The 115,343-nt window shown below is 37.6% G+C and carries 107 protein-coding genes, 1 other RNA gene, 1 pseudogene and 3 CRISPR repeat arrays (1 of these 112 running past the window's edge); of the genes and pseudogenes, 84 read left to right on the top strand and 25 right to left on the bottom strand.

The genetic code is table 11. The features are described from left to right. On the top strand, positions 1–393 hold a 393-nt coding region (locus J7Q84_RS04985), incomplete at its 5' end, for a hypothetical protein (RefSeq protein ID WP_209093346.1). A gap of 56 nt (positions 394–449) precedes the next feature. Then, on the top strand, positions 450–677 hold the full coding sequence (tlp, locus tag J7Q84_RS04990) for a small acid-soluble spore protein Tlp (RefSeq protein ID WP_209093347.1): 228 nt from the start codon (positions 450–452) through the stop codon (positions 675–677). A gap of 34 nt (positions 678–711) precedes the next feature. Here tlp and J7Q84_RS04995 read toward each other — a convergent pair whose 3' ends face one another. Continuing rightward, complete coding sequence (locus J7Q84_RS04995) at positions 712–2,055, bottom strand: glycoside hydrolase family 18 protein (RefSeq protein WP_209093348.1); 1,344 nt, start codon at positions 2,053–2,055, stop codon at positions 712–714. 106 nt (positions 2,056–2,161) lie between these two features. On the opposite strand from J7Q84_RS04995, the gene J7Q84_RS05000 reads away from it, so the two are divergent. Further along, the gene (locus J7Q84_RS05000) at positions 2,162–2,584 is read left to right on the top strand and encodes an acyl-CoA thioesterase (RefSeq protein WP_209093349.1); all 423 of its coding nucleotides are present in this window, start codon (positions 2,162–2,164) and stop codon (positions 2,582–2,584) included. Positions 2,585–2,620: 36 nt separating this feature from the next. Here the strand turns inward: J7Q84_RS05000 and J7Q84_RS05005 are convergent, their stop codons facing one another. Continuing rightward, complete coding sequence (locus J7Q84_RS05005) at positions 2,621–2,911, bottom strand: HesB/YadR/YfhF family protein (protein WP_209093350.1); 291 nt, start codon at positions 2,909–2,911, stop codon at positions 2,621–2,623. 101 nt (positions 2,912–3,012) lie between these two features. Beyond that, positions 3,013–3,591 (bottom strand): glycerol-3-phosphate 1-O-acyltransferase PlsY, encoded by a 579-nt coding sequence (gene plsY / locus J7Q84_RS05010; protein ID WP_209093351.1) that lies wholly within the window; start codon positions 3,589–3,591, stop codon positions 3,013–3,015. 439 nt (positions 3,592–4,030) lie between these two features. Here plsY and J7Q84_RS05015 point away from each other — a divergent pair, with 439 nt between their 5' ends. From J7Q84_RS05015 to J7Q84_RS05065, 11 genes are all read left to right on the top strand, one after another. Then, complete coding sequence (locus J7Q84_RS05015; RefSeq protein WP_481747534.1) at positions 4,031–4,705, top strand: response regulator transcription factor; 675 nt, start codon at positions 4,031–4,033, stop codon at positions 4,703–4,705. Positions 4,706–4,888: 183 nt separating this feature from the next. Further along, entirely contained in the window at positions 4,889–6,082 is a 1,194-nt protein-coding gene (locus tag J7Q84_RS05020) for a S1C family serine protease (protein ID WP_209093353.1), read from the top strand. Between the two features lie 99 nt (positions 6,083–6,181). Then, positions 6,182–6,592: a CoA-binding protein gene (locus J7Q84_RS05025; protein ID WP_209093354.1), complete on the top strand. Its 411-nt coding sequence runs from the start codon at positions 6,182–6,184 to the stop codon at positions 6,590–6,592. Positions 6,593–6,779: 187 nt separating this feature from the next. After that, on the top strand, positions 6,780–7,478 hold the full coding sequence (locus J7Q84_RS05030) for an N-acetylmuramoyl-L-alanine amidase (RefSeq protein ID WP_209093355.1): 699 nt from the start codon (positions 6,780–6,782) through the stop codon (positions 7,476–7,478). Between the two features lie 260 nt (positions 7,479–7,738). Further along, the gene (gene parE / locus J7Q84_RS05035; protein WP_209093356.1) at positions 7,739–9,727 is read left to right on the top strand and encodes a DNA topoisomerase IV subunit B; all 1,989 of its coding nucleotides are present in this window, start codon (positions 7,739–7,741) and stop codon (positions 9,725–9,727) included. Further along, the gene (parC, locus tag J7Q84_RS05040; protein WP_209093357.1) at positions 9,705–12,131 is read left to right on the top strand and encodes a DNA topoisomerase IV subunit A; all 2,427 of its coding nucleotides are present in this window, start codon (positions 9,705–9,707) and stop codon (positions 12,129–12,131) included. Before parE ends, parC begins: the two co-directional genes overlap by 23 nt. A 199-nt stretch (positions 12,132–12,330) precedes the next feature. Then, entirely contained in the window at positions 12,331–13,518 is a 1,188-nt protein-coding gene (locus tag J7Q84_RS05045; RefSeq protein ID WP_209093358.1) for a branched-chain amino acid ABC transporter substrate-binding protein, read from the top strand. A 234-nt stretch (positions 13,519–13,752) separates the two neighbouring features. Then, the gene (locus J7Q84_RS05050) at positions 13,753–14,739 is read left to right on the top strand and encodes a branched-chain amino acid ABC transporter permease (protein WP_209093359.1); all 987 of its coding nucleotides are present in this window, start codon (positions 13,753–13,755) and stop codon (positions 14,737–14,739) included. 9 nt (positions 14,740–14,748) lie between these two features. Next, entirely contained in the window at positions 14,749–16,032 is a 1,284-nt protein-coding gene (locus J7Q84_RS05055; RefSeq protein WP_209093360.1) for a branched-chain amino acid ABC transporter permease, read from the top strand. Positions 16,033–16,044: 12 nt separating this feature from the next. Continuing rightward, the gene (locus tag J7Q84_RS05060; RefSeq protein ID WP_209093361.1) at positions 16,045–16,821 is read left to right on the top strand and encodes an ABC transporter ATP-binding protein; all 777 of its coding nucleotides are present in this window, start codon (positions 16,045–16,047) and stop codon (positions 16,819–16,821) included. A gap of 18 nt (positions 16,822–16,839) precedes the next feature. Then, the gene (locus J7Q84_RS05065; protein WP_209093362.1) at positions 16,840–17,541 is read left to right on the top strand and encodes an ABC transporter ATP-binding protein; all 702 of its coding nucleotides are present in this window, start codon (positions 16,840–16,842) and stop codon (positions 17,539–17,541) included. 33 nt (positions 17,542–17,574) lie between these two features. Here the strand turns inward: J7Q84_RS05065 and J7Q84_RS05070 are convergent, their stop codons facing one another. Both J7Q84_RS05070 and J7Q84_RS05075 read right to left on the bottom strand, forming a co-directional pair. Beyond that, positions 17,575–17,778, bottom strand: a complete 204-nt coding sequence (locus J7Q84_RS05070; protein WP_209093363.1) for a hypothetical protein — start codon at positions 17,776–17,778, stop codon at positions 17,575–17,577. A 96-nt stretch (positions 17,779–17,874) separates the two neighbouring features. Further along, positions 17,875–18,150 carry a transporter suffix domain-containing protein gene (locus J7Q84_RS05075; RefSeq protein WP_209093364.1) on the bottom strand — a complete coding sequence of 92 codons (276 nt, stop codon included), beginning with the start codon at positions 18,148–18,150 and terminating at the stop codon, positions 17,875–17,877. Positions 18,151–18,427: 277 nt separating this feature from the next. On the opposite strand from J7Q84_RS05075, the gene J7Q84_RS05080 reads away from it, so the two are divergent. After that, positions 18,428–18,610 (top strand): hypothetical protein, encoded by a 183-nt coding sequence (locus J7Q84_RS05080; RefSeq protein ID WP_209093365.1) that lies wholly within the window; start codon positions 18,428–18,430, stop codon positions 18,608–18,610. A 426-nt stretch (positions 18,611–19,036) separates the two neighbouring features. Here J7Q84_RS05080 and J7Q84_RS05085 read toward each other — a convergent pair whose 3' ends face one another. Next, positions 19,037–19,189 carry a hypothetical protein gene (locus J7Q84_RS05085; RefSeq protein ID WP_209093366.1) on the bottom strand — a complete coding sequence of 51 codons (153 nt, stop codon included), beginning with the start codon at positions 19,187–19,189 and terminating at the stop codon, positions 19,037–19,039. A 166-nt stretch (positions 19,190–19,355) separates the two neighbouring features. Here J7Q84_RS05085 and J7Q84_RS18540 point away from each other — a divergent pair, with 166 nt between their 5' ends. From J7Q84_RS18540 to J7Q84_RS05110, 6 genes are all read left to right on the top strand, one after another. Further along, on the top strand, positions 19,356–19,490 hold the full coding sequence (locus J7Q84_RS18540) for a hypothetical protein (protein ID WP_280635561.1): 135 nt from the start codon (positions 19,356–19,358) through the stop codon (positions 19,488–19,490). A gap of 180 nt (positions 19,491–19,670) precedes the next feature. Next, entirely contained in the window at positions 19,671–21,290 is a 1,620-nt protein-coding gene (locus J7Q84_RS05090; protein WP_209093367.1) for an ABC-F family ATP-binding cassette domain-containing protein, read from the top strand. Positions 21,291–21,475: 185 nt separating this feature from the next. Continuing rightward, on the top strand, positions 21,476–22,666 hold the full coding sequence (locus tag J7Q84_RS05095; protein ID WP_209093368.1) for a branched-chain amino acid ABC transporter substrate-binding protein: 1,191 nt from the start codon (positions 21,476–21,478) through the stop codon (positions 22,664–22,666). Positions 22,667–22,790: 124 nt separating this feature from the next. Then, positions 22,791–22,940: a hypothetical protein gene (locus J7Q84_RS05100; RefSeq protein ID WP_209093369.1), complete on the top strand. Its 150-nt coding sequence runs from the start codon at positions 22,791–22,793 to the stop codon at positions 22,938–22,940. A 265-nt stretch (positions 22,941–23,205) separates the two neighbouring features. Continuing rightward, on the top strand, positions 23,206–24,885 hold the full coding sequence (locus tag J7Q84_RS05105; protein ID WP_247739100.1) for a peptide ABC transporter substrate-binding protein: 1,680 nt from the start codon (positions 23,206–23,208) through the stop codon (positions 24,883–24,885). Positions 24,886–24,992: 107 nt separating this feature from the next. Next, positions 24,993–25,718 (top strand): class I SAM-dependent methyltransferase, encoded by a 726-nt coding sequence (locus J7Q84_RS05110; RefSeq protein WP_209093370.1) that lies wholly within the window; start codon positions 24,993–24,995, stop codon positions 25,716–25,718. A 180-nt stretch (positions 25,719–25,898) separates the two neighbouring features. Here the strand turns inward: J7Q84_RS05110 and J7Q84_RS05115 are convergent, their stop codons facing one another. Next, a complete protein-coding gene (locus J7Q84_RS05115) occupies positions 25,899–26,207 on the bottom strand; it encodes a hypothetical protein (RefSeq protein WP_209093371.1) in 309 nt (102 codons plus the stop codon). Between the two features lie 272 nt (positions 26,208–26,479). On the opposite strand from J7Q84_RS05115, the gene J7Q84_RS05120 reads away from it, so the two are divergent. From J7Q84_RS05120 to J7Q84_RS18270, 19 genes and pseudogenes are all read left to right on the top strand, one after another. After that, positions 26,480–27,010 carry a hypothetical protein gene (locus J7Q84_RS05120; RefSeq protein WP_209093372.1) on the top strand — a complete coding sequence of 177 codons (531 nt, stop codon included), beginning with the start codon at positions 26,480–26,482 and terminating at the stop codon, positions 27,008–27,010. Between the two features lie 69 nt (positions 27,011–27,079). Further along, entirely contained in the window at positions 27,080–27,415 is a 336-nt protein-coding gene (locus tag J7Q84_RS05125) for a hypothetical protein (RefSeq protein ID WP_209093898.1), read from the top strand. Positions 27,416–28,252: 837 nt separating this feature from the next. Further along, entirely contained in the window at positions 28,253–29,551 is a 1,299-nt protein-coding gene (locus tag J7Q84_RS05130; protein WP_209093373.1) for a hypothetical protein, read from the top strand. A 13-nt stretch (positions 29,552–29,564) separates the two neighbouring features. Next, positions 29,565–30,884 (top strand): hypothetical protein, encoded by a 1,320-nt coding sequence (locus J7Q84_RS05135; RefSeq protein WP_209093374.1) that lies wholly within the window; start codon positions 29,565–29,567, stop codon positions 30,882–30,884. Then, complete coding sequence (cas6, locus tag J7Q84_RS05140; RefSeq protein ID WP_209093375.1) at positions 30,877–31,803, top strand: CRISPR system precrRNA processing endoribonuclease RAMP protein Cas6; 927 nt, start codon at positions 30,877–30,879, stop codon at positions 31,801–31,803. Before J7Q84_RS05135 ends, cas6 begins: the two co-directional genes overlap by 8 nt. Before the next feature lie 13 nt (positions 31,804–31,816). Then, positions 31,817–33,493 carry a Cas10/Cmr2 second palm domain-containing protein gene (locus J7Q84_RS05145; RefSeq protein WP_209093376.1) on the top strand — a complete coding sequence of 559 codons (1,677 nt, stop codon included), beginning with the start codon at positions 31,817–31,819 and terminating at the stop codon, positions 33,491–33,493. Then, on the top strand, positions 33,490–34,164 hold the full coding sequence (locus J7Q84_RS05150; RefSeq protein WP_209093377.1) for an RAMP superfamily CRISPR-associated protein: 675 nt from the start codon (positions 33,490–33,492) through the stop codon (positions 34,162–34,164). The genes J7Q84_RS05145 and J7Q84_RS05150 overlap by 4 nt, the downstream gene beginning before the upstream one ends. 7 nt (positions 34,165–34,171) lie before the next feature. Next, the gene (locus tag J7Q84_RS05155; RefSeq protein WP_209093378.1) at positions 34,172–35,407 is read left to right on the top strand and encodes an RAMP superfamily CRISPR-associated protein; all 1,236 of its coding nucleotides are present in this window, start codon (positions 34,172–34,174) and stop codon (positions 35,405–35,407) included. Between the two features lie 3 nt (positions 35,408–35,410). Continuing rightward, positions 35,411–35,848 carry a hypothetical protein gene (locus J7Q84_RS05160; RefSeq protein WP_209093379.1) on the top strand — a complete coding sequence of 146 codons (438 nt, stop codon included), beginning with the start codon at positions 35,411–35,413 and terminating at the stop codon, positions 35,846–35,848. Position 35,849: 1 nt separating this feature from the next. Continuing rightward, the gene (csx7, locus tag J7Q84_RS05165; RefSeq protein WP_209093380.1) at positions 35,850–36,725 is read left to right on the top strand and encodes a type III CRISPR-associated RAMP protein Csx7; all 876 of its coding nucleotides are present in this window, start codon (positions 35,850–35,852) and stop codon (positions 36,723–36,725) included. Positions 36,726–36,739: 14 nt separating this feature from the next. Beyond that, positions 36,740–37,564, top strand: a complete 825-nt coding sequence (locus tag J7Q84_RS05170; RefSeq protein ID WP_209093381.1) for an RAMP superfamily CRISPR-associated protein — start codon at positions 36,740–36,742, stop codon at positions 37,562–37,564. An 18-nt stretch (positions 37,565–37,582) separates the two neighbouring features. Further along, the gene (locus J7Q84_RS05175) at positions 37,583–38,065 is read left to right on the top strand and encodes a hypothetical protein (protein ID WP_209093382.1); all 483 of its coding nucleotides are present in this window, start codon (positions 37,583–37,585) and stop codon (positions 38,063–38,065) included. 17 nt (positions 38,066–38,082) lie between these two features. Beyond that, complete coding sequence (locus J7Q84_RS05180; protein WP_209093383.1) at positions 38,083–39,066, top strand: hypothetical protein; 984 nt, start codon at positions 38,083–38,085, stop codon at positions 39,064–39,066. Between the two features lie 6 nt (positions 39,067–39,072). Next, positions 39,073–40,557, top strand: a complete 1,485-nt coding sequence (locus tag J7Q84_RS05185) for a hypothetical protein (RefSeq protein WP_209093384.1) — start codon at positions 39,073–39,075, stop codon at positions 40,555–40,557. Positions 40,558–40,575: 18 nt separating this feature from the next. After that, positions 40,576–42,876 (top strand): TIGR03986 family type III CRISPR-associated RAMP protein, encoded by a 2,301-nt coding sequence (locus J7Q84_RS05190; RefSeq protein WP_209093385.1) that lies wholly within the window; start codon positions 40,576–40,578, stop codon positions 42,874–42,876. 171 nt (positions 42,877–43,047) lie between these two features. Continuing rightward, positions 43,048–45,849, top strand: coding sequence for a CRISPR-associated primase-polymerase type A1 (locus J7Q84_RS05195; RefSeq protein WP_209093386.1), 2,802 nt, complete (start codon positions 43,048–43,050; stop codon positions 45,847–45,849). Next, a complete protein-coding gene (gene cas1, locus J7Q84_RS05200; protein WP_209093387.1) occupies positions 45,846–46,841 on the top strand; it encodes a CRISPR-associated endonuclease Cas1 in 996 nt (331 codons plus the stop codon). Before J7Q84_RS05195 ends, cas1 begins: the two co-directional genes overlap by 4 nt. Further along, positions 46,801–47,091, top strand: coding sequence for a CRISPR-associated endonuclease Cas2 (gene cas2, locus J7Q84_RS05205; protein WP_209093388.1), 291 nt, complete (start codon positions 46,801–46,803; stop codon positions 47,089–47,091). Before cas1 ends, cas2 begins: the two co-directional genes overlap by 41 nt. Before the next feature lie 287 nt (positions 47,092–47,378). Further along, a CRISPR array of direct repeats spans positions 47,379–48,085; the repeat unit is 37 nt; unit sequence ATAGAAATAAAAAAACCTCGTTCAGAGGATTAACACA. Between the two features lie 87 nt (positions 48,086–48,172). Further along, positions 48,173–48,348: pseudogene (locus J7Q84_RS18270) on the top strand (IS3-like element ISBt2 family transposase); the annotation flags it as partial. A gap of 228 nt (positions 48,349–48,576) precedes the next feature. Here J7Q84_RS18270 and J7Q84_RS05210 read toward each other — a convergent pair. Further along, a complete protein-coding gene (locus tag J7Q84_RS05210) occupies positions 48,577–49,911 on the bottom strand; it encodes a hypothetical protein (RefSeq protein WP_209093389.1) in 1,335 nt (444 codons plus the stop codon). Positions 49,912–50,526: 615 nt separating this feature from the next. Next, positions 50,527–50,856: a CRISPR direct-repeat array (repeat unit 37 nt; unit sequence GTATAAATAAAAAAACCTCGTTTAGAGGATTAACACA). 545 nt (positions 50,857–51,401) lie between these two features. Next, positions 51,402–52,142: a hypothetical protein gene (locus tag J7Q84_RS05215; protein ID WP_209093390.1), complete on the bottom strand. Its 741-nt coding sequence runs from the start codon at positions 52,140–52,142 to the stop codon at positions 51,402–51,404. Between the two features lie 691 nt (positions 52,143–52,833). Here J7Q84_RS05215 and J7Q84_RS05220 point away from each other — a divergent pair. From J7Q84_RS05220 to shc, 10 genes are all read left to right on the top strand, one after another. Further along, on the top strand, positions 52,834–55,023 hold the full coding sequence (locus J7Q84_RS05220) for a vWA domain-containing protein (protein ID WP_209093391.1): 2,190 nt from the start codon (positions 52,834–52,836) through the stop codon (positions 55,021–55,023). Positions 55,024–55,055: 32 nt separating this feature from the next. Then, a complete protein-coding gene (locus J7Q84_RS05225; protein WP_209093392.1) occupies positions 55,056–58,424 on the top strand; it encodes a tubulin-like doman-containing protein in 3,369 nt (1,122 codons plus the stop codon). Between the two features lie 107 nt (positions 58,425–58,531). Next, positions 58,532–58,840: a hypothetical protein gene (locus J7Q84_RS05230; RefSeq protein WP_209093393.1), complete on the top strand. Its 309-nt coding sequence runs from the start codon at positions 58,532–58,534 to the stop codon at positions 58,838–58,840. A gap of 365 nt (positions 58,841–59,205) precedes the next feature. Next, entirely contained in the window at positions 59,206–59,709 is a 504-nt protein-coding gene (locus tag J7Q84_RS05235) for a GNAT family N-acetyltransferase (protein WP_209093394.1), read from the top strand. 23 nt (positions 59,710–59,732) lie between these two features. After that, positions 59,733–59,996: a DUF1294 domain-containing protein gene (locus J7Q84_RS05240; protein WP_209093395.1), complete on the top strand. Its 264-nt coding sequence runs from the start codon at positions 59,733–59,735 to the stop codon at positions 59,994–59,996. A gap of 41 nt (positions 59,997–60,037) precedes the next feature. After that, positions 60,038–60,481 (top strand): peptide-methionine (R)-S-oxide reductase MsrB, encoded by a 444-nt coding sequence (gene msrB / locus J7Q84_RS05245; protein ID WP_209093396.1) that lies wholly within the window; start codon positions 60,038–60,040, stop codon positions 60,479–60,481. A gap of 182 nt (positions 60,482–60,663) precedes the next feature. Beyond that, a complete protein-coding gene (locus J7Q84_RS05250) occupies positions 60,664–62,337 on the top strand; it encodes an SH3 domain-containing protein (RefSeq protein WP_209093397.1) in 1,674 nt (557 codons plus the stop codon). A 184-nt stretch (positions 62,338–62,521) separates the two neighbouring features. After that, positions 62,522–63,460, top strand: coding sequence for an EamA family transporter RarD (gene rarD / locus J7Q84_RS05255; RefSeq protein ID WP_209093398.1), 939 nt, complete (start codon positions 62,522–62,524; stop codon positions 63,458–63,460). A 77-nt stretch (positions 63,461–63,537) separates the two neighbouring features. Next, positions 63,538–63,963, top strand: coding sequence for a divergent PAP2 family protein (locus tag J7Q84_RS05260; protein WP_209093399.1), 426 nt, complete (start codon positions 63,538–63,540; stop codon positions 63,961–63,963). Between the two features lie 104 nt (positions 63,964–64,067). Next, the gene (gene shc, locus J7Q84_RS05265) at positions 64,068–65,939 is read left to right on the top strand and encodes a squalene--hopene cyclase (protein ID WP_209093400.1); all 1,872 of its coding nucleotides are present in this window, start codon (positions 64,068–64,070) and stop codon (positions 65,937–65,939) included. Between the two features lie 26 nt (positions 65,940–65,965). Here the strand turns inward: shc and J7Q84_RS05270 are convergent, their stop codons facing one another. After that, the gene (locus tag J7Q84_RS05270) at positions 65,966–66,115 is read right to left on the bottom strand and encodes a YfhD family protein (protein WP_209093401.1); all 150 of its coding nucleotides are present in this window, start codon (positions 66,113–66,115) and stop codon (positions 65,966–65,968) included. Between the two features lie 134 nt (positions 66,116–66,249). Here J7Q84_RS05270 and fabG point away from each other — a divergent pair, with 134 nt between their 5' ends. From fabG to J7Q84_RS18280, 3 genes are all read left to right on the top strand, one after another. Continuing rightward, on the top strand, positions 66,250–66,990 hold the full coding sequence (gene fabG / locus J7Q84_RS05275) for a 3-oxoacyl-ACP reductase FabG (RefSeq protein ID WP_247739101.1): 741 nt from the start codon (positions 66,250–66,252) through the stop codon (positions 66,988–66,990). 317 nt (positions 66,991–67,307) lie between these two features. Then, a CRISPR array of direct repeats spans positions 67,308–68,393; the repeat unit is 37 nt; unit sequence ATAGAAATAAAAAAACCTCGTTTAGAGGATTAACACA. 284 nt (positions 68,394–68,677) lie between these two features. Then, a complete protein-coding gene (locus J7Q84_RS18275; RefSeq protein ID WP_247739102.1) occupies positions 68,678–69,076 on the top strand; it encodes an alpha/beta hydrolase in 399 nt (132 codons plus the stop codon). 48 nt (positions 69,077–69,124) lie between these two features. After that, complete coding sequence (locus J7Q84_RS18280) at positions 69,125–69,334, top strand: hypothetical protein (protein ID WP_247739103.1); 210 nt, start codon at positions 69,125–69,127, stop codon at positions 69,332–69,334. 91 nt (positions 69,335–69,425) lie between these two features. Here the strand turns inward: J7Q84_RS18280 and J7Q84_RS05285 are convergent, their stop codons facing one another. Further along, entirely contained in the window at positions 69,426–70,625 is a 1,200-nt protein-coding gene (locus J7Q84_RS05285) for a cytochrome P450 (protein ID WP_209093403.1), read from the bottom strand. 72 nt (positions 70,626–70,697) lie between these two features. Further along, positions 70,698–72,182 (bottom strand): aldehyde dehydrogenase family protein, encoded by a 1,485-nt coding sequence (locus J7Q84_RS05290; RefSeq protein ID WP_209093404.1) that lies wholly within the window; start codon positions 72,180–72,182, stop codon positions 70,698–70,700. A 165-nt stretch (positions 72,183–72,347) separates the two neighbouring features. Between J7Q84_RS05290 and J7Q84_RS05295 the strand changes: the two genes are divergently transcribed. After that, positions 72,348–72,482, top strand: coding sequence for a YuzL family protein (locus J7Q84_RS05295; protein ID WP_209093405.1), 135 nt, complete (start codon positions 72,348–72,350; stop codon positions 72,480–72,482). A 383-nt stretch (positions 72,483–72,865) separates the two neighbouring features. Here the strand turns inward: J7Q84_RS05295 and J7Q84_RS05300 are convergent, their stop codons facing one another. Beyond that, positions 72,866–73,747: a chemotaxis protein gene (locus J7Q84_RS05300; protein WP_209093406.1), complete on the bottom strand. Its 882-nt coding sequence runs from the start codon at positions 73,745–73,747 to the stop codon at positions 72,866–72,868. 895 nt (positions 73,748–74,642) lie between these two features. Between J7Q84_RS05300 and J7Q84_RS05305 the strand changes: the two genes are divergently transcribed. The 5 genes from J7Q84_RS05305 (at position 74,643) to J7Q84_RS05325 (ending at position 81,251) form a co-directional block, all read left to right on the top strand. Continuing rightward, a complete protein-coding gene (locus tag J7Q84_RS05305) occupies positions 74,643–74,852 on the top strand; it encodes a hypothetical protein (protein ID WP_209093407.1) in 210 nt (69 codons plus the stop codon). Positions 74,853–74,954: 102 nt separating this feature from the next. Next, positions 74,955–76,472 (top strand): argininosuccinate lyase, encoded by a 1,518-nt coding sequence (gene argH, locus J7Q84_RS05310; protein WP_247739104.1) that lies wholly within the window; start codon positions 74,955–74,957, stop codon positions 76,470–76,472. Between the two features lie 169 nt (positions 76,473–76,641). Next, positions 76,642–77,883, top strand: coding sequence for an ROK family transcriptional regulator (locus J7Q84_RS05315; RefSeq protein ID WP_209093409.1), 1,242 nt, complete (start codon positions 76,642–76,644; stop codon positions 77,881–77,883). Beyond that, positions 77,865–79,559: a glycoside hydrolase family 13 protein gene (locus J7Q84_RS05320; protein WP_209093410.1), complete on the top strand. Its 1,695-nt coding sequence runs from the start codon at positions 77,865–77,867 to the stop codon at positions 79,557–79,559. Before J7Q84_RS05315 ends, J7Q84_RS05320 begins: the two co-directional genes overlap by 19 nt. 30 nt (positions 79,560–79,589) lie before the next feature. Then, positions 79,590–81,251: a glycoside hydrolase family 13 protein gene (locus tag J7Q84_RS05325; RefSeq protein ID WP_209093411.1), complete on the top strand. Its 1,662-nt coding sequence runs from the start codon at positions 79,590–79,592 to the stop codon at positions 81,249–81,251. 26 nt (positions 81,252–81,277) lie between these two features. On the opposite strand, the gene J7Q84_RS05330 is transcribed toward J7Q84_RS05325, so the two are convergent. Beyond that, positions 81,278–82,030 (bottom strand): (S)-benzoin forming benzil reductase, encoded by a 753-nt coding sequence (locus tag J7Q84_RS05330; RefSeq protein ID WP_209093412.1) that lies wholly within the window; start codon positions 82,028–82,030, stop codon positions 81,278–81,280. A gap of 148 nt (positions 82,031–82,178) precedes the next feature. On the opposite strand from J7Q84_RS05330, the gene J7Q84_RS05335 reads away from it, so the two are divergent. After that, a complete protein-coding gene (locus J7Q84_RS05335) occupies positions 82,179–83,357 on the top strand; it encodes a MalY/PatB family protein (protein WP_209093413.1) in 1,179 nt (392 codons plus the stop codon). A 128-nt stretch (positions 83,358–83,485) separates the two neighbouring features. Continuing rightward, complete coding sequence (hpt, locus tag J7Q84_RS05340; RefSeq protein WP_209093414.1) at positions 83,486–84,013, top strand: hypoxanthine phosphoribosyltransferase; 528 nt, start codon at positions 83,486–83,488, stop codon at positions 84,011–84,013. Between the two features lie 23 nt (positions 84,014–84,036). Here hpt and J7Q84_RS05345 read toward each other — a convergent pair whose 3' ends face one another. Further along, positions 84,037–84,216 carry an H-type small acid-soluble spore protein gene (locus tag J7Q84_RS05345; RefSeq protein ID WP_209093415.1) on the bottom strand — a complete coding sequence of 60 codons (180 nt, stop codon included), beginning with the start codon at positions 84,214–84,216 and terminating at the stop codon, positions 84,037–84,039. 144 nt (positions 84,217–84,360) lie between these two features. On the opposite strand from J7Q84_RS05345, the gene J7Q84_RS05350 reads away from it, so the two are divergent. The 4 genes from J7Q84_RS05350 to J7Q84_RS05365 all read left to right on the top strand — a co-directional run bounded on the left by J7Q84_RS05350 (position 84,361) and on the right by J7Q84_RS05365 (position 87,832). Further along, positions 84,361–84,978 carry an acetate uptake transporter gene (locus J7Q84_RS05350; protein ID WP_209093416.1) on the top strand — a complete coding sequence of 206 codons (618 nt, stop codon included), beginning with the start codon at positions 84,361–84,363 and terminating at the stop codon, positions 84,976–84,978. A gap of 78 nt (positions 84,979–85,056) precedes the next feature. Further along, a complete protein-coding gene (locus J7Q84_RS05355) occupies positions 85,057–85,551 on the top strand; it encodes a metallophosphoesterase family protein (RefSeq protein ID WP_209093417.1) in 495 nt (164 codons plus the stop codon). Positions 85,552–85,632: 81 nt separating this feature from the next. Further along, positions 85,633–86,553, top strand: a complete 921-nt coding sequence (locus J7Q84_RS05360) for a GNAT family N-acetyltransferase (RefSeq protein ID WP_209093418.1) — start codon at positions 85,633–85,635, stop codon at positions 86,551–86,553. A gap of 598 nt (positions 86,554–87,151) precedes the next feature. After that, complete coding sequence (locus J7Q84_RS05365) at positions 87,152–87,832, top strand: LbetaH domain-containing protein (RefSeq protein ID WP_247739105.1); 681 nt, start codon at positions 87,152–87,154, stop codon at positions 87,830–87,832. A 62-nt stretch (positions 87,833–87,894) separates the two neighbouring features. Here J7Q84_RS05365 and ssrS read toward each other — a convergent pair. Beyond that, positions 87,895–88,073, bottom strand: a non-coding RNA gene (gene ssrS, locus J7Q84_RS05370) — 6S RNA. Positions 88,074–88,275: 202 nt separating this feature from the next. On the opposite strand from ssrS, the gene J7Q84_RS05375 reads away from it, so the two are divergent. Further along, complete coding sequence (locus tag J7Q84_RS05375; RefSeq protein ID WP_209093420.1) at positions 88,276–88,458, top strand: DUF5370 family protein; 183 nt, start codon at positions 88,276–88,278, stop codon at positions 88,456–88,458. Positions 88,459–88,517: 59 nt separating this feature from the next. Here the strand turns inward: J7Q84_RS05375 and J7Q84_RS05380 are convergent, their stop codons facing one another. Further along, positions 88,518–88,958 carry a hypothetical protein gene (locus J7Q84_RS05380; RefSeq protein ID WP_209093421.1) on the bottom strand — a complete coding sequence of 147 codons (441 nt, stop codon included), beginning with the start codon at positions 88,956–88,958 and terminating at the stop codon, positions 88,518–88,520. Positions 88,959–89,180: 222 nt separating this feature from the next. Here J7Q84_RS05380 and J7Q84_RS05385 point away from each other — a divergent pair, with 222 nt between their 5' ends. After that, positions 89,181–90,845 carry an outer membrane protein assembly factor BamB family protein gene (locus J7Q84_RS05385; protein ID WP_209093422.1) on the top strand — a complete coding sequence of 555 codons (1,665 nt, stop codon included), beginning with the start codon at positions 89,181–89,183 and terminating at the stop codon, positions 90,843–90,845. Positions 90,846–91,243: 398 nt separating this feature from the next. Beyond that, positions 91,244–91,330 carry a hypothetical protein gene (locus tag J7Q84_RS18675; RefSeq protein ID WP_348519833.1) on the top strand — a complete coding sequence of 29 codons (87 nt, stop codon included), beginning with the start codon at positions 91,244–91,246 and terminating at the stop codon, positions 91,328–91,330. Positions 91,331–91,510: 180 nt separating this feature from the next. Here J7Q84_RS18675 and J7Q84_RS05395 read toward each other — a convergent pair whose 3' ends face one another. Then, complete coding sequence (locus tag J7Q84_RS05395) at positions 91,511–91,921, bottom strand: hypothetical protein (protein ID WP_209093423.1); 411 nt, start codon at positions 91,919–91,921, stop codon at positions 91,511–91,513. A gap of 925 nt (positions 91,922–92,846) precedes the next feature. On the opposite strand from J7Q84_RS05395, the gene J7Q84_RS05400 reads away from it, so the two are divergent. Both J7Q84_RS05400 and J7Q84_RS05405 read left to right on the top strand, forming a co-directional pair. Continuing rightward, positions 92,847–94,223, top strand: a complete 1,377-nt coding sequence (locus J7Q84_RS05400) for an MATE family efflux transporter (protein WP_209093424.1) — start codon at positions 92,847–92,849, stop codon at positions 94,221–94,223. Positions 94,224–94,686: 463 nt separating this feature from the next. After that, positions 94,687–95,043 (top strand): hypothetical protein, encoded by a 357-nt coding sequence (locus J7Q84_RS05405; RefSeq protein WP_209093425.1) that lies wholly within the window; start codon positions 94,687–94,689, stop codon positions 95,041–95,043. 727 nt (positions 95,044–95,770) lie between these two features. Here the strand turns inward: J7Q84_RS05405 and J7Q84_RS05410 are convergent. From J7Q84_RS05410 to J7Q84_RS05430, 5 genes are all read right to left on the bottom strand, one after another. After that, the gene (locus J7Q84_RS05410) at positions 95,771–96,841 is read right to left on the bottom strand and encodes a DUF3900 domain-containing protein (protein WP_209093426.1); all 1,071 of its coding nucleotides are present in this window, start codon (positions 96,839–96,841) and stop codon (positions 95,771–95,773) included. A 120-nt stretch (positions 96,842–96,961) separates the two neighbouring features. Further along, on the bottom strand, positions 96,962–97,666 hold the full coding sequence (locus tag J7Q84_RS05415) for a hypothetical protein (protein ID WP_209093427.1): 705 nt from the start codon (positions 97,664–97,666) through the stop codon (positions 96,962–96,964). Positions 97,667–97,771: 105 nt separating this feature from the next. Further along, positions 97,772–99,127, bottom strand: a complete 1,356-nt coding sequence (locus tag J7Q84_RS05420) for a S8 family peptidase (RefSeq protein WP_209093428.1) — start codon at positions 99,125–99,127, stop codon at positions 97,772–97,774. A gap of 9 nt (positions 99,128–99,136) precedes the next feature. After that, entirely contained in the window at positions 99,137–99,280 is a 144-nt protein-coding gene (locus J7Q84_RS05425) for a hypothetical protein (RefSeq protein WP_209093429.1), read from the bottom strand. A gap of 138 nt (positions 99,281–99,418) precedes the next feature. Continuing rightward, positions 99,419–100,345: a patatin-like phospholipase family protein gene (locus J7Q84_RS05430; protein ID WP_209093430.1), complete on the bottom strand. Its 927-nt coding sequence runs from the start codon at positions 100,343–100,345 to the stop codon at positions 99,419–99,421. Positions 100,346–101,729: 1,384 nt separating this feature from the next. Between J7Q84_RS05430 and J7Q84_RS05435 the strand changes: the two genes are divergently transcribed. From J7Q84_RS05435 to ilvA, 10 genes are all read left to right on the top strand, one after another. Next, positions 101,730–101,990 carry a metal-sensitive transcriptional regulator gene (locus J7Q84_RS05435; protein ID WP_209093431.1) on the top strand — a complete coding sequence of 87 codons (261 nt, stop codon included), beginning with the start codon at positions 101,730–101,732 and terminating at the stop codon, positions 101,988–101,990. Between the two features lie 78 nt (positions 101,991–102,068). Continuing rightward, positions 102,069–102,296, top strand: coding sequence for a sulfurtransferase TusA family protein (locus J7Q84_RS05440; RefSeq protein WP_209093432.1), 228 nt, complete (start codon positions 102,069–102,071; stop codon positions 102,294–102,296). 64 nt (positions 102,297–102,360) lie between these two features. Next, positions 102,361–102,840: a DsrE/DsrF/DrsH-like family protein gene (locus J7Q84_RS05445; RefSeq protein ID WP_209093433.1), complete on the top strand. Its 480-nt coding sequence runs from the start codon at positions 102,361–102,363 to the stop codon at positions 102,838–102,840. 44 nt (positions 102,841–102,884) lie between these two features. Then, positions 102,885–103,181, top strand: a complete 297-nt coding sequence (locus tag J7Q84_RS05450) for a rhodanese-like domain-containing protein (protein ID WP_209093434.1) — start codon at positions 102,885–102,887, stop codon at positions 103,179–103,181. Positions 103,182–103,235: 54 nt separating this feature from the next. After that, positions 103,236–103,811 carry a sulfurtransferase TusA family protein gene (locus tag J7Q84_RS05455; RefSeq protein ID WP_209093435.1) on the top strand — a complete coding sequence of 192 codons (576 nt, stop codon included), beginning with the start codon at positions 103,236–103,238 and terminating at the stop codon, positions 103,809–103,811. Positions 103,812–103,883: 72 nt separating this feature from the next. Further along, positions 103,884–105,011, top strand: coding sequence for an MBL fold metallo-hydrolase (locus tag J7Q84_RS05460; RefSeq protein WP_209093436.1), 1,128 nt, complete (start codon positions 103,884–103,886; stop codon positions 105,009–105,011). A gap of 118 nt (positions 105,012–105,129) precedes the next feature. Next, complete coding sequence (locus J7Q84_RS05465; protein ID WP_209093437.1) at positions 105,130–105,357, top strand: sulfurtransferase TusA family protein; 228 nt, start codon at positions 105,130–105,132, stop codon at positions 105,355–105,357. A gap of 49 nt (positions 105,358–105,406) precedes the next feature. Next, a complete protein-coding gene (locus J7Q84_RS05470; protein ID WP_209093438.1) occupies positions 105,407–106,183 on the top strand; it encodes a sulfite exporter TauE/SafE family protein in 777 nt (258 codons plus the stop codon). Between the two features lie 424 nt (positions 106,184–106,607). Then, positions 106,608–108,077 carry a protein adenylyltransferase SelO gene (locus tag J7Q84_RS05475; RefSeq protein ID WP_209093439.1) on the top strand — a complete coding sequence of 490 codons (1,470 nt, stop codon included), beginning with the start codon at positions 106,608–106,610 and terminating at the stop codon, positions 108,075–108,077. Positions 108,078–108,372: 295 nt separating this feature from the next. Beyond that, complete coding sequence (ilvA, locus tag J7Q84_RS05480; protein WP_247739107.1) at positions 108,373–109,632, top strand: threonine ammonia-lyase IlvA; 1,260 nt, start codon at positions 108,373–108,375, stop codon at positions 109,630–109,632. A gap of 27 nt (positions 109,633–109,659) precedes the next feature. Here the strand turns inward: ilvA and J7Q84_RS05485 are convergent, their stop codons facing one another. Then, entirely contained in the window at positions 109,660–110,985 is a 1,326-nt protein-coding gene (locus J7Q84_RS05485) for an ArsB/NhaD family transporter (protein WP_209093441.1), read from the bottom strand. A gap of 225 nt (positions 110,986–111,210) precedes the next feature. On the opposite strand from J7Q84_RS05485, the gene J7Q84_RS05490 reads away from it, so the two are divergent. Next, complete coding sequence (locus J7Q84_RS05490; protein WP_209093442.1) at positions 111,211–111,555, top strand: YojF family protein; 345 nt, start codon at positions 111,211–111,213, stop codon at positions 111,553–111,555. 16 nt (positions 111,556–111,571) lie between these two features. Then, complete coding sequence (gene bshB2, locus J7Q84_RS05495) at positions 111,572–112,234, top strand: bacillithiol biosynthesis deacetylase BshB2 (RefSeq protein WP_209093443.1); 663 nt, start codon at positions 111,572–111,574, stop codon at positions 112,232–112,234. A 208-nt stretch (positions 112,235–112,442) separates the two neighbouring features. On the opposite strand, the gene J7Q84_RS05500 is transcribed toward bshB2, so the two are convergent. Next, positions 112,443–113,948, bottom strand: coding sequence for a phytoene desaturase family protein (locus J7Q84_RS05500; protein WP_209093444.1), 1,506 nt, complete (start codon positions 113,946–113,948; stop codon positions 112,443–112,445). Positions 113,949–114,069: 121 nt separating this feature from the next. Between J7Q84_RS05500 and J7Q84_RS05505 the strand changes: the two genes are divergently transcribed. Further along, entirely contained in the window at positions 114,070–115,158 is a 1,089-nt protein-coding gene (locus J7Q84_RS05505) for a glycosyltransferase family 2 protein (protein ID WP_209093445.1), read from the top strand. A gap of 108 nt (positions 115,159–115,266) precedes the next feature. Continuing rightward, positions 115,267–115,343 carry the 5' end (the start) of a glycosyl-4,4'-diaponeurosporenoate acyltransferase CrtO family protein gene (locus J7Q84_RS05510; RefSeq protein ID WP_247739108.1) on the top strand. 331 nt of this gene lie beyond the right edge of the window, so only the first 77 of its 408 coding nucleotides appear in the window; the start codon lies at positions 115,267–115,269; the stop codon falls past the right edge of the window.

Genomic DNA, 115,343 nt, shown 5'->3' on the forward strand with positions numbered 1-115,343 from the left:
GCTACGCCGATATATTGGGGTATTCGCCGAAAAGAGGAGGAGCTACGCCGATATATTGGGGTATTCGCCGAAAAGAGGAGGAGCTACGCCGATATATTGGGGTATTCGCCGAAAAGAGGAGGAGCTACGCCGATATATTGGGGTATTCGCCGAAAAGAGGAGGAGCTATGCCGATATATTAGAGTTTCCGCCGAAAAAAAGGTGAGCTCCGCCAATATAATGGATGAGCGTAGAAAAAGTGATGCATCTCGCCGATATAATGAAATTTTCACCGAAAAAGGTGCCTACCTCGCCGAAATAAATGAATCGCCGCCGAAAACGATCCGCCTCGCCGATACTATAGAAGCATCAGCGTTATGCAAACCATGTATTTCCGTTTTTTGTTTTACATAACCTTTATCAAATAACCTAAACTAACCGTGTACCATTTTTAAGAGGAGGAATGTGCAATGGGAAATTACTTTAAAGCAAATCCGGATGATAGAAGCGATAATGTAGAAAAGCTGCAAGAGATGGTGCAAAATACTATTGGAAATATGCACGATGCAGAGGAAGCCTGTGAATTTGGCAATGAACAAGATAAGGCGAATATTGAGGCTAAGAATCAGCGCCGCTTGAATAGCATAGCCGCAATGCGTAATGAAATTCAAGAGGAAGCGAATTATCAAGGAGAATAATTGTAAAAAAAGAAGGCTGTATGAGCCTTCTTTTTTAAGGAGTATATATATCATCCAGACCGTAGGACGGAGATGATGGACGAGCCTCTCTCTTTTTTGTGATCTGAAAATTATCGTTAAGGAGCACCCAATTTTGTGGAAATGGCAGCCCTAGCTTCCAATAACTAATGCCGCGAATGCCTGTGTCTTTAATCAAGTTGAATTTCGCTTGCACGGAACGAGCATCTTCAAACCATACTTCGTGTTCTTTCCCTTGTTCATCATAATATTTAAACGTTGATGCTTGCGCAATATAATTAAATTGAATGGGTACATTATATTTTCTCGCAAGATTCACCGCTCCAACGGAACTAACTGCTTTTGCAGGGGGATTGCCTTGTTTAAACGGCAAAGTCCAATCAAAGCCGTATAAGTTTTGCCCCATCATAATTTTGCTGGCCGGCATTTCTGTCTTTGCATATTGAATTACCTTTTTAACGGAAGCGATTGGCGAAACAGCCATTGGAGGGCCACCTTGCCATCCCCAGTCGTATGTCATGATAACAACAAAATCCACAATTTGTCCGTGAGCTTTATAATCATGTGCTTCATAAAACCTGCCCTTTTGATCGGCACTTGTTTTCGGTACTAACGTGGTGCTTAATGTATATCCTCTTGGAAGACGGGCTTTCACATTGCGCAAAAATTCATTATAAGCAGTTCTATCCTCAGGTGCCACATCTTCGAAATCAAAATGAACATCTGTCATATTGTATTTTTGAGCCACGGTTAAAATATTGGTAATAAACTTACTTTGTATAGTCGTATCTGTCAGCAGTGGTTTGACCAATCCAGAGTTAAAATTTCCGTTTTCTATATTTGTAATGACTAACATTGGGATGACTCGGTTTTGATTGGCTATTTCTAAAATTGACTGCAGGCCGACCGGTTCTTTCAACGTTCCGTTCCGCCTTGCTTCAAACGCAAACGGAGCGATATAGGTTAAATATTTGCTTTCTTGACGGGCGGATTCCAGCAAGCTTGGTTTAATAGGATTGCTTGTTGGCTGCAGATAACCAATCGATTCCACACTTCGCTTTTTGCCTCGTGGAATGTAGAGACGCTGCCCAATTTGCAGTGTGGATTTTAAAGAAATACCATTTGCTTGCGCGATTGTATCCATCGAAACATTGTAGGTTTTCCCGATCTTGTACAAGCTGTCGCCCGGCTGAACGTAGTAGGTGTTGCCTGTTGTGTTTACAACAAGCGCTTCGCCTATTACTAAAGTATTTTCTGGATTCAATTGATTTAAACTGACAATGGAATCGCTTGTCGTTCCATATTTTTTGGCTAACGAATAGATGCTATCGCCGCTTTGTACGACAATAATTTGCAGCATATCCTCACTCCCTTTGGTGAAAAAGATCAACCATTATTATTTTATTTTCGATGTCTCTGTAATATGATAAAGAGGTAAAACATAAGAGAGATAAGGAGAGTCGCGTATGTTTATATCAGAAAAACAAATAGATGTCCGCTATGCAGAAACAGATCAAATGGGAGTGGTGTATCATGCTAACTACCTCGTTTGGTTGGAGCTTGGACGTACGCAGCTCATTTCGGATTTAGGGTTATCGTACATAAAAATGGAAGAGGATGGTATCGTTTCACCGGTGCTTGATTTACAAATCAGCTATAAAAAAGCACTTCGTTATGGCGACACCGCGATAGTAAAAACATGGATTACAAGCGTAACTCCGCTGCGTGTGATTTACGGATATGAAGTCCTAAATCAACATGGTGAACTATGTGTTACAGCTGAAACAACAAATGTGTGTGTGAAAAAAGAGACATTCCGCCCGGTTTCGTTTAAAAAGCTATATCCAGATTGGTATGAAGTGTATGAGAAAGCAAACCAAGAGGCATAAGGAAGCGGTCAAATAAAAATAGTCCCGAATTCGGGACTATTTTTCATAATGAAACTCAGGAGCTTCGCTGCCTGCCTCGTATGTAACGGAAAAGCCGTGTTTATCAAAATACCACTCGTCTTCTTCTTCAACAAAAAAAAGAATGCCTTCTTCTGTTACCTGACAAGCAGGATTCACAGGAGTATCTTTACGTATCCCAAGAGACAGCCCTTTTTGTACTGTACTGCAGCCACCGTATTGAACATAGAAGCGAAGAGCATCACCTGCTTGTAAGTTCAATTCGCTCTTATACCACTGCACAGCTTCATTTGATAAGGAAAATTTCATTTTGATTCCTCCATATATGTGCCGTATATTTTTAGTATAATGATTTCAGGCAAAATATGCGAACGGTAAGACTCAAAAAAACTGCCTTTTGACAGGCAGTTTTATAGTTTAGCTTTCGGTTCTGTTTTGTTTATTATGCGCGTAATGTTGGCGCGGTGGCGATAAATTACGAATGCAGCCAAAAATGTCATAGCGATGATAAATGGGAGGTCCCTTGTAAATAAAGCAGCGATAAATGCAACGATTGCCGTAATCATAGAGGACAATGATACGTATTTTGTCGTAAACAAAAGAGATAAAAATACAGCAAGCAACAAGAGAAAAATCAATGGTGTATAACCTAATAATACTCCTGCAGACGTTGCAACAGCCTTTCCTCCTTTAAATCCGGCAAAAATAGGGTATACATGTCCAATCACAGCTAGAAGTCCAAACAAGAGCGGATGCTGATCAAGGCCGAATATAAGAGGCAGAAGAGTTGCGAGTGTTCCCTTTAAAATATCGGCGATAGTTACAATAAAGCCGGCTTTTTTGCCAAGAGTACGGAAAGTGTTTGTTCCTCCCAAATTTCCGCTTCCGTGCTTGCGAATATCTATGCCGTATCCAATTTTCCCTACAACGAGAGCAAATGGAATGGAACCGAGCAGGTATGCGACGATCAATAAAATGTATGTAAGCATGAAATTCATTTCCCCTTTATGTATTTGGTGAAAAATAGTATGTTAAGGGTGTACACCTTGTCTATTATATCATAATTTCTCTGTATTTTTAGTGAGGGAATGAGAGAAATCTGAGCAAAAACCTATTCAGTTTATTTTTTGTGTATAGGCTAGTAAATATAACCTCAGTATTCGCAGAGAATGATTTGTATATCTTTATAAATGAAAATATTCGTGAAAAACTAAGCAAATTCCTTCTTGTTCCTTAAGAATGCCTATTGTATTATTCCTTTGAAGTAATGTAGTTTATATAAATACTGTACATATCCCAAAAATTTATGAGGTGTACTAGAGTTGAAATAGTGAATTTTCAAAAACATGATATGATAGAAGTATTATCCAATACGAGTTGTTAAGAAAAAGGAAGAATCTATATGCTCTTGTAAAGAGGTGTGTGTTGATGAAGAAAATATTGATTGTAGAAGATGAGCGGAGATTAAGAGAAATTGTTAAGGATTATTTTACGGCAGAAGGCTTTGAAATAGTAGAAGCAGAAGATGGAAAAGAAGCACTGGAATTATTCGAGGAGCATCCTATCGATTTAATTATTTTGGATATTATGCTGCCAGAAATTGATGGATGGTCTGTTTGCAGAAGAATTCGTAAAGAGTCCGCTGTTCCGATTATTATGCTGACTGCACGTTCTGACGAAGATGATACGCTTCTTGGCTTTGAGCTTGGGGCAGATGAATACGTAACAAAGCCGTTCAGTCCAAAGGTGCTCGTTGCGCGTGCAAAAATGCTGCTGAAGCGGGTGCAAGGTTCTGTAGGACAGCAGGGTGAGCATGTGCTTTCATTAGCAGGGATTGAAGTGAATCGTCTTTCTAGAACTGTAAAGGTAAGTGGAGAAGATATTATATTAACACATAAAGAATTTGAGCTTCTTGTATACTTGATGGAAAACAAAGGAATCGTTCTGTCTAGGCAGCATTTGCTCGATCATTTATGGGGATATGATTATTTCGGCGATGACCGTACAGTGGATACGCATATAAAAAAATTAAGAAGCAAGCTTAAAGATGCAGCTCACCATATAGCAACGGTCATTCGTGTCGGCTACAAATTTGAAGAATAAAGCGCAGCAACTTTACATGTAGCCTTCACTTTTCTTTTTATATAAAAAATAGGAATATTTTTTACGAGAATAGCACATTCAGAACATAAGTTTTTTCATTTTCACTATAAATTCACATGGAGTACACATGCAAGAAGTACACTAAAGCTACTCAATCAATTGTGCTTAGAAAGGAGATCTACAATGGGATACTACGACGAAACTGAAACAAATCAAAGATATAAGGAACCTAAAAAAAGAGGCAAAAAAGGATACTTTTTTACAGGGTTTGTCGGAGCAGTCATCGGAGCGGTAACGGTCACTGCAGCAACTCCATATTTATATAATAATGAAAATGCCCAGGCGCCAATTTCGCAAAATACAAAGGTAGAAGGAACTTCAATGCCGGTTTCTCAAAGTATTAAAGGAACGACAGATTTAGCGGAAATGATTCAAGGAGCAAAAGAAGTGGTAGTGGGTGTTATGAACTATCAAGCTTCAGATCCATTTTCCGCAAATGTACAGGAAGCAGGCTCTGGATCAGGTGTCATTTATAAAAAAGCAGGCAATAAAGCATATATTATTACAAACAACCATGTAGTGCAAGATGCGAAGAAGCTGCAGGTTAAACTAAGCAACGGAACGGTTGTTGAAGCTAATCTAATCGGAACCGATCCATTAATGGATTTAGCAGTTGTTGCAATTGACGGAACAGGGATTAATAAAATAGCTACACTTGGCAATTCAGACAACATGCGTGTGGGTGATCAAGCGATTGCGATTGGAAATCCATTAGGTTTAGAGGGAACAGTAACAGAAGGAATTATAAGCAGCAAAGATCGTGAAATTCCTGTAGATTTGGACCAAAACGGACAACCTGACTGGGAAGCGCAAGTGCTGCAAACAGACGCTTCTATTAATCCAGGGAACAGCGGAGGCGCCCTGCTAAATGCAAATGGAGAAGTAATTGGAATAAACTCTAGTAAAATTGCAGAAGAAACAGTTGAAGGAATTGGATTTGCTATTCCAATAAATGTTGCTAAGCCGATTATTGAATCGATTGAAAAATATGGCGAGGTAAAGCGTCCGTTCGTCGGTGTGGAACTAAAATCGTTAGAAGATGTGCCAAGCTATGCTTTACAGAATACATTAAAGCTACCAAATGATGTGAAAACAGGGGTCGTAATACTTGGAGTTACACCAACGTCTCCTGCAGCAAAGGCAGGGTTACAAGAAATGGATGTTGTGGTGGAGCTTGATGGTCAAAAAATAGAGAACTCCTTGCAATTCCGTAAATATTTATATGAAAAGAAAAAAATTGGCGATGATATCTCAGTAACATATTATCGCTCCGGCAAAAAAATGGAGAAATCGTTGAAGCTCTCCACAGCGAACTAAATAAAACAGCCTCCATGAGTAACATGGAGGCTGTTTTATTTGAAATGACTTTCTATCTATCTTTATAATAAAGAAAAAACAAAATAAGGAGAATATGCCATGATCCAAAATCCAAGCAGAGAAGAAATTGGTGCTATGTTAAAGAAAAGCAAGCGCATTGCCGTTGTTGGCCTGTCAGATAACCCAGATCGCACTTCCTATATGGTCAGTAAAGCTATGCAAGATGCCGGTTATGAAATCATTCCTGTTAATCCAAATGTAGAACATGTATTAGGAATGAAGGCAGTGAAGTCTTTGAAGGAAATTACAGGACATGTAGATATTGTAAATGTATTTCGCCGTTCAGAACACTTGATGGATGTGGCACAGGAGTTTGTTCAAATCGATGCCGATGTATTTTGGGCACAGCTTGGTGTTCAAGATGAAGATACCTATCATTTTTTACAAGAAGCAGGCTACACGGTAATCATGGATCGCTGTATTAAAGTAGAGCATGTGCTCACTCGATAGAGAGAAAAGCATTAAAGTCCATTGAATAGAATAGAGAACTTAAAGGGCATTCCGCTAGTAAAAGGGAATGTCTTTTGCTATTTTTAATTTCATGTACCGTATTAATTATATAAAAATAATAGAAGAAAAGACAAATACACAAGCGTCAGCAAAAATAATTCATATAACAATATAGAGGAGGTGATAGATGTTGAGTGTGAAAGTATGGATTGATGCTGGTCACGGAGGGCAAGACTCTGGAGCAACTGGCAACGGCTTAAAAGAAAAGGATATATTGCTAGCTCTATCAAACCGCATAGTTTCTATCTTAAAAACACGAGGAGTAGGGGTAGAAGTGAATACAACCCGTTCCACTGATGTTTATGTATCATTAGACGAGAGAGCAAACCGTGCCAATGCTTGGGGAGCGGATTTCTTTTTCTCCAATCATATTAATGCCGGAGGAGGTACAGGATTTGAGTCGTATATTTATACAAGTCCTTCTTCTGCTTCTATTAACTATCAGAATATCATTCATGGTGAACTAAAAGCGTTTTACAGTAGATACAACATGAGGGATAGAGGCAAGAAACGTGCTAACTTCGCTGTTTTAAGACAAACAAAGATGCCTGCTATTTTATTTGAGCATTTATTTATAGACACTCCTGCCGATGCAGCACTTTTAGCGAAAGATTCGTTTCTTGATGCATTGGCATTAGCTGTTGCAGAGGCGTTGGCAAAAGCGTTAGGATTTCAAATTAAAGAAGAAATTCCAGTTCCTTCCGAGGAAATCTTTTACCGCGTCATCGTTTCTTCAAATAAAATTAGAGCGAATGCGGAAGCGGATGTGGCAAAGGCAAAGCAATGCGGTTTTCCGGATGCTTTTATTGATATTTACAAAAAGTAGCAAGCGAATACCGCCTGAAAAACGTTTATGAAGCAGTGAAACGGCACATAATGAATAAACCCTACGTTGACAAATGGACGTTTTTTTGAAATAGTAGCGTAGAGGAATCCTTGTTGTAAACAAGGATTTTTCTTTTCCATCTTGTATATTAAATACAAGTAGGATAAAAGAGAGATGGCTTTTTAGCTGATGAATTCTTTATAATATGCTATAATATAAAACATACGTTCTTATTGTTCGAGCGAAAGGAGTAGGAGTGTTTGACACAGCAATCATTTACTTATAATGAAGATGCAATTCAAGTACTAGAAGGGCTGGAAGCTGTACGCAAACGTCCCGGGATGTATATTGGCAGCACGGACAGTCGTGGCTTACATCATTTAGTATATGAAATCGTAGATAATTCCGTTGATGAAGCGTTGGCGGGATTTGGAAATGAAATTAAAGTAACTATACATAAAAACAACAGTATCAGTGTAGAGGATAAAGGACGCGGGATGCCAACCGGCATGCACAAGACTGGAAAACCGACGCCTGAGGTTATTTTCACTGTACTTCATGCCGGGGGGAAATTCGGCCAAGGCGGCTATAAAACGAGCGGAGGGTTGCACGGAGTAGGTGCATCAGTTGTAAATGCACTATCAGAATGGCTTGTAGTAACGATTAAACGAGATGGATTCATATACGAACAGAGGTTTGAACACGGAGGTCACCCAGTTACAACTCTGGAAAAAATCGGGACAACAAAACAAACGGGCACAACCACTCACTTTAAACCTGATCCAATAATTTTCAGTACAACGAATTACAATTACGAAACTCTTTGCGAACGTCTTCGCGAGTCAGCGTTTTTATTAAAGGGAATGAAGATTACCTTAAAGGATGAGCGCAACGATTTAGAGGATATATTTCATTATGAAACAGGAATTGAAGCATTTGTAACTTATTTAAATGAAGAAAAAGATGTTCTTCATCCTGTTGTCTTTTTTGAAGACGAGCAAAACGGGATTGAAGCGGAGCTGGCGTTTCAGTTTAATGATGGATATTCAGAGAATATTTTGTCGTTTGTTAACAATGTACGTACAAAAGACGGCGGAACTCATGAAGCGGGGTTTAAAACAGCAATGACGCGCATCTTTAATGAATATGCGCGGAAAACAGGCTTGTTAAAAGAAAAGGATAAAAATCTAGACGGTTCGGATATACGAGAAGGCTTATCTGCAATTGTGTCAGTTCGTATTCCAGAAGGACTGCTGCAATTTGAAGGGCAGACGAAAGGCAAGCTGGGGACAAGTGAAGCACGTTCTGCGGTTGATGCTGTTGTATCGGAGCATTTATCCTATTTTTTAGAAGAGAATCCTGAAATGGCTACACTTCTTGTTCGAAAAGCTATTAAAGCGTTTCAAGCGCGTGAAGCGGCTCGAAAAGCACGCGAGGAAGCACGAAGCGGGAAAAAGAAAAAACGGTCAGAAGCATCCTTGAGTGGGAAACTGACACCTGCACAATCCCGCAATCCGCAAAAAAACGAATTATACCTTGTGGAAGGGGATTCGGCGGGCGGCTCTGCAAAACAGGGGCGTGATCGGAAGTTTCAAGCAGTTCTGCCTCTGCGCGGTAAGGTTATTAATACAGAAAAGGCAAAATTGGCTGATATTTTTAAGAATGAAGAAATCAATACAATCATTCATGCAATCGGCGGAGGCGTAGGACCTGATTTTGCAGTTGAAGATGTTAACTACGATAAAGTGGTCATTATGACGGATGCAGACACAGACGGAGCGCATATTCAAGTATTGCTATTGACGTTCTTTTATCGATATATGAAGCCTTTAATCGAAGCGGGCAAAGTATTTATCGCATTGCCTCCTTTATATAAAGTAAGCAAAGGAACCGGAAAAAAAGAAATAGCGGAGTATGCGTGGTCCGAAGAAGAATTAGACCATGTTACGAAAAAAATAGGAAGAGGCTATACAATTCAACGATACAAAGGACTTGGCGAAATGAACGCGGATCAGCTGTGGGAAACAACTATGAATCCTGAAACACGAACGTTGATTCGAGTGAAAATTGATGATGCAGCACGAGCAGAACGACGTGTGACGACGCTAATGGGAGATAAGGTAGAACCGCGCCGGAAATGGATCGAACGAAATGTGGCGTTTGGTTTGCAGCAAGATACTAATATTTTAGAAAATGAAATGATTTCGACAGGAGAGGTGGAAAACGATGCAAGCGGAAAAATTTCATGATCTGCCTCTTGAGGATGTAATCGGGGATCGGTTTGGCCGATACAGTAAATATATTATTCAAGACCGAGCATTGCCGGATGCAAGGGATGGCTTAAAGCCCGTGCAGCGGAGAATTTTATATTCAATGTATGTAGAAGGAAATGTGCAGGATAAACCGTTCCGAAAAGCAGCAAAAACTGTAGGGAATGTAATTGGGAATTATCATCCTCACGGTGATTCTTCAGTATATGAAGCGATGGTGCGATTAAGCCAGGAATGGAAGATTCGCAATGTGCTGGTCGAGATGCATGGCAATAACGGCAGCATTGACGGTGATCCGGCTGCAGCGATGCGTTATACAGAAGCACGTATATCAGCAATCGCATCTGAATTACTGCGAGATATTGATAAGGAGACAGTCGAGTTTGTATCGAACTTTGATGATACAAGCGAAGAGCCTGTTGTGCTCCCGGCTATGTTTCCGAATCTTCTAGTGAACGGTTCGACCGGGATTTCAGCTGGATATGCGACAGAAATTCCTCCTCATCATTTAGGGGAAGTCATTGATGGAGTAATTATGCGCATCGATAATCCGGTGTGTACGGTAGATGATCTGTTAACCGTGATGCAGGGGCCTGATTTTCCTACTGGAGGCATCATTCAAGGATTGGATGGCATAAAAAAAGCATATGAAACAGGGAAAGGCAAAATTATTATCCGCAGTAAAACGATGATAGAAGATATCCGAGGCGGAAAGCAGCAAATCGTCATTACAGAGATTCCATACGAAGTCAATAAAGCAAACCTAGTAAAGAAAATGGATGACTTGCGTTTGGATAAAAAGCTCGATGGAATCGCTGAGGTAAGGGATGAGACAGACCGAACTGGGCTGCGCATTGTAGTTGAGCTGAAAAAAGACGCAAATGCAGAAAGTATCTTGAATTATTTATTTAAAAATACAGAACTGCAGGTGCCGTATAATTTTAATATGGTCGCTATTTATAACCGCAGACCTAAATTAATGAATGTACCGGAAATTCTAGATGCGTATATCCAGCATCAAAAGGAAGTTATTACGAACCGCTCTGCTTACGAACTGCGGAAAGCAAACGATCGTAAGCATATTGTTGAAGGTTTAATGAAGGCGCTCTCTATTTTAGATCAGGTGATTGCAACCATTCGTGCTTCGAAAGATAAGCGCGATGCCAAGGATAATTTGAAGGAGCAATTCGTATTCACAGAAGCTCAAGCTGAAGCAATTGTCTCCTTGCAGCTATATCGCTTAACAAATACCGATATTACAGCCTTGCAAATAGAAGAGGAAGAACTAGATAAAAAAATTAATGACCTTACTGCTATTTTAAGCAATGATAAAAAATTGCTTCAAGTGATAAAAACAGACTTGAAGCGGGTCAAGAAAACGTATGCTGATGATAGACGATCTGTTGTCGAGCATGAAATTGAAGAAATAAAAATCAACGTAGAGGATATGATACCGCAAGAAGATGTGATTGTGACTGTGACAAAGGAAGGATACGTTAAGCGTACAAGCTTGCGGTCACGTAATGCCTCAAATGGCAAAGACTTTGGCATGAAAGAAAGCGACCGTTTAATTGGTCAATATCATGTAAATACGACGGACACAATGCTTCTTTTCACGAACAAAGGGAATTATGTGTATTTGCCTGTGTATGAAATGCCTGACATTCGGTGGAAGGATTTAGGGCAGCACGTTGCTAATATTGTGACGCTCAATCGTGACGAAACGATAGTCAAGGCAATTCCTGTACAAGATTTTAATGAAGAAAAGTATGTTTTATTTGTTACAAAAAACGGAATGGTCAAGAAAACGGAATTAAAGCAATATAAGGTGCAGCGATACTCGCGAGCGCTCGTAGCAATGAATGTAAAAGGCGACGATGAAGTGATAGATATCCAGCTTACAAATGGTACACAACATATTTTGTTGGTCACTCGTATTGCGTATGCATTATTATTCAAAGAAGAGGAAGTAAGTCCAATCGGTGTTCGTGCTGCCGGGGTAAAAGGTATTAACTTAAAAGATGAAGATTATATTGTAAAAGCACTTGTGCTCGACAATATCGACTCGAATATTGTCATCGTAACGCAAAGAGGGGCTGTAAAGAAAATGAAACTTTCGGAAATTGAACTTTCCGGTCGTGCAAAACGTGGTACAGTCATCTTTCGAGAGGTAAAAACATACCCGTATCGAATCGTCGGAGTCGAAATCCCGGATGAAAATTATAATATTTTTATTCGTTCAGAAAAGAATATTGTCGAAAGTGTTGAATGTTCGACAATGAAAGAGAAAGATCGATATAGTAATGGGACGCTCATTTTAGATGTTGGCGAAGCTGGAGAAGTAACGGATGTATGGCGAGAACAGCGTGGAATAGAGACGTAAGGAGAAAAACCTGCTGATGGCATATTCAGCAGGTTTTATATTTATATAATGTTAACTATATAAACAAGAACGTTAACTAAGTTAAATTTTCAGAATATTTTGTCTTAATTTGTATGAAAGCTACGGTTGTCCTATATGTCGGTATAAGGTAATATTTAACTAAATATTCTAAAAAATTAAAAAATAGGAGGTTGTTATTTTGATATTGAAAAAAGGTGTTTCTCTAGTATTATCTTCCGCACTCGTTTTCGGTATTTTCGCAGGCTGTTCCAAAAGTTCTGAAACTACATCTGGAACTGGCGGTAAGGTAATTAAAATTGCAACACAATCCCCGCTGTCAGGTGCTTCTGCAACCCAAGGGGATGCTATTAAGCTAGGTGCTCAATTACAAATTGAAGAGCAAAAAGCAGAATTTGAAAAGCTAGGCTTCAAGGTGCAGCTCGTACCGTATGATGACCAAGCCGATCCGAAAAAGGGAGTAGCAAATGCTCAATCTATTGGAGCAGATAAAGCAATCCTTGGCGTAGTTGGTCACTTGAATTCCGGGGTTGCTATTCCATCTTCTGAAGTGTATGAGAAAAACAATGTAGTAATGGTATCGCCAACGAACACAGCAACAGATGTAACAGACAGAAACTTACTGGTTGTAAACCGTATCTGTGCTCGTGATGATTTCCAAGGCCCTGCTGGAGCTGAATTTGCAGTCAAAACATTAAATGCAAAAACTATTTTTGTTATTGATGATAAAACAGCTTACGGTACAGGTCTTGTAAAAGCATTTAAAGAAGCTGCAGAAAAAGAGGGCGCTAAAATATTAGGCTATGAATCTATCACTGTCGGTGAAAAAGATTTTAACGGCGTATTGAATAAAGTAGTAGCAAGCAAACCGGATTTACTTTACTTTGGCGGTTTATACGCGGAAGCTGGGTTGTTAGTGAAGCAAGCACGTGAAAAGGGCTTAAACATTCCGATTATGGGTGGAGATGGTATTGACTCCTCTACGTTAGTAGAAATTGCGGGTGCATCTATTAAGAATACATACTACACTACTATTGCCGCGGATCCAATGAAATCTGAATCAGGTAAAAAGTTTGTTGAAGCATATAAAAAGAAATTCAACAAAGAAGTAGAAGGCTATTCTGCATATGGATATGATGCAGCTGGAGTATTGTTAGAAGGGTTAAAAGAAGCGATTAAAGCAAATGGAAACAAACTTCCTTCCCGGGAGCAAGTGCGTGATGCCGTTCGTAAGGTGAAAGACTACAGCGGTGCTGTTACAAAGGTAAGCTTTGATGGAAAAGGCGACAATGATTATGCGAAGGTATATATCTATAAATTCGACGAGCAAAAATACCCAGGCATTCAGCAAGGGGAAGTAGGGAAATAAGATTCATGTGGCATGGCTCACTTGCCATGCCATTTCTTTTGACTATAACAGGCTGGTTACAGAAAAAATAACAAAATGCGTAAAAAGAATTGTCTAATGCTGTAAAATTGTTTATTATTTTCTTAATAATAAAAATAATCAGAATTTATAGAAAGGGGAGATGTATTCATAATCAAAGCTTTGGAGACACAAACGCTCAAGTTGAAATCAAAATCTAGAAAGTGAGGGGAACTCATGTTAACTGAAATTTTGCATACATTACCGCAAGTATTGATCGATGGTTTAACACTTGGCGCTGTATACGCGATTGTAGCTCTTGGATATACAATGGTATATGGTATTTTAGAACTTATTAACTTTGCTCACGGTGAAATATTTATGACCGGAGCATTTATCGGAACGGCAATATTGCTTATTATGACAGGGTTTGGCTGGCTGGCAGTTATGCCCGCGCTGCTCGCTTTAATTCTAGTACTTGTAGTTACTTCCGTGCTGACTGGATTTGTCGGAATGGGCATTGAGAGAGTGGCGTACCGTCCGCTGCGTTCTGCTCCGAAATTAATTACGCTTATCACAGCAATTGGAGTATCGTTCTTGCTGCAAGATATTGTCCGTTTTATTACAGAGCTGAAAAAAGGCAACTATATCATTACAGGGCCGTCGCTGTTCACAGATCAAACTACAATTAAAGCCTCAGCATTACTATCTGGTTTTAATAATGCGCAAGTGAAGTCATCATCTATTATTCTTATTTTGATCGCTATTATTTTGATGATTGCATTGGACTTTTTTATTAATAAAACAAAATGGGGCATGGCAATGCGGGCAGTTGCGCAAGATCGTGAAACGGCGTCATTGATGTCCATTAATGTTAATAAGGTCATTTCTTTAACATTCTTCATCGGTTCCGCACTTGGCGGAGCAACAGGCGTATTGTTTGCAGTCCAGTATGGAACGATTGATCCTTATATCGGCTTTATTCTAGGCTTAAAAGCATTTACAGCAGCTGTTCTCGGAGGAATTGGAAACATTCGCGGAGCGATGGTAGGTGGAATTTTAATTGGAGTGTTGGAAATGTTTGCTGCAGCCAACCTATCCATTTTAACTTCAGGCACGCTCGGAGCAGAATACAAAGACGTATTTGCATTTGTGATTTTAATTATCGTGTTAATCTTTAAGCCAGAAGGAATTTTTGGTAAAGCAGTTACAGAGAAAGTGTAGGTGAACAAGATGAAAAAACTGATCGCTTATTTAGAAGATAACAAGCTAGCTCAAGGACTATTGATTGTATTATACATCGTCGCCACGTCTCTTAGTTTATACTTGGCACAAAAATCTGTAGTAGCGTTTTTGCTGCTTCTATTTTCTCTATTATTGCTTTATTATACTAGCTTCCCAATACGAGTAAAATGGCTCGTGGGACTGTTTGTTATGTTCGTCGCCCTTCCATTCGGTGCAAGCGGCGGAGCAGCTTACGAATCGTATATGGAAGTTGCTACTTTAGTTGGCATTTATGTTGCGATGGCTCTTGGACTGAACATTGTAGTCGGCTTTGCAGGATTACTAGACTTAGGATTCGTAGCATTCTTTGCAGTAGGAGCTTACACGTACGGTATTTTTGCGACAGGGCAAGCTAATAACTTTATGCCTTTTGGAGAATACCCACTATCAGGCGAAAGCTTTTGGATTTTTCTTCTTATTGGCTTGTTTGTAGCAGCATTATGCGGTGTCCTCCTCGGTATACCGGTACTGCGTGTGAAGGGGGATTACCTCGCAATCGTTACTCTTGGATTCGGAGAAATCATCCGTATCGTTTTCAATAACTTGGACAAACCGCTTAATATTACAAATGGAGCGATGGGTCTTGCATCTATTCAAGCACCAGAAATTTTTGGGTTTAAGCTTATCAACTCCAGTCAAATCTATTTTGTCGTGTTAGTGATTTTGCTGTTTGTTATCTTTGCAGTTAAGAGATTAGAATACTCTAAGATTGGCCGCTCTTGGAAAGCAGTACGTGAAAACGAAATCGCCGCGCAAGCAATGGGAATCCATTTAGTTCGTACTAAGCTGCTGGCATTTGCAGTCGGTGCTTCTTTTTCAGGATTGATGGGCGTAGTGTTTGCGGCAAAGCAAACGTTCGTTGATCCGACAAGCTTTACACTATTAGAATCTATTACAATTCTCGTTATGGTAATTCTTGGGGGGATGGGCAGCGTACCGGGTGTTATTTTAGGAGCAGCTGTTATGACGATTTTAAATTTACAAGTATTGACAGAATTAACAAATTGGTTAAACCAATTAAGCTTGAACGGAGTTATGACTATTCCTAATGCGCTGTCTCCTTCCAAAATGCAGCGGTTTATCTTTGGCGGTGTCTTGATTTTATTTGCACTCTACAGGCCGCAAGGATTAATTCCTGCTAAAAACCCGAAATTTAATGAAGATGAACTAAAGTCTGAGGCAAAAGAAAAAGCACAAACTGCATCTGCAAAAGGAAAAGCATTCGGAGCATAAGGAGGGGACGGAATGGGAGTTTTGAAAGTTACAAACCTAACGAAACGCTTTGGCGGTCTGGTTGCCGTGAAGGGTGTAGATATGACGGTGAAAAAAGGGTCGATTACAGCTGTAATCGGTCCGAACGGAGCCGGAAAAACAACTTTCTTTAATATGATTACGGGTGTATATAAGCCGGATGAAGGTGATATTAACCTGGGAAATGAATCTCTAGTAGGTTACAAGCCGAATAAGATTTCTAAGAAAGGAATTGCACGTACATTCCAAAATATACGATTATTTGGCAATATTACTGTATTAGAAAACGTGATGGTAGGATTGCACAATCATTTAAAAGGAAATTTCATTGGGACGTTATTGAATTTGCCGCAAGTACGAAATGAAGAGAAAGCAGCACAAAAAGAAGCGTATCGCCTGCTCGATTATGTTGGACTGGCGCATTTATTAAATGAAGAAGCACAAAACCTTTCCTATGGTGCACAGCGCCGTTTGGAAATCGCAAGGGCGCTGGCATCAAAACCGAAAATTCTATTACTAGACGAGCCTGCGGCGGGAATGAATCCGAAGGAAACGAAAGAATTAACGGATCTTATTTATCGTATGAGAGAGGAATTGGATTTAACTATTATTTTAATTGAGCATGATATGAAGCTTGTGATGGAAATCTCAGAGCACATTATTGTGCTGGACCACGGTGAAAAAATTGCCGAAGGAAAACCTCTCGAAATTCGCAACAATCCAAAAGTGATCGAAGCATATCTTGGCAAAAGCGCAGTTACTCATGCGTAGGAAAAGGAGGAATGGTCCATGCTTGAGCTGAAAAATGTAAACGCATATTATGGAGGCATCCATGCCTTAAAAGGGATTAATATCGAAGTAAAGCAAGGAGAAATTGTAACGTTGATTGGGAGCAATGGAGCTGGTAAATCCACTACTTTAAAAACAATTAGCGGGCAGGTGGTCCCAAAAACAGGGAGCGTATTGTTTGAAGGGCAGGATATTACAAAGCAGCCTCCTCACATTACTGCTTTATCAGGAATCGCCCATGTCCCGGAAGGAAGACGCATTTTCTCGCGTTTAACAGTTCGTGAAAATTTAGAGATGGGGGCCTTTTCAGTAAAAGATAAGAATGTGATTAAAGAACGTATGGAGCGTGTATTTCACTATTTTCCGCGCGTCAAGGAACGTCTGGATCAAAAGGGCGGAACAATGAGCGGAGGGGAACAGCAAATGCTGGCAATTGGCAGGGCGCTTATGAGCCATCCGCACCTGTTAATGCTTGATGAGCCGTCTATGGGATTAGCTCCAATTGTTGTTGAGCAAATTTTCGATATTATCAAGGAACTGAACAAGGAAGGGATGACGATTTTATTGGTCGAGCAAAATGCGTATCAAGCATTGCAAATTGCTCATCGCGGCTATGTGATACAAACAGGCGAGATTAAAATGGTCGGTGAGGGCCGAGTATTGATGAATAATGAAATCGTAAAAGAAGCCTATTTGGCATAAAGAAAAGAGGGTGCTCTATGTGAGCGCCCTCTTTTACATAAGCATTCCATCATAATCCGTTTCACCGCTGTTTATCATATACATTTGACTTTCTATATATTGTTGTAAATCAGCAGGGAACTTATTGCTTTCTAATGTATCTGGTGTAAAATCGATTGTTTCACCTGTTTCCATGTTCTTCACACGAACCACTCGCTGCGTCCCTATAAATGCAGACGATATAATCTCATATCTCAAGCTGACTCCTCCTTTTTTGTAGTGTGAGTGATAGATGGAGGAATTATGTATACAATGCGTAAGGATGGAGAGAACAAAAAAGGCATGCAATTTTTATCACATGCCTTTTTTTCGCTTTCGAAACATATTGAACTTATTCTTATACTTATTTATAATTTCTTTTCCTAAAATTAAACCGCCGAGCCAAATCGAAATTTCACCTAAAATTACGAGAGAGGCTGATATAGTAACCTTTGTTGCAGTGGAAACGGGTAAAAATGGAACAAGCAGCAAGCCGCCGTAGAAAACAAACGAAAGAATCACAAGAATTCCGCCTGCTTTAAACAAGAACCGCTTGTGTTGCTTTTGCTCCGCTTTTTCATGATTTTCCATTATATCCTCTCCCTATATATGAATCTATAGTATTATAACAGCTTTTACAGCTGGAGAGGAAAGAAAATCAATAGATCTAAGAAAGTATATGAATGACAAGAATGGAATAATAGCAAGATAAATGTATGTTCAGCCTATAAATAGAAATAATTTCATTAAGGAACTGATAAGCTATCTGTGTATTACGTGAAGAAACTATTATTAAATAGAAGAAAATCGGTTCTCGGACAATTGTGGTTTTATGTGAAATGCCAAAATTAACATAGTGGATAGTTTAATGGGTAGCGGTAAAACTAGTTGGGCTATCCAGCACATGGAGGAAGCACTAGCCAGTAAGAAGTTTATTTATATTACTCCATTCAAAAGTGAAGTGGAACGAGTACTTAATGCTTGTGCAAATAGGAGATTCGTACACCCTGAGAATAATAAGGGGATTAACAAGCCAGAGGATATTAAATGATTGATTGTTAAAGGTGGGGATATTACAATATATATTCCGTCAGAAAGAATGAGAGGATTGTTAAAAAGTTATCTTAATAACTAGAATAAACAACTAAAATAAAATTGGTAAAATATTACTAATCAAAAAAGAATATACAAACGCTGAAGCCCTTGATACGACTGGGGTTCTGAAGAGTTTCCTTATAAGAGAAGTTAGAAAAAGAATAAAGGATATGTAGTTAAAGGTTTTAGAGAAGAAATATTTCTGCTTATATTTAGGTAAATGGGAAGAGGTACAAGCGATAGCGTCAGCACCTTGTAGCATTACCTATAACATTAATAGTAACATCTCAAGTGCTTACGCTAACGCTTGCACTTTTGATAGTTACTTAAGTATACTCAGAAATATTTTCTCTATAAAAGATTTAAATCAATAAAACCAATATTATTCCTCTGTCCTTAAACCAACTACACAAGAGATAATTCCTAAAATTAATAAAATACCTGAGAATAATTGGTTTTCTGAAGCAATACCACTTAAAATTACTGCAATCCCCATCAACATTTGCTTAATGCCTTTAATTCCCTTAATCTCCATCAAATCTACACTCCTTTTACTTAAATTATAACTGATGTTAGGTAGCCATGACAGTATTTAATGATAGATAACTGTATAAATGAGTATATACATCCCTTGTACGCCTCCCTTAAAGGCTGGTGGATAATCTTTTTTTACTAAAGAGATACAGAGGATAAATATTTTAATGGTAAGTGCTGGACTAACATTAACACAAGTAACAGTTGATGAAGAAACTGGAATTGTAGTCGCTTTGTCAGAAACACTCAGAGAAATGATAATCGCTTTTTATTGGGAAGTGATACATGACAAAAGAGGATAATACATAGGAGAGGAAAAGAAACTACATATAATAATAGAAGTATTTAATGCGTTTTGTTGTAATAGTTGGATAAATCATGTAAAATAGACATGGTAAAATATCGTGAAATCGTAAACCAGCGGTTTATGATGGGAATGAAGAAGGGGTACTGAAACCCTTGAGAGTTGGAGGAACAAGACATTGATTCAAGTCAGTAATGTAAGTTTGCGTTATGGTGATCGTAAACTGTTTGAAGATGTAAATATTAAATTTACCCCTGGTAATTGCTATGGATTAATTGGGGCAAATGGCGCTGGAAAATCGACGTTTTTAAAAATTTTATCGGGTGAAATTGAAGCGAATACCGGAGATATAATTATTACACCGGGAGAACGCTTGGCGGTATTAAAGCAGGATCACTTTGCATATGAAGAAGTTGAAGTGCTGACTACAGTGATTATGGGACATGCTCGTCTATATGAAGTAATGCAAGAAAAAAATGCGATTTATATGAAAGAAGATTTCAGTGATGAAGACGGCATGCGCGCAGCTGAGCTTGAAGGAGAGTTTGCGGAGATGAACGGCTGGGAAGCAGATTCAGAAGCGGCAATCCTTTTAAAAGGACTTGGCATAGGAGAAGATCTTCATTACAAAAAAATGGCTGAGCTGACAGGCGGAGAAAAGGTAAAGGTTTTGTTAGCACAAGCTCTTTTTGGTAAACCGGATATCTTACTTCTAGACGAGCCGACGAACCATTTGGACATTAAAGCTATTTCTTGGCTGGAAAACTTTTTAATGAACTTTGAAAATACTGTAATCGTAGTATCGCATGACCGTCACTTCTTGAATAAAGTATGTACGCATATGGCTGATTTGGACTTCGGACGCATTCAAATTTATGTAGGTAACTATGATTTCTGGTATGAGTCCAGCCAATTGGCACTTAAGTTGACATCAGATGCTAATAAGAAAAAAGAAGAAAAAATTAAAGAGCTGCAAAACTTTATTGCGCGTTTTAGCTCTAATGCTTCTAAAGCAAAGCAAGCGACTTCCCGTAAAAAGCTGCTCGATAAAATTACGCTTGACGACATCAAACCATCTTCTAGACGCTACCCGTTTGTAGGATTCACACCAAACCGCGAAGTTGGGAATGACCTATTGACTGTGGAAGGCTTAACAAAAACAATTGATGGCGAAAAAGTACTGGATAATGTGAGCTTCACTATTAATAAAGGTGATAAAATTGCCTTTATAGGACGTAATGAAATTGCCCATACTACGTTATTCAAAATTTTAATGGGAGAAATGGAAGCAGACAGCGGTTCATTTAAATGGGGTGTTACTACTTCCCAAGCATATTTCCCAAGAGATAACTCTAAGTACTTTGAAAATAGTGATTTGACACTAGTAGAGTGGCTTCGCCAATTTTCACCTGAGGACGAGTCAGAAAGCTTCCTTCGCGGATTTTTAGGAAGAATGCTGTTCTCTGGAGAAGAAGTGCTTAAAAAGGCAAGTGTTTTATCAGGAGGAGAAAAGGTTCGCTGTATGCTGTCAAAAATGATGCTAAGCGGAGCGAATGTGCTGTTGTTTGATGATCCTACTAACCACTTGGATCTAGAATCCATCACTGCCTTAAACAATGGGGTAATCAGCTTCAAAGGCACGATGTTATTCACGTCTCATGACCACCAGTTCGTGCAAACAATCGCGAATCGAGTAATTGAGATTACGCCAAACGGTGTAGTGGATAAACAAACAACTTATGATGAATATTTAGAAAATGACGAATTACAGAAGCAAGTAGATAAAATGTATATGTAGAAAAGCAGAGAATTCTCTGCTTTTTTCTTGTTTTATCATGAAATTTCGTTTCATCTAACTTATTAGTGTCGAAATATAAGGTATTTACACGAAAAATTACCCCAGTTACCTACTTGTATAATAGTCTAAAATAATTTAATATTTAAAATATTCTAAAAACTATTTTTGTACAAGGGGTGGAAGCAGTGGGGAAAAAGAAAGGATTATCTCTCTTATTAACAGGAGTATTAGCAGCGAGTCTTCTAGGAGGCTGCGGAGCAAAGGAGCAAACGACAGCAACTGAAAGCGGGGGTAAAGTAATTAAGATTGTTTCTCAGTCGCCATTATCCGGAGGATCTGCATCCTTTGGTGAATCTGTAAAACTAGGAACACAATTAGCAGTAGAAAAGCAAAAGGCGGAATTTAAAAAGCTTGGCTTTGATTTGCAGTTTGTTCCATATGATGATCAAGGAGATGCCAAAAAAGGTGTGGCTAATGCGCAAGTAATCGGTGCTGATAAAGCAGTGTTGGGAGTTGTTGGACACTTAATGTCTGGTGTATCTATTGCGGCATCAGAAACGTATGAAAAATACAACTTAATTATGGTGTCTCCATCAAGTACTGCAGTAGATTTAACAGAGCGCGGCTTGAAATCAGTAGCTCGTCTCGTAGCTCGCGATGATTTGCAAGGTCCTTCTGCAGCGAAATATGCAGTCGAAGACTTAAAGGCAAAGAAAATTTTCATTATTCAAGATAAAACAGCATACGGAACAGGACTAGCTGATGCATTCAAAAAAGGTGCAGAAGCTGAAGGTGCTCAAGTGGTTGGATATGAGGGAATCACAGTTGGAGAGAAAGATTTTAACGGTGTATTGAACCAAGTATTATCTAAAAAACCAGATTTAATTTACTTTGGCGGTCTGTATGCAGAAGGCGGTATTCTTGTTAAGCAAGCTCGCGAAAAAGGAATTAAAATTCCAATTATGGGCGGCGACGGCATTGATTCACCGACAATGGCCGATGTTGCAAAAGACAAATTAAAAGATACATATTATACAACTGTTGCAACAGCTCCTTCTTCTACTGAGAATGGAAAGAAATTTGCAGCGGATTACAAGAAGAAGTTTGGAAAAGAAGTGGAAGCATTTTCTGCATACAGCTATGATTCTGCAAATGTAATTTTACAAGGAATCAAAGATGCAATCGAAAAGAACGGCGGTAAATATCCATCTCGTGAACAAGTACAAAGCGCAGTTCGCGGCATTCAGGATTATAACGGTGTCATTACGAAAGTGAGCTTTGATGATAAAGGCGACAACAAATATGCAAAGGTATATATCTACAAGTTTGAAGGTGGAAAATATCCAGGCAGACAAGAAGGAGAAGTAGGCAAATAAAAACACGGCGGATCGTTTACGATCCGCTTCTTTTTTTGGTTTTATTACACATTTTTTATTCATAAATCATCACATACCTGGAAAAAATAACAATGGGTAATCCATGAGAGAGGAGGGAATAAATATGAATAGCGAACAACGCAACTTAATTTTATTTGAATTGGATAAAGCAAGGCGGGACTATGAATATATGCATGATGATACAAGATTTTATGATGGGAAAATAGTAGCACTCGAAGAAGTTTGCCGTATTTTACATATAAAAAATGAATAGTTTTATGAGCGAAGCATACAATTCTATGGGATGAGCTGTATGCTTTTTATTTTGTGAATTATTACAAAAATATTATAAAAATTAAAATTATTAAATATTTTTTTAAAAATATTAAAATTTGATATTTACAAATCTGAATTTTTTAGTAGAATATAAATTAAGTAATAGAAATTTTCTGATAATTCTAGTCAAGATTCAGCATAGAATTACAAGGAAATTTCTATTGCAAAAGGTCAAAGATACATATTTTAAGGAGGCAATTAAGATGAAGAAAAAACTGTCCGCTGTCGTAGCACCAGTCCTAGTAATGAGCTTAGCTTTAACTGCATGCTCCGGCGAAAAAGAAGAAACTACTGCAAAGCCGGAGAAAAAGCAAGAAGGATCTAAATATGCTAGCAAACAAGTATTAAATTTACTTGAGGGCTCTGAAATTCCTTCTATGGATTCTACTCTTGCAACTGATGCTGTTTCTTTCAACGTAATGAACAACGTAATGGAAGGTTTATATCGTCTTGATAAGGATAACAAACCAACTCCTGGTGTTGCTGAGTCTGTTGATGTAAGCGAAGACGGCAAAACGTACACATTCCACTTACGCGATGCAAAGTGGTCTAACGGTGACGCTGTTACTGCAAATGACTTTGTATTTTCTTGGAGACGTGCTGTAGATCCAGCAACTGCTGCTGAGTATGCTTACATCATGTTCGACGTGAAAAACGCACAAAAAATTAATAACAAAGAAGTTCCAGTTGAGCAATTAGGCGTAAAAGCTATTGACGATAAAACATTAGAAGTACAGCTTGAAACTGCTGTTCCATATTTCATGGAGCTAACTTCATTCGCAACTTACTATCCGTTAAACGAGAAGTTCGTGAAAGAGCAAGGCGAAAAGTATGGTCTTGAAGCAAGCACAACTCTTTACAACGGACCGTTCGTATTAAGCGATTGGAAACACGAGCAAAGCTTCCAATTACAGAAAAACGCAAACTACTGGGATAACGGAGTTGTAAAACTTGAAGAAATCAACTTCAATATCGTAAAAGATGTTGCAACAGGCGTTAACCTATATGAAACACAAGAAGTTGACCGCACTGGTTTATCTGCTGAATTCGTAGATAAATATAAATCTGACAGCAACTTCAAAACATCTAAAGACAGCGCTGTTTACTTCTTGCGCTTAAACGAAAAGAAAGGCGGCAAGGACACTCCACTTGCTAACGTAAACCTTCGTAAAGCAGTTAGCATGGCGTTTGATAAAGAGGCGCTAGTAAGCGTAATCTTAAACAACGGCTCTAGTGCTGCAAACTACTTAGTACCAAGAGATTTCGTTAAAGGTCCAGACGGTAAAGACTACCGTGACAGCAACGGCGAAATGAATGCGTACAACGTAGACAAGGCGAAAAAAGCTTGGGAAGATGCTAAGAAAGAGCTTGGCACTGACAAAGTAACTCTTGAACTATTAAACTATGACAGTGAGAGCGCGAAGAAAATCGGTGAGTACTTAAAAGCACAGATCGAAAAGAACCTAGAAGGTGTAACTGTTAACATTAAGCAACAACCATTCGCTCAAAAGCTTGATTTAGAATCTAAAGGCGACTATGACTTCTCCTTCGCTGGATGGGGTCCTGACTATCCAGATCCAATGACATTCATCGATATGTTTGTTACTGGCGGCGCTCATAACCAAATGGGATACTCTAACCCTAAATTTGATGAGCTAGTAGAAAAAGCAAAAGGCGAGTTAACTACAGATAAAGCAGCTCGTTGGAACGCGTTACTACAAGCTGAGAAAATCTTGTTTGACGATGCAGCAATCGCACCTTTATATCAAAAAGGCGGAGCTTACCTAGAGCGTCCTTACGTAAAAGATGTTTTCGATCACCAATTCGGCGGCGACTTCTCTTACAAGTGGGCTTACATCTCTTCAGAGAAAGAATCCAAGTAATAATAAAAGGGACATATACAAATGTATATGTCTCTTTTTTATGTTCACGAACCATTTGCATAGTGAATACTAATGAAGCATACCGATTACGTTTACAGGAGAATAAGATGAAGGCTTACACATATTTGGACTTTATTGCTTTATTAGGAGTAGGAAGTGCTCACCCTGGAGGATTCTCAGTTACTAAAAATATATTACGAAATATTGGCATCTCGAAGAATACAAAAGTACTAGATGCAGGCTGCGGAACAGGAAAAACAGCAGCTTACATTGCACAAACATACGGCTGCTTTGTAACGGCTATCGATAATCATCCTGTTATGCTGGAAAAAGCAAATAAAAGATTTCAACGGTTGAATATTCCAATCAAGCTCATACAGGCAAACATAGAAAAACTTCCTTTTTCACATAACTGCTTTGACTTAATCTTATCGGAATCTGTTACCGCATTCACAAATATACCAAGCACGATACAAGAATATAGCCGCACTTTAAAAGAAAAAGGAATCGTCATCGCAATTGAAATGACAGCAGAACGACCGCTTGCTACAGAAGAAAAAAGCGAAATTCACTCCCTGTACAAAAATACACAATTACTAACAGAACAAGAATGGATCAAGTTGTGGAACGAAAACGGCTTTTCATCAGTCAGAGTGATTGGGGGAGGCACGATTGCCTCGTCCCTGCAGCAGCTTCCTGATGAACCGGAATTTGATATATCCCCTGATTGGAATGACGAGATGTACCAGCTTTGGTCCGAGCATGAATATATTATGCAAAAATATGGCCATGTACTTGGTCATCGCATTTTTCTATGTACAAAAGCCAACTGAACTTCAGTTGGCTTTTGATTGAAAGATAAGAAAGTATAAAGTTTTGGCGGAACCCTTTAGCTCTCGTGGTCTCCTCCTGTCTTCAGAATAACTCTCCCCCGATAAAGGAAACAAGCGCCTTTACCGATGAGGAACATTCTGCCTAGGGAGCAAGACGGACCATGTACGCTTTTCGTTATATTAAAAGAAAAACAATGCAGCTAATGCAATACCGAAAATAAACCCAAAGCCAAATCCAATGGCAGGACCGTAGTAATAGTCGTACGGCCCATACGGACCGTAATCACGTTCATAATCATCATCGTATCTGTATCCGCCGTAGTGAAACCCTCCGCTCATTCGGCTTTTTTTTCGTAACGGACGGAACATTACAGAATCATCTGTGACTCCTACGATTTTTCCAAAGTGTACCTTTCCGGAACGATCCTCAATTCTTACAACACGTCCATGATATCTGCAGCATACATCATACAGTTCATGTCTTGACATCGCTTTCCCTCCCTCCATACAAGCTCTTACTACTATATTCCTCTCGAAAGAATTTGCTTGTGTGCATGTCTCATATATTAATAGAAGGAAACCGATATTTCTTGAGATTTTTCTCATGATTTTATATGAAGTAGAATATGGTAGAGTAAAGAGATTTAGGAGGTGCAGGAGTTGATAGGAGATATTTCAAGCGTGATACACTATCACATTTATTATAAGATTACGGATTATAATGGGGAAAAGGATACGAAAAATAAGAAAGCTAGAGAAGTATGAAAACGTATTGGGGAAAAGAACTGTACCTAGAGCTGTTATCTATTGAACCTTATTTTACTAGAAGGAATTTCTTCTACCTTTTAATAGTTGTTAGCATAACAACCTTGCTCCAAATGGCTAATCTCCCTCTATTAAATCTTCTTGTGACAGCACCTATAACTATATGTATAATCATCCACCCTTTATTGGGGACAGCTGTTTATTTCTTTGTTTCTCTTTTGCTATTTTTCTTGCAGCCGGGTAATCTGCTAGTATTTATGTTTGCGACAGGTCTTGCGGGGCTTTCTGTTGGATGCGGGTATCAGCTTGTTCGAACGAGAATCGTGATCGTCTCAATCGGAGCTTGCGTACTCGCAACTGGCATTGAAATATTATTATTTCGCTTTCACGTTCCTGTATTAGGTTCGCTTTCCTCACAGAAAGATGAAGTGTTTCCTATTCTTGTACTTATTTCTTTTCTATACAGCTGGATATGGACAGAAATCATCCGAGTCATCGTAAAAAACCTCGCAGCTTTTAAAAAGTAAAATACAACGTATATCTTCAGCAATGATGGAAACTCTATGAGGAGTAAAATAAAGAAAAGGATGAGTACATTGAACGGATCAGATCAATTCCAAGTATACGAAGTGCCTTGGCAAGAGCTCACCTCCGCTATTCGCAATGAAATGCAAAAGCAAGTGGGCGCCGACATCATCGACCGCATCGTATGCGACCTAGAAGACGGCTTTGAAATCTACACCTACATTCAAGGTGACTTAGACTACGAATACGTAGAAACGCTTGAAAGGAAATACGGAACCGATGCCAAAATCCCAAATATTTTAACGATTATGCTTCTATCATCCATCTATGGAGTAAGCGAAGGCGACATTCGCCTCCACGCTGACAACAAGGACAACCCAATTGTGGAAGTGTACGTGAAAAGGTAGAACAAGCCGCCAGATGATGGCGGCTTGTTTTGTGCATAATGGAATTATCTGTGTTGATGTGTCGTTTGTAGATAGAGGCAGCACATTCACTCGAAGAAGTAAACACATCAAAGTTGGTAAAGAGGAAAAAAGTTGCATATAGCTAAATAAATGACACGCTACAAAAACCAGGCAAAAACCCTACATAGCGTGTCATTTTTATAATATATTAATACGTGCTATTAAATAGAGATTCCACCTGAAATTATACATATATCGAAATAATGAAATTATTTTCAAATCAGAGTTAGTTTACATAATATCTTTGCCCTGTTTTAAAAATTGTAAGGGCGTGTAATTTAGGTCTTGAAACCCTTGGGAGAGTAAGGTAGAATTTAGGTACAGTAGAAATAAAAAAACCTCGTTTAGAGGATTAACGCATAAGTGTATTCATTGTAATTCCTCCTTTTTAATATGTAGAAATAAAAAAACCTCGTTTAGAGGATTAACGCATTTCTTATTCTTATTTCGTGGTATTCACTTAATAGTGTAGAAATAAAAAAACCTCGTTTAGAGGATTAACGCAGTATTTCCTGATGCTACTAAAAAAGCAAACCACCTGCCTATACAGCAGATGATTTGCTTTTTTTTGTAAATCACATTTTTAAGAGCAGATTTTAACGGTGCTTCATTTTATTCTTAACTTTTTTGAAGGAAACTTATGCTAGAAGAAGAAACATATACTAATAGAGGAATTTATATAAAAAAATGAATAAAAATTCTAAAAAGGGTAGTGAAAATTATTCTGTAAATCTATATAATTAGACGTAAGAATAGAAAGTGGTGAGGGTGAGAACGTTGATTGGCACAATTGAATATATTCCACAATTTTTATTTGATGGTATTATCCGAGAGGTTCATACACTTGAGGGAAAGAGTATTGCTCCATATTGGCAGTATGATACAGAAAGCGTGGATAAGCAGGCTGAAACGTTAAAGAAGATTTTACATGGTTTACCGCAAGAGGAAGGGATTGTTGCAGCGTGGTTTGTTGTGGAGGATACTCTGAAAATGAAACACATGGTCAGCCTTCAGCAGCAGCTTGAAGACAGGATCTCGTCTGTTCTTGGAGATGAATGGGAAGCAGATGTGTTTCTTATCCCTGGAAGTTCATCTAGTACAGTGCAGGATTATATTTTGGATGTAGAAGGATTAGTACATACGTTATCTCTTCGCTATCCATTTGAACATTTTGCGCAAATAGTGGGATTTGGGAACTATGCACCGTTTCAAGCTTTGTTCTTAGAAGGAATGAAGCAATTTGAAAATCGATACACCTCGATATATTGGAATGGTACATCTGCATTTCTTGCTCATACAGAATATGAAACTCCGGCAGACAGCTGGGCAAAGCAATTTCGTGACTTTATTGCTGAGTATGATTATCAAGCGGCGCTTAAACTGCTGGAAGAACGGGATGATACACCTTATGTAATAGGTCTGCGTGCACTATTGCAGAGTATCATAGACCGTTTGAATTTTGCGTTTTCTGAATCTATAGAACATTTGGAAGAAGCATGTACATATTTAAAGAAACATAACATGTTAGACGAAACGATGGAAGCATTACGTCCACTTTTGTCTCATGACAAAAAAGAGAAAGAGCTTGCAAGAATAGCAGAATTGTATCGACAATTGGAAATCTATTTAGAAACAAATGATATGGCAAGCTTTCTTGTCCGTTTCTATCGCGCACGTGAAGCTGTTCTTCTTTATCTTATGCAATATGGGACTAACTTTACCTATAAGCAAAAAAAACAATCGAGCATTTATGGCCTTGTCGATGAACTGGAGCAGATGTACGACGAAGAAAGAATCGAACGGTTTTTTGGAGCGTATTTTTACTTAAGAAGCTCAAATGTAGCAAAAACACTAAATGTTCGAAATAACAGCTTTATTGGCCATGGAAGAGCAGGTGTTACGCAGCGTGATTTGTGGCATAACTACTATGGTACATCAAAGACGACGCTTGAAAAAGCAAAGCGCCGGTTCCTGCTTGATAGTCAAATTCTTTTTAAGGATTTAGGAATAGATATGGAAAATAAGTTTTCTTCCTTAAATCGATACATATTAAAAGTAAGCTCAAAAATTAAATAGAGAGGCGTTTTATATGAAGAAATTGTTTATTCATCAATGGGTCTCATGGGATAGACATAATGAAGCCTATCCATATTTAAAGAGTGCACTAACAACCGTTTCACAAAACGAAACGCATGAGATTTTGATAATGTTGCTAACGAATGAAGAAGTGCCGATGAAGGAGCTGCAAGAATGGCTTAGTATCCAATTTCCTTCCTTAATAATTAAAGTAGAGGAAAGAAGTATACCTGAGAATGCGAGCTTTCTTGAATTAGAGAATTTTATAAATGTACTTTTTAAAGAAGGTACTGATCTATACGAGGAATTATACATACATATTGGACAAGGCAACTCAGTTATACAGCATATGCTCACTCACCAAGCTATGCAGCAATATGCAGATAAGCTGCATTTATTAACTGGAAATGGATTAAAAGAACAACAGCCATTCCATATAACAGAAGCGGATACACATATGTCAAGGCATTCTTTATATCATACAATTCACGACTTAATAACGCATCAAAACTATCGTTCAGCAAAGCGACTTTGGAAGCAAAAGGATGAGCGTGTAGACAAATTATTAGAATTTGCATCTAATCTTACGCAGCTTCGTTTATCACAATATAAAACCGAAGTTGTGCAACCGTTTGATTTATTACATGAAGTGCTGAAGGAATGTGAGAGCGAGCGTGAGGAATTGCAGTTTATTTCTTTTATGAAAGGGCTTACTCTGAAAGACCAAAAAGCGTTCATCATGTTTTTATATGATATGGCTGCATGGCATTATAAAGAGGACCGTCTAGTTGATTTCATTGTGTTGTATTATCGTTTGGCAGAGGAATTATTATTGTACGCAATCGGCTGGAATGTCCCTGATAAGAATAACGATGATAGATTCATAGAGAGAAGACATGCTTCTTATAAGCTTCCTTTTTCCAAAAAACGTGTTACGAAGCATTTTCACAGCTATTTAAAGGAGCTGAAAGCAGAAGTCCGTTCTATTGAAAGTCGATATCGAATCCAAATTCGCCGTGATAATGATGTGACACGGGGCGATTTGAAAGGACGTGATGCATATTTTGTAGAGCTATATTATTTCTTTAACAGCAAAACACTTGAAAAGCTTCTTGATTTCCGACATGAGGGTATAAGCGGCCACGGCTTCGAGGATTTTACAAAGAAAGAGTTTGAAGAGTTATGCGGTGGTAAAACACCTCTTCAATTTATCGATGAAATGATGGAACAGCTGGATATAAAACCGGAGTATTCGTTGTTTGAATTAGTGCATAAGGGGATTTTAAACATTATATCGAGTCATATTATGCAAGGAGCTGCAACAAATGAATGACAACTTTAGACTTCCTTATATTCATTTGACAATTACTTTACAATGTCAAACATCAGGTTCGCTGCCCGTTAATAAAACATCTATGCTTCGGGGAGTTATCGGCACCATTTTTAAAAAGAATGTATGTCATGACTACGAGCTGATGTGTAAAGATTGCAAATACATTAATACGTGTATATATCCAGCTTTATTTGAATCTCCTACTCGATTAGTTCAAGTTTTGCAGCGGGGCGGAACTGTACCGCATCCTTATATCATTCGGTGTCATAACGAGGAAACGAGATTTCAATATAAGGATAACCTCACGTTTGAATTTATTTTAATGGGAAAAGAAGCGGCTTCGTTTGTTACATATTTATACCATGTGTTTGACAAGCTTCAAACGTTAGGAATGGGTAAGGATCGAGTGCGTTTTAAAGTGGTATCTGTAACGCAAAAAGGAGAAAGTGAAGAAGAAATTCTTTTATATAACGAAGATGTTATTTCTGCTCCGTCTCTTGTACACTTTCGTCCAAAAGACAAAGCATTTGAAAAGCTATCCATTCAACTCATCACCCCCCTTCGCATGCTTAGAGAGGGGAAAGTTGTGAGGGAATTAAAGCCTCAAGACTTACTGTGGCAGGTTCAGCACCGATGGAAGCAGCTTAGTGTATTGCATGGAATCAGGGAGGAGACAATGGAACTCCCAGAAATCCCTGCGGATTCTATTTTGTTTTGTCATGGTGAGTGGTCAGAGGTTAGAAGGTTTTCTAACAAGCAGAAAAGAAGCATTGCACTTAATGGTTTAAAAGGGACAATCAGCATTGCGAACACGCCTGAATTACAACAATGGCTTCCCTATCTGCAGTTTGGGGAGTTATTTCATGTTGGAAAAGCAACGACGTTTGGATTAGGACAATATGAGATTTGGTATAAGTAAGGGAGGTTTTGGAGTGGAAGAGAAAAAAGAATTTAAGTATTTATTACTGCTGGATACAGATAAGATTAAAGAGTATGTGTTTGCCTCTTCTAAGTTGAAGGAGATTCGCGGGGCGAGTATGCTTTTAGAGTACTTGAATACCGTTGAGTCAAGAAAAATCATATACAGGCAGTTTAATTTAGAGGATACATATGATAAGGATGAACATGAGCAATTCAGAATTCTTTACCTTGATGGTGGTTCTGGAAAGGTAGAATTCAATAGTGAAATTGATGCGAAAAAATGTGGAAAAAAAATAGAAGAGACGTATAAAAAATGGACTCAATCTGCATCTGTTACGTGGGAGGTTGTGAAAGTTAATAATGATAATTATTATGAAACAGTAGCTAATGGTGAGTTTAGAGTTCGAGTAAAGAAACAAAAAAGTAAATGGGGAAACTCTCAACAAAGAAACCTAGGCATTACTAAACGTTGTTCACATTGTAATAGTGGAGATGCGGAGAATTTAGAGTTTATTTTATCAAATGATTTCCTTCCAGATGAAATAAAGGAGCAATCTTTGAAGACATATAAAAGCTTAAAGAATATTTATGGAGAAGAGTACTTAATTTGTAGGGCATGTTATTTAAAAAATGTCATACTGAAACATAAAACAAATAAGTTATTAACACGTAAAATCGAAAAAATGTACTATCAATCTGGAAAAATCGATTGGCCAAATAAATTGTCTGTTATTGGCGAACATAGTAATGGAGAGATAGGCTTTCTATATTTTGATGGTAATAATATGAATTCTATATTACGAGAACTAAAGCAAGTAAAGGATTTTAAAGAATTTAGTCAAAACTTAAAAAAATCGATAGAGAAGGCACTTTTAGAAACAATTAATGAAGTCTTTCCTTATAAATCTCTTAAATACACTTCTGAATTTCAAGATAATGAGGACGAACAAGAAATTATACAGGGAGAGAAGGAAAAAAGAGTCTTACCTTTTCAAGTTATACTAGCAGCTGGAGATGACTTAATGTTGATTGTTCCATCAATCAATGCAATGGATATTGCTACTATTTTCCAAAGGAAATTTGCAATAGCACATGATGGTAAATTGACTATGTCAGTCGGAGTAGCAATTGCGAAGTCTTCATTTCCAATTAAATATTTAGCTCCATTCAGCGAGCAACTGTTACGTTCAGCAAAGTCAAAAAATTACGAGATTAAGAGAGAAAACAGATTAGCTAGCTGGGAAGAGCTTTCAACAATTGACTTTATGGTGTTGAAGATGAATTCAAATCCTGAGTTAATTTCTATTCGTACCAGTCAACTTACTAAGAAAAATGATGTAAATGAGGAATATTATTTAACGTTACGACCTTATACATATTCTCAATGGAATGCTATAAAAGATATTTTACTAAAGATGAAATACGATAAGGAAGCATTTCCTAAAAGTAAAATGAAGAGTTTTTATGCCCTTCATTTTATGGAGCATTGGGAAGGTAGATATTATTTCGGTAAATATTTTGCAAACCTTCCTGAAAATCAACGTGAAAATTTAAAAGCACTCTATCAATTATTTCCAAAAAACAGTGTGCAGGATTGTCATTGGTTTAAAGATAAAAATAAATATTATAGTCCACTTATCGATGTTTTTGAGATTTTTCCATACATAGAAGGAGGTGTAAAAATATGAGCAACACATTCTTAATTGAATTGAAAATTCGCACATTATCTCCTGTACACATAGGAACAGGAGAAGGATTTGCAGGTATTATAGATCGTCAAGCATTAAGTTATGACGAAGAAGAGTATCGATTCCCAATTATTCTTGGTCATACGGTAAAAGGTATTATAAGAAGTGAGTTTTATAAGCTTGCTTCGCTTTATAAAATAGATCCATCTATTGAAAAAATGGTGTTTGGTGACAAGAACACGCAAGGTTCAGCTTTTTTTTCACCATGGACATTAGACCGTGAATTAAAGAATATTTTGATGAAGTTTGATAAAAATGAATCATTCTTCTTTGATGTAAAGTCAAGTAATCAGATTGATAGATTTAGGAAGGTTGCGAAACACGAACATCTATTTAGTCATGAGGTAGTTAAAGATAATATATTGTGGGAAGGGTGTATCAGAGGAGAAATTGAAAGAGATAGCTCTACCTCGCATAATGAACTTCCAATTCCTTTAATTATGTTATTGTTTTCTATAAAACAGCTAACAAGAATAGGTGGAAGAAAAAGAGCAGGAGCAGGCGAGTGTGAAGTTTATATAAAAAAATTGAAATATAACAAGAAACTTTGGAACGAACAGGAAGTTTTGTTGCTCTTAAAACAGAGTATCTCGAAAGTTTGTGAGGTGTAGTTAAAAAATGAGTAAAATAGCATATCGAATATCTCTAACGACTCTTTCACCTATGTTGTTGAATGATGAACCAATTGAAGGGGTTGTTAATATATATAAATCACTTCCCTATATCACAGGTTCTTCACTAAGAGGAGCATTCATTGAATTATGGAAAGGCAAAGGGCTTCAAGAATCAGAGATGACTGAAGAAATCGTAAGAGTGTTTGGCCCTAATGGAATTCAGTTTGAAAATGCCTATTTAGAAAATAGTTATCCTCTTCCGGTGTCAGCCCAAACTTGTAAATCGTCTCCTGGATTTTTGTATGAGAAAGACGCACATGGAGTTAAAGATACACTACTTAAACAATACATAAACACTTTGAATTTTGAAATAGATAGTTTAACATGTCGACATGATAATTGTAAACAGATGTTAAAACCTTACGAAGGATATGTGTATGAGAGATATGATTCATTTCATGATAAGGAAAGTTATGAGAAGGTTAATCCAAAATATATGAAAACGGGACATATCGGAATTCATCCTATAACGCAAACACACATAGATGGAAGATTGTTTTTTAGTGAGGCAATTAATATAGGTTCAAAGTTCGATACATTAGTTCATATACCAAATAAAGAAATAGAAAAAGAGTTTTTAGAAATAATCCAAGAACAAGATGAGAATCAAATAATTCGAATCGGAAGTAAAAAGACTAGCGGTAATGGACTAGTAGAAATTTCGGATGTTACAGTTTGGAACAAGCTAATTCCAAGCGACTATTATGATGAAATAAACGACAGTTCTATTGAAAAAAGAGTACTGGCTCTTCAAGAAATCATTGGCAAACTTCAGAAACCATTTCAAAAGTCTAAATTAACTGAACGTTTGTATTTTACATTGACTTTTGTCTCAGATGCTATCTTTCTAGATGATTTCTTTTGTTATCAAAATGAGCTTAATCCTATCTTGTTGTCAGAGCAATCTGAAATGGACTTTACTTTTTGTACATTAGATTTCTGTAATGTAAAAATGAAACGTATTTCTGGCTGGAATCAGAAATGGGGGACTGCAACAGAGGAGTGCTTCGCTGTTGAGAAAGGTAGTACTTATCTTTTTTCTAGCCCTCTAAGTTATCAAGATGAAATAATGAAACAGTTAACAAAGTTAGAACAGATTGGTATTGGAGAAAGAAGAAACGAAGGGTTTGGAAAACTAATTGTATGTCATCCATTTCATTTGAAAATTGAGGAGGTATAACAAGTGGATGTACTTCATCACTGGATTATAAAAGTAAGAAAAGACAATTTACGTAAGTTTAGCTACGATCTAGCAGTTGGTATATCTTCCTCTTTCACTCTAGATGAATTAGGATCAGCCGCTTATTTCCAGTCTTTATCAGAACGAATAAGAGCATTAAAGAAAAAAGGGCCACAAACTATTCTTGAATTTATTAAGGATGAAACAAATCGTGAGAAAGTAAAGAATTATTGGAAATGCACTGGAAAGAAATCAAAATCTTTCTATGAAATAATTAATGATATTTTAGAGGACTTGTATAATGATATTGAGATGAACATAAGCGGCACTGCTTCCATTCTACCATATAGAACAGAAGAGGTAATGGAATATTTTGAAGACGTGTTTTGTAATATGTTTCTATTTTTAGCTGATTTCAAATCAAAGAAGGAGGACAAGTGAAGTGACTCTAATCAAAAATAAATATGTCTTTACAGGAGAGATAGTTTTAGAATCAGCTTTACATATTGGATCTGGAAAAGTAACTCATGAAACGGATGCAGCTATTTTAAAAACTGCAAATGATGAACCATATATTCCTGGATCAAGTTTAAAAGGAGTGTTAAGAACTATTTGTGAAAGACTCTATAATGTAGCTTTAAAGAATCCTAGCTTTAAAGATAAAGATATATGCTTCTTAGGAGAAGAGGATTGTAGCAATCCTAGTGAAGAAGCAAAGAAATTGTTTAAAAAATATATGGAAGATAACTCTGTACAAAAGATGGCAGATTGGATTAGTACATATACTTGCCCTGCCTGTCAACTATATGGATCAAGTTTACAGGCTTCAAAAGTAATTGTTCACGATGCTTATTTAACAGACGAGTCTAAAAAAGTTAAGAAAAAAACGATGGTACGGCATAGTGTGGCTATTGATCGTGAGACTGGAACAGCAGAACAAGGAGCAAAGTTTGACTATGAAGTTGCAAATAAAGATCTAGTATTTAATTTTAAAATAACAGCTGAAAATTTAGAAAAGATGGATTTAAAGTTATTACTTCTTGGTCTGAATGAATTTGAAAAAGGAAGAATACAACTAGGAGGAAATATTTCTAAAGGACTAGGACATGTGCAGTTGAAAAATGGAGAAGTTGAGATTTTTGATTTTTCAACGCAGGACAATCAAGCAAAAGAAGCTTATTTACATTTTTTACTAGATGCAGAAAATAATAATTTGGACAATAAAGATAGTAATGAAAATAAAAAAATAGATACAATTAGTAGAGGAACGAATAATAGAATAACGATTAGAACGCTTATAAGTAAAACGTTTAAATAAAAGGAGGTGGATTTATGAAGTTATGGAAGACTCTGGAGACTGAAATAGAATTTCATATTAGTATACAGCCTGTTACACCATTACATATAGGGAATTTCAAAGAAAAAAAGAAAGAGCAACTTTCAGAAGTGTCAACTGAAAAGAATAAAATAGAATTTATGTATTATATAGATTCTGAGAATAATAAAAAATATTTTATCCCTGGTGCGTCACTTAAAGGAGTGTTGCGGACACACACGGAGAAAATCTTTTATACTCTTAATAAAATTCCAAATTTCAGGAAAGCGAAAGAACATTCTCTAAAATTTTCTAATCAAAAAGAGAAGTTCGAATATCTTGAAAAATTAAATATAGTAGAAAAATTGTTTGGTTCTACGGGCTATAGAGGACGTCTAATTATAGAAGATGCTTATTTTGAAGGAGAGATTATTCCAGAAATTCGTCCCAACGTTGCAATTGATCGGTTTAGGGGAGGAGCGAAGGATGGAGCACTATACGAGACTGAATCAATAAAAGAACAAGTGTGTAAGACAACTATTCGTTTAAAAAATGCAGAGCCTTGGGAAGTATTTTGGGTTTGTCTTCTGTTGAGGGATCTAAATCATCATTTTATAACTGTTGGAGCCAAGAGTAGTATAGGCTATGGAAAAGTAAATGTACATTTAGAAGAGTTTTTAATGTTTGTATACTCAGACTCAGTTTTTGAGAATTGGAAAATCAATATGCCAGAATGTAAACTTGTAAATGATATATATAAGGTTTATAGATATACCAGTTTAGAGGAAGTTGCAAAAATATTCGAAGAAAAATGGATGCAATTTTTTCAAAACAACAGATAGGAGAGAGGGGGAATGAATATGGGAGAGAGGGTAATGAGTTTGGCATCCTTTAAAGTAGAGAATGAGGAAACTCTTTCCTCTATTGTTTTAGAGATAGGGAGGAGAGGAAAAGATGCTTATTGGTTGCGTGAACGATATAATGAACGGAAAATTCTTAAGTTTTTTAACGAAGGTACAATAGATGAAAAAGACTTAAGCGGCAGATTGTTTTATAACAATGTTGAATTAAGGTACTTGAGAAGACGAAATTATTTTTTATGTCTCCTTACTTCCGAGAACAGTATAGAGTTTTTACAGTCATTGAATATACCATTTCAAGAAGAATTTGTGGTATTGACAGATGAAAAGTCACTTATTATGACAGGTGTTAGAGTATTATTTTCTGAGGAAACATTTAAAGAATTTCAATCAGATAGAGTAGAGTTGTTAATACAAGAATATCAATTTCAGTCAGAGCAGCGAGATAGTGCAGTTGGATATATGCTAGTAAATGTTCGTTAAGAGAGGTAAGGTTAGAAATGATAACTATAATTTGTACAGTAGGAACATCTGCTTTAGATAAATTAAAGCATCAACATATACCTTGGGAGTATTCAAAAACTCTCAACCCACTATGGTACGCAAAACTTAATGAAGAAAAATTTAAGTTGGATTGTTCTAAATATGCACGCAAAGGCGTTGATGCCTTAGATGAGAAATATTTAGAGAATATTAAAGAGAAATATGCACAGTTACATAATAATGAAGACTATTTAAAATGGGATAAAATAAAGTGGCGATTAATGCCTGCTGAGGTGGGAAGTGTACTTAGGATCATCCAAAACTTTAAAATAGATCCAGTTGAAGCAGAAGTTGTACTTTTACAGTCAGATACAGCTGAAGCATATTTGTCGGCCAAGGCAATTCAATCAATCCTTAGTAATATAGGAGTCAAAATTCCTGACGAAAAGGTTGTTTCTATCGAAGGTTTTCAAATGGAAAATCAGACAAGATTCAAAGAAGAGGGACTATACAATTTTGTAAAAAATGTACAAATCATACTAAATACAAAAAGTGAAAAAAACGAAACCTTACAGTTATTTAACATTACAGGGGGATACAAAAATTTCATCCCACTAGTAACACATATATCTTCTTTTCATAGAAAAGATATGTACTACGTTTTCGAAGAAGCTGTTGGTAGCGGTGTAGATTCATTATTAAGGATTCCTAGAATTCCGACTATGAACCGCATACCATTAACGAGATATCAGAATATTATAGATTTATTAGAAGAGATTAAAAGGGATGAGATACCACCTGAGACAATGTTAGAAGATTTTATTATTCAAAATCTATATAAAATCTTTAAGGAAACTAAAGAGTCAAACGAAACTGTAATTAAGCATTTCAAAGAATTTATTCTTGATTTTGTTGAACTGAAAGACGGTCGACCAATAATAAACATGATTGGTGATTTATATTTATATTTAATGAAAAATAAAATTAAGGGAGTAAGATAGTGAAATATGGAGTGGGTATTTTGGAAAACAAGAGAAAGAGATGACACTCTCAAAGATATATTTAAATATAAGCTAAGTCTATATTTCAAAAAACAAAAGCTCTATACAATAAATCTTGCTGATGAATTTTTATCTATGGAACTAAAAGAAATATTAAACTCTATAGGAGATAATGAGGTTCTGCCTATTTCATCATTACGTGAAGTTAATATGGATGAGGTAATGCCTTATTTTAAGAAGACAATTAATTTAGAAGATAATGAGGAACTTTTTGAACAAGTGTTAAATGAAGTAGAATCGAGTTTTAAAATAAGATATTCTATTCATCTCAAGAACTATTTAGTCACTATAATTCCAGATCAATTGAACAATAAGCAAACTTCGTTATTAGAAGTAATGTGTATTCAGTATTTTTTGAAATTTGCTCATCTATTAGTAAATGAAAAGAGCGATTCTACTAAAGAGCTATTTGATATTCGATTGCGAATTTATACTTATAGATTTGAAACATTTCGTCTTATTTTAAAATCTTCTATAAGTCGAGATTCAACATGGAAAGAAATAATCCAAGCATCTTATGAAAAAGAATTTGAAAAATTTGTGGATTTCATTACCAATTATGATTTTAAACTGTATATGCTTCCACATGATTTGAAAAAATGGTTACATGCCGCTTCATATTCTACTACCGAAGGCGAAGATATAGAAAGTATTCAAATTGATACTTTAGTAGATTACTTAATTGATGATTTTTCTAGCAGAAAAAAAGAAAAAATAATGAAATATAATAATCAATTTATTAAGCTCCAAAATATATTTTATTTACCTAGATTCGATGTTGACAAAAATTTTGAATTTGAACAAAGCAATATTTTTGGAAGGTTATTAGAATGGTTTCTCCCAATAAAAAAAGCACCAAGATTGGTAGCAGCTATTGTTATTGGCCTAATTCCTGTTTTAATGACAGGAGAGTTAAATGAATGGGCATTTAATAAATTGCCGTGGTTAATTGGTAATGAGATAAATTATTTCGGTATATTTTTAACGGTTTTTGTTTTTATAATATCTTGTTGGATATGTAAAAAATATATCGATGTAGAAGTAAAAAACGTCTTAGGTTATACAAATTTTGCTTCAAGACGTAAAAGTAATGTTCTGTTTAGCAAAGGCTTAAGGTGTAGTTTTTCATTAACCTTGATTGGACATTTGTTCTTCACTAGTAAGTTTATGTTGGATTTATTAGATACATTAAAGGAAAAGTGTGATTCAAATCTGCCTAAGATATTTATAAAGGACTCTAATTGGATAGAAATTGCTTTATTTAAGGAAAAGTGCGTTTCTATTCTACCTAAGATATTTATATTTAACTTTAATGGAATAGAAATTACTTTTTTCCCAGAATATTTTGTTATTCAATTTTCTATAGCATTTTTACTAGGCTTAATTATACAAGCTGTATGGGAGGATAAGCCTATCACTCAGCCACTATAGGATTAGGGAGGCATAATCATGTTCGAATATGGTGTTGTAAAAAAATATTTTAGTGATCGTGGCTTTGGTTATATAACTGTTAAGGGACAAAGTGATATATTTTTTCGCATAAACAAAGTTCAAACAAGTACTGGAAATATTACAGAAGGAACTAAGGTTAAAGTTGATACCGAACCAAGTAAAAAAGGGGGATTACAAGCTAAGACAGTTATGATTCTAGATACATTTCACAACCCATATAATTTTGTGAGACCTTTAAATATTCCTGATATCGAAAGTGAAGTAACTAGGAAAGCGGCTCCAAGTCATATAAAGCTATCTGGTCAAAGTGGGGTAATTAAGGCTACTATTTCTACAAAGTCACCGTTTTGTATAATAGGTAAAGAAGTAGACGAGGTATCTTTAGATGATTCAAAAACTCATAAGACTTACGATTTTTATAAAACGGGTAATAAATATATTGTACCAGGTAGTTCTGTTAGAGGGTCCATTCGTTCTATATTTGAAGCAATTACTAACTCTTGTTTTAGTATTCTTAGTGAAAATGATAAAGATGAACATAATCGTCCTTTATTTTATCGTGGAGAGATGGGAGAATCTAATAAGATTATTCCAGCTAAAGTTATATACGATAAGAAAACTAACACATATCAAGCAGAACTATTTACAGGTCATGTAAAAGACCCTGATGTGGAAAAAAATTTACAATATGCTGCATGGGTATTTAAGTATGGAACCGCTGGAAAGAAAAAAGATAATGCTAAGAAAAACATTTCTTATAACGAAGAATATAAAAAACGATTTATTGATAAACCATCAGATCGTATGAAATTATCGCACGGTCAAAAAGTATACGCAAAGCTAGAAGAGATTAAATATAATAAACAGACTCAAAGAAATCCAATTACTTTTACTTTTTATTCAGTAAAAGAATTTAGTACAACTCCCAAAAAAGATTATATCGAAGGGTACTATTTTGAATCTGGTTATGAAGGAGATAGAAACGCTGACAATAAGCATGATGAACGATTTTTTTATCGTATTTCAAATAAGTGCAAAAAAATAAAAGAAAAACTTCCTATTGATGATGTGGTCATACAGAAATATAATGCTTTACTAACGAACTATGTTAAGACAAATTGGGATAAGGAAGAAAAGAACTTGAATCTAAAAGCAGGAAATTCCAAACATAGTCGACATATTCAGCAAAAGGAAAAAGCATTGAATAAAGATAAGCCTAACTTTGTATATGTCAAGGTCTCTAAGGACTATAAGCAGATTGAAGCTATCTATCCAGTTATGATGTCAAGAACTCAATATAAGTATTCGGTCTTAGATTTATTAGATTCTAGTCTTCATCATTGTAAAGAATATGATAAACTTTGTCCTGCTTGTCGTCTTTTTGGTTGGGTTAAATCTGAAAAACTTTATCCTGAAGCTGTTCAAAATAATGAAAATAGTGAACAACTTGAGGATAAACATAAGAAATCAGATTCATATAAGGGTAGAGTACGCTTTAGTGATGCTGAACTAAAAAGTTTCAATTCTTTCCCTAAACGTTACATATTGAAACCTTTAGGTGAGCCATCTCCAACTGCTATTCCTTTATATTTATACGATTCAAACTCAGTAGAGGATTTATCCAATTATATTCACGCGTATAATGAAAAACACCTCACACTCAGAGGAAGAAAAATGTACCTAGACCATGGTAAACAAGGAAAATCTAAACATTATGAGTTACTTGATACAAAAAATAGTATTGAAAAAACGAATTTAAATCGTACTATTACAGCTTTTGATCCAGGGACTGAATTTACTTTTTCTATTGAATTTCAGCAACTCAGGGATATTGAATTAGGTGCGCTTTTATGGGCTTTAGAATTAGAACCTGACATCTATCATCATTTTGGGTATGCTAAACCGTTTGGAATGGGAAAAGTTAAAGTGAATATTGAAAATATATCACTTAATACACCTATAAAAGATAGTTATTTGAAATGGGATAGTCCAGGTTTAAAAATAGTAAACTTGAAAGAAAAGGATTACTATGTTTCTATCTTTAAAAAAGAATTAGAAAAGATTTATGGCAAAGCTTTTGAAGAGTTAGAAAATTACAAGGATTTATCTAGCATCCTGTCTCCGAAAGTAAAAAATGATATCATGTATCCACCTGGACAAGAAGATATTAAAAAGAGTTATCAATGGTTTCAAAAAAATAAAAAATGGAATGGTAAAAAGAAGGCTTCAGAATACAAAAATGTATTACCTTTGGCTTCTAGTATATCTGATGATTCTGGATTTCCTAAAAAATTTTAGAATGTTATCAAGAAGTTACAATCATTGAAAATATAGTTTTTAAATTTATTATAAAAGGGAGAAGCATGCTCTTTTGTTCATTCATTGCTTCTCCTGACTTAATTATGCATGAAAGAAAATTATTATATTATTGGTAAAATGTAAAATAGACGAATCTCTTGAGGTGACGATATGCTTCATACACAATTTTCTATTTTATTCCCCGATCACATCTACCAAGCAGCATGGACCAAATTACAAAAAAACGGCTCAGACGCTGCGGGAGTAGATAGAGTCAAATTATCAGACATCGAGGCGAACCCAGAAGAATTTATAGAAGGTATAAAACGAAAACTCGTTACAGGTCTATATACTCCCTCTGCAATAAAAGAAATTTCTATATCTAAAAATGATGGAAAATTTAGAAAAATAGGTATTTTAACAATTGAAGATCGTTATATTCATATGCTTGTGAAATGTTGGCTTGAGCCATTTTGTCTTCATCGTTTCAATGAAAATAGCTATGCCTATCAACCGGGTAAGTCAGCGTCACAGGCGGTAGGAAAAATAGAGCAATGGATTAAGGATGGGTATGAGTGGATTGGTGAGACGGATATCAGCAGTTTCTTTGATGATATCGACCATGAAATATTGAAACAGCAAATCACTCGCTTTGTGAAGGATCCAGAAAAAATATCCTTTATAGAATATTTATTGAGTATACAGGAGAAGGGTGTTATACAGGGAAGCCCATTGTCTCCTTTATTGGCTAATATTTATTTGCATGAGTTTGATGAGTTTATGTCACGAGAAGGTAGGCCGTATGTAAGGTTTTCAGATGATTTAATAGTCATGGAAAAGTCCAAGGAAGCTATCGAAATGCGCATGCAATTTATGAAACAATCGCTTCATATGTTGAGATTAGATATAAATGATGATAAAACAGGGACCCGAAATATTGGGGAGACATTTGAATTTTTAGGGTATCGTTTCAATAAACAGGGAAAACAGGCAGGAGAAGAAGGAGTTTCCTCCCTTGTGAAACGCCTTGAAGAAATTTATAAAACCGAAAATGAGCAGGAAATTAGAGTTGAAAAGTATAAGCAAGTAGTAAACGGATGGCGGCAGTATTTTCAATCGATTCCATGGAAAGAGCTGCAGCATGCAGAGCAAATGCTGCTTGCATTAGAAATGGAAGAGAATCAAAGTCTTATTCCAGAAATATATGAAGTGATCCGCAGTAAAATAACACGTGAAACGATTGATGAGTGGCAGCTTTCTCAATTGATGCAAATGGCAGTTTTATCGGAGGCTCAAGTGGATGCTCTTTTTTATGCAGCATTACTGTATGAAGACAAAGGAGTACTAGAGTCGAATCAGAAAAAGGTCTTGCAGCACTTTAGAATAAAGGAAGAGCATGCGACGGCCTTATTTCAATATTTAGTACAAGTTCATAGACAGGAAGAAGAAGCACTTACCAATTGTTTAGAGTGGCTTGTAAGCGAGCAGCACTTTGAACTCGCACAGCTTCTCCACGACGCACAATCGCCAATTGCGGCAACGATGACAGAAACACAAACCGAAAGTGTTCAAAAGGACCCAGAAAGTGTATTCTTCCATTTTCAACATTTGTTTTCTGGCTATGAAAATATGTTTCTCATGGAAGAATTGATAGAAGGAAAACGCCGCTTTCAAGAGATTCGTAGGCCATGGCATACAGAAGATATTGAAAGTCACTATAATGGTGAAATTACACTGGCTCAATATATTATTCGCTCAAATAAAACATTAAAGTATGTCATTGTGGATATAGATATCAGTAAAAGAGTGTTACATGAGATTGATGGTGACGAAACAGCTTTTCAGAAAAAGAAAAAAGAGGCATTTGAAGACGCTGTACGCATATATAGCACTTATAAGGAGCTTGGATTTTCTCCTTACCTGGTAGATAGCGGCTTTCGTGGATATCATGTATGGGTATTTTTTGAAGAGCCACTACATATTCAAGAAGCTTACGAATTTGTCCATACTGTAACTGCGAAAGCAGGTACACCTACAGATGGTATCATCTGGGAAGCGTTTCCGAAGCAGCGTAAACTGAGACCAGATCATTTTGGACAAGCAATTAAGCTTCCTTGGGGAAAACATACAAAGACGAAGCAGCAGTCGTGGTTTATTGACGAAACAGGGGAAGTAATCGAAGACCAATTTGCATTACTTTTAAACATTAAGCTTGCAGCTAAAACCCAAGTACATCGAGTAACAAGGCAAGAAAACCTTAATACGAACCGATTGCCGATAGGACAAATAGAACTTCCTCGTTCTGTTCGTACGGTATTATACGGTTGTCCAATTGTAAAACATATCGTAGACAAAGCAGAGCAAACTTCATATTTGAATCATCAAGAACGTTTGCTTTTGTTAAATGTATTTGGTCCAATGGGAAAAGAAGGGCATGATTTTATTCATAAAATCATTTCTTATACGATGAATTATAACCAAAAGACAACGCAAAAATTTATCAATCGAAGCTACAATAAACCGATAAGTTGCGTTAGAATCCGGGAGCATTTTCCGAGTCTTACGTCACAATTGCCATGTAATTGTGTATTTAAAACGAGAAAAGGTCAATATCCGTCACCAGTATTGCATCATGGACCGCTAACACCTCTCGCCGAGGCGAAGAAAGAACCTGTTCCTAAAGCGGAATCCAACACAAAGCCGACCGATTCTAAAAATGTTACAGATGCACCTTCATCAACTGAAACAAGAGAAAATAAAAAGGAAAATTATCAAACAAAAGTGAACGAGCTTGCTACGAAGCTCGTAGAACTGAGGAAGCATCAGCGTGGGCTTCAAAAGAATGTCCGTAAGGTGGAACAAGAGCTGCAAAGTCTTTTTAGTGAGCTGCAAACGGAGCGTATGGAAACACAATATGGATACCTTGTTTGCCGCAAGGAACAAGATACAATACATTGGGTGATTGAGCTTTGAGTAGTTTGTATGTAACTGAACAAGGGGCTATGTTAAGAAAGAGCGGTGAACGTCTGATTGTAAGCGCCAAGGAACAACCATTATTAGAACGGCATTTTCGTGATATTAGGAGAGTATTGATATTTGGGAACATTCAAGTTAGTACTCAAGTTATTACAGAATTTTTAAGACATGGCATAGATGTTAGTTATTTCTCTACTTTTGGCACATTTAGAGGAAAATTAGTGGGGGCGACTTCAAAAAACATATATTCACGATTAGCTCAGATAACTAGATATCAAGATAAGCAGTTTTTGTTATCTTTGGCCAAAACCACCGTTTCTAAAAAATTGGAAGCTCAAATTAAGATATTAAAAAAGAGAAGATTTGGTGTTAAACAAGCAGATCCAGTCTTACAAGAAGCAGTAAAATTAATTTCACAATCTTTGGCTGAAATATCAAATGCACAATCAAATGCTTTGTTAAGGGGATTAGAGGGAAGTGCGGCACGTGCATATTTTTCGAGTTTCGATGTGTTATTGCCATCAGAATTTCCTTTTGAAAAAAGAACCCGTCGTCCCGCATTGAACCCTATGAATAGTGCATTGAACTTTTCATATACTTTATTGCTAAATGAAGTTAATAATGTATTAGAGTCATATGGGTTTGATGTGATGCTTGGTTTTTTCCACAGTGTACGCTATGGCCGTGTAAGCTTAGCTTTAGATGCAATGGAGATATTTAGACCATTATTAGTAGATCAATGGCTTCTTCAAATCATTAGACAGAAAAAAATTCAGTACAAACACTTTTACTTTAACGAGAAAAAAGGGGTGTACTTTACTGATGAAGGTCGCAAAATTTTCCTTCAACTATTCCAGCAATGGCATACTACAATGCACTATCGTGATCTTATTGAAAAGCTCGTTAAAAGTCTAGAAATTGCATATTTAGAAGGAGAAGTTGAGCATTATGCCAATGCAACCGAAGAAATATTACTTGGTTTGTTATGATATAGAGGAAACAAAAAGAAGAAATAAAGTTGCAAAGAAATTAAAGGATTATGGTGTACGAGTTCAAAAAAGTATTTTTGAAGCATATTTAGATAAAGATAGTTTGGATCAAATGGTAGAAGTAATTACTCCGTTTGTTTTGGAGCAAGATTCATTGCGCATATACTCGCTTAATAAATCTGCATTTCAACAAACTTTAGTATACGGGCAATCGTTTTACTATGATCCTGAAGAAGATGTAATTATATAAAAATGGGTAGTAGAATGGGATAAGTAATAAAATAAAACCATTCTACTACTAAATATGTATGCAGTAAAAAATGCTTAAAAACACACAGTAGCATGTAGGTATTTAAAGATAATAAAATAATTGAAAATCAATGGAGATTAAAAGGGACAAGTAGGTTAGATTTATTTATTATAAAAATATCAAAACCATTTAGTTTACATAATATGTTTTGTCCATAGTCAACATTCTCGGCACCATACATTTTAGCTCTTGAAACCTTTGAGAGAGTAGGGTAGAATAAAGGTACTATAGAAATAAAAAAACCTCGTTCAGAGGATTAACACAAAGGTGTTATTATTGTTTTTTTGTTTTTAGTAGGAAGATAGAAATAAAAAAACCTCGTTCAGAGGATTAACACACGTATTCCTTCATGGTGTTAACCCCCTTGTTGTGTGCTATAGAAATAAAAAAACCTCGTTCAGAGGATTAACACATATGACAAAGTTGCTTTGGCATATCCCTTTCTAAATAGAAATAAAAAAACCTCGTTCAGAGGATTAACACATTTTCTAATGTTTTTTTCATTTTTTTTCTCCTCCTTCATATAGAAATAAAAAAACCTCGTTCAGAGGATTAACACATTCTCTTCTTCTCTTATTTCTTGCATTATTGGTTTGATAGAAATAAAAAAACCTCGTTCAGAGGATTAACACAAGCCGTCCGGGAGGCAAGCCCGAACGATGTCCTGTTGCAGATAGAAATAAAAAAACCTCGTTCAGAGGATTAACACAATTAGAATAATCCCTAAAACTAAAGCGAATTTTGAAAATAGAAATAAAAAAACCTCGTTCAGAGGATTAACACTTTCAAACCAGCCACTCCAAGAGTCTTCTATCTCTTATAGAAATAAAAAAACCTCGTTCAGAGGATTAACACATGAATTCTGCATCTCCTACTAAGACTGCGCTAAAGGTTGTTATAGAAATAAAAAAACCTCGTTTAGAGGATTTGAAGAATCCATTATGTATTATGTGGGACATGAAAAAACACCTCCGCTTGATTCGTATACTACAGATACGAATCAAGCGGAGGTGTTTTTCATTTGGGAACAAGAATTCATTGTCCAGAAGAAAAGAAGTGGAAAGTCATTGAAATAAAGGAAGAGGCTATTCCAATCGAACCATTATGGAAACATCGTTGATTAAAAATGTCACCTAAATTAAAACATGGATAAAGTGGCATCGTACGGATCAGATCCATCAATTTCAACAACCAGTATTTATAGAAACTTAGGCTAGAAAAAGAGAAGGGCTCTGAAAATTATACTGTATTTAAGAAAAGTGACGTGATTCTTTCAACTCTTCCTTTTAGAAGTCAACTGAAATACTGGTTTAACTCTAGTTCTATGAGGTGATGTGTTTAAGTCTATGATATGCTTTCTATTATTGAATTTTAACAATACTATTTTAACAATAAAACATGACCGATGTCATGTTTTTATTGTTATTATCCTTCTCTTCTTTTTTTAGTTAGACTGAAAGCAGAGTCATACATCCTGTTTTTTCTATTTTTAGTTTGCTGCTTGAATACACTTTTTTGAATGGAATGAAAGCGCCATTTATAAAAAAATCCGCGTAACTTATCACTTTTTATTAGAAGACCAACTAGTACAGGTAAAGTTATACATGGTATAAGAATTGCATAATGAAGAAAAGTACTTGCATCACGTGGCTGTATATTTGCTGTAAAGACAGGTCCCCAGGAAACCAATGTCAGTAAACCTAAACCTACGGAAAGCCACCAAGACCTATCTTGCTGTATAAATCCTGTAAGCTGTTCTAATTGTGTGGTAATGTCGTTGTATAAATGTTCACTTTGAAATTGAGATTGCCATCGATCCCATAAGAGTTGTGCTTGTGGTCGAAGACTAATATGAGAAAACCAAGCCTTATTAGTAAAATTTAAGAATAGTTTTCTGAAGTATATGATTAGTTTCCGTTTCAAAATAAGGTTTTCAACATCTGATAACTCTAATGAGATTTTATTAAGGAAATCAATTTGATATAACGCCATTAATGTTAAATCTCTATATAAGGAATGGTGATATCGTTTGTAATGATTTTTGTTAAAGGGTTTGGAAGTATCAATAATAGTGATACTTCCGCATAATGAGAAAGTTTGAATACGAGATGCGAATTGCCAAAGCGCATCTTTACATTCTTTTTCTAATAGCCGTTCACCAGCAGCTAGTTGGAAAAAGTTTTTAAATACAGGCAAATAAGGGTTATTATTATTAATAAATGTTTCATCATCTACTTCCAATAAACTGTAGCCAAATACTTTACTGACTGAGGAAGTAACTTCATGATTTATAGGGGCTAATAATTCATTTGCATAGTTCAATATAGTTTGTTTTTTTCCTTCCACTTCAATCTGTATATGTTTTGACCGAGAGTCTAGACTTGTTAACGAGCTATTTATTGCACAAATATCGTCAGGTACTCCAGTTGCATGGATTTTCAGGATTAAATAGGCCTGGGTTGGGAAACAAACGATGTTACCTTCGCTAATGAAAATATTATATTGTTTATTTTCAATCTCGTAATCTATTCCTTGACATGATAAGACAGCCTTTGTTTTTAAGAGCTTATGATACCATTTTGTGTCTTCGTATAAAAAAGAAGAGATGGCCTCAATGAAGTATGTACTATATAAATTATAAAATTCTTTTGTTTTTTCATTCCAGTCAATGAAGAGTTTTTTATTATCTGTCATTGAAGAAATAGGTATAAATAGTTCTGTAGTGACTTCCACCATTTGTGAAATAAAAGGTTTTGACATAACTTCTCTCCTTTTTGTTTTTTCAATCTGTAAACCTATTTAAAAATTCCCGCAAACTAAACCTCGTTTTTGTATACTTATGTCATATATTTGAATGTATGTATGTTAAATATATATTAACTATAGTAACTGAGTTATGTATAAAATAGAGGCAACGTATCAATAGAATTTTCAATGCAGGGTGGGAATATTATACTGAACCAGTAAGAAAAATGATAATCTGTAAGTTATAATACTATATAAGAAAGGAGTTGTCTTTCTTTATGACATGAAGAACTTGGGCGTCAGAAGAAAAAATAAATACTAGATTCTTTAATTAAACTAAGAGATATTCGATCTTTAAAACTTTCTAGTAAGAAAAAAAGTTGATTGCAAGAAACAAAACGACACACCTATAAAATAGGGGGAAAATCATATAAAGCGTGTCATTTGTTTAATATAATAATTTTTGTTTTGAAATAAGAGGAAATTAGATAAAAAACCTCGATTGATATAATGAATTTTTTTGATAACCATAGTTAGTTTACATAATATTTTTGGCCAAATAAAAAAATAAGAAAGGCGTGTAATTTAGCACTTGAAACCCTTGAGAGAGTAAGATAAAATTTAGGTACAGTATAAATAAAAAAACCTCGTTTAGAGGATTAACACAAGAATTGTTCAATTCTCTCTAAATCTTCCTCTGTGTGTATAAATAAAAAAACCTCGTTTAGAGGATTAACACATATTATAATGCCTTGATTTGGCTTAAAAGGTCTTCGTATAAATAAAAAAACCTCGTTTAGAGGATTAACACATGCTTACTCGTTCTCCATAATACTTTATTAATTTTTCGTATAAATAAAAAAACCTCGTTTAGAGGATTAACACAAGAATGGGACCGGTGAAGCGAACACCAAGTCCTCTACGTATAAATAAAAAAACCTCGTTTAGAGAATTACCATTTGAAATTTTGCATTTTAATCTCTATAAACCTATTGGCTTCATGTTGCTAGAATTTATAACGGAACCTTTTGTCGATATACAAAATACAAAGCAAACCACCTAAGTATACAATAGGTGGTTTGTTTCTTTTTGGGCTTTACTAGTTTTTACCTGTTACGGATGTTCTAGCTGCTAAGCATTTTGGTAGGAAGCTTATATTGATCAAGAAGGAACGGGTTCTAACAGAGAAATTTATATAAAATGAAAGAATGTATGAAAGTAATAACACAAATTCTGTAATTGCATATAACTAGAAGGTCTAAGGATAAGATCATTAATTAATACTAAGGAGAAGTGCTCTGTATTGAAAATCGACATTCTATTATTTCTTTAACGGGAAAATCCTGGAAGGTTTGCATGATTATCGGCATGAGGGCATAAGCGGTCATGGATTCGAGGGTTTTATGAAATCAGAGTATTTTTTGTTTAAATTGGTTCATATGGGGATTTTTCACAATTGTTAATAGCAATTTGATGGAGGATCACCCCTCCATCAAAAAAATTGTTTAGTCATGTAAGCTCATGACCTGAAACAGGCTAGGATTCCAGTCGTTTCTCATAGCTTGTTGAGAACGCCACAGGTTTCCTAACAGATTTGGCATCATTTGTTTTGACGGGATGATATCGTGCTTTAAGAAGTATAAGTAATATTGCAGATAGAGTAATCCCACATTTTGCTCAATATGAAGATTGTCAAAGTAGTATTTGTTTTCTGTGACAGTTGCAAATGAATGCGTTTCTACTCCAGTAATAAAACGAGTTTCTAAGTTGTTGAATACATTAGAAAGATAATGAAAAGAATCTATGATTTGCGGGTCATCTTCTCCGTCAATTAAAGCTGCTCGTGCTTGAAATTTGGGAGAGAGCAGACTTAACTCCTCTGTATAAACGGCCAGGTGAGTTATGGCTTTGTCAAAGTTAGTTAGATTGTAACATAAGCCAAGTTGTTTCATTTGTGTAGCCAGCCAAGTTTCTTCCATCTGATTTTTTAAATAATCAGGAATCATTACTTGTCTTTTTAACTTGGCTTCTTGAAGCGAGCTTACAAAAAAGGATGTAAGATAATACCAGTTGTTATGATCATCTTTTGTTAATAGAACGGAGCTTATTTGACTATGTTTATAAGATGTAAAGCGGGCAGTGCAGTCAAAGTTAAAGTCATCATTTGTGTGCAGCAAGTAATCGGAATGTAGTTCTGGCTCTGTGATAGGAACGGCTGTAAAGAGGTGGATTTTCAATCCATTCATATGTTCACTTCCTTAGCTGTTAATTAATAGTATAAATGGATTAATCGTTAAAAGAGATAAGAGAATACAACATCTTTTTAACTTGAATAATGGATATGTTTAATATATTAACGAGAATGGTCTAATACTGGTTTTCTGTTATAAGAGTATAAAGAGTTTTTTATATATGCAGTAGAGTACATTTTTTCGAAACGTATTTTAAAGTCCCCTCGAAGCGATGCTACATTCTAGCTAGTATTCCCCTCATACAAAGAAAATATTGTTTTATTGCAAATGAAAAGTGCTGTTATGTTGGATTGAGAAAGCTGTCGGTGGCGAGATGAAATCGATTTGGTTTGAATGTGATGCCGCAGAAAGCTATAAGTGTCGAGATTGCACATTTCAAATTGCTTCATTATGAGTGAACAACAGTGTTCTATAGAAGACAGGAGTGATACAGGTATATAGGAGTTAATGTAATCTGCTTTGGATGTCCAACAATGGTCCTAAACAGTATCAGTTTTGAAATACCGCTCCGATTATGTCCCCTATGTTACAAATGCACAGTTTCATAGTCATTCGTATGTCCTATTTTTCTATTTGGAATGCCTTACTTCTTGTCATATATCTCGTCTCTGTACATATAAGTTGTAAGGATAACCTTTGTCTGTGGTTATCCAAATTTACGCAGGGGAAAAAGGTGGCGAGAAACATGAAGCAATTCCTTCTTATTGCCACGAGCTTCATTGTTGTATTGGGCTTGTTTGCAGTACCGGTTCAGGCGCAGGAAACAGGAACGAAAGCAAAGGAAGTGGCGCTGGTATATGATGATTCGGGAAGCATGAGGGTGAATGAAAATGCGAACGGGACGAAGACGCCGATTCATCGCTGGCAGTATGCAAATTATGCCCTGCAGAGCTTTATTAGCTTATTAGATGAAAAAGACTCGTTTTTTTACGTTCCGATGAGCAAGCCGAGCCAATTTATACCGGTCCAGCTAGCGTCGAAAGAACGTCAGGTGGAGATCAACAATATCCGAAGTTGGAAGGAAGCGAAAAATACTCCATTTGATGCTGTTGTGACCGCCATCAATGAATTAAAAGCAAGGGCTGAGAAGGAACAGAAGAAAGAGTATTGGCTGATTGTTTTGACGGACGGCGCCTTTAATAAGCTTGAAGAGCAGCAAGAGGCTATCTCAAATACGCTAAAGAGTTTCATGACAGGAATGCAGAAAAAAGGGATTACCACTCATGCGGTGTTAATTACCGTCGAGTCGAGTCTGCAGCCAAGTGAGCAGCAGCAAATGGAGCTGTTTAAGTCGATTTGGAAGGAAACGACGGACGGCACCATCATTCCGAGCGAAGATGATCAAGGGATTATCGATAGCATTAATACAGTGGCCGCGATGATGACCAATCGCGACAGCACCTCATCTATAAATGACGGGCTCCAAGTCAAGCTCTCAAACAACGAAGCAATTGTCACCTCTATTTTTCCGCTCACTCGTCTTACCATCGTTCAACAAATAAATAATATGCAGTCTGTTCCTTTGCTTCAAAAGGTTGAGTTTGCAAATAAGTCTTCTTCTCTCAATATGGCAGGACCGTTTGAAATTATAACACCTGTTAGTACGGCAGGAGACAGTCCGCTTATTCAAGGCTATATTGCTCACCTGGAAGGAAAAAACGGGGTGCTTTCTCCAGGCGTGTACAATCTTCATTTTAATACAAAGGCTATTCACTTAGATAAAATGAAGGTTTTAGGGGAGCCGGCACTTGATTATGCCATTTCACTGTACCGTAAGGATGAAAATGGAACGTTATCAAAGGATACGAAAACCTTTTTTGAAAGCAGTCCAATGGTGATGGAGGTTTCCCTGCTGGAAAAAGGGACTAATAAGAAGCTGCAGCTAACAGGGTTGGATGTAGAATCGCTATTTACGGCAACGTACTCAATCGAAGGGAAAGAAGAAAAGCTGACGTGGAATAAAGAGCGAAACGCATTTCAATATGAGTTTACCATGCCGAGTCAAGCAGTAACAGGAGAAGTGGATGTTCGTGTAAAAGGGCTGTATAAGCAAACGAAGGAAATCAAGCTGCAGCCGATGTCGAAGCGCCAGCTCGATTTGCAGCTGGTTACAGGTAATTGGCTTGAAAAGGTGACCGAGTTAGCTTCATCAGAGCCTATCGTGCTGCAGCCAACCGTTAACGGACAGCCGATGACGGAGACAGAATTGAAAAAGGTGATGCACAATGTAAAACTTACACTTTCGAAACAGGTTCCATATACCATTTCGCAGCATAACAATCAAATCTTCATTACGATTCGTCCTGATATAAAAGGGATGCTGAATATAACGAAAACGGGAGATATTGAAGCGACAGCAGAATTAACAGGCTTGTATCCGGGAGAGCATGCAAACGTAGTGTTTCCGTTGACGATTCAGGATGTGTCGTTTATCGAACGAAACAAAGACTTTTTGGAATGGGTGATCCCGACAGCTGTACTGGTGATCATTGCTGGAGCGCTTTTAATCGGATGGCTTGTGCGGCCTCGTTTTAATCGAAAGGGTTTATTGTATGTGGAGATGAGGCAGATGCTGAAGTCTGATTTAGATGATCCTCCAGAGCCCGAGCTTTTAGTTACAGGCTGGTTGTCTCATTTTATCGGTGTGCCGTACCGGGCAGAGCGTAAAACGATTCAGTCCTTGCATCTAATCGCAAGGAAGGGTACAAATGCTATTTGGATAGCGAAAGAATCGCAGCTAAGCGGCATGATTATTGATGGTTCACGCCTGGATGAAGAGGATGCTGGCAAAGAGGTGCTTCCGCTTTATCCGAATCAAACGGTCATTATTGATCGGGGATATTGCACAGAGGTGTATCGTTATGAATGTGAGTAGCTTTCAACTATGAACAGCGGAGTGTGAGTAAAATGAGCATACAACCAACAATTTTAATTGGACTTGGCGGAATCGGGAGTACGATTGCGAGTAAGGTGTACGAACAAATTCCGCAAGAAAATCGAAAAAAAGTCGCCATTCATGTGTTTGATACAGATGTTAATATGATTAACAGCTTAAGTCACATTCAAAAATATGTTACGCAAACAAGCTCGATTAAAACGCCTCGGGAGTATTTGGCCGAGGACCCATCAATTCAAGACTGGTTTCCTATCGATCCAACGATTTTAGATAAGCCGCTGACAGAAGGAGCGGGGCAGCTGCGCGTTATGTCACGGTTGGCTCTGTTGGCCGCGATGAAGGAAGAAAAGCTAAATGCCTTTTGGCAGGAAATTGAAAAGATTTTTCCAGTCACGAGCGATAAAACGGAATACGGAGTCAGGGTGATTATTATTACCTCGCTTGCCGGGGGAACCGGCTCGGGGATGTTTTTACAAATTGCGTTGTATTTACGGGAAATGCTAAGAAAAAAGCTGCGTCATAACAATATTATCATTCGGGGTGCTTTCTTGCTTCCGGATGTGTTAGTCAAAACGAGAACGATCAGCGGGAAAGAGTTTGAATCAGTGCAGGCGAACGGATACGCATCATTAAAGGAATTGAATGCCATTACGCTTACCTCATCGGGAGAGCATTCTAAGCGTGAAGGGGTCACAATTCAGCTTGAGTACCGTCCGGATCAGGTTGATGTGGAAGGCAGAAACAATCATGTGATTTCAGAAAAGCATTTACCGTATAATTACTGCTTCTTATATGATTATGAAAATCTTCATGGTCATCATTTGCTGAACTTATCCGACTATATGGAGCAGATGACATCGACGATTTATTTGCAGCTATTTAGTCCGATTTCGGCGAATCATTTGTCACAAGAGGATAACCAAATTCAACAATTATCCGATTCAAACGGCAAAGCGCGGTATTGCGGAGCAGGAGCGGCAAAGCTGATTTATCCGTATCAAAACATTGTCGAGTATTGCTCATTAAAATGGGCGGTGCAAGGGCTTGAGGATTCATGGCTGCATCTTGATGATTTATATGAGGAAAAGCAAACCCGCTATGAAAAGGATGTTCGAAAGGGCATTCACCGCGAGAAGCTGGAGCGAGGAAAAAGCTTTGTTGAAGATTTGGAGCATTTAGCAACGCGTCCGGAGCGGCCGCATCCGTTTTATAAGCAAATTTATTTAGAAGCAAGAGAAGGGACAGATACCGGCAGATATGGTACATCCAAAGCAAAATTATTTTTAGAGGCGGTCGAGCATTATGTATCAGCTACCATTCAAAGGGACGAAGAGCTGAATAAGCTGCAAAAGGCGTGTAAAATCTCAAAAGCGAAATTGAAAATAACGGAGCAAACGAAAGGCGAGGTTGCGAGAGTCGATGCGGCAATCAAGCTGTATGCATATCAAATTGACACACGGGCATACGATTATGTAACGACGCTTGCATATGATATTTTGGATGCTGATCAATATGCCCCGGCAGGAAGCGAAGGACAATCGTATCAGCTCAATACGTGGTTTTTAAAGAAGCCGCATCCGGTTCATCCGCTTACTGCAAGGTATATGTTGTATGAAATAAAGAAGCTGGTGCAAGAGCGCATTTCTTCGCTTCGCCAGCAAAATGAATACAAACGCAATTTAATCAAGCAGTACGATAAAAAGTTCAATGTAAGCCATGTGGAGGGGAATGTCGGCGCGGTACGGCGTGTGGAAACAGCACAAAAGCAAGGATTTTTCAGCAAGCTCTTTAAAAATGAATTAAAGGTGTTTCAACGGGAATTTGATGAAGTAATCCCGCAGTATGTCAATAAGCTCAATGAGTATCGTAAGGATTTATTGCTTGAACTTGTTCTTTCCTCCCTTGAGCAATCTATTATAACGATGGTCGGCATTTGGGAACGGTTTTTTGATAATCTTCATGAAACACGTGAAAATTTGCTGCTTGAAATCGACCGCCGAGCGAATGAGTTTGAAGGAAGAACAAATCCAACAAATATCTATGTGCTGGCTACAAAAGAAATGCAGGAACAAATGTGGAACAGCATCTACCGCAGCATTGACAGCGGCATGCTGCCAAGAGATATTTCTTCGGAAATTTATGTGAGCCATTACCGAAAATATTGTCAAGGTATGGATAATAAGCAAAGCGAACCGTTTAAGGTTGAAGAGTTTTATCGCGAAAATGTGCTCGCCTACTGCCGAAAAGAGCTGCAAAATCGTTATCATGATAAGCTTGGACTTTCTATTATTCAGGCCCTTCGGAAAGAAGCAAGCTTCAAAGGTGAGGCAGTGAACTCCTATGTGACAAGAAAGATAGATGAGCTGATGCCATTATCCAGTCCGTTCATACCGAAAATTATGAATCACCGCGAGCTCCATTATTGGGGAATGCATCCAGAGTCGAAAAAGGAGCTGAATGAACAGCTTGTGCAGGAGTTGTTTGAAGAAAAAGAAATTGCCGATACGGCATTTTCTCCGTACGAGTTAATTTGCTACCGCGCTCATTATGGATTATCGATACAAGATTTCCCAAAATTTTCGGCAGGGCAAGCGCTGAACGGATTCAGTGATGAACGGGGTGAATATTTTCAAGCATATTATCGAAAAATCAATAAATTAAATCGCAAAAAATCTAATATTACACCGCATCTGGATAAAAATTGGCACTTGCCTGCTTTTATGCCAGACTTGAACCCAAATCAAGCGGAGCTGGATCATAGTAAGTGCAACCGGGCATTTTTAGTTTCCCTCATTTATCACTGGATTAGCCTTGCTAAGGTTGATACAGAATATGTGTATCAATATAACGGTGTCGGCAGCAGCTCCCTTATTCAATCAGTAGGAAAATATGTAAGGGGAGATTTGCATAAGCTTCATCAAGCGCTGCTTCATAATCCGTTCATATATGAGAATATTATGGAACGGTATGAAGCGGAGAAAGAGGAAGCTTTATCGCGGGAATCCCATATTTATACACATGCGTTCATTCAAGGCGCACAGGATTTGATGTATTTAGGAAAAGAAAATATAAACAACATATTGGATGCAGTCATGCTGTATCGGTCAGAGGGCAGACGGGATAACAGTTTAGATGCTGCCGGCGAGGAATTGCTGAAAGTGTTGCTCGAAGAAATTGAAGGATATTTCAAAAAGCACTTCGGACCGGAATCTGAGCTTGCGGCAAAGCGTGAAGCGGCGATTTATATTGAACATCTGTGGAACCGCTGTGCAGCTAAGCAAATTTTAGACGAAGCGAGCTCACGCTATAAAACATGCTGGCATCATATTCAATCGAAGCTCGAAGCTCTGCACCCAGAGCTAGTAAAAAAAGAAGTATGATGACAAAAGGCACCTTGTTTGAGCAAGGTGCCTTTTTATTTGAGAGCATAACGTTTGCTTAAATCGGACAAACTGCTAGTAAGTTTGTATATATGGAGGGACATATCATGCCGTTTACAGATGGTTGGTATCAAGGATTCGGGCTTTATCCCGGCACATTTAATATGACATTTCATAATGACAGCAAGCAAAGCTATGAAGCCTATGATGTATTCGTCGACCAGGAATATGTCGGACAAAAGATGATGGCGAATGAATACGAGCATATCGCAGACATTGAAGATTTCCTGCGCGGTAGAGGCTTTGTCAATTTTAGTACAGCAATGGAAGGCGATCATTATGAAATTCACGTCCACGATGACGGGGAGCGCCAAGCCATTAAAGATAACCTGAATATGTATTTTCATAATCGTTAAAAGCACAGGCTCCCCTGTGCTTTTTCTTTTTTCTAAAGCTTGGTACTATGAAAGAGTGTGAAATCGGTGCGAGAGACGGAGATATCGGCGGAAATGGTGAAGATATTAGCAAAAGCAGCGTGAAATCGGCGAAAGTGGCGAAGATATCGGCAAAAGCAGCGTGAAATCGGCGGAAGTGGTGAAGATATCGGCAAAAGCAGCGTGAAATCGGCGGAAGTGGTGAAGATATCGGCAAAAGCAGCGTGAAATCGGCGGAAATGGCGAAGATATCAGCAAAAGCAGCGAAATATCGGCGAACTAGCGCGTATATCGGCAAGATGACGAATTTCGACTGCTAATCTAAAAAAGGAGGCAGAGCAAACAGTATGATACTGCAGACAGAACGACTTGTCTTACGGAAGTTTACGGACGAGGATGCGGAGAAATTGTATCATTTGCTTTCGGATAAGGACGTGATGACGTACTATCCGTCAACCTTGACTAAGGAAGAAGCAAACAAATGGCTCGATAATATATTAGTGGAATATGAAAAATACGGAGTGAGCTGGTGGCCGGTCTATACAAAAGAAGAAAACGCATTTGCCGGACAGGCAGGCTTATTATATCGAAATTTTGATGGCAGAAATACATACTTACTTTCATATATGCTTCATAAAGAGTATTGGGGAAAAGGATATGCGACAGAAATCTCGAAAAGTATTATTGAATACGGCTTACACGAATTACATATAAAGAGAATTGATTGTCCGATCCGCCTTGTCAATACACCGTCTATTCGCGTTGCAGAGCGGCTGGAGCTTCATTTTTCCGGAAGAACAGATTATAAAGGCTATGAGCATAACATATATTGGATTGACCGTTCTGAATAAGGATTATAAAAGGGGGAATGGATATGGGAGAGAAGATCTTATGGTATATAGCAGCTATTAATCTTATTAGTTTACTGTATATGGGAGAGGATAAGCGAAGAGCTAAAAACGGTAGCTGGCGAATTTCGGAAAATACATTATTTTTGCTTGCGGCAATCGGCGGGGCGTTAGGCGGACTCGTCGGCATGTATTTATTTCGCCATAAAACACGAAAAAGTGCATTTGTGTTTGGCTTTCCCTTATTGCTGATTGTTCAAATTGGATTGATTGTATATTTCAAATTCTAAAATACTGTATTTCACATTTAAAGGAACTAAGGAGAGATAGTATGGATAAAGAGAAAAAGCAGGCAGCAATTGAAAAGCTGACTGATACGCAGTATAAGGTTACGCAAAAAAACGGAACGGAGCCGCCGTTTCAAAATGAGTATTGGGACTTTAAGGGTGAGGGCATTTACGTGGATATTGTGTCTGGAAAGCCATTGTTCAGCTCGCTTGATAAGTTTGATTCAGGGTGCGGCTGGCCGAGCTTCACAAAACCGCTTGAAGATGAAGAAGTTGTTGAGAAAAAGGATTTTAGTCATTTTATGATTCGTACAGAAGTGCGCAGTAAAGAGGCAGATTCTCATCTTGGCCATGTATTTGATGACGGACCGAGAGATACAGGCGGACTGCGGTATTGTATTAACTCTGCAGCGATTCGTTTTATCCCGAAAGAAAAATTGGAAGAAGAAGGATACGGAGAGTTTAGCTCTCTTTTTATGAAAGAATAAACGACGGATTGGGCGAAGTGCTCAATCCTTTTTGTATGCACGCAAAAGTGTTTTGGTTTTTCCTTTTTTCTGGAAATAGTTTCTGGTTTCAAACATACATACAAAAATGATAGTCTATAAGAAGAGGTTGATAGATTCTAGTATTTTTGCATTCTATCATTTTTCTTATGGAGGTATCATCATTGAAAACAAACATCATGAAGATTGTGGCAAGTATCTCTCTTTTAGCTCCAGGTGTGGTTGCTTTTGGAAATAAAGCGGAAGCAGCAAGCGATAAGCAAGGTACAGTTACAGCTTCAGCATTGAATATAAGACAATCTCCAAATACAAAGGCAAAGGTGCTCGGCACATTATATAAAGGGAATACAGTTTCTTATACAGATTACAACAGTTCTTGGGTTAAACTGACGTACAAAGGGAAAATTGCCTACGTTTCTAAATTGTATATTAAAGGCAGTACTACTACAGCAGTGAATCCTCCGGTGCAATCGAATGCATTTAAAGGAACAGTAACAGCAAGCGTGTTAAATGTAAGAACGAGTGCGAGCACAACTGCGAAAATAGTAGGAACACTGAAAAAAGGAACAGTGGTAGAGATTACAAAGAGCGCGAATGGCTGGTACTATGTAACGGCAGGTAATGTAAAGGGCTGGTGCTCAGCACAGTATATTACGAAAACAGTAACGACTGTACCAGTAGAGCCTCCAGCGCAATCGAATGCATCTAAAGGAACAGTAACAGCAAGCGTGTTAAATGTAAGAACGAGCGCGAGCACAACTGCGAAAATAGTAGGAACACTGAAAAAAGGAACAGTGGTAGAGATTACAAAGAGCGCGAATGGCTGGTATTATGTTACGGCAGGCAGCATAAAGGGCTGGTCTTCGGCACAGTATATTACGAAAACACAGGATCCTGCACCAACCCCAACTCCGGATGTTAAACCAGTAGCAACAGACTATAAAACTATGGATATTCGTTATCCGTCTAAGGTGACTGCTCAAGAAATCAATGATTATATTAGCAAATATGAAACTTATACAGGTAAAAAGAGTGTGTTTAGCGGGCAAGGTCAGCTATTTATTACGATAGGTACCGAAACGGGAATTAACCAACTGATTTTGGCAGCGATGGCGATTCATGAATCTGCCTATGGGACGAACTATTTATCTAACTGGAAGAATAATTTATTTAGTGTAGGAGCGTATGATTCCAGCCCCTATGATTCTGCTTACATGTTTACTAGCGTTGAACAAGCCGTTCGATACCAAGCATATTTCTTAAAATCAGGGTATTTAAATCCGTCATCCTGGAAGTTTAAGGGCTATTATTTAGGTGATGCGGCAGGCGGATTAAATTATTACTATGCGTCTGATAAGCAGTGGGGAGAGAAAATTGCCAACCACGCGAATAAAATTCACCCGTTTAATGCTACAGAGTATACGAATATTTCTATTATGGACAAAACAGCTTCAGCGATTGCTTTGCCTGAAACTGTAGATATGTTTTCTTCGGAAACGAAAGCAACGGCTAATGCTGTACTTTCGGTAAAAGGGACAATCGACGGATCAGAAGTTACGACGATTCCGCAAGGTGCAGAATTTACAGTACTTGCAAAATATAATAACCAATGGTTTAAAGTGGAATACAACGGCACAATTGGATATTTTAAAGTGAATTTATCTACGTACAAAACGTATTTTCAAATTAAAAATTTAATCCGAACAGCTGATTATAAATATTACACACAAGTATTGGAAAATGATGTTCCGGTATTGGCAAACGGTCAAACGCAAGTATATGTGAACGGGCAAGTTCAAAGCATAAGCACGTCCGGAACGGAGCAAGTGTACCGCTAAAGAGGAGAATTTCTCCTCTTTTTATTTTGCTTGAATTTGGAGTATGTATACGCTGAATTTTTATAAAACGAAAATAAAGTTTACATAACAATGTTATGTAAACTTTATTTTTTTATTGTAAAAACAAAATACAAAGAATTATAATGAATAATAGTTTCACTATGTGAAGGAAGGCGGAGGGGAAATGGAAAAAGAACGATACTCTGATGAGACGATGGGAATACTGTATGCTTCATTCTCATATTTGCTTTGGGGATTTTTACCTTTATATTGGAAGTTAATGAATCATGTGCCGTCTAACCAAATTTTGGCCCATCGTGTATTTTGGTCGTTTATTTTTATGCTGGTTATACTAGGTGTAAGTAAAAAATGGGGACAGTTTACAGTTGAGTTCAGAAGGATCCGTACAAATCGCAAGCAGTTTTTGTCTTTACTGGCGGCGTCTATCACTATAAGCGCCAATTGGTTTATTTACATATGGGCAGTGAATAAAGGGCATGTGATTGAAGCTAGCCTCGGCTACTATATTAATCCGCTTGTAAATGTAGTATTAGGCATTGTGATCTTAAAAGAACGATTAAGCTTTTGGCAAACTTTCGCCGTTTTGTTGGCGGGAGCAGGAGTGCTGCTTTTAACGTTCCGTATCGGTTCTGTTCCGTGGATTGCTTTATCCTTGGCTATGAGCTTTGCTACGTATGGACTGGTAAAAAAGATGACAAACTTAGATTCGGTAATCGGACTTACAGTTGAAACGATGGTGATTGCACCTATTGCGTTTATATATTTAATTTGGCTTGAATGGAACGGAACGGGGTTATTTTTTTCTCAATCTGTTTCTACGACGTTTTTATTAATGGGAGCAGGCGCAGTGACAGCCGTTCCGCTTTTATATTTTGCGAAGGGAGCACGGTTAATTTCGTTGTCATTGATAGGGTTTTTACAGTATGTAGCTCCTTCCATCAGTCTTTGCCTCGGCGTATTTTTATTTCATGAAAACTTTACGAAAACTCATATCTATGCGTTTGGGTGCATTTGGTCGGCTTTAATGATCTTTTCCATCGCTAAAACAAAATTTATGGTCAGCATGCAGCCGAAGTTGAGAAAGTCAATGAAAGCGTCGTAGCATCCAGCATTTGCTATTTTTTTTATGAAGTTTTAATATAGAATGTACCACGCCTGAAAAGAAAGCGAGGACATCTAATGGAAGTGATTTTTAAAAATGACCCGCTTGTCGCGGCGATTATTGCATGGTTTTTAGCACAACTTGCGAAGGTAGTCATTGCTATATTTCGAACCGGCCGCTTTGAGCTGGAACTATTTTTCTCGTCAGGTGGAATGCCAAGTTCTCACTCTTCCACAGTAACTGCATTAGCAACCTCAATCGCTATTGATGATGGAGTGGAAAGTACAACGTTTGCGTTAGCCTTGATCTTTGCCGTTATTGTTATGTATGATGCATCTGGTGTTAGGTTGGCAGTAAGCCATCAAGCTAAAATCTTAAATGATTTCTTTCACGGCAAAATGAAAAATTATAAAATGCTAAATGAGCTTGTTGGACACACTCCTTATCAGGTTATCGCTGGTGCGATACTCGGAGTAGTAGTTGCTGTTTGGTATTGTCATTAAAAAAAGCTAATTCATGTGGATTGGCTTTTTTTGCATTTTCTTAGTTCATATAGTGCACGCCTCAAGAATAAGGTATAACGATGGAAACAAAAGAGGTGTGAGAGATGATGCAAAAGCAACAGATTTGGGAAGAGATACAAAAAAGGGTGCAAGAGTCGCGTCACCTCCAGAAGTCGAATGGAGCATGGCGCTTTATATTCGAAGGTTCCCTATTAACTGATGCTGCCATGATTATGGTATTGCAGTCGTTAGGAAGCAATGATCAGCTTGTGTTTCAACTGGCAGCGAGATTACAAAAGCTGCAGCAGCCAAACGGAGCGTGGACATTGTATGATGATGAAGGAGAAGGAAATCTCACTGCAACAGTTCTAGCCTACAATGCTCTTTTATTTTCAAAAACAGTGAGCAAGGAAGATAGCAGGATGAAGCAAGCAGAAAGGTTTATTAACAAAAAGGGCGGACTGTCTCAGACACATTTTATGACGAAATTTTTATTGGCGGTTCATGGGCAATATCCGTGGCCGAAGCTATTTCATGTTCCCACTCCGGTGTTTTTTCTTCCATCTTCTTTTCCTTTCAATATATTTAAATTCAGTAATTACGCACGCATTCATATACTGCCTATGATTATTTGCGCTAACAAACGATTTTCATTACCTTATGCAGCACCTGATTTAACTCATCTCATGGCAGAATCAGAAGATGCAGAGTGGTTTTTGCAGAACAGAAGCATCGGATTGCACAATCTTTTTCAAGAGATTAAAAAATTGAAACGGTACCCGTCTGAATATAAAAAGATGGGGTATGCATATTTAGAGAAATTTATGCTCGACAGAATTGAACCGAATGGAACGTTATACAGCTATGCCAGTTCAACGATTTTTATGATTTATGCTCTGCTTGCCTTGGGTTATCCAAAAACATCACCTGTGATTCAACATGCGCTGCAAGGATTACACTCATTGCTGATCGAAACGGAAAACGGAGTGCATGTGCAAAATTCGCCTTCGACTGTTTGGGATACAGCGTTGTTAAGCTATGCTTTGCAGGAGGCTGGGGTAGCGGAGCATGATTCTATGATTCAACATGCCAATACCTACCTGCTGCACAAGCAGCATACTCAAAAGGGAGATTGGAGTGTGCATGCTCCGAAGACTGCTCCTGGAGGCTGGGGATTTTCACATATTAATACAAAGGTCCCGGATATAGATGATACGAGTGCTGCTCTTCGGGCGATAACACGAGAGGCTGTTAAAAATGAAACGTATCGTGAAGCTTGGAACAAAGGAGTAGAGTGGCTGCTTGCTATGCAAAATACAGACGGTGGATGGGCAGCGTTTGAAAAAGGGGCTAATAATGAAATGCTGACTCTCATCCCGCTTGAAAATGCTAATGATGCCATTATTGATGCGTCTACTGCAGACTTAACCGGGAGAGCATTGCAGTTTTTAGGTACTTATGCAGGTTTGACAATGGAGCATTCAGCAGTTAGAAAAGGGGTAGAGTGGCTGCTTTCTAAGCAGGAAGAAAATGGCTCGTGGTATGGCCGCTGGGGTATTTGTTACGTGTACGGAACATGGGCAGCCGTTACCGGATTATGCGCTGTCGGTTTAACAAAAGAACATCCAGCGATTCAAAAAGCAGCAGCATGGCTGGAGTCTATCCAGCACGAAAATGGCGGCTGGGGAGAATCCTGCAAAAGCTGCGAAATCAAGCAATATGTGCCCCTCGGCTACAGTACGCCGTCACAAACTGCATGGGCAACAGATGCTTTAATTGCTGTGTATGGCCAAGAAAGAAAATCCATTCAAAAAGGAATAGCGTACTTACTGCGTCAACACTCATGGTCGAAACAAGAAATACAGTATCCGACTGGCCTCGGCCTGCCAGGGCAATTTTATTTTCGATATGAGAGCTACAACTATATTTTTCCATTGCTTGCATTAGGGAATTATATGAAGCGATATACAGACTAAAAAAGAAGGCGATGCCTTCTTTTGCTTTATTGCTTGTTTTTTTGGCGGGCGTCCGCTGCTTTCGAGCGTTCTTGTGCTTCTAAATCGTCTTGATCGGCAAGTTCTTGTGAAAATTCAATATCTAACCCATCAGTTTTAATGCTTTTTCCATATTGATCTTGCTGCTGCTTTTTCATATTACATCCTCCTTTGTAGTGTTGTACTTCATTATCATTCCATAATTGGAGATTTTTATGTGTAAAAACAGGAGGTCTTGGTTCACTTGTCGAAAACGATGTAGAACAATAAAACATAAAGGGGAAGAATGAATATGACCAGCTCGCCAGAAAAAATTGCAGTTGTAACGGGAGCAGCAAGAGGACTTGGGAAAGCTATTGCAGAAAAGCTTGCTTCGTTAGGGATTCATGTTGTGATAAGTGATATAAACGTAGACGGAATACAGGAAACAACACAAGAACTCACGGAAAAGGGATATAAAGCAAGTTACTTTCAGGCTAATGTAGCAAACCGTGAAGAAGCGAAGGCCCTTATCGCTCATACAGTAGATACATACGGAAGACTTGATATTTTAGTAAATAATGCAGGCATTACAAGAGATGCGATGCTTCATAAAATGGAAGGACAGCAATGGGATGATGTGATTGCAGTCAACTTGACAGGAGTATTTAACTGCATGAGTCCAGCGGTTCAAGTGATGCGGGAGCAGCAATCAGGCCGTATCGTAAACATCTCATCAGTGAGCTGGCAGGGAAATGTTGGGCAGGCAAACTATGCAGCAGCAAAAGCTGGATTAATCGGCTTAACGAAAACTGCGGCAAAAGAATTATCAGCATACGGCATTACATGCAACGCTATTTGTCCTGGCTTCATGGACACTGATATGACCAAAACCATTCCTGATAAAGTAAAGGAAAAAATGATTGCCGCCATACCGGCAAGACGAATGGGCAAACCAGAAGACATAGCAAATACAGTTGCATTCTTGTCTTCAGATGAATCCAGTTATATTACAGGAGAAATTGTAAATGTAAGCGGAGGATTACATTTCTAATAAAAGCAGTGGAAAGCACACAAAGATGAGCCGTTGTGCTTTCTTTTTATTGCTATATGTTTAAAGATATAAACCGTATGCTACGAAAAAAGCATAAAAAAGGGGTATGTCATGTTATTTTATTGAAATAAAAATAGATTATACTAGTTAGTAATAAAATTGGGATAAAGGGTTATTTTTTTTATATCTTAAAATAATGAAAACCTTAGAAAAAACCGTTTGGTTTACATAATGTTTTTTGCCTTTGGTCAATATTTGAGACACCATACATTTTAGCTCTTGAAAGCCTTGGGAGAGTAAGGTAGAATAAAGGTACTATAGAAATAAAAAAACCTCGTTTAGAGGATTAACACTTTTTTATACAGGGCATTGTGAAACACCCTGCTGTATTATAGAAATAAAAAAACCTCGTTTAGAGGATTAACACAAGTAGGTAACTTATTTCATTTGTAGTACTCTACCTTGAGAATAGAAATAAAAAAACCTCGTTTAGAGGATTAACACAACGGAACAAAATAAAACAAAAACCCCCCCACTATCAATAGTAATAGAAATAAAAAAACCTCGTTTAGAGGATTAACACATCATCTTTTACTTGATAGACAGTTCCATCAGCCGGTGCATATAGAAATAAAAAAACCTCGTTTAGAGGATTAACACACAACAAAAAAAAATCCAACAAATATTAACACCCCTTTAATAGAAATAAAAAAACCTCGTTTAGAGGATTAACACACAACAAAAAAAAATCCAACAAATATTAACACCCCTTTAATAGAAATAAAAAAACCTCGTTTAGAGGATTAACACATCCAGTCAGTCGACCTGACTTTATGGAAATTTCAAATAGAAATAAAAAAACCTCGTTTAGAGGATTAACACAGAAGTATTTACTGTTTTCTCAGATTCTTTCTCAGATTCATAGAAATAAAAAAACCTCGTTTAGAGGATTAACACACTTTTCGATTGCCACATAATCAGGTGTGAAGTCATATAGAAATAAAAAAACCTCGTTTAGAGGATTAACACATTGAGAAATTTTCGTTAAAATCGGTTCAACTTGCTCCTATAGAAATAAAAAAACCTCGTTTAGAGGATTAACACAAGAGGGCTGAGGCGTGAAGGGTTGCCTCCTTTACTACATAGAAATAAAAAAACCTCGTTTAGAGGATTAACACATGAAAATTGTAGTTAGTTCGTTTGGTGTTAACGAACTATATAGAAATAAAAAAACCTCGTTTAGAGGATTAACACAATGATAGACTCCGCCCATGCAGAGCCATTGCCTTGCAATAGAAATAAAAAAACCTCGTTTAGAGGATTAACACTTTTTTCCATCTCCGAAAGGATCACCGAAAGCTCCTCGATAGAAATAAAAAAACCTCGTTTAGAGGATTAACACACCCGCATATCGTCTGAATACTCATAAACTACATATAAAAAGACGTGCAAGCTGCTCATTGTTTGCACGTCTTTTTTTGCAATAAAATACTATTGTGATTTTTTTCTGAAAGAACAGAAAATTATGACAATATTAAAAACATATATACTATTTGAGAAAGATAGGAGTGTTTTTATGTTAGAGACCTTTGTTATACATATGACTCCATTCAATCAAGAACGAACGATTCGAGTATATGTGCCGAAAGAGTAATATGAGGGAGATAAGCGTTATCCAGTTTAGTATATGCATGATGGGCAAAATGTTTTTCAAAATGAAGATGCGGTTGGAGGAATCTCGTTAAGGTTAGAGGAATATTTGGATGAAAATGGAGTAGAGATAATTGTTGTTGCCATCGATTCGAAAAAAGGGGAGGAGCGGATCAATGAATATTGTCCGTGGATCAATGGTGAATACAGCAAAAAGATGGTGGGCGATACAAGTACACTAGGAGGAAAGGGAGGAGCATACGCAGAGTTTATCATTCAGGATTTGAAACCATATATAGATAAAAAATATCGTACTATGAAACAGCAAAATTATATGGCTGGTATATCCTTAGGCGGGCTGATCTCTACATATTCTGCTTGCCGTTATCCGAATCTTTTTACGAGAGTAGCAGCAATTTCCTCAGCTTATTTCTGAAATCAAGAGGAAATTGAAAGGTTAATAAAGAGTTCAGATTTATCGTCAATGGATAGGTTTTATCTCGATGCAGGAACGAGAGAGGCAGCTGATGATGAGAGAATCAACAAGGAATTTCTTGCTTCCAATACAGCAGTATTTGAAATGCTGAAGGAGAAACTACCAAATATAAAATTTGAAATTGTGGAAGGAGCAGAGCACAGCTATCACAGTTTTAGAGAAAGAGTTCCGTCTGTTTTTTCGTTTTTTGTTAGATGATCTTGCGAAAGAATAATATTCAAAAGCAACAAGCATGACATAAGCCATGCTTGTTGCTTTCAGGATAAATGCTTAATACGAAAATAAATCCCTATTTTACTTTCTCTCCTAAACCAACGATGACAGGAAGTGCTTTGTATCCATACACAAAGGCGCTCGGAACAAGCTGAAGCTCTTTTTGTGTATCGAGTTCCATGTTTGGAAAAGCCTTCAGCATCTCCGTAATACAAATTTTCGCTTCTAATCTAGCAAGCTGGGAGCCGAGACAGAAATGAGCGCCGCTTCCGAATGAAATATGGTTATTAGAGGTGCGATGTATATTAAAAACATTAGGCCGTTCAAATACGGCTTCATCCCGGTTCGCAGACCCGATCCAAGCCATTACTTCTTGTCCTTTCTTAAGATGCATCCCTTTCAGTTCTATATCTTCCGTGACGAAACGGTTCATGGCGTGAACAGGGGATCTGTAGCGAAGCGCTTCTTCAATGGCTGATGGTATCAATGCCGGGTTCTCATACAACTCCTCCAGAGCATCAGGGTGTTCAAACAACGTCAGCATTGTATTAGTCACAAGGTTAGTTGTTGTTTCGTTACCTGCGACGAGAAGGACAAGACAGAAGCTTAACAATTCTTCCATATTTAGTTTTTCTCCATCCACTTCTGCGGCAAGCAGAGTCGATACTAAATCATTTTTCGGCTCAAGCTTACGTTGGGAGACGATTTCTTGGAAATAGGAATATAATTCTAAAGTTGCTTTTCTTTGCTCTTCAAGCAGCTTTGTCATTTCTTCAGGTGCAAGGGATTGCGTACCAGATACTAAAACATTAGACCATTCTTTGAATTTGGCGCGGTCTTTACCCGGCACACCTAGCATTTCCGCGATAACGATAACAGGGAGCGGATAGGCGATATCCTTTACTATATCAATCTCACCTTTTCCTTGAATTGCGGCAAGCAGTTCGTGTGTAACGGATGTAATGCGCGGTGCGAGCGCTTGAATGGCTTTCGGGGTGAAGGCTTGGCTGACAATGTTTCGGTATCTTCGATGAGTCGGCGGATCTAAATCTAGTAAGCTCGGGATCACTCCGTTACGATTTGAGCTGAAACGCTTATAATCTTGTAATACCATTTGCACATCCTCATGGAGAAACACATCCCAGCAATTGCGTACCGGATCAAATGCAACGGGAGAGTCCTTTCGCATTTTTTTATACCAATCGTAAGGTGAGTGTGCATCATTTAAGCCTTGCGGGCGTACAAACAATCCATAGCTTTGCCGCTGCTGTTCCATTCATATTCCTCCTTTATATATGAAAAACTATTTAGATAAAAGGCTCCCGAGTATTATTCGGGAGCCTTATGATTAGTTCATATTAATCCAAACGCTTTTTACTTCTGTATAGTTGTTTAATGCATAAGAGCCCATTTCACGTCCGATGCCGGATTGTTTATATCCTCCAAATGGAGAAGCTGCATCAAATGCATTATAGCAGTTCACCCAAACTGTTCCTGCACGCAGGCGGTTGGCGATATAGTGAGCATTCTTCACATTTTCTGTCCAAACACCGGCAGCAAGACCATAATTGCTGTTGTTTGCACGGTTAATGACTTCATCTAAATCTTCAAACGGCATGGCAGCAATGACAGGTCCGAAAATTTCTTCCTTAGCGATAGTCATTTCGTCCTTTACAGCAGCAAATACAGTAGGAGAAACGAAATAGCCTTTATCAGACGGATTTGTTCCGCCCACTACAACTTCAGCACCTTCGTTTACGCCTTTTTCTATGTAGCCTAACACGCGGTTTTGCTGTTCCTGTGAAACGAGCGGTCCAATTTGCGTCTCAGGATTTATACCTGCACCTTGCTTTAAGTTCTTCGAATATAAAATAAGGTCTGCTACTACATTGTCGTACATCTTTTTCGGGATAAAGAGACGAGAGCCTGCACAGCAAACTTGGCCTTGATTAAACATAACGCCGGATAATGCGCCTGGAATGGCACGAGATAAATCAGCATCTGGTAAAATGATGTTCGGTGATTTTCCTCCGAGCTCAAGCGTAACGCGCTTTAATGTTTCGGAAGCTTGTCGCATGATTGTTTTTCCAACTTCCGTTGAGCCTGTAAAAGCAATTTTATCAACAAGCGGGTGGTTGACTAAAGCTTGTCCAGCAGTTTCGCCAAAGCCTGGTACGATGTTGATAACACCTTTTGGGAAGCCTGCTTCTTGAATAAGCTCAGCAAGATACAGAGCGGAAAGAGGAGTCTGTTCGGCAGGCTTTAACACTACCGTGCATCCTGTTGCCAATGCTGCTCCGAGCTTCCACATTGCCATTAAAAGAGGGAAGTTCCACGGAATAATTTGGCCGACAACACCGACAGCTTCATGGCGTGTATAGTTGAAATAATCTCCGGCAACCGGGATTGTTTGACCGACAATTTTTGTTGTCCAGCCTGCGTAATAACGGAGGTGCTCAATCGCAAGCGGAAGGTCGGCATTAAGGGTTTCTTGAATCGGTTTACCATTGTCTAATGTTTCAAGCTGCGCAAGAGCTTCTTTGTGCTCTTCCATTAAATCAGCAAGCTTGTACATTAAGCGTCCGCGTTCGGCATTGCTTATTTTGGACCAAGGACCCTCATCGAATGCCAAACGAGCAGCAAGGACAGCTTTATTAATATCCTCACGACCGGCTTCCGAAACAACAGCTAATGTTTCACCTGTAGCAGGGTTAGGAGTTTTAAACGTTTTACCGGAAGCGCTTTCAACGAATTCACCGTTGATAAACAGCTTTTTTGTACCTTTTAAAAACTGCTCTACTTTTTCGTGAATACTCACCGCTACTTGACTCATTACAATACCCCCTTAATAATTGTTAAAGAATGGAACAGTTATTCATCCCAACCCAATAATATACTTAATATTAAGAAAATTCAAATTTCATTTCTGTTACAATTGTTAAAATTTATGTAATAGAATCTAGGAGGACAGGGGAATGTAAGAGAGGGAGGTGTTAGAATGGGAAAAAAAGTGAAAAAAGATCCGTCCAGAGCGAAGCTTGGTTCGTCACAGGTAGAAGGACAAGGAACGACAAACACAGAAACGGGAAGTGTAGAAGCCCCATCTTCTCGTCATAAGCAAAAGCAATCGTAGACTCACAGATTTTCTGTGAGTTTTTATGTTATAGTGTTAGAAAGGAACAGAAAGCCGAATGAAAGGGCGAATCAGAAATCAGATTCATTGTGGTTAAGGTAGCGTGTATGCATGTGATCGATGTTTTAAATGATGAGTTCTTATATTGTTGCAATGTAGGTTTGCGAGGTGCAATATGAGAAATGCTTGTAGATGTAAATCCTCTCTAATTTATCGAAAACACTAACTGCTACACGGTACAAAAAATGGAGTTCATATAACATCTTTAAGTAGAAAAATTAAAAGAAACAAGAAGTAAGTACAGAGCAATCGTATACTCACTTCTTATTCATTCTTCTTATTATTTGTTCATAATAAATAATAAGAAGAATTTGATGTGGTAATTATTTTTTTACAGCTTCTAGCTTTTCCTTTATTTCGATATTATTCATATGGCACCATACTTGGAACAAGCCTGCAGCAATGCGCTCAGCCACGTCTGTATCTCCTAAATATTGAGTATGAGATGCTGGATTCCAGCTTGTAAGTATGTTTCCTACATTTACTTCAATATCTTCGTGTACCGCTTGTTCGTATTCATCACTTATTATTTTTAATGGATATCCTAAAATATCATCCTTGTCATAGAAATTTACCCACTCACCCTTTAGATTGGGGTGTTTAACCTTCATTTCTGGTGCGGGAACAACAATAGGATTATTCAGACCATTCTCATATCGTAAGCTCCATAAGGGCAGTGTTGTACCAAGTGTATAGAATAAAGACAGGGTTTCCCCCTTTTCTAAAGCAGTATCTTTACCTGTCTCTCTTTTGGCTTGTAGGTCATAGAAATAGTTGCTGGCGATAACTGAACCTAAACTATGGGAGATCACGCATAAAGGTACATCCGGTCCTGCCCATTGGGATAGATTTTTAAGAGTCTCTCCGAATGCTTGATGAACGCGTCTGTAGTTGTCTCTACCTCCTTCGACAGGCTGGTAGGCGATTGCATCTGCCATATAGCTAATGACTAACTGACGGAGCTTTGAATAATCTAAGCCCTTCTGCAGTACTGCTTTTTCAAACAGCTTATCTTCCCTAGGTTGGAATACGTTCTCCCAATTCACAAATTCTGTGAAAATTTGAGAGGAAGGATCATCTGTGTAGGGCTTAATTTTTTGTTTAAAATACTTTTCTATTAATTCTCTTGTTTTCTTTTTATCTATGAAATTTCTATCATGACCTATCCCATGAATAATAGCAATGGCAATGGGCTTTTTTTTCATATTATTTCTCTCCTTAGGTAACTGAGAGCGTGTCAAATCAGCTCAGTTACAACATTGTTTTTATGATGAAGATTTGTTCTATTCTATATAAATCTCGTTTGATATTTCGACATGTAGGTCTATCAAATTAGGATAGTATGTAGGAGTATTGGACCGATTAATCAGTCGGAAAATTAGCTTACACTTATATGAATTAGTCTGAAACGAGAAAGTGGGTATTGATAGATTTTAAGAGAAGTAAATATTTTTCCTCTATTTGTTTACCGAAGGGTGTGTGATCTTGTACTATGCCTCTAATATTCTTATTCAAATCGATAGAACTGACTTGTAGTTTCGACTGATGATTCTGAAGTAGTTATGTTATGAATTTACCGTTACCCTCCATCACATACGTCAATCTTAAGCCTAAATATCTTTGCATTTCTACAAAAGGGAAGCATTATGAAGTCATATAATGAAATCACCTCTCTTAGAAAAATAATTTGATGTAAAGTAATATATTACATTTAATGGATAAAAAAACCTGCTTATTTATATCGTTGTATTAGATTAAAAAATTTAATAGAACATTCAATTCTCTATCTTTCATTCCAATTATGTTTTGCTGCATAAATCATGACTTTTACACACATTGACTTAGTATACAAAACTTATTCATCTTCAACACTATATATCGAAAGTAAAAGTCAGTTATATAAATATCGACCTCAAGAATATTAAGCAGCCCTCCATACACAGGGAATCTGATAGGCAAACAAAAACAAAACTTTTCATTTATTGATTCAGAGAGTTTGAAAGTCGAAATGACATTATCAAAATAGACAAATTACATATGTCCAAGCAGTGGCCGTCTCCATATACTGTATAGTTATTGCAAAATGGAGGAGCTAAAGCTGTGGATCAACTATACCGATTAATTGGTAAGCCTGTCGGGATTTCCCTGCGAAACGGAAAAGGTGTGTCAGGTGTTTTATGTGATGTGAAAGGAAACTATGTATACGTATTAGACTATTTGTACGACCAGCAGTTTGCTACCTTTAAGTATGGATTTAATGAAATTCAAAACATATACCACTTTCCTTCCTGCCGTTCTGAAAGAAGCTAAAACTGTAAGAGACAATGAATCCATTGTCTCTTTTTTCTTTATGAACCAATGATATTGTCCCAGGGTACTATAATAAGTAAAAGCAGGAGAGGAACGTTTGTTATGAAGGAATCTAAAGAAGATTTTATACGAAAAGAAGGAAATGCTTTTCCGGGAGCAACGTATGCCAAGCATTTGCTTGAACATGTATTTTTGCTGCAGAGGGATCATTTATCGTCCGTTATGTTTGATGTTCATCGCGCTCATACGGTGATGCTTTTAGAGGCGGATATCATTGATATAGAGGAGGCAGGATGTATTTTACAAGGCCTTGATACAGTTTCTAAAATACAGATTAGCTCTTTGCAATATGATTCGGAATATGAAGATTTGTTTTTTTTACTGGAACAAAAAATAGGGGAAGAAATTGGGCATGATCTGGCAGGGAATATGCATATTGCGAAAAGCCGAAATGATATGGGAGTTACGATGTACCGCATGGTGCTGCGGAAGTATATGTTAGAATTGGCAAACAGTACGTTAGGTCTTGCGGAAGCTGTACTACATCAAGCAGAAGAACAGAAAGATACTATAATACCCGCGTATACTCATACTCAGCCTGCTCAGCCTATTACTCTCGGACATTATTTATTAGCTGTGTTTGATGGGCTAATGAGAGATATAGAGAGGCTATTGCGGGCGTTTAAAACAGTAAATCTATCGCCACTTGGCGCCGCAGCTTTATCTACAACTGGCTTTCCTATTAATAGAGAGAGGACTGCAGAATTGTTGGGGTTTGATGGGGTGGTGGAAAATTCTTATGATGCGATTGCAGGAGGAGATTATTTAGTAGAGGGGGCTACAGCTGTTCTCTCCTTGATGACAAATACAGGCAGGTGGATTCAAGATTTTCTGTTATATGTAACGAAGGAGTTTAACGCTATCTCTATAGCTGACCCATATGTTCAAATAAGCAGCATTATGCCGCAAAAAAGAAATCCTGTTTCAGTTGAGCATTCCCGGGCGCTAGCGAGCAGTTCAGCGGGTGAAGCATTAACGGTTCTTCATATGATTCACAATACACCCTTTGGAGATATCGTAGATACAGAAGATGATTTGCAGCCTCATTTATATAGAAGCTATGAAAAAGCAAATCGTGTCGTGCTGTTAATGAATGCTGTGATTCGAACGATGAATGTAAATAAGGAAATGTTACATGAACGAGCTGCAAAGCATTGCATTACTATCACAGAGCTTGCCGATGTATTGGCAAGGGATAAGCATATTCCATTTCGCACTGCTCATAAACTGGCAGGAGAAGTTGCGAAAGCATGCACTAACAAGCAATGTGAGCTGTATGAATTATCAGCTGCCGAAGTCAATCAGCTCTTGGAACGATATGCATCTAGTACATTAACAGATTGTGAGTGGAAGGATATTATCTCGCCAGATGTATTTGTCAGCCGCCGAAGTGTTAGGGGCGGACCGAACATACAGGAAGCAGAGCGGATGATTATAGAACGGAACAAGACAATGCAAGAAGCCCGGCACACTCTGGAACAAGCAGGGCAAAATATAAAAAAAGCAAACAATACTCTTATTGCTAGAATTCAAGAAATTATAAAAGAACAGCACCCATAATAGGGTGCAGTTCTTTTATGTGATTAAAAATTCTCTCTGCTGAATTTTCTTTATAAAAGCTGTATCTTTTCATAAAATCAGCTTGTGATAGCAGATGAAATCGGTTACACTGAGATTGTCTTATTTCACTAACTGAAGAAAGTCAGAACAGATGGAGGGGCACACCCCATTGCATCAATTTCGCAAAGGCAGCAAAGAACTAATAAAGGATATGAATCGCTATATTGTGCTAGACCATATTCGCAGGCACGGTCCAAGCAGCCGCTCAGATATCGCCAAGAAAACAAAGATAGGCATGTCTACATTAACAAATATTACAGAAGAGTTTTTGCAGGCTAATCTCCTGATTGAGGCAGGAACTGTGCATTCAACAGGAGGAAGAAAACCTGTGCTGCTGCAGCTGAACAGCGAGTATGGATATACATTTGGTATAAAAATTGAGGAAGAAAATATTCGGATTGCATTGACAAACTTACATGTGAAAATTGTCCATCAGCATGAAGCTGCTTTCCCAAAAGGAAGTGATCCGGAGTTTGTTATAAACATGATTGTGATGGAAGTGCACCGTATATTGAAAAGGTACGAGCTATCATTGCAGCATTGTTTAGGCATCGGACTTGCGGTTTCTGGTCTCATTAATCGTGAAACGGGTGTTATCGTTCGTTCTACATTACTGGGCTGGAAAAACGTTTCAATCTGTGAATACATTAGCGGGCAGCTGGATAGGATTCCCGTTTTTATCGATAAAAATATAAATGCTTATACTTTGGCAGAATGTTGGTTTGGTATCGGAAAGAAGTTCTCAGATTTTGTTTGCGTATCGGTTGGAGCAGGAGTAGGGTTATCCTTAGTCCTGCAGGGTGATTTGTATTATGGCAACTTTGGCGGCGCTGGAGAGTTTGGACATACAATTGTTCAGATGAATGGCTATCCGTGTCATTGCGGACAGAACGGATGCTTAGAAATGTACGCCTCTGAACATTATTTTACTAATGAAGGTCCGCTGTTAAAAGATCAATACGAGAGTACTCTTATTACAGAGTATACCTTTGATGGCGTTTGGCAAGCGTTTGCGCAAAAGGACCGATTGGCCCAGCATTTATTACAAAAATTAGGCGTTCATTTAGGATATGGAATCGTTAACATTATCAACAGCTTAAATCCGAAAAAGATTGTACTTATCGGTGAGGGAATGAAATATCAATCAGCCTTCCTGCCGTATGCAATGGAAACAGCTGAGAACAATTTTTTTGCAGCGGCAAATCTCAATACGGAAATTGCCGTATCGGAGCTCGGAGATGATTCGTGGCTGCAAGGAGCAGCATTGCTGGCGATGGAACAATTATTTCATGTTCCAATATATGAAAAACAGAAAGATAGGAGAGGGTCAGTATGGGACAAACATTCATAAAAGAAAATCAAGAATGGTGGAAAACAGGTACCGTATATCAAATCTATCCTCGCAGCTTTATGGATTCTAACGGAGATGGAATCGGAGATATTAAGGGTATTATTTCTAAGCTCGATTATTTGCAAAAGCTTGGAGTTGGAGTCATTTGGCTCAGCCCGGTGTACGACTCTCCAAATGATGATAATGGCTATGATATTCGCGACTATGAGGCAATTATGGAAGAGTTTGGCACGATGGATGAATTTGATAGCATGCTCGAGGAAATTCATAAACGCGGCATGAAGCTCATTATGGATTTGGTTGTGAATCATACTTCTGATGAGCATAAATGGTTCGTTGAATCTAAAAAAGGCAAAGATAACCCGTATCGTGACTACTACATTTGGCGTCCGGGTAAGGATGGCAAGGAACCAAATAATTGGGGCTCTGTATTTAGCGGCTCAGCATGGGAATATGATGCAGCAACAGACGAGTATTTTCTTCATCTTTTTTCTCGCAAGCAGCCGGATTTAAATTGGGAAAATCCGAAAGTGCGTGAAGAAGTGTACAGTATGATGCGCTTTTGGCTCGATAAAGGAATCGATGGATTCCGAATGGATGTTATCAATTTAATTTCCAAGGTACCAGAACTTCCTGATGCAGAAGTTGGAGAAGGACAGCGATATGGAGATGGCGGCAAATACTATGTGAATGGTCCGCGCATTCATGAGTTTTTACAGGAAATGAACAAAGAAGTACTCTCCAAATATAATATTATGACGGTGGGCGAAATGCCTGGTGCTTCGCCTCAAGATGCTATTTCATATACAAACCAGAACCGACATGAAGTGAATATGATTTTCACATTTGAGCATATGGATTTGGACAGTGCTCCAGGCGGAAAATGGAATGTCAAGCCATTGCAGCTCCTGGATTTAAAGGATAATTTGACGAAGTGGCAAACAGAGCTTCACAGTAAGGGATGGAACAGTCTGTATTGGAACAATCACGATCAGCCGCGTATTGTCTCCCGCTTCGGCAATGATAAAGAATTTCGTGTGGAGTCGGCAAAAATGCTGGCTACGTGCTTGCATATGATGCAAGGGACACCATATATTTACCAAGGCGAAGAAATTGGGATGACAAATGTGCAATTTTCACAGTTATCGGATTATCGCGACATTGAAACGTTGAATATGTATAAAGAGCGGATTGCAGCTGGGTATACACATGAACAAATTATGAATTCTATTTATATAAAAGGACGGGATAATGCTCGAACACCGATGCAATGGGATGATTCCATGCACGGCGGCTTCACAACAGGTGAGCCGTGGATTCAAATCAATCCGCGATACAAGGAAGTCAATGTGGAAAAAGCATTACAGGATGAAGATTCAATTTTTTACTATTATCAAAAGCTGATCCAGCTTCGAAAAGAACTGCCAATTATTACGGAGGGCGAGTATCGTTTGCTTCATAGAGAGCATGAAGCTATATATACGTATGAGCGGAATTGGAACGATGAAAAATTAATTGTTCTTTGCAACTTTAGCTCTGATGTGCAAACGCTGAATGATCAGGCGCTTAGTGATCAGATCAAGCAAGCAGAGATCGTAATCAGAAATTATGAGACGCAAGAAAATGAGGGTATTACATTAAGACCTTATGAAGCCGTTGTTTATTATAAAAAATAAAGTACAGTCGTTGTAAAAGGAGAAAATGGCATGAAAAAAACGTGGTGGAAAGAAGCGACAGCATATCAAATTTATCCTCGTAGCTTTATGGATTCAAACGGGGATGGGATTGGGGATATACAAGGCATTATTTCAAAGTTGGATTATTTAAAGGAACTTGGCATCGATGTTATATGGGTATGTCCGTTTTATAAATCTCCAAATGATGATAATGGATACGATATCAGCGATTACCAAGAGATTATGGATGTTTTTGGTACAATGGAAGACTTTGACACACTTCTTAGCGAAGTGCATGCACGTGGCATGAAGCTGATCATTGACCTTGTAATTAATCATACAAGCGATGAGCATCCGTGGTTTATCGAATCCCGCTCTTCAAAGAATAATCCAAAACGTGATTGGTACATTTGGAGAGACGGAAAAGACGGGAAAGAGCCGAGCAACTGGGAGAGTATTTTCAGCGGCTCTGCATGGGAATATGATGAAAAAACAGAGCAGTATTATTTGCATGTATTTTCCAGAAAACAGCCGGATGTGAACTGGGAAAATCCAGAGGTTCGCTTTGCGTTGTATGAAATGATGAATTGGTGGCTAGACAAAGGAATTGACGGATTCCGCGTGGACGCGATTTCACATATAAAGAAAAAAGAGGGCTTCCCTGATATGCCGAATCCGAAGGGGCTTGAGTATGTTCCTTCATTTGATGGTCATATGAATCAAGAAGGAATACAAGAGTATTTACAAGAGCTCAAAGAGCAAACGTTTGCTAAATATGACATTATGACCGTCGGAGAGGCGAACGGAGTTAAGGTTGAAGACGCAGATGAATGGGTCGGCGAAGAAAATGGGAAATTCAACATGGTATTTCAATTTGAACACTTGGACCTTTGGGATAAAGATAAAGCAGGGGAAATTGACGTTGTATCGTTAAAGAAAACGTTGACGAAATGGCAAAAAGGGTTAGAAAATCGCGGCTGGAATGCATTGTTTATTGAAAATCATGACAAAGCCCGTGTAGTTTCAACTTGGGGTAATGATAAAGACTATCGTGTGGAAAGCGCAAAAGCGTTTGCTGCTATGTACTTTTTAATGCAGGGCACACCGTTCATTTACCAAGGACAAGAAATTGGGATGACAAACGTACGATTTGAAACGATCGAAGAGTATGATGATGTAGCAATGAAAAACTATTATCGTATTGAAACCGAGAAAGGAAGCTCTCACCTTGACATTATGGAGGTTATCTGGAACAGCGGTCGCGATAACTCCCGTACTCCAATGCAATGGAATTCGTCGAAACATGCAGGCTTTACTACCGGTACTCCATGGATGGGTGTAAATGAAAATTATGAAACCCTCAATGTGGAAGCGGCAATACAGGACCCAAATTCTGTATATACCTTCTATAAAAAAATGATAAAGCTTCGTAAAGAACATGAACTGTTTGTGTACGGTACGTACGAGTTGATACTGCCTGAGGACCCATGTATATATGCATACACGCGCACGCTCGGGGATAAGCGCGCTGTAGTAATCAGTAACTTAACGAACAAAACGGTTTCATATGAATGCAGAGACTTTGCTTTATCTTCAAGCAATCTTATGTTACAAAACTATGATGTGAAGCAGCATAGCAATGTATACGCATTTGATCTGCAGCCGTATGAAGCGAGAGTATATTTTATTTAAAAAAGTGAGGGGATATCCCCTCACTTTTATTTTTGATTAATCCTTACGATGCCGCCTTGTTCAAATTGCTTCGTAGTTAATAAATCAATAACAGCATCCGCCACATAATCAGGAGAAAGAAGCTGTCCCTCTTCCTTCAATGCCAAAAAGCGCTCCACGTCTACAAAATCTTCTTTGCTAGAGCTGCGGATTTCTGCCTGCATATCTGTATCGACTACACCTGGAGCGAAGGAAATGATTTTCGCAGGATGTTCATTTTGCTCTTCTTCTACTGCAATGCAGCGTGTAAACATATCAACCCCGGCTTTGGAAGTACAATAAGCGCCCCACCCAAAGATTGGGTTTTTACCTGCTCCTGATGAGATATTAATAATACGTTTTTCTATGGCAAGGTCTTTTGTACGCTTCAAAAATTCAGAAGTTAACAGCATTGGAGCAAGCAAGTTTATATGTACATTTTCAATGATGTCTTCATGTTCTGCCCGTGCAATTGGTTTCGTAGGAGCAACAATACCTGCATTATTAATAAGAGAAATAGAATCTACACGAGACAAATCAATGTGTGAAAAAATTTGTTCTGCTAACGAATGTATATCATGAATGCTTTGTAAATCAAATAAAATAGTATGCACTATGGCACCTTTTTTCTTTGCTTCTTGTATGATATGTTCATTTGGCTTACGTGACACAGAGATTAAAACCATTTTCTCATGCAATAGCTTATGTGCAATTGCCTCCCCCAAGCCGCGTGATGCCCCGGTTAAAATAACATAGTTCATAAAATAGTGTCTCCTTTATGTACGTGGATTTGCCGTTAATTATAGAATGACTTCTCAGAAAATACAACTTATAAACAAGGAAATAGAAACATTTACGAGAATGAGAGAAGTATGCTGCGATAAACCATAAAAGATAGGAGAGTCTACTATGGATAATTTTGATGAAGTAATCAACCGAAGGCATACAAACTCTATTAAGTGGGACTACACAGACATCGTATTTGGCACAGAGGAAGAGTTATTGCCATTATGGGTGGCAGATATGGATTTTAAGACGGACAGTTCCATCGTGGAAGCGATTAAGGAAAGGGCGGAGCATGGCATTTTTGGATATGCAGGCAAGCCCGATTCCTATCTCGAAGCAATAGCAGATTGGCAGGAGCGCAGACATAATTGGAAAATTGAGAAAGAGTGGCTCGTATATTCTCCAGGGGTGGTGCCGTCGTTAAGCTTTTCAATTCTAGCATTTACTGAGCCAGGTGATGCAGTACTGGTGCAATCACCTGTGTACTATCCGTTTTTTTCCGTCGTCACAAATCATAATAGAAGGTTGGTCATCAACCGGTTAACCAAAAAAAACAACAGCTTTGCAATCGATTGGGAGGACTTAGAGCAAAAGCTGCAAACAGAGAATATAAAAATGCTGCTTCTATGCAGTCCGCATAATCCAGCGGGCAGGGTATGGAAAAAGGAAGAGCTTATGAGACTGGCTGCGTTATGTATCGAATACAATGTTGTGGTAGTCTCTGATGAAATTCATTCTGATCTCGTATTAAAGGAGCATACTCATACACCATTTGCTTCTTTATCAGAAGAGATTAGAGAACGAACCATTACTTGCATTTCTCCTACCAAAACCTTTAACTTGTCAGGAATACCAGCTTCGAGTGTAGTGATTCCTAACGAGCGGTTAAGAACACAGTTTCAACACGTGGTAAATAAGCTTGGAGTTGGTGTAACGAATTTGTTTGCTATTGTCGCTACGGAAGCAGCCTATTCAAAAGGGGAGAAATGGCTAGAGGAAGTGCTGGAATATATTGAGGGAAACTATCAATATGTTTGTCAGTTCTTTATGGAGCACTTTCCAGCTGTAAAGGTGATGAACTTAGAGGGTACATATTTAGCCTTGCTGGACTATGGAAGCTTGTCCCTTTCGAAGCAGGAAATGGAAGAGCTGCTGTTAAAAAAAGCGAAGGTAGCCTTTCAAGACGGCAGCTTATTTGGTGAAGGGGGAGAAGGATTGCTGCGGGTGAACATCGCTTGTCCGAGAGCTACACTGAAAGAAGCTGTAGAGAGATTTATACAAGCGATGAAGGACACTAAGTGAAGCATGCTGAAGTTTAGCGTGCTTTTATTATATTTTTTATAAATTTCATGTACTGTATTAGTGTACAAGCAAGAATTTAAATGTTTTAATAAGATTTGGGAAATAATACACAGCAGGAAGGTGAGCCCATGGCATACGAATTGGATAGCATTTTAATTTCGGAAGAACAATTAAAGCAAAAAGTGAAAGAACTTGGCGCACAAATGAGAGACGATTTTCAAGGTGAGCCTATCGTATTTATAATTGTATTAAAAGGAGCATTTGTCTTTGCAGCTGATTTAATTCGAGAGCTCGAAGGAAAGGTAACCGTTGATTTTGTGGCAGCGTCTAGCTACGGCAATCAAACGGAAACTACAGGAAAGGTACAGCTGTTAAAGGATATTGATGTGAACATTACAGAAAAGAATGTAGTACTTGTAGAGGATATCATTGATTCTGGTTTGACATTAAGCTTTTTAAAAGAGCATTTTCAGCTACATAAGCCAAAATCCATGAGGATTTGTACATTGCTCGATAAACCGGAGCGAAGAAAGGTAGACCTAAGTGCGGATTATGTAGGCTTTGTTATTCCAGATAGATTTATTGTTGGATATGGCATTGACTATGCAGAAACGTACCGAAACCTGCCATACATTGCTACGGTGAAGGAAGTATAAAAAACGCCTGATTCAGGCGTTTTTTAATGCTCACAAAGACTGCTTACAGAAACTTCGTGCTCTTGATCCGGAGTATCAGCAGCATAAATTCTGGCAGTGCCGTTTTCTTCGTTTACATGCTGAATCATGATTTGCTTACCTTCATATGTTACGTTCACAGATTGCCCCGATTCTGCAATTTGCTTTGCTCTTCCAATGTTCATAATTAGCCCCCTTAACTAGATTCCATCTTATGATGTCTAACGAGCAGCTATTTCATTCTCACAAAATAGAAATAAAAAACCATTGACACAGCCTCTTTAGTTTAGTATCTTGTTCAAGTATGTGTAAAAAATAGGAGGTTCATCATGAACAACAAGACAGTACAGCATGTGAAAATTACAACAGCAGATCCATCTGCGTTAGGTTTATTTGGACTTGCAATGGTAACACTCGTGGCATCCTCTCAAAAGCTTGGTTTAACAGAAGGAGTTTCCTTTGTATTACCATGGGCTATCTTTTTAGGCGGCTTTGCGCAATTATTTGCTTGCATCCATGATGCAAAGCATAACAATACATTCGGTACAACAGCATTCGGCGGCTTTGCTTTATTTTGGTTTGGCGTAGGAACATCATGGCTTATTCAATTAGGTGTGTTCGGAAAAGAATTGGCTAGTGCTGTTGATCCGAAACAGCTAGGTTTTGCATTTGTCGGTTATTTGATTTTTAGTATTTTTATGACAATCGGAGCAATGGAAACACATAAGGTATTATTTATTATTTTCGTTTTAATTGATTTCCTTTTTATCGGCTTGTCTTTAAGTACACTTGGCTTTATGCCGGAAAAAGCACATAAATTAGCGGCTATATCCGAACTTTTTATCTCTCTCTTTTCTTTTTACGGCTCTGCTGCCGCGGTATTAAATGCTCATTTCGGAAGAGTGTTTTTACCTGTAGGAAAACCATTCGGTATTTTTAAAAAGTAACTCGCAAACCTCTTGTCACAGTACAAGAGGTTTTTTGCTGTACAGGTTACAATAAAGGTATAGAAAGGAGAAGTGAACATGAAAATTGTGGTTATATCTGACACACATATTCCGAAAAAAGCCAAACGTCTCCCCGAAAAACTATTGGTAGACCTTGCAGCTGCCGATCTAATCATTCATGCCGGTGACTGGCAAACGATTGAGGTGTATGAGGAGATAAAGCAATATGGCCAAATTGCAGGTGTATACGGGAATGTAGATGGAAAGGAAATCATGCAAATGTTTCCTGACAAAATTTTGTTAGAATGCAACGGCTATACAATTGGGGTCGTTCATGGACACGGGAAAACTCTAACAACTGAACAACGGGCACTAGCTGCATTTGAAGAAGAAAATGTAGATTGCATTATTTTTGGGCATTCTCATATCCCAGTCAAAAAATACATAAACAATATATTGCTATTCAATCCCGGTTCTCCAACAGATAAACGCAGACAGCCTTGTTATTCGTATGGTATTTTGACGGCCGGAACCAAGCTGCATGCAGAGCATGTGTTTTTTGAGTCAAAGTAATAGAGATATGAAAGCAGGATTTTAGAGAAAAAACTAGAAGTCAACTAGTTGTATGGGCTATGAGAAAGGGTGGAGAGCTGCATGAAAATAGAATATTTACAGAGTGAAAACACACCAGACTTTATCGCTTATTGTAAAAAATACCGAGAAAGTGTGGATGACTCCTTTTTAATTGATGAAGAAATAGAGAAGTTCACTCCGGATGATGAAAATCCAACCTACATTGTGTTAGATGAAAAACAGGAAATCGTAGGAGCGGTATCATTACTGATGGACTCATATTTTCAGCGAGGAAAACGAGCACGATTTCGTATTTTTCACTCTGTGTTGTCAGAGCAAGCTATATACAAACAAATGCTTGAGACTGTTTTACAGCATGCGGCACGCCTTGAGAAGGTGTTTTTGTTTGTACCGGAAAAAAATAAAGAATTGCAGGCTATGATGCATGCCTTGCATTTTACAGTTGAACGATATGCCTATATGCTGACGAGAGAAGATAAAGAGGTGCCAGCTTTTTTATTTCCAACTGGATACTCTGTCCGTGCATTTCAGTTCAATCAAGATGAGGAGGATTATTGCATAGTAAGAAATGCAGGCTTTGCTAAGCTGGCTGGCTCAGAAACGCCTGTTACGCCAGAAGAAATACATAAGATGCAAGATCGTGATGATTTTATAGAAGAAGGAACCTTTCTATTATATGATGAACAAACACCAGTTGGAGTTGTTCGAACATATAAGGAGGACTTTCAAGGAGCAATATATTTAGGGGTTGGACCGCTGGCACTAGTTCCAGCACACCAGGGCAAGGGACTTGGCAGAAACCTATTAAGAACAGCGTTGTTACATGGACAGAAAATAGGGTTAACAAAAGCAATGCTTAGTGTGAATGCGGATAATGAAAATGCGATTAACCTGTATATTCAGGAAGGATTTCAAAAAGAGGAAGCATTTGTTTGCTTTCAATATTTTGTTAAGCAGAACAGATGCAGCGAAAGAGTATAAGATTACAATTGAGAAGAATAAGGATTATCCCTTATGTTCTCGACACACTGAAAATGACGCATCTCTTAGATGCGTCATTTTATGGTTCGCTGAAAAAGAAAGGGGAGTTGCCGATAAAACGTGGGGTTCGCCGAAAAAGAAAGGGGAGTTGCCGATAAAACGTGGGGTTCGCCGAAAAAGAAAGAGGAGTTGCCGGTATAACGAGGGGTTCGCCGAAAAAGAAAGGGGAGTTGCCGATAAAACGTGGGGTTCGCCGAAAAAGAAAGGGGAGTTGCCGATAAAACGTGGGGTTCGCCGAAAAAGAAAGGGGAGTTGCCGATAAAACGTGGGGTTCGCCGAAAAAGAAAGGGGAGTTGCCGGTATAACGTGGGGTTCGCCGAAAAAGAAAGGGGAGTTGCCGATAAAACGTGGGGTTAACCGAAAAAGAAAGAAAAATCGCCCATAAATCGTGAGGTTCGCCGAAAAAGGACTATCCCTTATTTTTTACATATCAATTCAGGGCAGGTAGTAAAGGGAATAGGAAGTTAATATGTATATAGTATTATTGTTCCTTGAAGGGGTGAACGTGTGCAAATTTTTTAAAAAAGGAGTGTTTTTGTTGACATACCAAAAGGATAACAAGCTGTTTCCCAAAAGTGACTCATCCTGTTTTCAACCTTTTATCAGTCCAAATCCGATAACCTTGTATAATCCTGTTGAACGATATCCTGATATAGACAAAACAGCCTTTATCGGCCCGTTTACTAGTGTAATAGGTGATGTAGAAATTAAGGAAAATGTATATGTGGCACCCAATGTGAGTATGCGTGCAGACGAGGGAACTCCCTTTTATATTGGAACCAATACGAATTTGCAGGATGGAGTCATTTTACACGGAATTGCCAAACGCTATGTAAGTGTCAAGGATAAGAAATATTCCATCTATATTGAAAATGAAGTTTCTGTTGCTCATAGTGCTCTGATTCATGGGCCGTGTTTTATAGGAAACAATACCTTTGTAGGCTATCATTCAATTGTATATAACGCAATCGTAGGGCCGGATGTATTTATTTCTCATAACGCAGTTGTGACGAACGGTGTCCGTGTTCCTCCTAAACGATTTGTACCCCCGGGGGCTCATATCGATACGCAGGAGAAGGCAGATGCTCTCTTTTTGGTAGCCGAAGCAAAAGAGGAATTTGCCAAAACGGTACAGAGCATTAATCAGCAGTTTCCTCCTTCCTATCACATATTGTTTGGAGAACATCGTTGCTCATGTGGTATGCCATACAATCGTTGAACATTTTATGTACAATAAAAAAATCCTTCTTGAGGAAGAAGGATTTATTATTATATGTAGATTGTTTCCCCGCTCTGCCGTAACTCTGGTGTCTCAAAACCCGCTCTCGCAGGTGGGCATTCTCATTTATTCTTCCAACTTCCTGTTCATGCAGGCATGTTGTACAAATAAAATTATTGAATTCCCGAATTAATCTTATAGGTTTGAGACATCAAGGAGCATACGCACATCGCAGGTATGTATCCTCGAATGATGTTGGATTGTTTGTCTGTGTAAGACAATGAATCACTTGTTGCTTTTACTATATACTTTTCTTCCTTATAATTCAATAGTAATTATAGGCAGATGTTTTCACTTACGGCAAGTATGTTTCATGATATGAAATGGGAGAAAACGAAAAGAAGTGGGATAATAAGGTGGAACATACGAAAGGAGGCGGTATAGTGGGAGCAATCGAAAGAGATGGATATGTATTTGAAGTAGAATATAGCGTAATGCTTCAAAAAGGCGGAGTGCATGTATATAGAAACGGAGAATTTTTACAGGAACTGGAGTTTGCTTTTTCAGGAGAGCAGCCACAGCCAGCGCAAATAGAGGAGCTTGTAGATTCATTTTTTGAACATTAGAGATGAAAAAGAGAGGGAAGCCCCTCTTTTTTGCTGCTTATGTTATGTAGAGCGTAACGTTAGTCGCGCGTGCGAGATGAAGAATTTGTGTTGCTTCTTTCTTTTAAAATGCCTTGAATGATTTCAATATGAACCGCGGCCCAGGCTCTTTCGTGAAAGTGAAGGAGTACACTAAAGGTGAGGAGGAGAAGATAAACAAAGGAAAAACCAACAAAATGTATCATACCGTACTTAAATAGAAACTTCTGCAATGAATTCGAAAATACTAATAAAATCAAAGGTGCAGAGGAAACAAGAACAGGAATGATTCCTGATCCACTTTTCTCTTTTAGCATGCGATAGTATATATTTTTCAATAACCGGTCATCGAGCGTTACATAAAAGTTTTGAATTTCCTCAATCTCCGCCAGTTCTTTCATCGATTCAGCATGTGAATCTTTATTTAATGTTGTTTTAAGTTTTAGATAAAGTCTATGAGCATCCCCGCGCAGTGAAAACATACATTAGCTCCTTTCAAATAATACTTAATAGAAGACTTTGCATCTATACCGTTCTTTATACATGCTTGGGGGGTAGTTAATGATTAAATATTCAAAAAATTTTAACAAAACGACAAAATAACAAAGCATTTGACATTGCTGTTGTGATATAAAAGAAGTAGTTCTTAATATTCAGATAATTAATCAAGAAAATATGGAGAATAAGGATTAGCAAATATCATAATGGCGGTGTTCGTATTGAAAGCAAATAGACTAGCAGCAGCTCTGTTTTGTTCTTGTTTAGCACTAACAGTAGCTTGTTCAGCCGAAGAAGTAAGTAAAAGTACGCAAGTCAGTGGAAAAACAAATACTAATAAGAAGGTTCAGGTAGTACGTTCTGACCAAAAAGAAAACCCTGAAACAAACCAAATAGTGAGTGAAACTGAAGAAGCGTTTCTTACCATCCAACCGAAAGAAAATCCAAACATTCTTTCTGAAACTCTTCCAAAGGATAAACTACATGAATTACAATCAGCGAATACGTTCCCTAAAGTGTATACAGAAATGGAAGGGATAGTAACCTTTCGGGGAAATAATCTACGAAACGCTCCTAGTTATGGCACGGTGAAAGAGAATCCTGCTTTACTGGAGAAACAGTGGTCATTTACTACGGGTGCAAGTCCCGAATGGGGAGGAGGAGCCGGATGGACAGGACAGCCTGCGATTATAAAGTGGGACCCAGAAGTTAGAGAAATGATGAACCTTAACGAAGAATTTAAAAGTAACGAAGATTTTATAGAAGTGATTTATGCTAGTCTTGACGGGAAAATTTACTTTTTTGACCTTGAATCCGGTGCGCAATCTAGACCACCGATTACGATTAATAACCCTATAAAAGGAAGCGTATCAATTGATCCGCGCGGCTATCCGCTGCTTTATACAGGTCAGGGAATACCCCAGCAAGGACAGATAGGGTATCGTATTTTCAGCTTAATAGATGGAAAGCTGCTTCATTTTATTCCGGGAATCGATTCGGATGCGTATCGCCATTGGGGAGCGTTCGATGGGTCTGCTCTTGTAAATAGAGACACAGATACCCTTATAACAGGCGGAGAAAATGGGATATTCTACAATATAAAATTAAATACCGTGTTTGATAAAGAAGCAAAAAGCATTAAGGTTACGCCAGAACAGATTAAATATCGTTATAAAGTGAAGGGGAACTCATATCAGGGAATCGAAAACTCCGTAGCGGTATACAAAAACCTTGCTTTTTTCGCAGATAATGGAGGAAGTGTGCAAGGGTTAGATTTAATGACAATGAAGCCGATTTGGGCGCTGCCAGCTACTGATGATACGGATGCATCTATTGTGATTGATGAAGAGGGAACGACTCCATTCTTATACACCGGAACAGAAGTAGACAAGCTAAGAGGAAGCAATTCTCATGCTCTTATACGTAAAATTAACGGTATCACGGGTGAAGTAGTATGGAAAAAGGAGTATGCAGCTTTTTATAATGAACACGTAAATGGAGGCATGTTGTCGACACCTATCATTGGGAAAAATGAAATTCAAGATCTATCAATTTTCACAATTGCAAGGCATAAGAGCATGAATGCGGGATTGATGGTAGCCCTCAATAAAACAACAGGAGAAGAAGCATGGAGATGGGAAATGCCAAATTATACGTGGTCTTCCCCAGTTGCGGTATACGATAAACATGGACAAGCATTCATAGTACAAAGTGATTCAGTTGGAAACATGTATTTATTAGATGGAAAAAGCGGAAAAATCATAAACAAGATCAATTTAGGAGCTAATATTGAAGCATCGCCCGCTGTGTATAATGATTCCATTATAGTGGCGAGCAGAGGAGGGCAAATTTTTAAGGTTACAATAAAGTAGCGAAAAAAGCGGCAGCATAATTGACTGCCGCTTTTTTGATTGTACAAACTAAAACAAGGTCTCAAAAATAACGAACAATCTATTTAATCTGTCTATCATCTCTATACATTATTCCAGATTTCTTGCCAATCCTCTCAATCACCTTCTTCAACTCATTTAGCTTTAGAAATTCCATCGGAGGAAATATCATAATTCATTGACGAAAATAAGATATCCAAAACAAAAACTACATTTTTATTGCAAATAAACAAACCAGAACCATGTTTTTTGCTTTTGCAGAATTTAAACGGGATATGATCGTCGAGAGAACTCAAGAAGGAAAGTTAATCGCTAAGTAAATATCCGATTTTCGAGAAGGGAGACCAAAAAAATTCACTGATCGTCAAATTATCAGCACTTTGGAGGAACTTATAACAAAAACTTATAAAGAAATCGAACTGGGCCGAGGAATAGCCAAAAGAACACTTATGAGACGAAAAGTTTAGTTAATAGCTAAAGAAAAATGGAAAGATGAGCAAATTGGAAATGTGAGTTAATTCAAGTGAAGTGTATACTAGAAACACAAAAACCCCTTTCTTTTTGAGTTGGGGGTTTTCGTTGAGAACCTATAAGGTGTCTATTGAATTGCGTAGACTAGTATCTTAAAATTAACTATTTATTTGTTATTAAGGTAGTCTAAACGTATATCCAGTAATCCTTCCATAGCTAGTATAACCTCGATAAATAGTAACGTTAGATTTTCCATACTGATAAATCACACCACCTACGGCAATTGCATAACCAGGGTTGAAAATAGCATAATGACCAATTGAGTAACTATTTGGATATTTATAGCCTAAAAGAGCGTCACCTTCAGTAACTACAACTTCATAAGTATTTGGATTTTGATAAGCATTTCCAGATAATAATAAATTACCTTTGCTATCTTTTATCCAACCATGACCTCTTGGAAGCATGATAATATTACCATTTGTTCCATCTCCTCCAACAGAATAGGCAAATACATCAGTGGAAGAACCAAACAAAACTATAATCAAAGCAAAAAGCATAAAAATTGATGAAACTATTTTCTTCATTCTTTCATCCCCCAATTTGTTAGTTGTTTTTTATTGGTATAATTTACCTCCTTCTTCGTTTAATAGTATATCAGAAAATTTAAAATATAACTATTATAAAGAACTTTTTATCCACTATTAAGAATAAAGAGTTATAAATGCACAGCTCCTAACCTTGAATAGTATTGATTATTATTGGATTAATAAAAATTAGTAAACCATTTGTTGATATAGCACCAACATAAGAGGGGTCACTAAATTGGTCAAAAACCATCACAACTCTATCGATATCTCTGCTTCTTCCCAACCATCTTCTCCAACTCATCTAGCTACAGAAAACTCCATCGGAGAAAATATCATAATTCATTGAGGAAATAAGATAAACAAAATAAAAAACTGCATTTTTATTGTAAATAAACAAACAAGATGATAGTATGTTTGTTTTAAAAATAAACATTTTGTGATTTTGTTTGTTAAAAAATAAATAAAGTGCTTGATTTTGGATGGTTCGGATTATTTTTAAAATGATTATGCCTTGACTAGGAGATATTCGTTGGAATACGGCTTTGTTAACAAAAAATCAAATGGAAGTAAGTACTAGCTAAAGCAGTAACCTACAAAAAGGAGTTGATTAGAGCTTATAAAAAACACGTATAGAAGCTGGACTTTATCAAGTTAAAAATAATAAAAATTCAAAGAGTGTTTGAAACCGAAAAAGCTTAAATAAAACCAGGCTAATGCTAGAAACGGGAACTCATCCAAATAAAGCGCTTCGGAAAGGACACTTTTACTTTGGGCAGAATAGAAAAACTTAAAAAAAGAGTAACCATATTTTAAGGATAAGGGAGACCTAAGGGACTTAGAGAACAAATAGTTAAACGAATTACAACAAGATATAATCGAAAAAGTTCTCGTAAGTCTAGGTTTTATAAGGAGTTATTTTTAAATGAAGCAATCGAATAATAAAAATCATTCTTTACCAATAGCTAAATCAATGGTTATTTTTCTTATTCCAATCATTTTAGCGAATATTATACAATCAGCAGGTCAAATAGTCGGGATTATTGTGGTGGGGAAATTTCTTGGCGTAGATTCACTAGCAGCTATTTCCGCTTTTTTTCCATTACTCTTATTCCTTGTTTCATCCGCCATCGGAATAGGAACTGGAAGCGCGATTCTTGTTGGCCAAAGTTATGGAGCTGGAAACATCTCGAGATTGAAAGAAGTTGTAGGGGTTACATTAGCTTTTACAGTTCTCATTTCTGTTGTTGTAGCTATTTTGGGGAGTATCTTTACAGAAAATATGCTTGAATGGATAGGAACACCAAAAAACATATTGATGGAAAGTGCAAGCTATTCACGAATTTGGTTTGTTACTTTACCAATCACATTTATATTTATGGTATATACGACATTTATAAGAGGTGTCGGAGATTCCAAGACACCTTTTTATTTTCTAGTCATTAATGTTGTTTTAAATATCTCTTTGTTGCCAATCTTTATTTTCGGTTGGTGTAACTTACTGAAAATAGGATTAAACGGAGCGGCATATGCTGCGGTTTTATCGAACCTTCTTACTATTGTGCTTTTTTTAGTTTACTTGCATAGAAGAAATCATGTACTTAAATTAGACCGTGAAATTTTAAAACATTTTTATTTGAAAGGTGAAATATTAAAAGCTTTATTAAGATTAGCATTGCCTTCAAGCATTGGAATGATAGCCTTGTCTATGTCAGAAATAGCCGTGGTCACTTTTGTTAATGCGTATGGTTCTAATGCAACGGCAGCATATGGTATTGTTAATCAAATTGCCAGCTATGTTCAAATACCTGCTATGAGTATTTCTATTGCGATTTCAGTCTTTGTTTCGCAATCTATCGGATCAGGTGAAACATTCAAAATTAAGTATATTACTAGATTTGGAATTACTTTGAATTATCTTCTTGGTGGAGTATTAATTTTTCTTGTTTACGTGTTTACGATTCCAATATTAAAGCTATTTTTAAATAATCTGGATACCATTCAAATCGCACAAGGCCTTATTCTTATTTCCTTTTGGGGATATGCCATCTTTGGTCACACACTGGTGGTATCATCAACAATGAGAGCAACTGGTACAGTAATGTGGCCAACCATTTTTACAATTACAAGTATCTGGTTAGTTGAAGTACCAACAGCCTACTTCCTTACAAATTTCACAAGCATCGGAATAAATGGAATATGGCTTTCTTATCCCATTTCATTTATAGTCAATTTTTTTGCACAAACCTTTTATTATCTTTTATTTTGGAAGAAGAAATCATTAAAAGCGTTATTAAATTAAGCTATTATTCCAAGCTGTTTGTTCTGTTATAACAAACAGCTTCAATGATCGATAAATTTTGTAGTTAAAAAGATGAATTATTATCATAAGAAGTGGTTACTGCTAATTGAATATATTTAATACATGATTATAAAACTAAGTATTACCAAGTGATGCCCCAACTAAAGTTACTCGTTTTGCTCTTCAAAACGCAGTATCTGCTGGGGCTATGGTCTTAACAACTGAAGATTTTGTTGCTTACAAGCTAGAAGAAAACCAAATAATTCTCAACATCGTTACACAATATTTAAAATAACTCGATCTTTATTGTTAGCTACAATAAGCTATATTGATTGTGAAAGAATATACTTAAACGTTGCAGTTTAAGTATAGAACAGGTTTCAATAAAATTCATATTTTTGTAGGACATGTCTTATCATAAATCCTTGTACTAAGAATATAGTTGTATGGGGGGAATATGGGGATGTTTAAGAAAAAGATTATCTGTCATGATGATTCTGAAGAATATAAGGATATTATTATTGAATCACAAGAAAAACATCCTAATGATTATCTAAAACAATTAGAATATGTTAGAGATAATGGGACAAAGCAGCATTATTCCATGTGGTTGGCAGACAGGCTTCAATACGTTTCGACTATGAATAGATGGGAAAAGTTAGAATTAAAAGGTGCTCATACAGATTTGATAGGTCGTTCTTTATTAAATGCACTAAGCCACATGCAAACAGATTTACCAGATGGAGTATATGATTATATTATTGAAAAAATGGAGACTACCATATTAGATGTAATAAAGCATTTAACTAAACAACCATAAGCTTGAACAAGGGACTCCTTAAATGGGTCTCTTTCTTTATGTCGAGGATATGGGGGGATTTCTACATATTAACTAGTGTTATGGGTGGAATATAGGGTAGGTTACTGTATTCACACGTCAAGTATATTTTAAGAAGTTAATTTAAAATAATAACAAAGAGATGGTATACTGCGGAGAGACAGCAGGGCAAACTGTCTTTCATTGTCATATTCACTTAATACAAGATACAAAGGTGATGTCGATAAGCCTAGGGGTGGAGTAAGAGGGGTAATACCAGATAAACGTATTTATCAATTTAGATGAAAGAAAAAACAACGTTTGCTTTCCAAGATGAAGTTGGAACAATTGACCCAAGTGAAGAAAAGTGCGATTGAATTATTAAAAGAAGTTCTACAAGAACAAGCGAAATAGTTGTGAAAGGCATCTAAATTAGTTGGGTGACTTTATTGATTGTATATATGAAATATAATTCTCAAACCACTGCATTTGAAAAAAACGAAGTGGTTTGAGAATTATTTAATTAAATGGAAACTTTAAAATACAAGCCATCAGATCTTAATTTTTTATTATTTATGTTCACAACCGTGGTCACATTTTTGGTCACAAATATGCTTTTAACGTTAATTTCGTGGTCACAAAAATGATACAACAGTAGATATATCAATATTTTTAGCATTCAAAAAAAATATAAAAATCAATAAAAAACTCTCTAAAACCATATAACCCATTACACCCCAACACCCTTCCTCCCAATCCGCCCAATCACCTTCTCCAGCTCATCCGGCTTCAAAAACTCAATAGGAGAAAATCCCTTCTCAAACGTAAGCGTATCCGCCTCAATCATCAGCACATACTTATCATTCACCTTCGCAATATGAATCTGCTCCCCAAAATCTGCAAGTAACCCTTTCACAGAAATGTGGTCAGCCTTCAATTTCAATTCTACCTCTGGTGCATGCTCGACGATTTGAGCGGCTGCTTCCATCACTTCTTCTGTAGAGAAATGCTCCATCATCTCACGCTTTGGACTTGCTGCCCATATTTCCATTGATTCCTCGAATTGCTGCCGTTCTTCGCTGCCTTCTTCGAACACATCATCCAGTTGGTCGTAGACCATGGTCATGACTTGGTTTTTCACGATTTCTGGCATGGATTGTTCGTACTGGACGAACTTTAAAAAGTCTTCAAAGTAACGGGCATGGGAGGATTGATGAATTTTTAATTCTCGTTCCTCAATGATACCTTCTTCCGGCATGTAGGGATATTGGATGGATTTCATGTTTTTGGTGGTAATGGCCATTTCAACGTTTCGGATTAAGGTAGCTTCATCGGAGATAGAGGCTACTTTTGGTTCAAAATCACATTTCATGATGAATACGAATGGAGTGTCAAGGTATTTGCGCAGTTTTGCAGAAGCGACAAGGACCACGCCGCCGCGAACAGCTGCAGTGTCGACGTAGGCAGAGACTAGTACTTCATTCGCAGCTTGGAAGGCTTCCTTTGAATCCGCCAAACGTACACGCTGGAATACATTGTAGTTTGGGTTGGAATCCAAGCCGTATCCTTCCTCTGTAATAAAGTAGCCAATTTTTGTGGGTGCCTGTTCAGCTTTTGGGTGCCGCTCCACTTTTCGTTTAGATATTTTTTCTAGCTCACCATCTAAAAATTCTTTTAATGTGCTTTCTTCGTATTCTGTTTTATCCAATGTTTGAAAGTGTTTATAATACTTAGTAACCTGTTCACCTTTGCCTTCGATATGAACGACATAAAAGGAGAGGTAGTTAATTTCAAAATCCATATGTATCCCCCATTTTTCAATTGCTTGTTTCAGTATAGAAAACAAATCATATGTACGTCAACGAAAGGGGAGGAAATCAAACAATCGATCGCAATACCGCGATCGATTGTTTTCATCTCATTAATGGTGCTCAATAGTTTTATTCGAATAGGCAATATATTGATTCATTAAGTCTACTATTTGCTCCGCTTCTTCCTGTTTGAAAAACATCATGACCTGCTCAGTTGCTTCGTCACCATCTTGTGTGACAATTGTGTTCCGAAGCAGCACACCGTCTCCTGTTTCAGGTAGCGTGCCAAGTTTATAGTGGATGGCAAATTGTAAATCTTGTTCATCATAATGCTCTTCAATATGTAGATATTTATCATTTGTAATCCATTCAATATCGCTATCATCAGCTTCTTCATCAGAATCCTCGTAGTACTCATCGTCATCATCTGAGTATACGTCTTCGTCATCATCTTCATAGTAGCCTTCTTCATCGGCTAATTCATGCTCATATTCCTCATCTAGATCTTCGAGATACTCATGAAAAGCTGCATGAATAAACTGCAGCATATCCTCTAGGTTGTGGAACAGAACTTTCGAATCTAAATCTTCTGTTTCGTCATAGTGATACGAATAAAATTCTTGATTCTGTGGATCAAAATGAATTAGGCAAAACTCGTCTTCCATGTCCTCAAAATCGAGTGAAAAAATGAAAACCGGATGTCTCGTTGTGGTATCCGTATCAAAAAGAATATCGAAATCTTCTAATCCGTCACACACATCGGGAAGACATTGCCGAACTGAGTTTTCCATGCGAGTATACCATTCTAAGCTCATATCCAAACCTCCTTTTCTTCTTACTTCTTTCATTGTTCCCTTAAAATGGGAAAGCATTCCTAAAATAAAGAAAGAACCTCCTAAGATTAGGAAGTTCTTTCAACATTATTTGTGTGCAGATGCTAACTCCAATGCTTTGACTATATCAATAACACCGCTTCCATAATAGGGATCATGACCTGGTTGTCCCGCTTCCATCGTTGTACGTGTAATAATATCCATTACTTCTGTATTTTTTAGTGATGGATTAACCGAACGAATCAATCCGGCAAGTGCAGTAACATGGGGAGCCGCCATGGATGTGCCGGACAGGGAAGCGTATTGCCCGTTTACATAGGTGCTGGCGATATCTACACCAGGTGCTGCAACGTCAATATGCTCACCGTAATTGGAAAAAGAAGCTCGGTTTTTATCCCATCCTACAGCGGAAACACTAAGGACTTCTGGGTATGCGGCTGGATAGCTTGGTTGACCGGAGTTATCATTTCCTGCCGCTACGATTATGACTACGTCTTTTCCAAATGCATAATTGATCGCTTCTTCCATTACAGCAGAAGGCTGGTAGTTCCCTAAGCTTAAGTTGATGACATTTGCCCCATTATCAACTGCCCAGCGAATGCCTTCTGCAATATCAAAAGCGCTTCCCACCCCTTCACTATTCAGCACTTTTACAGGTATGATAGGGTTATACCAAGTGATGCCGGCAATGCCTGTGCGATTATTGGTTTCGGAAGCAATAATACCGGCAACATGACTGCCATGACCGTTATCATCATTCGCATTATTATTCTTCGAGATTGCGTTGTAGCCGTTCGTTAAACGACGGGCTAAGTCCGGATGGTTAAGATCAACCCCACTGTCAATAACGGCAATTTTTACATTTTTTGCACCGCGGGTAATATTCCACCCAGCTTCAGTCTCAATGGCGGGTAAATTCCACTGATACTTGTTGTATAATTCATCGTTTACTTCATTTTGCATAAGAAGAAACTCTGGCTCAGCGAATTCTACGGAATCCTTCTTCTTAAAGTATTCTGTCATTTCAGTAGCTGATTTACTGCTTGACTTAAAAACGTAGGTACTATCCATAGATTGGATGAGCTTGCCATCAATTTCTCGAATAACCTGTGCCATCTCCTGTTTGTTAAGGGGGTCTTTAAAATGTACAATCACTTTATCTGTGTAGTAGTGGCTTTTTTCTTTGCCGTTATGGTCAATAAGCTTGATGGAAGAGCTGTGATTTAATTTTGCTTCTAACTTGTCTCCAATTTTGATCATATCATAAGCTTTTATCTCAGGACCTCTTGTTTGCAGGTTACTGATTTGTGATTGCTCAACTGCCATTTCATTGATGTTATCTTGGGTTTGTTTTGGCAATGCTTGTTGCTTTGGACGGATACTGGATACAATGGTAAAGACAAAAAGCAACAAAATAGCGCCAATAATGATTTTTTTAAACATAATCCACCTCTAGTTGTTAGTATTACTTTTTGTTCTTTGTTGATTTGCTAGTAATGCTTTTACTTGATTATATGTTAATCCAGAATTCTGATTTTGACGTTTTACTTCTTCGATATCGGTCCCGACAACAGTATATTTTTTCTCTTTGGTCACATCCTCCATCCTTTCAATATGAGTTATGTATAGAGTAGTGTAAGTAAATATGTTCTTTTTTATTAAAAGCAAGAGTGATGTATAAAGATATAGTAAAACATAAAAAAAGCAACCACTTATATGCGAGTTGCTTCGTAGTTAATACCATTGCTTTCTTAAAAATTGAACAACGGGTGTTAAGTCTGTATGCCATGCAAGTTGCACTAAATCATCATAAGCTTTAACATCATCTAAAGCGATGTTTTCTTCTAGTACTGGGTTTAAACGGTGAAATCGGTCTCCTAGAAGACTTTGACTGTATAAGGTATCGGCATCTACGCTGCCATTCATCATAACAGATAGTAAAGGGAATTGGGGTTCCTCCGCCCGTTGCTTATCTTGAGGGATAATTGCCCATTGCCGTAATCCCCATTCGGTTGTATCCTGTACGATTTTTTGTTCCTCTGATCCTGTACCGATGGACAGCATCACAATATTATCTAATTTTTGATTGCCGAAGTCCTTATCAATAGAAAATGCAATCGCAGCCACGCTTGGGCTATTAGCAAACACGCCCCCGTCAATATAGCTTTTATAAGATGGAAAGAATACAGGTGCAGCACTGCTGGCCATAGCGGCTTCCACTACAGGCGTGTTTTTTGTATCAGAAAATGGATAGTTAGTAAAGAAAGTCGGTTTCCAGCTTGGATGATTTTGCCCGCCTAAATTAAAAGCAGTTACAATAGTAGGCATTTTCAAATCTTTAAAGCGAAGGGAAGGGGAGAAATAGGTGGATAACATGTGCTGTAAATTTGCCCCGCTGTACTTAGGTTTTAGAATAGGAAGCAGATTTGGCTCCTCGAAAATGAATTTTACATTTTTTTTAGAAAACATATCCATAATTTCACTAGTTGTTTTACCGCTCGCTATCCCCAGCGCGATGAACCCTCCTACAGAGGTGCCGGCAACTAAATGTGTTGTGCGAAGTAATTCTGGAAATTCTTGATTGAGCCGAAAAAGTAATATGGCAGATAAAACTCCGCGTACTCCTCCGCCGTCAAACGCAAGAATTCTATACCTTGGCATTAGAGTTCCTCCTTTCAATCGTTTATAGTATATAAAATTCATATGAAACGGAATTGGTGCATTGTTTAGGGAATTATCAATAATAAATTATTATATACAAAATTATAAATAAATAAATTTAAAACACGAAATAGAGGAGATCATATTAGGAAAGCGATAAGCTGATTTTTGTAAGTCGAGAGATATTCTTCTAAAAGCATCAAAGATGTCTGTTTAATTAGGCGTCTTTTTACATGTGTGGGAAACTAATAATGCATAGATTTTAATAACACAGCGAGTGTGTTGGTTATATTGCTTGTCAACTCATTTTACCAATGCTGATTTTTGGATGTAATTACAGTGGTTTGAAGAAGTAGAGCTTACTTAGTAGTGATATAAAAAAAGCTTGAAACATTCGGAAGAAAGTGTTATATTAGAAAAGCGATGAGCTAATTTGTGTAAGCCGAGAGATATGCTTAATTGCTAAACGCATGAATGTGGTCGTGCGGTTTCTCGCCACAAACGCATCAAAGACACCTATGTATATAGGTGTCTTTTTCAATATATATAGGTTCTTGCTAAGAGAGTATATAGACAGAAATAAAATACAATGGCGGGTATATATGAGAAAGAAATAAAGGAGCACACTATGAAAAGCTAATAGAGATGTCTTCCGTTACATGCAGTATGTATTGTTTTGCTAATTTTTTAGAACGGACGTTTGTTTACTTGCTTTCGAATTTTGACAGCTTCTTGTCTCCCTTACTCATCATTCCCATCTCCTGCGATTCCTCTTCTGCCGTTTCCGTTTGTCAACTGTGAGTGGTTATTTGCGTTCGTGCTTCCATTTATAGCGTTTTGACCGCCTTGATTCGCGTTTGTTCCCGCATTTTTATTGATTTGTTGGACGTCTTCTTCCCTTTGTTCAACGTTGCCAGCATTGCTGCTATGGCTTGCAAAATTTATATTAATGAAATGGGCCCACAGATTTTATTTTCGGCAGATACAGCTTTCTTTTTCATTTTCTTGAATGTTTTCAAGCATTAGTATGTTTCCCTTCTTCATATTTATTATTACTATATGTGTTAGTGGAAAATGTGATTATATGCTTGTCCATTGTTTCATTTATTAAATGGAATTTTTAAGTGTTTATTTTTGGGCTATTTCATTATTGACAATATACCTGTAAGGGTATATTATAACCTTGTAAGAAGTTATCCTTGCTTATGTATAAATGATGGGTTCATGATTTGTAGAGAATGAAATGAGTCATTCAATTCAAAAGACAACCCGCAAGTAAAGAAACGCAATTTTTATATAAAATTCAGTTTACCATACGTATACTATCTAAGGTATTAAGTAGAATAAAGGAATATAAAACAGTACTACAGAAAGGAGTATTTCCTTGGTATATAATGATCCAATTAAAAATAGAGTGAAACGGATGGAAGGCCAGCTTAGAGGAATTTTGAAAATGATGGAAGAAAATAAAGATTGCAAAGAGGTAATTACGCAATTATCGGCTGTGCGTTCAGCAGTAGATCGAACTGTTGGTGTAATTGTAAGCTCAAACTTAGTAGAATGTGTGTTAGAAGCCGATAAAAATATAGAAAAAACAGATGAATTAATAAAAGAAGCTGTTAACTTACTTGTAAAAAGTAGATAAATTTATGTGTTGACATTCTTTTTTACTTTTAGTAATATACCCCTATGGGTAATAAAAAATTGTTCTGGAGGAAAAAACATGACTGTAGATAAAGTATTAGATGCAAAAGGGTTAGCATGTCCTATGCCAATTGTTAAAACAAAAAAAGCAATGAATGAACTGGAATCAGGTCAAGTATTAGAAGTCCACACAACAGATAAAGGTGCTAAAAATGATTTAAGTGCGTGGGCAAAATCAGGCGGGCATGAATTAATCAAGCATGAAGAAGAAAATGAAGTGTTAAAGTTTTGGATTAAAAAAGGTTAATTTTTTTAACTTAAAATACCTATATAGATATTTAATAAAAATTTCCATTTTTAAGGAGGATATTATGACAGAAAAGAAAAAGACAACAATTGTATTATTTAGCGGTGATTATGATAAAGCAATGGCAGCGTATATTATTGCAAACGGTGCGGCTGCATATGATCATGAAGTAACGATTTTTCACACTTTTTGGGGTTTAAACGCTTTACGTAAAGATGAGAATATTACTGTGAAAAAAGGCTTTATGGAAAAAATGTTTGGAAAAATGATGCCAAGAGGCGCAGACAAAATGGGATTATCTAAAATGAATTTCGCTGGTTTTGGTCCTAAAATGATTAAAGATATTATGAAAAAGCATAATGCATTGCCTTTACCACAATTAATTGAAATGGCACAAGAGCAGGATGTTAAGCTAGTAGCATGTACTATGACAATGGACCTATTAGGTTTACAGCAAGAAGAATTGTTAGACAATATTGAGTATGCAGGTGTTGCAGCATATTTAGCTGATGCTGAAGAAGGCAACGTTAATTTATTCATCTAATATCATAGGGGGGGTTCTCCCTTCTTTTATAAGGAGGCTTTACGATGAGAGAAATAACTGCAACTGAAGTAGAAGTATTATTAAATAAGGGTGAGAAATTAGAGATTATTGATGTACGTGAAGTTGAGGAAGTGGCAGCTGGGAAAATTGCGGGAGCTGTAAACATTCCGTTAGGCTTATTAGAATTTCGTATGAATGAATTAGAAAAATCAAAAGAGTATATTATGGTTTGCCGTTCTGGAGCGAGAAGCGGTCGAGCTGTACAATTTCTTGAAAGTCAAGGCTTTAACGTCGTGAACATGACTGGCGGAATGCTGTCATGGCAAGGGAATGTAGAGTAAAAATTTTTATAGGTTAATATACCCTTATAGGTATGGAAATAGGAGGTTTTAAATATGGAAAAGATTAAAGCGAATGTAATGCTGGATGCAAAAGGATTAGCGTGCCCTATGCCGATTGTTAAAACAAAAAAAGCAATGAATACACTTGAAGCAGGGCAAGTGTTAGAGGTGCATGCAACAGATAAAGGCTCAAAAGCTGATTTAAAAGCATGGGCTGAAAGTACAGGACATCAATATTTAGGTACGCTGGAAGAAGGCAATGTACTCATGCATTATTTACGAAAGGCATCTCAAGAAGAAGCTGTTGAAAGAAAGCATCCTCATATAGTAAGTAATGATGAACTAGAAAAAAAATTACAGAATAACGATAATATAGTTGTCCTTGATGTAAGAGAAGAAGCAGAGTATGTATTTAATCATATTCCTAATGCCATTTCAATTCCGTTAGATGAAGTAGAAGCTCGTTTGCATGAACTAAACAAAGAGGATGAAATTTTTGTTGTGTGCCGATCTGGTAATCGCAGTGACTTTGCAGCACAAAAGCTTGCTGAAAAAGGATTTAATAAAGTGGTCAATGTTGTGCCAGGCATGAGTCAGTGGTCTGGAGTAACTGCAAGTATTAATAAATAAATAGGTAGTCAGTAGTATTGGAGTTTTCTTATATTTTTTTAAAATAAAATATACCCTAGGAGGTAATTAGGAATGGCTGTAACTATGATGACTACAAAAGAAGTAACGAAAAAAGTGTTTGATAAAGAGCCATTATTTATTTTAGATGTACGGAATGAAAGTGACTTTCAAGATTGGAAAATCGAAGGAGCAAACTTTAAGTATTTAAATGTGCCGTATTTTGAATTGCTTGACGGTGTAGAAGATATCCTTGATACAATTCCTGCGGATCAAGAAGTATTAGTAGTTTGTGCGAAAGAAGGCTCCTCTATTATGGTGGCGGAAATGCTTGCGGAAGCAGGCGTAACGGTATCCTACTTGCAAGGAGGAATGAAAGCGTGGAGTGAACATTTAGAGCCTGTTAAGGTAGGCGACCTAAAAAATGGCGGAGAAATGTATCAGTTTGTTCGCGTAGGTAAAGGCTGTCTATCTTATATGGTTATTTCAAATGGCGAGGCTGCTATCATTGATTCAACTCGAATGACTGACGTATATCTTGAGTTTGCTAAAGCAAAAGGTGCAACGATTACTCACGTATTTGATACGCATCTGCATGCCGATCACATTTCAGGAGGCCGAGTCATTGCGGAAAAAACAAACGCAACATACTGGCTGCCGCCAAAAGATGCGACAGAGGTAGTATTTGAATATCAGCCATTAAATGATGGAAATGAAGTAGCGATAGGAAATACAGCTATCAATATTCACGCACTATATTCACCAGGCCATACTATCGGATCTACATCCTTTGTTGTCGATGAACAGTTCTTATTGTCAGGAGATATTTTATTCATCGATTCTATCGGTCGACCTGATTTAGCTGGTTTGGCAGAGGATTGGGTAGATGATTTAAGAGTAAGCTTATATACACGTTACAAAGAGCTATCTCATGATCTTATCGTTCTTCCGGCACATTTTATGATCATTGAGGAATTGAACGAGGATGGAAGTGTATCTGAAAAATTAGGAACGTTATATGCAAACAATCATGGCTTAAATATTGCAGACGAAAATGAATTTAGAAAATTAGTAACGGAAAATTTACCGCCGCAACCAAATGCGTATCAAGAGATTCGCCAAACGAATATGGGTAAAATCAACCCCGATGAAGAAAAGCAACGTGAAATGGAAATTGGACCAAATCGCTGTGCAGTTCGTTAAGGTAATGTAACTCTTCTTTTATATAAATTGCTAACCGCTAAACACACTTGATGGATATAGCCTTTTATCAGTAAAGCAAGCTTAGCTGATAGAAGGCTCATTTTAGAGGAGGTTCAAAATGGAAGCAGCAAAAGTATTAGATGCAAAAGGGCTGGCATGTCCAATGCCGATTGTCCAAACAAAAAAGGCAATTACAACTTTGGAAGTGGGTCAAATTTTAGAAGTTCATACAACTGATAAAGGTGCAAAAAGTGATTTGACTGCTTGGACGAAATCAGGCGGACATGAAATGGTGAACTACGAAGAAAGTAATGGTGTGTTTACATTTTGGATTAAAAAAGGTTGAGATAAAAAAGGAACTGGTATAGGTTCCTTTTTATAAAGGGGGAGTTTTTATGGAAATAGGATTTATTATTACTATCTTCTTAATTGGATTTGTTGGTTCTTATATATCTGGTATGCTGGGCATTGGCGGTTCGATTATAAAATATCCAATGCTATTATACATTCCGCCTTTATTTGGTCTAGCGGCATTCAGTGCGCATGAAGTTTCTGGAATAAGTGCAGTTCAAGTGTTTTTTGCGACCATTGGCGGTGTTTGGGCCTATCGTAAAGGCGGCTATTTAAACAAATCATTAATTGCCTATATGGGAATAAGCATTTTAATTGGAAGCTTTATAGGCGGATATGGCTCCAAATTAATGAGTGAAAATGGTATTAATGTAATCTATGGTATTTTAGCATTGATTGCGGCAGTTATGATGTTCATTCCTAAAAAAGGGATCGACGATATTCCTCTTGATCAGGTGAAATTCAATAAATGGGTTGCGGCATTGCTTGCTTTAATTATTGGAGTAGGAGCAGGAATCGTAGGTGCAGCAGGAGCATTTTTATTAGTACCCATTATGCTAGTAGTATTAAAAATTCCTACACGAATGACAATAGCTTCTTCGTTAGCAATCACCTTTATCTCATCTATCGGAGCAACTATCGGAAAAATCACAACTGGGCAAGTAGATTACGGTCCTGCTTTAATTATGGTAGTGGCAAGCTTGATTGCTTCACCGCTGGGAGCTATGGCTGGTAAAAAGGTGAATACAAAAGTGTTGCAAGTGATTTTGGCTGTACTAATAGGGGCAACGGCAATCAAGATTTGGATGGGTATTTTATAAAAGTTCATTATAGAGTGAGAAATATTTGAGTCAAGTGAATGAGTATATCAATATTTTATATGATGCAGGGATAAATCGAAATGAGTATTCTCATTTCGATTTTTTTATATTGAGAATACGTGTCAAATCAGATTGATTGCAATAGAATCAATAGCATGGAGGAAATGGACGATATCCTTTGGGGGGATTTTGCATGCTGTAGATGGTACAGGGTGATAGCATCCAGTATATTGGATGTTATTTTTTTGCTTACCGTTCGGATATGAAGGGTAAGGGGATAATAAAATGACAGCAGCAAATACTCATAGAACTTGCTTTGTGTTATTATGGAAAGTAGATAACAAAAATATCCTATAATGGATATGATTTATATTTGATAAAAATATCTAGCAGATCGAAAACGAAAAGAAGAAAAGGAGATACGATGACAAAGAAAGCAATTGAAGCAGGATGGAACTTTGATAATAGCTATGCGCGTCTGCCCCAATCTTTTTTTGCCACCCTCAACCCACAGCCGGTATGTTCACCTAAACTGGGTATTATCAATGATAAGCTAGCATTTTCTTTAGGGTTGGACATTGAGGCGCTGCGAAGCGAAGCGGGTGTAGCTGTGCTTGCAGGCAATAAGATTCCCAAAGGCGCTTTGCCTCTTGCTCAAGCATATGCGGGGCATCAATTTGGGCATTTTACGATGCTAGGAGACGGACGTGCTGTGCTCATTGGTGAACAGATAACGCCGTTAGATGAACGGTTTGATATTCAGCTTAAAGGTTCAGGTCGAACGCCATATTCCCGACGGGGTGATGGCCGAGCGGCACTAGGACCGATGCTACGTGAATATATCATCAGCGAAGCGATGCATGCGCTGGGTATTCCTACTACTCGCAGTCTTGCAGTTGTGACTACTGGTGAAACAATCATCCGTGAAACTACACTACCTGGAGCGATTTTGACGCGTGTAGCTGCCAGCCATATACGTGTCGGCACTTTTCAATACGTTGCAAATTGGGGAACAGTTGAGGAGCTGCAGATGTTAGCTGACTATACACTAAAGCGTCATTTCCCAAATGTGGCAGCTGATGAAAATGGCTATCTTTCTCTGCTTAAGGAAGTGCTCAAGCGTCAAGCTGTGCTGATTGCCAAATGGCAGCAGGTTGGTTTTATCCACGGAGTAATGAACACGGACAATATGACCATTTGCGGAGAAACCATCGATTATGGTCCGTGCGCTTTTATGGATCACTATGACCCCGCAACGGTATTCAGTTCTATTGATACGCAAGGGCGCTACTCGTATGGAAATCAGCCGTATATTGCCGGATGGAATCTTGCAAGGTTTGCTGAATCATTATTGCCGTTGCTTCACGAAGATGAAGAGCAGGCTATCAAATTGGCACAGGATGAGATTTCAAATTTTATTACCTTGTATCAGAGCGAATGGCTTGCAGGAATGAGAGCCAAGCTAGGGTTATTTAATAGTGAGGAGCAGGACAAAGTTCTTATTGAAGATCTTCTCAATATGATGCAGAAGCATCGTGCGGATTATACTAATACCTTCCGTGCACTAACGCTTGATACAACAGAGGATACGGTCTTGTTTAGGACATCGGAATTTGTGAACTGGCACGAGCAGTGGCAGGAGAGACTAGGCAGACAGCAGGAAACAAAAGCGTCTTCACATCAATTGATGCGGAAGCACAACCCAGCGGTAATCCCGCGTAATCATCGAGTAGAAGCTGCACTGGAAGCAGCAGTGAATCAAGAGGACTACAGCGTAATGGAACAGCTGCTTCAAGTTCTTTCAGATCCATATGCTCACTCCCCTGAACAGAATGATTACTGCACATTGCCTGCACTGTCCAATCATCCATACCAAACCTTTTGCGGAACTTAATCTAAAAGGAAGCCTTTTAATTAGACAAATCATGTTTAAAGTATGATAAACATGCAGTGGAATAAATATAAGAAGAAATGTTTTATGGATATTACACTGTCTAGCCATTCCAAATTATTTTATCAATAAAGAAGCAGTCAATCGTGGCTGCTTCTTTATGTGTTTCTTATTAATTTTTAAAATTATTAAAATTTTCAGAAAAAATAATTTATTATCAATCGTGAATTTTATATAATAGTTACTATATTCATCGGAGTGAGATGGATTTCATAAAAAAATAAGGCAGGTTAAAGTGATGGAAAAAGTACAAGAAAGAATTAAAATTGAAGATATTTTAGTGGCACATTCTCTTTTAAAGGATGTTGTTATTAAAACTCCTTTGCAGCGTGATCCTATCTTATCTGAAAAATATGAATGCAATGTATATATAAAACGCGAGGATTTACAGAATGTGCGCTCATTTAAAATTAGGGGAGCTTTTAACTCCATTAGTGCACTGCCTGAAGAACAGTTGAAAAATGGGGTAGTATGTGCAAGTGCAGGAAATCACGCGCAAGGGGTAGCTTATACTTGTAACAGGCTGCAAATAAAGGGAACCATTTTTATGCCGAGTACTACACCGAGTCAAAAGGTTTCACAAGTGAGATTTTTTGGCGGTGATGCGATTGAAGTGGTGTTAACGGGAGACACATTTGATGACTCGTTTGCAGAAGCTGTCAGCTACTGTGGTAAACATAATATGACATTTATCCATCCTTTTGATGATCGAAATGTTATTGCTGGTCAGGGAACCGTTGGAGTGGAAATTTTAAATGACATTGAACGCCAGATAGATTATTTATTTATGGGAATTGGCGGCGGAGGATTAGCCTCGGGAGTGGGAACATACATAAAAGGGATTAGTCCATTGACACAAGTAGTGGGAGTTGAACCAGCAGGAGCTGCTTCGATGCAGGCAGCATTGCAAAAGGGAGAAGTTGTCACATTGTCAAGTATTGAAAAGTTTGTGGACGGAGCTGCTGTGCAGCAGGTAGGTAAGCTTACATTTGAGATTTGCAAGGAGATATTGGATGACATCGTTCTTGTACCAGAGGGAAAGGTATGTTCTTCTATTTTAGAGCTTTATAATAAAAATGCCATTGTTGCGGAGCCAGCTGGTGCGTTATCCATTGCAGCTCTAGATTATTACAAAGAGAAAATTAAAGGGAAAACAGTCGTATGCATTATTAGCGGAGGTAATAATGATATTGACCGTATGCAAGAAACGAAGGAACGTTCTTTAATATTTGAAGGGTTAAAGCACTACTTTATTATTAATTTTCCTCAGCGTTCTGGTGCCCTGCGTGAATTTTTAGATAAAGTGCTCGGTCCGACCGATGATATTACACGCTTTGAGTACACAAAAAAGAATAATAAGGAAAACGGTCCTGCGTTAGTAGGAATTGAACTGAAATGCACAGAGGATTACAGACCTCTTATTGCACGTTTACAAGAACATGGTGTGCAATATATGGAAATTAATCATAATCCCACATTGTTCAATTTGTTGATTTAAAAAGCTTGCGGCGTCTGCTGCAAGCTTTTACAGTAAATAACGTAAAAAAATATAGATATGTGAAAGGACTAAGGAAAGAATCATTAATGGAAAGCCGATTTTTAAAAAATCAATGTAGCTGAAACCATGACCTTCACGGCTTGCAAGACCGGCTACAACAACATTTGCCGAAGCACCGATTAATGTTCCGTTTCCTCCTAAACAGGCGCCGAGTGCTAGCGACCACCATAATACTTCAACTTGTGGTGCATCAGGGCTAAATCCCATTCCTGCTACCATGTCGTTAATAAGCGGAATCATTGTAGCAACAAATGGAATATTATCAATAGTGGCCGACGCAAGACCGGATACCCATAAAATTAAAAGAGACGTATAGTTAATATTACCACCGGTGATAGCGAGTGCTTTTTGGGCAAGCATCTTCACTAATCCAATGTCAACTAATGCTCCGACAAGGATGAATAAACCAGCAAAGAAGAAGATTGTGACCCACTCAACATTTGCAAAAATCTCTTCAATATGATGTTCTTTTACAGCAATGAGCATTAACACTGTTGCCCCTGTAATTGCGATAAGAGCAGCGTCCAAATGAATGACAGATTGAAGCATAAATCCCAATATCGTTAAGCCGAGAATAGTAAGGGATTTAAGCATTAACACTCTGTCGTGTATGTATTCTTTTTCGTTCAATTTCATTAATTTATCAATTTGCTCTTGATCTGTGATCAAATGTTTACGGTAAATAAAATATATAATAGAAACAACTACTATAATAATGACGATGACAATGGGAGCTAAATTGAACAAAAATGCGTTAAAATCTAAATGCTTGTTAGATGTACCAATCATAATGTTTGGTGGATCACCAATAAGTGTTGCTGTGCCACCTATGTTCGCAAATAGGATTTCTGAAATTAAATAGGGGATAGGGTTAACTTGCAGCATACGTGTGACGGACAAGGTAACAGGAACAATTAAAAGTACAGTAGTGACATTGTCTAAAAAAGCGGATCCAGCAGCAGTTAATAACGATAAGACGGCTAAAATAACAATCGGTCTTCCTTTCGCAATTTTAGCTGATTTAATAGCCGTATACTCAAATACTCCTGATTTACTGGTGATATTCACAAGAATCATCATCCCAATCAAGAGAGTAACCGTTTCCCATTCAATATGTATTTTCAATGCTGTTTCTAAGTCAACTACTCCAATAATGACCATAAGAGCAGCTCCCAGCAAAGCAATGACGGCACGATTAATTTTTTCTGAAATAATGATTGCATAAGCAAGTAAAAATACAGCGATGGCTGTGTAGTATTTCCAATTTGTGATTTCATGAACAGCATGTTCCAACTTAACTCATCCCCTAGCTATGATATGGTCGAGATTAACTAGTATTTACCATATTGTAACAAATTACAGCAGAGAAGAAAAACAAGCTACATGAAGCATAAATACTATATAGCTCGAAAGTTAGCGTAAAACTATAGAAATTTGCTAATTCTAAATCGAACTGTTTGCATAAATTAGTACACATACACTAAGATAAAATCAGGATATTTAAGGAGGGCATACAAGTTGAAGCCGATTAACCCGGAAGCAGTTCAAAGAGAGCTTGAGCAATTAGTGAATCAGCAATTATATCTTCATCTTGAAACAACCAATGGAGCCTATGCTTCTCATTTTGATGCGAAAGCAATGACGGTAGGCGCATTTATCCGAAACGCTCAGATTGAAATGGAGCGCGGGACTATTGCAGGAAACGGACCATATCGTGTCGGATTAAAAATGCAATTAGGATGGGTATATGCAGAAGGTTTAACACATTGGGAAGTAGATGAAAAAGGCCGTCTATTAATGGCAGGCCATGATGGACAAGGAAGGCTGGCTGTTGCACTGCAATTAAGTAAAATACCTTTTTAGGAGAGGAGAAACAAAAATGGAACGTCATGTATTAGTGGTTTTGCCGCATCCAGACGATGAATCATTTGGAGCTGCGGGATTAATTGCCTTGCATACGAAAGCAGGAGTTCCTGTTACATACGCATGTGGCACACTCGGACAAATGGGACGAAATATGGGGAAAAACGTATTTGCCAATCGTGAAACAATGCCTCTTATTCGAAAAAAGGAATTAGAAGATGCTTGTCAGGTATTGGGAATTGAAGATTTGCGGTTTTTAGGACTGCACGATAAAACACTTGAGTTTGAAGATCCAGAAGTAATCGCGGACTCTATTGAAATCATTATTAAAGAAGTAAACCCTTCTCTAGTGGTTACGCATTATCCAGGACATGGCGTGCATCCTGATCATGATGCATGCGGCTATGCCACCATTCTTGCAGTATCACGCATTCCACAAGAAGAACGTCCAACAGTGTATTGTATGGCAATATCAAAAAATCGCATTGAAGCGCTAGGAGAGCCAGACGTTGCCATTGATATAACGTCTGTGTCTGATATGAAAATGGCTGCAATTAAAGCTCATCGGTCTCAAACAGAAGCAATGATGGAAAGTATGGAACACAAAATCAAACAGCAAGATCCAGACACCTTAAAGTGGATTCAAAGAGAAGTGTTCTGGACGTATAAATTTGAGTAGACAGAAGGAATGATCCTTCTGTTTTTTTATTTAGATAAAAATAATACCAATGTAAGTAGAAGAACATTCGAACTGAAAAATCCCCTCCAAGTTATAGTGTAACACCCACTTATGAAAAGGGGGATTTTTTCACTGTGTACTAAGAGGGGAGAATATCACCAATCGTGTTTTTTGAGTAGAGAAAGAATCTCCTGGTTATAAAAGCGCCTTACCCAATATTTCGATTCCATCCCTGCTGGTCTTCAATAATTAAATCAGCAGTCAGCTGTCCTGATAAAGTGACCATTGGCACGCCGCCGCCAGGATGAGTTGAACCTCCAACAAAGTATAGATTTTCTAGAGCCTTGCTGCGGCTAGGTACTTTAAAGCCGCCGTTCACCTTTCTATCTGTGGCTACACCATAGATGGAGCCGCCGTTGGCACCGTACAATTCGCGCAGATCATCTGGTGTAAAGGTATATTCAAACTCTATATGAGAACGTAAATCAGAAACGCCCATTCGTTCTAGCTTTGTTAATACCACGTCGCGATATTTCTCTGTAAAACCAGACCAACTTTCTCCTTTCTTTAACGGAGGAACATGAGTCAACACAAATAAGTTTTCCTTGTTCTCAGGCGCCTGGGATTTGTCTGATTTTGAAGAAATGCCTATGTATATTGTCGGATCATCGGAAGGAATGCCTTCATTGAAAATTTGATGGAATTCACGCTCGGGATCCTTGGAGAAAAAGAAGTTGTGATGCTCCAGTGTATCATATTTTTTATTTACACCAAGCAATAGAACAAGTCCCGAAACCGTTGGGATATATTTTTCTAAATCTTTAGCAGCCTTGCTTGCCAGCGGATGGTCTTCTAGTAATGTTTCATATGCTGGAATAGCTTCTAAATTGGAAACTATGATCTCTCCATGCACAATGTCACCGTTTTCTAATTCTATCCCGGTTGCACGGGTGCCCTTTGTGATAACTTTTGTAACTTTGCTGTTGGTCTTTACTTCTACTCCGAGCTCATCCAGCACCTTCAGCATTGCTTTTGCAATGTTATACATGCCGCCTTGAACATAATAAATACCAAGACCAAGCTGCACATGAGCTAACTGGGATAAAACTGCGGGAGCATGGTATGGTGAAGAGCCAATGTACATAATTAAAAAGTTAAACAACTGCTGCAAGTGTTTATCTTTAAAGTACTTTTTCGTTGCCTGATCCATCGATTTCATCGGATCCATTGCTAGTAACTCTTTTAAATTGTGCATAGAGCGCAGTTCTGACAGCCCGGAAAGACTGCGTTTATAGAAGCTCTTCATATTAAGATCATATAATTTGGATGCATAACTCATATAATCAAAGAATCGTTCTGCATCCGTTGGGGAGATAGTTTTTAGCTGCTCGAGCATGGATGGCAAATCGCCTAGTAAGTCAATAACAGTACCATCCTCAAAGAATGTGCGCCACTGCGGCTCTATTCGTTCTATTTGTATATAATCATGAATATTGCGTCCAACGCTTTCAAATAATTGCTCAAGTACCCATGGCATAGATAAAATAGAAGGTCCTGTATCAAATGTATAGCCTTTACCGCTACGAATATTCAGCTTTCCACCTGCTCGTTCATTTTTTTCAAGAATAGTAACCTCATGTCCTTGTCCAGCCAATTTTATAGCTGCGGATAATCCACCTAATCCGCCTCCGATAATTACAACTTTTTGTTTCAATTTTATAAATCCTCCTTATGAATCATAGTAAGCTTGACTACAATAGTAAAAATCATATCTACCCATTGTTTCGCCACATTTTTAGAGATTTATACTTTATAAGGAAAAGGAGGAGATAAATATGGTTTTAACCCTTCTATTATCAATTTTTATGGGGATCGTATTATTTTGGAAAATACCTTTCTGCAAAAGCCTCGCAATAAATAGTAAACTCCCTCAATTATCAGTCATCATTCCTGCTCGAAATGAGGAAGTGAATCTGCAAGTGCTGCTTCCTTCGTTGCTTGCACAGAAAATGAGTATTCATGAAATCATTGTCGTGGATGATCATTCTGATGATAGAACAAAATGGATAGCAGAGAAAGCAGGAGTGAAAGTTCTATCTCTGTCATCGTTGCCTGATGGGTGGATGGGGAAAGGATGGGGCTGCTGGAAGGGAGCAGAAGAGGCCACAGGAAATATATTATTATTTTTAGATGCGGATACGATTATGGAACAGGGGGGGATCACTAGATTGCTGGAATATTATAGAAAAGAGGGAGGAATTTTGTCACTCCATCCATATCATAGGATGAAGCGCCCTTATGAATTTTTGTCGTCTATGTTCCATATGGTTATTATGGCATCTATAGGAGCTTTTCATATGTTCAGAAGCAAAACTAATTCAGCAGGTGCATTTGGCCAATGTTTAGTTTGTGATAGAGAAGAATATTTTAAATTCGATGGTCATAGCGCTGTGAAAGGAGAGCTGTTAGAGCATATGGCTTTCGGGCAGCATGTGATTGAGCAAGGAGGAAAAGTATCTTGTATCAGCGGTAAGAACGTTATCTCTATGAGGATGTATCCTAATGGACTGGTTTCGTTGATATATGGATGGACAAAAAGCTTTGCGAAAGGAGCTTCTGCTACGAAGCTTATTTATTTGTTTCCTATCATTATATGGATCAATGGGCTAGTAACAGTAAGCCTGCAGTTCGTTCTTATTAAGGAACCTGTTCATCTAGAAGTTATTGTTTTCTTTTATGGATTGTTTTTGCTGCAATGGTATTGGATTTTATCACGAATAGGCAATTTTGGATGGATATCTGCTCTCTTGTTTCCTATTCATGTGATGTTCTTTGTTTTAGTCTTTTTTAGCTCATTTTTGAAAATATTCATCTTAAGAAGTGTTTCTTGGAAAGGAAGAACTATACAAATTAAAAAGGAGTAGAGAGTGTTGATTCTTTTATCGCCTGTATGGACTATTGTATTAAATGTGTTTGCTTGGCTCAGTATTCATTTTGGAATCTCTTACGCATGTGTAAGGATGAGTAATAGTTTGTTTAAGGAAGATACTTGGTTATTTAAAGAGAGAAGCTGGGAACAAGACGGAAAGATTTATGAAAAAATACAAAT

This window comes from Bacillus sp. 165, from assembly GCF_017742235.1.
Classification (GTDB): Bacteria; Bacillota; Bacilli; order Bacillales; family Bacillaceae_G; genus JAGHKQ01.

What these genes read in the sequence shown, in the direction of transcription:
- J7Q84_RS05415 (WP_209093427.1), bottom strand. Translation starts at nt 97,666, where the DNA reads ATGAGCTTAGAATGGTATACTCGCATGGAAAACTCAGTTCGGCAATGT.
- J7Q84_RS05055 (WP_209093360.1), top strand. Translation starts at nt 14,749, where the DNA reads ATGAAAAAACTGATCGCTTATTTAGAAGATAACAAGCTAGCTCAAGGA.
- J7Q84_RS05450 (WP_209093434.1), top strand. Translation starts at nt 102,885, where the DNA reads ATGAGAGAAATAACTGCAACTGAAGTAGAAGTATTATTAAATAAGGGT.
- J7Q84_RS05150 (WP_209093377.1), top strand. Translation starts at nt 33,490, where the DNA reads ATGAGCAACACATTCTTAATTGAATTGAAAATTCGCACATTATCTCCT.
- J7Q84_RS05180 (WP_209093383.1), top strand. Translation starts at nt 38,083, where the DNA reads ATGATAACTATAATTTGTACAGTAGGAACATCTGCTTTAGATAAATTA.
- J7Q84_RS05470 (WP_209093438.1), top strand. Translation starts at nt 105,407, where the DNA reads ATGGAAATAGGATTTATTATTACTATCTTCTTAATTGGATTTGTTGGT.
- J7Q84_RS05345 (WP_209093415.1), bottom strand. Translation starts at nt 84,216, where the DNA reads ATGAACATTGGAAGAGCAAAGCAAATTGCAGAATCGGGGCAATCTGTG.
- J7Q84_RS05175 (WP_209093382.1), top strand. Translation starts at nt 37,583, where the DNA reads ATGGGAGAGAGGGTAATGAGTTTGGCATCCTTTAAAGTAGAGAATGAG.
- J7Q84_RS05335 (WP_209093413.1), top strand. Translation starts at nt 82,179, where the DNA reads ATGGATAATTTTGATGAAGTAATCAACCGAAGGCATACAAACTCTATT.
- J7Q84_RS05285 (WP_209093403.1), bottom strand. Translation starts at nt 70,625, where the DNA reads ATGGAACAGCAGCGGCAAAGCTATGGATTGTTTGTACGCCCGCAAGGC.
- J7Q84_RS05060 (WP_209093361.1), top strand. Translation starts at nt 16,045, where the DNA reads ATGGGAGTTTTGAAAGTTACAAACCTAACGAAACGCTTTGGCGGTCTG.
- msrB (WP_209093396.1), top strand. Translation starts at nt 60,038, where the DNA reads ATGGATAAAGAGAAAAAGCAGGCAGCAATTGAAAAGCTGACTGATACG.
- bshB2 (WP_209093443.1), top strand. Translation starts at nt 111,572, where the DNA reads ATGGAACGTCATGTATTAGTGGTTTTGCCGCATCCAGACGATGAATCA.
- J7Q84_RS05300 (WP_209093406.1), bottom strand. Translation starts at nt 73,747, where the DNA reads ATGAAAAAAAAGCCCATTGCCATTGCTATTATTCATGGGATAGGTCAT.
- J7Q84_RS18540 (WP_280635561.1), top strand. Translation starts at nt 19,356, where the DNA reads ATGGTAAGTGCTGGACTAACATTAACACAAGTAACAGTTGATGAAGAA.
- J7Q84_RS05000 (WP_209093349.1), top strand. Translation starts at nt 2,162, where the DNA reads ATGTTTATATCAGAAAAACAAATAGATGTCCGCTATGCAGAAACAGAT.
- J7Q84_RS05430 (WP_209093430.1), bottom strand. Translation starts at nt 100,345, where the DNA reads ATGCCAAGGTATAGAATTCTTGCGTTTGACGGCGGAGGAGTACGCGGA.
- J7Q84_RS05395 (WP_209093423.1), bottom strand. Translation starts at nt 91,921, where the DNA reads ATGAAGAAAATAGTTTCATCAATTTTTATGCTTTTTGCTTTGATTATA.
- J7Q84_RS05325 (WP_209093411.1), top strand. Translation starts at nt 79,590, where the DNA reads ATGAAAAAAACGTGGTGGAAAGAAGCGACAGCATATCAAATTTATCCT.
- J7Q84_RS05015 (WP_481747534.1), top strand. Translation starts at nt 4,031, where the DNA reads ATGAAGAAAATATTGATTGTAGAAGATGAGCGGAGATTAAGAGAAATT.
- J7Q84_RS05085 (WP_209093366.1), bottom strand. Translation starts at nt 19,189, where the DNA reads ATGGAGATTAAGGGAATTAAAGGCATTAAGCAAATGTTGATGGGGATT.
- J7Q84_RS05110 (WP_209093370.1), top strand. Translation starts at nt 24,993, where the DNA reads ATGAAGGCTTACACATATTTGGACTTTATTGCTTTATTAGGAGTAGGA.
- J7Q84_RS05330 (WP_209093412.1), bottom strand. Translation starts at nt 82,030, where the DNA reads ATGAACTATGTTATTTTAACCGGGGCATCACGCGGCTTGGGGGAGGCA.
- J7Q84_RS05405 (WP_209093425.1), top strand. Translation starts at nt 94,687, where the DNA reads ATGTTTAAGAAAAAGATTATCTGTCATGATGATTCTGAAGAATATAAG.
- J7Q84_RS05005 (WP_209093350.1), bottom strand. Translation starts at nt 2,911, where the DNA reads ATGAAATTTTCCTTATCAAATGAAGCTGTGCAGTGGTATAAGAGCGAA.
- fabG (WP_247739101.1), top strand. Translation starts at nt 66,250, where the DNA reads ATGACCAGCTCGCCAGAAAAAATTGCAGTTGTAACGGGAGCAGCAAGA.
- J7Q84_RS05225 (WP_209093392.1), top strand. Translation starts at nt 55,056, where the DNA reads ATGAGCATACAACCAACAATTTTAATTGGACTTGGCGGAATCGGGAGT.
- J7Q84_RS05215 (WP_209093390.1), bottom strand. Translation starts at nt 52,142, where the DNA reads ATGAATGGATTGAAAATCCACCTCTTTACAGCCGTTCCTATCACAGAG.
- J7Q84_RS05465 (WP_209093437.1), top strand. Translation starts at nt 105,130, where the DNA reads ATGGAAGCAGCAAAAGTATTAGATGCAAAAGGGCTGGCATGTCCAATG.
- J7Q84_RS05360 (WP_209093418.1), top strand. Translation starts at nt 85,633, where the DNA reads ATGAAAATAGAATATTTACAGAGTGAAAACACACCAGACTTTATCGCT.
- J7Q84_RS05115 (WP_209093371.1), bottom strand. Translation starts at nt 26,207, where the DNA reads ATGTCAAGACATGAACTGTATGATGTATGCTGCAGATATCATGGACGT.
- J7Q84_RS05195 (WP_209093386.1), top strand. Translation starts at nt 43,048, where the DNA reads ATGCTTCATACACAATTTTCTATTTTATTCCCCGATCACATCTACCAA.
- J7Q84_RS18275 (WP_247739102.1), top strand. Translation starts at nt 68,678, where the DNA reads ATGCATGATGGGCAAAATGTTTTTCAAAATGAAGATGCGGTTGGAGGA.
- J7Q84_RS05135 (WP_209093374.1), top strand. Translation starts at nt 29,565, where the DNA reads ATGAAGAAATTGTTTATTCATCAATGGGTCTCATGGGATAGACATAAT.
- plsY (WP_209093351.1), bottom strand. Translation starts at nt 3,591, where the DNA reads ATGCTTACATACATTTTATTGATCGTCGCATACCTGCTCGGTTCCATT.
- argH (WP_247739104.1), top strand. Translation starts at nt 74,955, where the DNA reads ATGAAGGAATCTAAAGAAGATTTTATACGAAAAGAAGGAAATGCTTTT.
- J7Q84_RS05440 (WP_209093432.1), top strand. Translation starts at nt 102,069, where the DNA reads ATGACTGTAGATAAAGTATTAGATGCAAAAGGGTTAGCATGTCCTATG.
- J7Q84_RS04995 (WP_209093348.1), bottom strand. Translation starts at nt 2,055, where the DNA reads ATGCTGCAAATTATTGTCGTACAAAGCGGCGATAGCATCTATTCGTTA.
- J7Q84_RS05020 (WP_209093353.1), top strand. Translation starts at nt 4,889, where the DNA reads ATGGGATACTACGACGAAACTGAAACAAATCAAAGATATAAGGAACCT.
- cas2 (WP_209093388.1), top strand. Translation starts at nt 46,801, where the DNA reads ATGCCAATGCAACCGAAGAAATATTACTTGGTTTGTTATGATATAGAG.
- J7Q84_RS05230 (WP_209093393.1), top strand. Translation starts at nt 58,532, where the DNA reads ATGCCGTTTACAGATGGTTGGTATCAAGGATTCGGGCTTTATCCCGGC.
- shc (WP_209093400.1), top strand. Translation starts at nt 64,068, where the DNA reads ATGATGCAAAAGCAACAGATTTGGGAAGAGATACAAAAAAGGGTGCAA.
- J7Q84_RS05105 (WP_247739100.1), top strand. Translation starts at nt 23,206, where the DNA reads ATGAAGAAAAAACTGTCCGCTGTCGTAGCACCAGTCCTAGTAATGAGC.
- rarD (WP_209093398.1), top strand. Translation starts at nt 62,522, where the DNA reads ATGGAAAAAGAACGATACTCTGATGAGACGATGGGAATACTGTATGCT.
- J7Q84_RS05445 (WP_209093433.1), top strand. Translation starts at nt 102,361, where the DNA reads ATGACAGAAAAGAAAAAGACAACAATTGTATTATTTAGCGGTGATTAT.
- J7Q84_RS05190 (WP_209093385.1), top strand. Translation starts at nt 40,576, where the DNA reads ATGTTCGAATATGGTGTTGTAAAAAAATATTTTAGTGATCGTGGCTTT.
- J7Q84_RS05385 (WP_209093422.1), top strand. Translation starts at nt 89,181, where the DNA reads ATGGCGGTGTTCGTATTGAAAGCAAATAGACTAGCAGCAGCTCTGTTT.
- J7Q84_RS05270 (WP_209093401.1), bottom strand. Translation starts at nt 66,115, where the DNA reads ATGAAAAAGCAGCAGCAAGATCAATATGGAAAAAGCATTAAAACTGAT.
- J7Q84_RS05295 (WP_209093405.1), top strand. Translation starts at nt 72,348, where the DNA reads ATGGGAAAAAAAGTGAAAAAAGATCCGTCCAGAGCGAAGCTTGGTTCG.
- J7Q84_RS05120 (WP_209093372.1), top strand. Translation starts at nt 26,480, where the DNA reads ATGAAAACGTATTGGGGAAAAGAACTGTACCTAGAGCTGTTATCTATT.
- J7Q84_RS05220 (WP_209093391.1), top strand. Translation starts at nt 52,834, where the DNA reads ATGAAGCAATTCCTTCTTATTGCCACGAGCTTCATTGTTGTATTGGGC.
- J7Q84_RS05400 (WP_209093424.1), top strand. Translation starts at nt 92,847, where the DNA reads ATGAAGCAATCGAATAATAAAAATCATTCTTTACCAATAGCTAAATCA.
- cas6 (WP_209093375.1), top strand. Translation starts at nt 30,877, where the DNA reads ATGAATGACAACTTTAGACTTCCTTATATTCATTTGACAATTACTTTA.
- parC (WP_209093357.1), top strand. Translation starts at nt 9,705, where the DNA reads ATGCAAGCGGAAAAATTTCATGATCTGCCTCTTGAGGATGTAATCGGG.
- J7Q84_RS05290 (WP_209093404.1), bottom strand. Translation starts at nt 72,182, where the DNA reads ATGAGTCAAGTAGCGGTGAGTATTCACGAAAAAGTAGAGCAGTTTTTA.
- J7Q84_RS05380 (WP_209093421.1), bottom strand. Translation starts at nt 88,958, where the DNA reads ATGTTTTCACTGCGCGGGGATGCTCATAGACTTTATCTAAAACTTAAA.
- J7Q84_RS18280 (WP_247739103.1), top strand. Translation starts at nt 69,125, where the DNA reads ATGGATAGGTTTTATCTCGATGCAGGAACGAGAGAGGCAGCTGATGAT.
- J7Q84_RS05455 (WP_209093435.1), top strand. Translation starts at nt 103,236, where the DNA reads ATGGAAAAGATTAAAGCGAATGTAATGCTGGATGCAAAAGGATTAGCG.
- J7Q84_RS05065 (WP_209093362.1), top strand. Translation starts at nt 16,840, where the DNA reads ATGCTTGAGCTGAAAAATGTAAACGCATATTATGGAGGCATCCATGCC.
- J7Q84_RS05050 (WP_209093359.1), top strand. Translation starts at nt 13,753, where the DNA reads ATGTTAACTGAAATTTTGCATACATTACCGCAAGTATTGATCGATGGT.
- J7Q84_RS05155 (WP_209093378.1), top strand. Translation starts at nt 34,172, where the DNA reads ATGAGTAAAATAGCATATCGAATATCTCTAACGACTCTTTCACCTATG.
- J7Q84_RS05075 (WP_209093364.1), bottom strand. Translation starts at nt 18,150, where the DNA reads ATGGAAAATCATGAAAAAGCGGAGCAAAAGCAACACAAGCGGTTCTTG.
- J7Q84_RS05030 (WP_209093355.1), top strand. Translation starts at nt 6,780, where the DNA reads ATGTTGAGTGTGAAAGTATGGATTGATGCTGGTCACGGAGGGCAAGAC.
- J7Q84_RS05185 (WP_209093384.1), top strand. Translation starts at nt 39,073, where the DNA reads ATGGAGTGGGTATTTTGGAAAACAAGAGAAAGAGATGACACTCTCAAA.
- J7Q84_RS05475 (WP_209093439.1), top strand. Translation starts at nt 106,608, where the DNA reads ATGACAAAGAAAGCAATTGAAGCAGGATGGAACTTTGATAATAGCTAT.
- J7Q84_RS05350 (WP_209093416.1), top strand. Translation starts at nt 84,361, where the DNA reads ATGAACAACAAGACAGTACAGCATGTGAAAATTACAACAGCAGATCCA.
- J7Q84_RS05460 (WP_209093436.1), top strand. Translation starts at nt 103,884, where the DNA reads ATGGCTGTAACTATGATGACTACAAAAGAAGTAACGAAAAAAGTGTTT.
- J7Q84_RS05025 (WP_209093354.1), top strand. Translation starts at nt 6,182, where the DNA reads ATGATCCAAAATCCAAGCAGAGAAGAAATTGGTGCTATGTTAAAGAAA.
- J7Q84_RS05505 (WP_209093445.1), top strand. Translation starts at nt 114,070, where the DNA reads ATGGTTTTAACCCTTCTATTATCAATTTTTATGGGGATCGTATTATTT.
- J7Q84_RS05240 (WP_209093395.1), top strand. Translation starts at nt 59,733, where the DNA reads ATGGGAGAGAAGATCTTATGGTATATAGCAGCTATTAATCTTATTAGT.
- J7Q84_RS05100 (WP_209093369.1), top strand. Translation starts at nt 22,791, where the DNA reads ATGAATAGCGAACAACGCAACTTAATTTTATTTGAATTGGATAAAGCA.
- J7Q84_RS05355 (WP_209093417.1), top strand. Translation starts at nt 85,057, where the DNA reads ATGAAAATTGTGGTTATATCTGACACACATATTCCGAAAAAAGCCAAA.
- hpt (WP_209093414.1), top strand. Translation starts at nt 83,486, where the DNA reads ATGGCATACGAATTGGATAGCATTTTAATTTCGGAAGAACAATTAAAG.
- J7Q84_RS05210 (WP_209093389.1), bottom strand. Translation starts at nt 49,911, where the DNA reads ATGTCAAAACCTTTTATTTCACAAATGGTGGAAGTCACTACAGAACTA.
- J7Q84_RS05260 (WP_209093399.1), top strand. Translation starts at nt 63,538, where the DNA reads ATGGAAGTGATTTTTAAAAATGACCCGCTTGTCGCGGCGATTATTGCA.
- J7Q84_RS05235 (WP_209093394.1), top strand. Translation starts at nt 59,206, where the DNA reads ATGATACTGCAGACAGAACGACTTGTCTTACGGAAGTTTACGGACGAG.
- J7Q84_RS05320 (WP_209093410.1), top strand. Translation starts at nt 77,865, where the DNA reads ATGGGACAAACATTCATAAAAGAAAATCAAGAATGGTGGAAAACAGGT.
- ilvA (WP_247739107.1), top strand. Translation starts at nt 108,373, where the DNA reads ATGGAAAAAGTACAAGAAAGAATTAAAATTGAAGATATTTTAGTGGCA.
- tlp (WP_209093347.1), top strand. Translation starts at nt 450, where the DNA reads ATGGGAAATTACTTTAAAGCAAATCCGGATGATAGAAGCGATAATGTA.
- J7Q84_RS05080 (WP_209093365.1), top strand. Translation starts at nt 18,428, where the DNA reads ATGGGTAGCGGTAAAACTAGTTGGGCTATCCAGCACATGGAGGAAGCA.
- J7Q84_RS05420 (WP_209093428.1), bottom strand. Translation starts at nt 99,127, where the DNA reads ATGTTTAAAAAAATCATTATTGGCGCTATTTTGTTGCTTTTTGTCTTT.
- J7Q84_RS05410 (WP_209093426.1), bottom strand. Translation starts at nt 96,841, where the DNA reads ATGGATTTTGAAATTAACTACCTCTCCTTTTATGTCGTTCATATCGAA.
- J7Q84_RS05170 (WP_209093381.1), top strand. Translation starts at nt 36,740, where the DNA reads ATGAAGTTATGGAAGACTCTGGAGACTGAAATAGAATTTCATATTAGT.